The 110,718-nt window shown below is 67.3% G+C and carries 115 protein-coding genes, 10 tRNA genes, 1 other RNA gene and 1 pseudogene; 31 read left to right on the top strand and 96 right to left on the bottom strand.

All coding sequences use genetic code 11. The features are described from left to right. Positions 1-65: 65 nt before the first annotated feature. Genes P6166_RS05775 through dnaX form a run of 4 tightly spaced genes read right to left on the bottom strand, consistent with a single transcriptional unit; the run spans position 66 to position 3,256 of the window. On the bottom strand, positions 66-422 hold the full coding sequence (locus tag P6166_RS05775) for a histidine triad nucleotide-binding protein (protein WP_277763534.1): 357 nt from the start codon (positions 420-422) through the stop codon (positions 66-68). Positions 423-445: 23 nt separating this feature from the next. Next, a complete protein-coding gene (recR, locus tag P6166_RS05770) occupies positions 446-1,045 on the bottom strand; it encodes a recombination mediator RecR (RefSeq protein WP_277763533.1) in 600 nt (199 codons plus the stop codon). A gap of 52 nt (positions 1,046-1,097) precedes the next feature. Next, on the bottom strand, positions 1,098-1,418 hold the full coding sequence (locus P6166_RS05765; RefSeq protein ID WP_057642932.1) for a YbaB/EbfC family nucleoid-associated protein: 321 nt from the start codon (positions 1,416-1,418) through the stop codon (positions 1,098-1,100). Between the two features lie 5 nt (positions 1,419-1,423). After that, positions 1,424-3,256 carry a DNA polymerase III subunit gamma/tau gene (gene dnaX, locus P6166_RS05760; RefSeq protein WP_277763532.1) on the bottom strand — a complete coding sequence of 611 codons (1,833 nt, stop codon included), beginning with the start codon at positions 3,254-3,256 and terminating at the stop codon, positions 1,424-1,426. Positions 3,257-3,388: 132 nt separating this feature from the next. Here dnaX and P6166_RS05755 point away from each other — a divergent pair. The 4 genes from P6166_RS05755 (at position 3,389) to P6166_RS05740 (ending at position 5,318) form a co-directional block, all read left to right on the top strand. Continuing rightward, a tRNA-Ser gene (locus P6166_RS05755) sits at positions 3,389-3,481 on the top strand. Positions 3,482-3,670: 189 nt separating this feature from the next. Beyond that, positions 3,671-3,973, top strand: coding sequence for a DUF3892 domain-containing protein (locus tag P6166_RS05750; protein WP_277763531.1), 303 nt, complete (start codon positions 3,671-3,673; stop codon positions 3,971-3,973). A gap of 28 nt (positions 3,974-4,001) precedes the next feature. Further along, positions 4,002-4,361, top strand: a complete 360-nt coding sequence (locus P6166_RS05745; protein WP_277763530.1) for a hypothetical protein — start codon at positions 4,002-4,004, stop codon at positions 4,359-4,361. 18 nt (positions 4,362-4,379) lie between these two features. Further along, on the top strand, positions 4,380-5,318 hold the full coding sequence (locus P6166_RS05740) for a hypothetical protein (RefSeq protein WP_277763529.1): 939 nt from the start codon (positions 4,380-4,382) through the stop codon (positions 5,316-5,318). Here the strand turns inward: P6166_RS05740 and P6166_RS05735 are convergent. From P6166_RS05735 to P6166_RS05705, 7 genes are all read right to left on the bottom strand, one after another. After that, on the bottom strand, positions 5,293-6,249 hold the full coding sequence (locus P6166_RS05735) for a site-specific DNA-methyltransferase (RefSeq protein ID WP_277763528.1): 957 nt from the start codon (positions 6,247-6,249) through the stop codon (positions 5,293-5,295). The genes P6166_RS05740 and P6166_RS05735 overlap by 26 nt on opposite strands. 542 nt (positions 6,250-6,791) lie before the next feature. Continuing rightward, positions 6,792-6,914, bottom strand: coding sequence for a hypothetical protein (locus P6166_RS05730; protein WP_267914013.1), 123 nt, complete (start codon positions 6,912-6,914; stop codon positions 6,792-6,794). Continuing rightward, positions 6,911-7,669, bottom strand: coding sequence for a hypothetical protein (locus P6166_RS05725; protein WP_277763527.1), 759 nt, complete (start codon positions 7,667-7,669; stop codon positions 6,911-6,913). The genes P6166_RS05730 and P6166_RS05725 overlap by 4 nt, the downstream gene beginning before the upstream one ends. A gap of 82 nt (positions 7,670-7,751) precedes the next feature. After that, the gene (locus P6166_RS05720) at positions 7,752-8,054 is read right to left on the bottom strand and encodes a hypothetical protein (RefSeq protein ID WP_277763526.1); all 303 of its coding nucleotides are present in this window, start codon (positions 8,052-8,054) and stop codon (positions 7,752-7,754) included. Positions 8,055-8,071: 17 nt separating this feature from the next. After that, positions 8,072-9,460, bottom strand: coding sequence for a phage terminase large subunit (locus P6166_RS05715; RefSeq protein WP_277763525.1), 1,389 nt, complete (start codon positions 9,458-9,460; stop codon positions 8,072-8,074). Then, positions 9,450-9,869, bottom strand: a complete 420-nt coding sequence (locus P6166_RS05710) for a hypothetical protein (protein WP_277763524.1) — start codon at positions 9,867-9,869, stop codon at positions 9,450-9,452. The genes P6166_RS05715 and P6166_RS05710 overlap by 11 nt, the downstream gene beginning before the upstream one ends. Next, the gene (locus tag P6166_RS05705) at positions 9,866-10,459 is read right to left on the bottom strand and encodes a recombinase family protein (RefSeq protein WP_277763523.1); all 594 of its coding nucleotides are present in this window, start codon (positions 10,457-10,459) and stop codon (positions 9,866-9,868) included. The genes P6166_RS05710 and P6166_RS05705 overlap by 4 nt, the downstream gene beginning before the upstream one ends. Positions 10,460-11,001: 542 nt before the next feature. On the opposite strand from P6166_RS05705, the gene P6166_RS05700 reads away from it, so the two are divergent. Beyond that, positions 11,002-11,706, top strand: a complete 705-nt coding sequence (locus P6166_RS05700) for a hypothetical protein (protein WP_277763522.1) — start codon at positions 11,002-11,004, stop codon at positions 11,704-11,706. On the opposite strand, the gene P6166_RS05695 is transcribed toward P6166_RS05700, so the two are convergent. From P6166_RS05695 to P6166_RS05680, 4 genes are all read right to left on the bottom strand, one after another. After that, positions 11,707-13,956, bottom strand: a complete 2,250-nt coding sequence (locus tag P6166_RS05695; protein WP_277763521.1) for a VapE domain-containing protein — start codon at positions 13,954-13,956, stop codon at positions 11,707-11,709. It lies immediately after the preceding gene. Next, entirely contained in the window at positions 13,953-14,333 is a 381-nt protein-coding gene (locus tag P6166_RS05690) for a hypothetical protein (protein WP_277763520.1), read from the bottom strand. Before P6166_RS05690 ends, P6166_RS05695 begins: the two co-directional genes overlap by 4 nt. 489 nt (positions 14,334-14,822) lie before the next feature. Beyond that, complete coding sequence (locus P6166_RS05685; protein WP_277763519.1) at positions 14,823-16,100, bottom strand: integrase arm-type DNA-binding domain-containing protein; 1,278 nt, start codon at positions 16,098-16,100, stop codon at positions 14,823-14,825. A gap of 243 nt (positions 16,101-16,343) precedes the next feature. Next, entirely contained in the window at positions 16,344-19,187 is a 2,844-nt protein-coding gene (locus tag P6166_RS05680) for an autotransporter outer membrane beta-barrel domain-containing protein (protein ID WP_277763518.1), read from the bottom strand. 321 nt (positions 19,188-19,508) lie between these two features. On the opposite strand from P6166_RS05680, the gene ffs reads away from it, so the two are divergent. After that, positions 19,509-19,605, top strand: an RNA gene (gene ffs, locus P6166_RS05675) — signal recognition particle sRNA small type. A 42-nt stretch (positions 19,606-19,647) separates the two neighbouring features. Here the strand turns inward: ffs and P6166_RS05670 are convergent. Genes P6166_RS05670 through P6166_RS05645 form a run of 6 tightly spaced genes read right to left on the bottom strand, consistent with a single transcriptional unit; the run spans position 19,648 to position 23,348 of the window. Next, positions 19,648-20,070: a molybdenum cofactor biosynthesis protein MoaE gene (locus tag P6166_RS05670; protein ID WP_277763517.1), complete on the bottom strand. Its 423-nt coding sequence runs from the start codon at positions 20,068-20,070 to the stop codon at positions 19,648-19,650. A 3-nt stretch (positions 20,071-20,073) separates the two neighbouring features. After that, the gene (locus tag P6166_RS05665) at positions 20,074-20,319 is read right to left on the bottom strand and encodes a MoaD/ThiS family protein (protein WP_277763516.1); all 246 of its coding nucleotides are present in this window, start codon (positions 20,317-20,319) and stop codon (positions 20,074-20,076) included. Beyond that, entirely contained in the window at positions 20,316-20,816 is a 501-nt protein-coding gene (gene moaC, locus P6166_RS05660; protein WP_277763515.1) for a cyclic pyranopterin monophosphate synthase MoaC, read from the bottom strand. Before moaC ends, P6166_RS05665 begins: the two co-directional genes overlap by 4 nt. 2 nt (positions 20,817-20,818) lie before the next feature. Next, positions 20,819-21,844: a GTP 3',8-cyclase MoaA gene (gene moaA / locus P6166_RS05655; RefSeq protein ID WP_277763514.1), complete on the bottom strand. Its 1,026-nt coding sequence runs from the start codon at positions 21,842-21,844 to the stop codon at positions 20,819-20,821. Then, positions 21,841-22,596 (bottom strand): MBL fold metallo-hydrolase, encoded by a 756-nt coding sequence (locus P6166_RS05650; protein ID WP_277763513.1) that lies wholly within the window; start codon positions 22,594-22,596, stop codon positions 21,841-21,843. The genes moaA and P6166_RS05650 overlap by 4 nt, the downstream gene beginning before the upstream one ends. Before the next feature lie 2 nt (positions 22,597-22,598). Beyond that, on the bottom strand, positions 22,599-23,348 hold the full coding sequence (locus P6166_RS05645; RefSeq protein ID WP_277763512.1) for a 3-deoxy-D-manno-octulosonic acid kinase: 750 nt from the start codon (positions 23,346-23,348) through the stop codon (positions 22,599-22,601). 21 nt (positions 23,349-23,369) lie between these two features. Between P6166_RS05645 and P6166_RS05640 the strand changes: the two genes are divergently transcribed. After that, positions 23,370-24,419, top strand: coding sequence for a glycosyltransferase family 9 protein (locus P6166_RS05640; protein ID WP_277763511.1), 1,050 nt, complete (start codon positions 23,370-23,372; stop codon positions 24,417-24,419). A 142-nt stretch (positions 24,420-24,561) separates the two neighbouring features. Here P6166_RS05640 and P6166_RS05635 read toward each other — a convergent pair whose 3' ends face one another. Both P6166_RS05635 and P6166_RS05630 read right to left on the bottom strand, forming a co-directional pair. Next, complete coding sequence (locus tag P6166_RS05635) at positions 24,562-24,957, bottom strand: DUF6165 family protein (RefSeq protein WP_277763510.1); 396 nt, start codon at positions 24,955-24,957, stop codon at positions 24,562-24,564. A 105-nt stretch (positions 24,958-25,062) separates the two neighbouring features. After that, positions 25,063-25,153 (bottom strand) — tRNA-Ser (locus tag P6166_RS05630). A gap of 173 nt (positions 25,154-25,326) precedes the next feature. Between P6166_RS05630 and P6166_RS05625 the strand changes: the two genes are divergently transcribed. After that, positions 25,327-26,031: a protein phosphatase 2C domain-containing protein gene (locus tag P6166_RS05625; protein WP_277763509.1), complete on the top strand. Its 705-nt coding sequence runs from the start codon at positions 25,327-25,329 to the stop codon at positions 26,029-26,031. Positions 26,032-26,043: 12 nt separating this feature from the next. On the opposite strand, the gene dnaQ is transcribed toward P6166_RS05625, so the two are convergent. From dnaQ to P6166_RS05610, 3 genes are read right to left on the bottom strand one after another with little or no spacing between them, the layout of a single operon-like run. Then, positions 26,044-26,781 (bottom strand): DNA polymerase III subunit epsilon, encoded by a 738-nt coding sequence (dnaQ, locus tag P6166_RS05620; RefSeq protein WP_277763508.1) that lies wholly within the window; start codon positions 26,779-26,781, stop codon positions 26,044-26,046. 7 nt (positions 26,782-26,788) lie between these two features. Continuing rightward, a complete protein-coding gene (gene rnhA, locus P6166_RS05615; protein WP_277763507.1) occupies positions 26,789-27,241 on the bottom strand; it encodes a ribonuclease HI in 453 nt (150 codons plus the stop codon). Between the two features lie 19 nt (positions 27,242-27,260). After that, entirely contained in the window at positions 27,261-27,923 is a 663-nt protein-coding gene (locus P6166_RS05610; protein WP_277763506.1) for a hypothetical protein, read from the bottom strand. Positions 27,924-27,935: 12 nt separating this feature from the next. Here P6166_RS05610 and gloB point away from each other — a divergent pair, with 12 nt between their 5' ends. The 3 genes from gloB to P6166_RS05595 all read left to right on the top strand — a co-directional run bounded on the left by gloB (position 27,936) and on the right by P6166_RS05595 (position 30,800). Next, entirely contained in the window at positions 27,936-28,703 is a 768-nt protein-coding gene (gloB, locus tag P6166_RS05605) for a hydroxyacylglutathione hydrolase (protein WP_277763505.1), read from the top strand. Continuing rightward, entirely contained in the window at positions 28,700-29,920 is a 1,221-nt protein-coding gene (locus tag P6166_RS05600; RefSeq protein WP_277763504.1) for a lytic transglycosylase domain-containing protein, read from the top strand. Before gloB ends, P6166_RS05600 begins: the two co-directional genes overlap by 4 nt. Positions 29,921-30,005: 85 nt before the next feature. Next, complete coding sequence (locus P6166_RS05595; protein ID WP_345781857.1) at positions 30,006-30,800, top strand: enoyl-ACP reductase; 795 nt, start codon at positions 30,006-30,008, stop codon at positions 30,798-30,800. 123 nt (positions 30,801-30,923) lie between these two features. Here the strand turns inward: P6166_RS05595 and P6166_RS05590 are convergent, their stop codons facing one another. The 15 genes from P6166_RS05590 to P6166_RS05520 form a co-directional block, all read right to left on the bottom strand. Further along, a complete protein-coding gene (locus P6166_RS05590) occupies positions 30,924-32,900 on the bottom strand; it encodes a peptidyl-prolyl cis-trans isomerase (protein WP_277763502.1) in 1,977 nt (658 codons plus the stop codon). Between the two features lie 218 nt (positions 32,901-33,118). Continuing rightward, positions 33,119-33,195: transfer RNA gene (locus P6166_RS05585), tRNA-Asp, on the bottom strand. 80 nt (positions 33,196-33,275) lie between these two features. Beyond that, a tRNA-Asp gene (locus tag P6166_RS05580) sits at positions 33,276-33,352 on the bottom strand. Between the two features lie 27 nt (positions 33,353-33,379). Next, positions 33,380-33,454, bottom strand: a tRNA-Val gene (locus P6166_RS05575). 11 nt (positions 33,455-33,465) lie between these two features. Beyond that, positions 33,466-33,738: an HU family DNA-binding protein gene (locus tag P6166_RS05570; RefSeq protein ID WP_057648493.1), complete on the bottom strand. Its 273-nt coding sequence runs from the start codon at positions 33,736-33,738 to the stop codon at positions 33,466-33,468. A gap of 214 nt (positions 33,739-33,952) precedes the next feature. Beyond that, positions 33,953-36,430, bottom strand: a complete 2,478-nt coding sequence (lon, locus tag P6166_RS05565; protein ID WP_277763501.1) for an endopeptidase La — start codon at positions 36,428-36,430, stop codon at positions 33,953-33,955. A gap of 136 nt (positions 36,431-36,566) precedes the next feature. Beyond that, positions 36,567-37,853, bottom strand: coding sequence for an ATP-dependent Clp protease ATP-binding subunit ClpX (clpX, locus tag P6166_RS05560; protein ID WP_130317687.1), 1,287 nt, complete (start codon positions 37,851-37,853; stop codon positions 36,567-36,569). Positions 37,854-37,989: 136 nt separating this feature from the next. Further along, positions 37,990-38,616 carry an ATP-dependent Clp endopeptidase proteolytic subunit ClpP gene (clpP, locus tag P6166_RS05555; RefSeq protein WP_057648487.1) on the bottom strand — a complete coding sequence of 209 codons (627 nt, stop codon included), beginning with the start codon at positions 38,614-38,616 and terminating at the stop codon, positions 37,990-37,992. Positions 38,617-38,657: 41 nt separating this feature from the next. Continuing rightward, positions 38,658-39,953, bottom strand: a complete 1,296-nt coding sequence (tig, locus tag P6166_RS05550; RefSeq protein WP_277763500.1) for a trigger factor — start codon at positions 39,951-39,953, stop codon at positions 38,658-38,660. 134 nt (positions 39,954-40,087) lie between these two features. Next, positions 40,088-40,172: transfer RNA gene (locus P6166_RS05545), tRNA-Leu, on the bottom strand. 1,192 nt (positions 40,173-41,364) lie between these two features. Further along, positions 41,365-41,440: transfer RNA gene (locus P6166_RS05540), tRNA-Lys, on the bottom strand. A 74-nt stretch (positions 41,441-41,514) separates the two neighbouring features. Further along, a tRNA-His gene (locus P6166_RS05535) sits at positions 41,515-41,591 on the bottom strand. A gap of 307 nt (positions 41,592-41,898) precedes the next feature. Then, positions 41,899-42,117 carry a hypothetical protein gene (locus P6166_RS05530; RefSeq protein ID WP_277763499.1) on the bottom strand — a complete coding sequence of 73 codons (219 nt, stop codon included), beginning with the start codon at positions 42,115-42,117 and terminating at the stop codon, positions 41,899-41,901. A gap of 76 nt (positions 42,118-42,193) precedes the next feature. Next, positions 42,194-42,270: transfer RNA gene (locus tag P6166_RS05525), tRNA-Arg, on the bottom strand. A 30-nt stretch (positions 42,271-42,300) separates the two neighbouring features. Continuing rightward, positions 42,301-42,377: transfer RNA gene (locus P6166_RS05520), tRNA-Pro, on the bottom strand. Positions 42,378-42,542: 165 nt separating this feature from the next. Between P6166_RS05520 and P6166_RS05515 the strand changes: the two genes are divergently transcribed. Further along, complete coding sequence (locus P6166_RS05515) at positions 42,543-43,307, top strand: Bax inhibitor-1/YccA family protein (RefSeq protein ID WP_277763498.1); 765 nt, start codon at positions 42,543-42,545, stop codon at positions 43,305-43,307. A gap of 81 nt (positions 43,308-43,388) precedes the next feature. Here the strand turns inward: P6166_RS05515 and P6166_RS05510 are convergent, their stop codons facing one another. The 3 genes from P6166_RS05510 to grxC all read right to left on the bottom strand — a co-directional run bounded on the left by P6166_RS05510 (position 43,389) and on the right by grxC (position 45,401). Continuing rightward, on the bottom strand, positions 43,389-44,396 hold the full coding sequence (locus P6166_RS05510; protein WP_277763497.1) for an isocitrate dehydrogenase: 1,008 nt from the start codon (positions 44,394-44,396) through the stop codon (positions 43,389-43,391). Between the two features lie 298 nt (positions 44,397-44,694). Further along, a complete protein-coding gene (locus P6166_RS05505; RefSeq protein WP_277763496.1) occupies positions 44,695-45,096 on the bottom strand; it encodes a carboxymuconolactone decarboxylase family protein in 402 nt (133 codons plus the stop codon). Beyond that, positions 45,093-45,401, bottom strand: coding sequence for a glutaredoxin 3 (gene grxC / locus P6166_RS05500; protein WP_277763495.1), 309 nt, complete (start codon positions 45,399-45,401; stop codon positions 45,093-45,095). The genes P6166_RS05505 and grxC overlap by 4 nt, the downstream gene beginning before the upstream one ends. A 137-nt stretch (positions 45,402-45,538) precedes the next feature. Here grxC and P6166_RS05495 point away from each other — a divergent pair, with 137 nt between their 5' ends. The 9 genes from P6166_RS05495 to lpxH all read left to right on the top strand — a co-directional run bounded on the left by P6166_RS05495 (position 45,539) and on the right by lpxH (position 56,597). Next, positions 45,539-47,176, top strand: a complete 1,638-nt coding sequence (locus tag P6166_RS05495) for a M48 family metalloprotease (protein ID WP_277763494.1) — start codon at positions 45,539-45,541, stop codon at positions 47,174-47,176. 79 nt (positions 47,177-47,255) lie between these two features. After that, complete coding sequence (gene phoB, locus P6166_RS05490) at positions 47,256-47,945, top strand: phosphate regulon transcriptional regulator PhoB (protein WP_130317680.1); 690 nt, start codon at positions 47,256-47,258, stop codon at positions 47,943-47,945. Between the two features lie 34 nt (positions 47,946-47,979). After that, positions 47,980-49,302: a phosphate regulon sensor histidine kinase PhoR gene (gene phoR, locus P6166_RS05485; protein WP_277763493.1), complete on the top strand. Its 1,323-nt coding sequence runs from the start codon at positions 47,980-47,982 to the stop codon at positions 49,300-49,302. 83 nt (positions 49,303-49,385) lie between these two features. Then, positions 49,386-51,491 (top strand): polyphosphate kinase 1, encoded by a 2,106-nt coding sequence (ppk1, locus tag P6166_RS05480; protein WP_277763492.1) that lies wholly within the window; start codon positions 49,386-49,388, stop codon positions 51,489-51,491. A gap of 144 nt (positions 51,492-51,635) precedes the next feature. Beyond that, a complete protein-coding gene (ppx, locus tag P6166_RS05475; RefSeq protein ID WP_277763491.1) occupies positions 51,636-53,162 on the top strand; it encodes an exopolyphosphatase in 1,527 nt (508 codons plus the stop codon). A 127-nt stretch (positions 53,163-53,289) separates the two neighbouring features. Continuing rightward, entirely contained in the window at positions 53,290-53,841 is a 552-nt protein-coding gene (locus P6166_RS05470; protein ID WP_277763490.1) for a VCBS repeat-containing protein, read from the top strand. 308 nt (positions 53,842-54,149) lie between these two features. Next, the gene (locus P6166_RS05465; RefSeq protein WP_277763489.1) at positions 54,150-55,292 is read left to right on the top strand and encodes a glycosyltransferase family 1 protein; all 1,143 of its coding nucleotides are present in this window, start codon (positions 54,150-54,152) and stop codon (positions 55,290-55,292) included. Further along, positions 55,273-55,818 carry a phosphatase PAP2 family protein gene (locus tag P6166_RS05460; RefSeq protein ID WP_277763488.1) on the top strand — a complete coding sequence of 182 codons (546 nt, stop codon included), beginning with the start codon at positions 55,273-55,275 and terminating at the stop codon, positions 55,816-55,818. Before P6166_RS05465 ends, P6166_RS05460 begins: the two co-directional genes overlap by 20 nt. 32 nt (positions 55,819-55,850) lie before the next feature. Then, the gene (lpxH, locus tag P6166_RS05455) at positions 55,851-56,597 is read left to right on the top strand and encodes a UDP-2,3-diacylglucosamine diphosphatase (protein WP_277763487.1); all 747 of its coding nucleotides are present in this window, start codon (positions 55,851-55,853) and stop codon (positions 56,595-56,597) included. Positions 56,598-56,690: 93 nt separating this feature from the next. Here the strand turns inward: lpxH and P6166_RS05450 are convergent, their stop codons facing one another. From P6166_RS05450 to P6166_RS05415, 8 genes are all read right to left on the bottom strand, one after another. Further along, complete coding sequence (locus P6166_RS05450; protein WP_277763486.1) at positions 56,691-57,509, bottom strand: ferritin-like domain-containing protein; 819 nt, start codon at positions 57,507-57,509, stop codon at positions 56,691-56,693. A 19-nt stretch (positions 57,510-57,528) separates the two neighbouring features. Further along, positions 57,529-58,995, bottom strand: coding sequence for an amidophosphoribosyltransferase (purF, locus tag P6166_RS05445; RefSeq protein ID WP_277763485.1), 1,467 nt, complete (start codon positions 58,993-58,995; stop codon positions 57,529-57,531). A 32-nt stretch (positions 58,996-59,027) separates the two neighbouring features. Further along, positions 59,028-59,729, bottom strand: coding sequence for a CvpA family protein (locus P6166_RS05440; RefSeq protein WP_277763484.1), 702 nt, complete (start codon positions 59,727-59,729; stop codon positions 59,028-59,030). A gap of 88 nt (positions 59,730-59,817) precedes the next feature. Then, positions 59,818-60,852: an SPOR domain-containing protein gene (locus P6166_RS05435; protein WP_277763483.1), complete on the bottom strand. Its 1,035-nt coding sequence runs from the start codon at positions 60,850-60,852 to the stop codon at positions 59,818-59,820. 63 nt (positions 60,853-60,915) lie between these two features. Further along, positions 60,916-62,184 carry a bifunctional tetrahydrofolate synthase/dihydrofolate synthase gene (folC, locus tag P6166_RS05430; RefSeq protein WP_277763482.1) on the bottom strand — a complete coding sequence of 423 codons (1,269 nt, stop codon included), beginning with the start codon at positions 62,182-62,184 and terminating at the stop codon, positions 60,916-60,918. A gap of 69 nt (positions 62,185-62,253) precedes the next feature. Continuing rightward, a complete protein-coding gene (locus P6166_RS05425; RefSeq protein WP_277763481.1) occupies positions 62,254-63,249 on the bottom strand; it encodes a diguanylate cyclase in 996 nt (331 codons plus the stop codon). A gap of 195 nt (positions 63,250-63,444) precedes the next feature. Then, entirely contained in the window at positions 63,445-64,089 is a 645-nt protein-coding gene (locus P6166_RS05420; protein WP_277763480.1) for a histidine phosphatase family protein, read from the bottom strand. Positions 64,090-64,185: 96 nt separating this feature from the next. Then, complete coding sequence (locus tag P6166_RS05415; RefSeq protein ID WP_277763479.1) at positions 64,186-66,348, bottom strand: S46 family peptidase; 2,163 nt, start codon at positions 66,346-66,348, stop codon at positions 64,186-64,188. Positions 66,349-66,514: 166 nt separating this feature from the next. On the opposite strand from P6166_RS05415, the gene tdh reads away from it, so the two are divergent. Further along, entirely contained in the window at positions 66,515-67,549 is a 1,035-nt protein-coding gene (gene tdh, locus P6166_RS05410) for an L-threonine 3-dehydrogenase (protein ID WP_277763478.1), read from the top strand. A 601-nt stretch (positions 67,550-68,150) separates the two neighbouring features. On the opposite strand, the gene P6166_RS05405 is transcribed toward tdh, so the two are convergent. The 6 genes from P6166_RS05405 to P6166_RS05380 form a co-directional block, all read right to left on the bottom strand. Further along, on the bottom strand, positions 68,151-68,867 hold the full coding sequence (locus P6166_RS05405) for a TorF family putative porin (RefSeq protein ID WP_277763477.1): 717 nt from the start codon (positions 68,865-68,867) through the stop codon (positions 68,151-68,153). 174 nt (positions 68,868-69,041) lie between these two features. Beyond that, positions 69,042-70,073 carry a sulfate/molybdate ABC transporter ATP-binding protein gene (locus tag P6166_RS05400; protein ID WP_277763476.1) on the bottom strand — a complete coding sequence of 344 codons (1,032 nt, stop codon included), beginning with the start codon at positions 70,071-70,073 and terminating at the stop codon, positions 69,042-69,044. Between the two features lie 7 nt (positions 70,074-70,080). Next, complete coding sequence (cysW, locus tag P6166_RS05395) at positions 70,081-70,989, bottom strand: sulfate ABC transporter permease subunit CysW (protein ID WP_277763703.1); 909 nt, start codon at positions 70,987-70,989, stop codon at positions 70,081-70,083. Between the two features lie 57 nt (positions 70,990-71,046). Then, on the bottom strand, positions 71,047-71,898 hold the full coding sequence (gene cysT, locus P6166_RS05390; RefSeq protein ID WP_277763475.1) for a sulfate ABC transporter permease subunit CysT: 852 nt from the start codon (positions 71,896-71,898) through the stop codon (positions 71,047-71,049). A gap of 3 nt (positions 71,899-71,901) precedes the next feature. Continuing rightward, positions 71,902-72,924 carry a sulfate ABC transporter substrate-binding protein gene (locus P6166_RS05385; RefSeq protein ID WP_277763702.1) on the bottom strand — a complete coding sequence of 341 codons (1,023 nt, stop codon included), beginning with the start codon at positions 72,922-72,924 and terminating at the stop codon, positions 71,902-71,904. A gap of 26 nt (positions 72,925-72,950) precedes the next feature. Continuing rightward, the gene (locus P6166_RS05380; RefSeq protein ID WP_277763701.1) at positions 72,951-74,315 is read right to left on the bottom strand and encodes a porin; all 1,365 of its coding nucleotides are present in this window, start codon (positions 74,313-74,315) and stop codon (positions 72,951-72,953) included. A gap of 264 nt (positions 74,316-74,579) precedes the next feature. Between P6166_RS05380 and kbl the strand changes: the two genes are divergently transcribed. After that, positions 74,580-75,782, top strand: a complete 1,203-nt coding sequence (gene kbl, locus P6166_RS05375; protein WP_277763474.1) for a glycine C-acetyltransferase — start codon at positions 74,580-74,582, stop codon at positions 75,780-75,782. Positions 75,783-76,052: 270 nt separating this feature from the next. Here kbl and P6166_RS05370 read toward each other — a convergent pair. The 4 genes and pseudogenes from P6166_RS05370 to P6166_RS05355 all read right to left on the bottom strand — a co-directional run. Next, positions 76,053-76,277: pseudogene (locus tag P6166_RS05370) on the bottom strand (hypothetical protein); the annotation flags it as partial. Between the two features lie 148 nt (positions 76,278-76,425). Then, positions 76,426-77,214: a pseudouridine synthase gene (locus P6166_RS05365; RefSeq protein WP_277763473.1), complete on the bottom strand. Its 789-nt coding sequence runs from the start codon at positions 77,212-77,214 to the stop codon at positions 76,426-76,428. 13 nt (positions 77,215-77,227) lie between these two features. Next, positions 77,228-77,728: a hypothetical protein gene (locus P6166_RS05360; RefSeq protein ID WP_277763472.1), complete on the bottom strand. Its 501-nt coding sequence runs from the start codon at positions 77,726-77,728 to the stop codon at positions 77,228-77,230. A 191-nt stretch (positions 77,729-77,919) separates the two neighbouring features. Next, positions 77,920-79,002, bottom strand: a complete 1,083-nt coding sequence (locus P6166_RS05355) for an OmpA family protein (RefSeq protein ID WP_277763471.1) — start codon at positions 79,000-79,002, stop codon at positions 77,920-77,922. Between the two features lie 360 nt (positions 79,003-79,362). Here P6166_RS05355 and P6166_RS05350 point away from each other — a divergent pair, with 360 nt between their 5' ends. From P6166_RS05350 to P6166_RS05335, 4 genes are all read left to right on the top strand, one after another. Next, positions 79,363-80,385, top strand: coding sequence for a zinc-binding alcohol dehydrogenase family protein (locus P6166_RS05350; RefSeq protein WP_277763470.1), 1,023 nt, complete (start codon positions 79,363-79,365; stop codon positions 80,383-80,385). An 88-nt stretch (positions 80,386-80,473) separates the two neighbouring features. Beyond that, entirely contained in the window at positions 80,474-82,513 is a 2,040-nt protein-coding gene (locus P6166_RS05345; protein WP_277763700.1) for an NADPH-dependent 2,4-dienoyl-CoA reductase, read from the top strand. Positions 82,514-82,834: 321 nt separating this feature from the next. Further along, positions 82,835-83,293 (top strand): cell wall hydrolase, encoded by a 459-nt coding sequence (locus P6166_RS05340; RefSeq protein ID WP_277763469.1) that lies wholly within the window; start codon positions 82,835-82,837, stop codon positions 83,291-83,293. Between the two features lie 107 nt (positions 83,294-83,400). Continuing rightward, positions 83,401-84,012, top strand: coding sequence for a glutathione S-transferase N-terminal domain-containing protein (locus tag P6166_RS05335; RefSeq protein ID WP_277763468.1), 612 nt, complete (start codon positions 83,401-83,403; stop codon positions 84,010-84,012). A 24-nt stretch (positions 84,013-84,036) separates the two neighbouring features. Here P6166_RS05335 and P6166_RS05330 read toward each other — a convergent pair whose 3' ends face one another. The 4 genes from P6166_RS05330 to P6166_RS05315 form a co-directional block, all read right to left on the bottom strand. Then, complete coding sequence (locus tag P6166_RS05330) at positions 84,037-84,594, bottom strand: hypothetical protein (protein WP_277763467.1); 558 nt, start codon at positions 84,592-84,594, stop codon at positions 84,037-84,039. Between the two features lie 98 nt (positions 84,595-84,692). Next, positions 84,693-86,567: a propionate--CoA ligase gene (gene prpE / locus P6166_RS05325; protein ID WP_277763466.1), complete on the bottom strand. Its 1,875-nt coding sequence runs from the start codon at positions 86,565-86,567 to the stop codon at positions 84,693-84,695. 187 nt (positions 86,568-86,754) lie between these two features. Further along, positions 86,755-87,741, bottom strand: a complete 987-nt coding sequence (locus P6166_RS05320; RefSeq protein ID WP_277763465.1) for a malate dehydrogenase — start codon at positions 87,739-87,741, stop codon at positions 86,755-86,757. A gap of 86 nt (positions 87,742-87,827) precedes the next feature. Continuing rightward, positions 87,828-88,322 carry a peptidylprolyl isomerase gene (locus P6166_RS05315; RefSeq protein WP_277763464.1) on the bottom strand — a complete coding sequence of 165 codons (495 nt, stop codon included), beginning with the start codon at positions 88,320-88,322 and terminating at the stop codon, positions 87,828-87,830. A 407-nt stretch (positions 88,323-88,729) separates the two neighbouring features. On the opposite strand from P6166_RS05315, the gene typA reads away from it, so the two are divergent. From typA to P6166_RS05300, 3 genes are read left to right on the top strand one after another with little or no spacing between them, the layout of a single operon-like run. Next, entirely contained in the window at positions 88,730-90,559 is a 1,830-nt protein-coding gene (gene typA / locus P6166_RS05310; RefSeq protein ID WP_277763463.1) for a translational GTPase TypA, read from the top strand. Between the two features lie 19 nt (positions 90,560-90,578). Beyond that, positions 90,579-91,052 carry a DUF2127 domain-containing protein gene (locus P6166_RS05305; RefSeq protein ID WP_277763462.1) on the top strand — a complete coding sequence of 158 codons (474 nt, stop codon included), beginning with the start codon at positions 90,579-90,581 and terminating at the stop codon, positions 91,050-91,052. Between the two features lie 59 nt (positions 91,053-91,111). After that, a complete protein-coding gene (locus P6166_RS05300) occupies positions 91,112-92,734 on the top strand; it encodes an amidase (RefSeq protein ID WP_277763461.1) in 1,623 nt (540 codons plus the stop codon). Between the two features lie 4 nt (positions 92,735-92,738). On the opposite strand, the gene P6166_RS05295 is transcribed toward P6166_RS05300, so the two are convergent. The 30 genes from P6166_RS05295 to rpsJ all read right to left on the bottom strand — a co-directional run bounded on the left by P6166_RS05295 (position 92,739) and on the right by rpsJ (position 110,232). After that, positions 92,739-93,887 carry a mechanosensitive ion channel domain-containing protein gene (locus P6166_RS05295; protein WP_277763460.1) on the bottom strand — a complete coding sequence of 383 codons (1,149 nt, stop codon included), beginning with the start codon at positions 93,885-93,887 and terminating at the stop codon, positions 92,739-92,741. Positions 93,888-93,960: 73 nt separating this feature from the next. Then, positions 93,961-95,352 carry a 3-deoxy-7-phosphoheptulonate synthase class II gene (locus P6166_RS05290; RefSeq protein ID WP_277763459.1) on the bottom strand — a complete coding sequence of 464 codons (1,392 nt, stop codon included), beginning with the start codon at positions 95,350-95,352 and terminating at the stop codon, positions 93,961-93,963. Between the two features lie 34 nt (positions 95,353-95,386). Beyond that, positions 95,387-95,905: a disulfide bond formation protein B gene (locus P6166_RS05285; protein ID WP_130317641.1), complete on the bottom strand. Its 519-nt coding sequence runs from the start codon at positions 95,903-95,905 to the stop codon at positions 95,387-95,389. A 133-nt stretch (positions 95,906-96,038) separates the two neighbouring features. Beyond that, a complete protein-coding gene (rplQ, locus tag P6166_RS05280; protein WP_057649275.1) occupies positions 96,039-96,425 on the bottom strand; it encodes a 50S ribosomal protein L17 in 387 nt (128 codons plus the stop codon). Between the two features lie 187 nt (positions 96,426-96,612). Continuing rightward, entirely contained in the window at positions 96,613-97,611 is a 999-nt protein-coding gene (gene rpoA / locus P6166_RS05275) for a DNA-directed RNA polymerase subunit alpha (protein WP_057649276.1), read from the bottom strand. Positions 97,612-97,666: 55 nt separating this feature from the next. Beyond that, positions 97,667-98,296 (bottom strand): 30S ribosomal protein S4, encoded by a 630-nt coding sequence (gene rpsD / locus P6166_RS05270; protein ID WP_130317640.1) that lies wholly within the window; start codon positions 98,294-98,296, stop codon positions 97,667-97,669. A gap of 14 nt (positions 98,297-98,310) precedes the next feature. Then, positions 98,311-98,703, bottom strand: a complete 393-nt coding sequence (gene rpsK / locus P6166_RS05265; RefSeq protein ID WP_130317639.1) for a 30S ribosomal protein S11 — start codon at positions 98,701-98,703, stop codon at positions 98,311-98,313. A 12-nt stretch (positions 98,704-98,715) separates the two neighbouring features. Then, positions 98,716-99,072, bottom strand: coding sequence for a 30S ribosomal protein S13 (gene rpsM, locus P6166_RS05260; RefSeq protein ID WP_130317638.1), 357 nt, complete (start codon positions 99,070-99,072; stop codon positions 98,716-98,718). Between the two features lie 338 nt (positions 99,073-99,410). Next, a complete protein-coding gene (secY, locus tag P6166_RS05255; protein ID WP_130317637.1) occupies positions 99,411-100,766 on the bottom strand; it encodes a preprotein translocase subunit SecY in 1,356 nt (451 codons plus the stop codon). A 7-nt stretch (positions 100,767-100,773) separates the two neighbouring features. Next, on the bottom strand, positions 100,774-101,217 hold the full coding sequence (gene rplO / locus P6166_RS05250) for a 50S ribosomal protein L15 (protein ID WP_277763458.1): 444 nt from the start codon (positions 101,215-101,217) through the stop codon (positions 100,774-100,776). 6 nt (positions 101,218-101,223) lie between these two features. Then, on the bottom strand, positions 101,224-101,415 hold the full coding sequence (rpmD, locus tag P6166_RS05245) for a 50S ribosomal protein L30 (RefSeq protein ID WP_130317636.1): 192 nt from the start codon (positions 101,413-101,415) through the stop codon (positions 101,224-101,226). Next, positions 101,408-101,950 (bottom strand): 30S ribosomal protein S5, encoded by a 543-nt coding sequence (rpsE, locus tag P6166_RS05240; protein ID WP_130317635.1) that lies wholly within the window; start codon positions 101,948-101,950, stop codon positions 101,408-101,410. The genes rpmD and rpsE overlap by 8 nt, the downstream gene beginning before the upstream one ends. A gap of 160 nt (positions 101,951-102,110) precedes the next feature. Further along, positions 102,111-102,464 carry a 50S ribosomal protein L18 gene (gene rplR, locus P6166_RS05235; RefSeq protein ID WP_057649284.1) on the bottom strand — a complete coding sequence of 118 codons (354 nt, stop codon included), beginning with the start codon at positions 102,462-102,464 and terminating at the stop codon, positions 102,111-102,113. Positions 102,465-102,513: 49 nt separating this feature from the next. Beyond that, entirely contained in the window at positions 102,514-103,041 is a 528-nt protein-coding gene (rplF, locus tag P6166_RS05230) for a 50S ribosomal protein L6 (RefSeq protein ID WP_277763457.1), read from the bottom strand. Between the two features lie 15 nt (positions 103,042-103,056). After that, a complete protein-coding gene (gene rpsH, locus P6166_RS05225) occupies positions 103,057-103,455 on the bottom strand; it encodes a 30S ribosomal protein S8 (RefSeq protein ID WP_277763456.1) in 399 nt (132 codons plus the stop codon). A gap of 207 nt (positions 103,456-103,662) precedes the next feature. Continuing rightward, positions 103,663-103,968 (bottom strand): 30S ribosomal protein S14, encoded by a 306-nt coding sequence (gene rpsN / locus P6166_RS05220; RefSeq protein ID WP_130317632.1) that lies wholly within the window; start codon positions 103,966-103,968, stop codon positions 103,663-103,665. Positions 103,969-103,986: 18 nt separating this feature from the next. Continuing rightward, a complete protein-coding gene (gene rplE, locus P6166_RS05215; RefSeq protein WP_130317631.1) occupies positions 103,987-104,529 on the bottom strand; it encodes a 50S ribosomal protein L5 in 543 nt (180 codons plus the stop codon). A gap of 11 nt (positions 104,530-104,540) precedes the next feature. Next, a complete protein-coding gene (rplX, locus tag P6166_RS05210) occupies positions 104,541-104,858 on the bottom strand; it encodes a 50S ribosomal protein L24 (protein ID WP_277763455.1) in 318 nt (105 codons plus the stop codon). Positions 104,859-104,873: 15 nt separating this feature from the next. Continuing rightward, on the bottom strand, positions 104,874-105,242 hold the full coding sequence (gene rplN, locus P6166_RS05205) for a 50S ribosomal protein L14 (protein WP_003486699.1): 369 nt from the start codon (positions 105,240-105,242) through the stop codon (positions 104,874-104,876). A 14-nt stretch (positions 105,243-105,256) separates the two neighbouring features. Then, positions 105,257-105,526: a 30S ribosomal protein S17 gene (gene rpsQ, locus P6166_RS05200; protein ID WP_277763454.1), complete on the bottom strand. Its 270-nt coding sequence runs from the start codon at positions 105,524-105,526 to the stop codon at positions 105,257-105,259. 11 nt (positions 105,527-105,537) lie between these two features. Next, a complete protein-coding gene (rpmC, locus tag P6166_RS05195; protein WP_057649291.1) occupies positions 105,538-105,726 on the bottom strand; it encodes a 50S ribosomal protein L29 in 189 nt (62 codons plus the stop codon). Further along, positions 105,726-106,139 (bottom strand): 50S ribosomal protein L16, encoded by a 414-nt coding sequence (gene rplP / locus P6166_RS05190; protein WP_277763453.1) that lies wholly within the window; start codon positions 106,137-106,139, stop codon positions 105,726-105,728. The genes rpmC and rplP overlap by 1 nt, the downstream gene beginning before the upstream one ends. Positions 106,140-106,144: 5 nt before the next feature. After that, positions 106,145-106,879 (bottom strand): 30S ribosomal protein S3, encoded by a 735-nt coding sequence (gene rpsC, locus P6166_RS05185; protein WP_277763452.1) that lies wholly within the window; start codon positions 106,877-106,879, stop codon positions 106,145-106,147. A gap of 2 nt (positions 106,880-106,881) precedes the next feature. Further along, positions 106,882-107,217 (bottom strand): 50S ribosomal protein L22, encoded by a 336-nt coding sequence (gene rplV / locus P6166_RS05180; protein ID WP_027080648.1) that lies wholly within the window; start codon positions 107,215-107,217, stop codon positions 106,882-106,884. A 12-nt stretch (positions 107,218-107,229) separates the two neighbouring features. Beyond that, positions 107,230-107,499 (bottom strand): 30S ribosomal protein S19, encoded by a 270-nt coding sequence (gene rpsS / locus P6166_RS05175; RefSeq protein ID WP_057649294.1) that lies wholly within the window; start codon positions 107,497-107,499, stop codon positions 107,230-107,232. A 6-nt stretch (positions 107,500-107,505) separates the two neighbouring features. Beyond that, on the bottom strand, positions 107,506-108,333 hold the full coding sequence (gene rplB / locus P6166_RS05170; protein ID WP_130317627.1) for a 50S ribosomal protein L2: 828 nt from the start codon (positions 108,331-108,333) through the stop codon (positions 107,506-107,508). Positions 108,334-108,344: 11 nt separating this feature from the next. Then, positions 108,345-108,644: a 50S ribosomal protein L23 gene (gene rplW / locus P6166_RS05165; RefSeq protein ID WP_057649296.1), complete on the bottom strand. Its 300-nt coding sequence runs from the start codon at positions 108,642-108,644 to the stop codon at positions 108,345-108,347. Further along, positions 108,641-109,246: a 50S ribosomal protein L4 gene (gene rplD / locus P6166_RS05160; protein ID WP_277763451.1), complete on the bottom strand. Its 606-nt coding sequence runs from the start codon at positions 109,244-109,246 to the stop codon at positions 108,641-108,643. Before rplD ends, rplW begins: the two co-directional genes overlap by 4 nt. Positions 109,247-109,258: 12 nt before the next feature. After that, positions 109,259-109,909 (bottom strand): 50S ribosomal protein L3, encoded by a 651-nt coding sequence (gene rplC / locus P6166_RS05155; protein WP_057649298.1) that lies wholly within the window; start codon positions 109,907-109,909, stop codon positions 109,259-109,261. An 11-nt stretch (positions 109,910-109,920) separates the two neighbouring features. Further along, positions 109,921-110,232, bottom strand: a complete 312-nt coding sequence (gene rpsJ, locus P6166_RS05150) for a 30S ribosomal protein S10 (protein WP_005408208.1) — start codon at positions 110,230-110,232, stop codon at positions 109,921-109,923. 208 nt (positions 110,233-110,440) lie between these two features. Between rpsJ and P6166_RS05145 the strand changes: the two genes are divergently transcribed. Further along, positions 110,441-110,718, top strand: a 278-nt coding sequence (locus P6166_RS05145) for a hypothetical protein (protein WP_277763450.1), incomplete at its 3' end; no start/stop codon positions are given.

The raw sequence follows: 110,718 nt of genomic DNA, 5'->3' as shown, positions 1-110,718 counted from the left end.
CGCCCTGGCAAAGGGGCTCAACGTAAGAGAGTGCATCGACGCCGCCGACAGGCGGCGTTGTTGTTTCAGCGGCCGGGCGCGCCGAAGTGGCCCAGCGGGGCGCCGGCGAGCAGGTGCAGGTGGATGTGGAAGACCGTCTGGCCGGCGTGCTCGCGGCAGTTCATCACGATGCGGTAGCCATCCTGCGCCAGGCCCTCGCGGCGCGCGTACTCGGCCGCGGCCAGCGCCAGCTTGCCGACGAGCAGCGCCTGGTCCGGGCGCACGTCGTCCAGGGTCGGGATCGCCTCGTGCTTGGGGATGAAGAGCACGTGCACCGGCGCCTGCGGGGCAATGTCCTTGAAGCCGAGGACCTCGTCGTCTTCGTAGACGATGCTGGCGGGAATTTCGCGGCGGATGATCTTGCCGAAGATCGTGTCGGACATCAGGCGGGCTCCAGAAGTAGACGTTATTCGGGCATCTCGCTGCGGCTGCCGAAGGCATAGGACAGCGTGCCGCGGTCCACGTACTCCAGCTCGCCGCCCAGCGGCATGCCCTGGGTGAGGCGGCTGGGCCGCACGCGGTGCTGGCGCGCGAGCTGGCCCAGGTAGTGCGCCGTGGCCTCGCCCTCGACGGTGGCATTGGTGGCGATGATCAGCTCTTCCACCTCGCCCTGCCCCAGCCGCTCGGCAAGCCGGTCCAGGCCCAGTTCGCGCGGGCCGATGCCGTCCAGCGGCGAGAGCCGGCCCTGCAGCACGTAGTACAGCCCGCGATAGCCGGTGGCGTGCTCGATGGCCAGGCGGTCGGCGGGCGATTCGACCACGCACAGCTGCTGGCGGTCGCGGCTGGCGCTGGCGCAAATCGCGCACAGCGGCTGCTCGCTGAAATCGCGGCACAGGGTGCAGTGGCCGATGCGCTGCATCGCCTCGGCCAGTACCTCGGCCAGGCGCTGCCCGCCCTCGCGCTCGCGCTCGAGCAGGTGGTAGGCCATGCGCTGGGCGCTCTTCTGGCCCACGCCGGGCAGCACGCGCAGGGACTCGATGAGTTGTTCGAGCAGGGACAGGCTCATGGCAGGGCGGGCCGCGCCGCGCGAGGGGCGGCGGCGCGGCGCAGCTTCCGGATCAGAACGGCAGCTTCATGCCCGGCGGCAGCTGCATGCCGGCGGTGGCCGAGCCCATGCGGGTCTTGGATTCGGCGTCGATCTTGTTGGAGGCGTCGTTGAACGCAGCGGCGATCAGGTCCTCGGCCATTTCCGGATCGGCCAGCACGCTCGGGTCGATGCGCACCTTGCGGCACTCCTTGGCGCCGGTGAGGGTCACGCTGACCATGCCGCCGCCGGCGGTGCCGGTGACTTCCAGCTTAGCCAGTTCTTCCTGGGCGCGCTGCAGGTTCTCCTGCATCTTCTGCGCCTGTTGCATGAGTTGGGCGATGTTGCCGCGCATGGGGTTCACTCTTCGTAAGGACGGATGGAATCGGGCACGACGCGCGCGCCGTGCTGTTGGATGAGGCGCTGCACGTTCGGGTCGGCCATGAAGGCCGCCTCGGCAGCGTCCTGGCGCTCGCCCTTCTGGCGGTGCGCGCGCTCGTGCAGGGTTTCGGCGCTGCTGGCGCCGGCCTCCACGACGATCTTCGGCGCTTGGCCGAGGGCTGCCTGCAGCGCCTGCGCCAGCTCGCCCAGCGCGCGGTCCGAGCGCAGGTATTCGAAGCCGGGGTCCAGCGCCAGGCGCAGCACGCCGTCGCGATGCGACACGAACGCGGCATGGGCGGCGAACTGGCGCGAGGGCCCGGAAAGCTGCGCCTGGGCAACCACGTCGAGCCACTGTTCGGCATCGGCGATGCGGCCGTCGCTCGACGCGCCGGCGGCCGGCGCCGGCGTAGACGCAGGCGGCGGCGCGATTGTCGCGGGTTCGGGCGGCGGTGCCATCGCCATCTCCGGCATCACCGGCGCGGGCGTGGCCACGGGCGGCGCGGCGCGCACGGGGGCGTCGTCCACGGCCCACGGCGGCGGATCATCGTGCGCGGCGCGCGTGGGCGCGGCCGGCACAGGCTTGGGCGTGGCCGGCACCGGCGCGGCGATGACGGGCGCGACCGGCGCGGCGGAGGCGGCCGCCATGCCCGCTCCCACGGCCCCACCACCCGACGGCCCCTGGCCCGGCTGGGCCGTGCCGGCGGCACCGCTGCCGGTGCCCGGCGCCACCGCGCCGGCCGGGCGGAACGCCAGCATGCGCAGCACCGCCATTTCGAAACCGGCGCGCGGGCTGGGGGCCAGGTACAGGTCGCGACGGCCGTTGAGCGCCATCTGGTACCAGAGCTGGATCACTTCCGGGCGCACGCGCGCGGCGAACGCTTCCGGGTCCACGCCATCGGCGGACGGCGCCGCGCCCGGCACCAGCTGCCGCACCTGGATGCGGTGCAGCGCCTCGGCCAGCGCCTCGAGCACGCCGCTCCAATCCGGCGAGAACTCGGCCAGCGCGGCGACGACCTGCAGCAGGCGCGCGCCGTCGCCGTCGGCCAGGGCCTCGAGCATGGCGCCGACCTGGGTGCGGTCCACGGTGCCGAGCATGGTGCGCACCACGTGCTCGCGCAGCGCGCCGCCGGCGTAGGCGATGGCCTGGTCGAGCAGCGAGAGGCCATCGCGCAGGCTGCCGTCGGCGGCCTTGGCCAACTGGACGATGGCGCTGCCGTCGGCCTCGATCTGCTCGGCGGCGAGGATGCGGGTCATCTGGCCCTGGATCTGGTCCTCGTCCAGGCGCTTGAGGTTGAACTGCAGGCAGCGCGAGAGCACGGTGACCGGCAGCTTCTGCGGGTCGGTGGTGGCGAGCAGGAACTTCACGTGTTCCGGCGGCTCTTCCAGGGTCTTGAGCAGCGCGTTGAACGCCGCCTTGGAGAGCATGTGCACTTCGTCGATCAGGTAGACCTTGAACTTGCCGCGCGAGGGCATGTACTGCGCGTTCTCGATGACCTCGCGCACGTCGTCCACGCCGGTGTTGGAGGCCGCGTCGATCTCCAGCAGGTCGATGTAGCGGCCGGCGTCGATGTCCAGGCAGGCCGGGCACTGGCCGCACGGGTCGGCGCTGGTGCCCTGTTCACAGTTCAGGGATTTGGCGAAGATGCGCGCGATGGTGGTCTTGCCCACGCCCCGGGTGCCGGTGAACAGGAAGGCGTGGTGCACGCGGCCGCTGTCCAGCGCGTTGGTCAGCGCGCGGACCACGTGTTCCTGGCCCACCAGCTCGGCGAAACGCTTGGGGCGCCACTTGCGGGCGAGTACGAGATAGGACATCGGACGACCGTCTTGATCTGAACCGACATTGTGCCACGGCCGTCAACTGCGGCCCGGCCGCGGGCGCGGCTTGTGGGGATCGGTCGCTGCCGCTAGAATCTGCGCCCCTGTGGAGCTTCAGCCGCAGGTCCCGGAGAGGTGTCCGAGTGGTTGAAGGAGCACGCCTGGAAAGTGTGTAAGCGTCTAAACCGCGCTTCGGGGGTTCGAATCCCCCTCTCTCCGCCAGTTATCCAATAGGTAGTGGCTCCGGCCAAGCAATTCCGAAGCTACCCTACTAAAAGACCTACTACGCCTGATGTACTGGGCTAGGTGGGCGAAAAGGCCACCCTTCGAGGTGGCCTTTTTGTTGCTCTGTCGCAGCCTGTGCGACGCAACCCCACTACAACAACCCTACCAACCAGCGTAGGGGGCAACATGGCTAAGTGGGCGGATTACGGCATTTCGGCTGTCCGGTACAACGCGGCGCACACGCATATCGACCGCGTGCGGGCGCATCCGGACAACGGGGACACGATTGGTGCGTCGGCGGAGTATGAGCGGGCGACCATCGTCAAAGCGATCAAGGACGGGTACACCTTCGTCACCATCGTTTCGAGCGGCGGCAACTGGCAGAAGGGCCAGCCGGTCTACATCATCAAAGTCAACGGGGTCGAGTACATCAAAACTGTGGACAACGGCCAAGCCCGGGACAACCTCGAAAACCTGCCGGAGTTCTGACCGGCGGGAGTCGGGCTATCTTGAGCGCATGGCCAATCCGCGACTGACACCCGACCAGCTCGACCTCGCCCGCGCCTTGCTCGATGAAGTGCGGGCGAGGCTCGTGGACCTGAGCGGCGGCAACAAGGAACTGCTCTTTGCTTACCGCCGCAAGGTCTACAAGGAACTGATGCACGACGAGCGCAGCAAGCCGATGGTCCGGCGGCGCTTGAAGCAGCTCAAGATGAAGGAGCAGGAAGGGTTGTGCCCGCTCTGCAGCGAGCCCTTGCCCGAGCGAGGCGCGGTGCTGGACCGTACCCGGGCCGTCGATGGCTACACGCCCGAGAACACCCGCCTGATTCATGCCGCCTGCGACGTGGCCCATCAAGCAGCGAAGGGGTACCAGTAGCAGAAATCGTGAGATTGCATGTCGAAGCCACCTGAACGACCATTGGAGGCCAACTTACTGGCAACCCGGATCATGGCGTTCATTGTTGAAAATCTTCGACTCAAAGAGCTGGCGATAGTTGCAGAACAAAATCGACCTGCATTCAATGATTTTGTTAACTTCCTCGCAGCAAAAGGTTATCCATCTCTCCATTCATTCATCCATGATGCTGACGCCGCAAAAGCAGAAAGCACGATCCTTGAGTATTTGACCCGCCCATTCCCGCAGGGCATATCGCTCTATGACGGAATAGCACGTCCATATGCTCAAGCGAAAGCGAAATGGCTACTGGTAGGCTGGATTCTGCGCGATGCTCCAGAGCAACGGCTGCGCCCGATGGTCTCATCGATGACAGGAGCGAATACCGCCCAGAGGCAAGCAAGCCTGCTGAATAAGCTACGCTCTTATGTCGCCACGATTTTTCCAGAAGAATCTCGTTGGGACTGGACTGCGGTATCAGAGGTAATCATCGACCGGCTAGAAGGAAGTCGGCGCGCAATCAAGGGCACACTATTTGAGGCCATAGTTCGCAAGCTGCTTACTGACCTCTTTAAGGCCAACAATATTGACCTAAAAATAGGTGACGCAGAAATCAGGCTCGACGGCGAAACCTACGATGTGAGCATCTTAGGTTCGCGCGGTCAAATTTTGATGCCCGTTAAAACGCGAGAAACAATGGGTGGTGGGCATGCCCTGCTCTTTACCCGCGACATCCACAAATCAATTACTTCGGCCCACGCCGCGGGCTATATCTGTCTTCCAATCATCATTGCCGAGAGCTGGGCAGGAGACCTCTCAACGCTCGCTTGCGAAGATCATGTCTACGTCAACATGAATCCGAACCAGGTGATTCAGGTCGAGCCAGAACTAGCGCGACAGCTTGCAGCTAGACTCAAGGCGTTTCAGGCGATTGCATAGACAACCGCTCCTCGGCCATTTCGCAGTAAGACTTGTTCAACTCAAGCCCAATAAAACGGCGGTGATGCTTCATCGCCACAAGGCCAGTCGTTCCAGCGCCGAAAAATGGATCAAGCACTATCCCACCTCTTGGGCTGCCTGCGATTACACATGGCTCAATCAATTTCTCCGGGAAAACCGCAAAATGTGCGTCACGAAACTTGCCTAGCGGCACTGACCAAACGGTCCTCTTGTTTCTTCCAAGCGGATGGAACGCCTGATCCCATCGACCATTATGGAGATTTGAGTTCCCTCCATTCTTTCCAGCCTCCGGCGTCCCATTTCGCTTTCCGATGTGCGCGCGCCCACCGCGCATTTTACTCTCGCCCGAGAAGGTCACGTGCGGCTCCCGGATTGAGTCCGCGTCGTAGTAGTAGTCCTTCGACTTGCTGAACATGAATATGTATTCATGGTCGGTCGTAGGTCTTGTTTTCACTGAAGAAGGCATCGCATTCGGCTTCTGCCAAATCACGTCAGAGCGGAGAATCCAGCCATCCTCAATAAGCGCAATGGCAACACGCCAAGGCATGCCGAGCAACTGATTGTTGACGTATTTATCCCCAAGATTCAGCCATAGCGTTCCATCCTCTCTCAGCACACGGCGAACCTCTCGGAAGACTTTCACCAAGTGCTCAATATATTCCTGCGGAGTAGATTCAATGCCTACTTGCCCAATACATCCATAGTCTCTCTGGCCGTAGTAGGGAGGACTAGTAACAGCGACTTGAATCAAGTCGTCAGGCATCTTCTTAAGCGAATCGAGCGAATCGCCCTGCAAGATGAAATCGGCCTCATGCCAATCTCGGACGAGCCGAGCAGATGACACCATAGAGCGTCGTTTGCCCTGTCGCGGCGTGGATTTCATTGGGGAATCAACTTGCTCTTGTTTCATGTTCACATCAGGCCCTTGAATGCGCCCAATTTTAGCCTAGCGCATACTCATGGAACGAGACGCAGCGTCGCAAGCAGCAACTATGGAAAAATCCATCGCGGCCCCTCGCCCAACAGGCTCCGCGGCGCGAGCCGCCAGCCCCGGGAGGTCTGGATACGCCCGGCCACGAGGCCGTCCAGCGAATCGGGCCGTAGGCCGTGTTCCTCGCGCATTTCGAGCTTGGTCCGGGAGGCGATCCGCCCGGACTCGACGTGCTGCCAACGGTACGTGCGTCCGTCGCGGTTGAAGCCCCGCGCGCGTTCCCGGTAGGCGGGGTCCGCCCACCTGGCTTTCATCTGCGCGGATATGCGCTCGCGGTGTTCGGGATCAGCCCATAGCCGGGCCATCGCTTCCCGCGTAGCGGTCGCCTGCCGGGAAGCAGCCTCCTCCGGCACGCGCACCCCGGAGTCACCCTGACGCGCGCCGGAGTCGGCTGTAAGGTCAGGATGCCCCGGCGGCACGAGGCGGGCGCGACACGTCACCGCCGGGACACCCCGATTCGGTCAGCGACCGCGGCGAGTGGTCGCCGCGCGCTTCTTCATCTTGTTGGCCGTCGCGTTGCGCTCGGCCTGCTTCTTTTCGTGGATGGCCTTCGCCTTCCGGACGTTGGGGACCGCGCCTTTCATGCTTCGTCCTCCTCGCCCGACGCCTCGGCGATAGCCCGGGCGGCGAGCTGGTTGCTCAGGTTGGCGATGGGGTCGGCCTTGCCGCGGACGAACTCGTCATTGGCCGCGCGCGAGGTGCGCTCGGCCAGCAGGACGCCCTTGAGCTTGGCCGTGACCTCGGCATGCTGCGCGCCCCACACCCTCTCGGCAAACGCCGCCACCGAGAACGGGCGGCGATCCGAAGGGCGGCGGTCTACCACGGTCGCGACCGCGGCTGCCAGAGGCATGTCCCCGGTGGCAATCGCGGTGATCGCGGCGGTTTCCAGCTCGACGGGGCCTGCGCCTTCGAGCTGCGTCTGGTACTGCGTGCGCCGGGCATCGCCCAAGGCGACGCGCCCGAGCATCTGCGCGGGCGACTGGCACAGGGTCAGGAGGAACGTTGCATCGGCGGCGACCTTCGCCAGCGGGCGCAGGAGTTCCTCGCGCTGGCCGCGGCTCGATTCCACGATGGTCAGGCGGAACTTGGCGATGCGCGAGGCGAGCTGCCGCTTGGCGAACTGCTTGGCAACGGCGCGGTTGGCGGCATCCGTCTCACGGACAAGGTCGTCACCATCTCGGCTGAAACGATCGCGGGCGTCGGCGACCTGTTGCTGGATGTTGGCGATACGCGCACCGAAGGCGGTGGCGAGTTCGGCGGCGCGGTTCGCAAGCCGGTCGATGTTCTCCACGGTCAGCGGAACATCGGTGGGGATGGTCTTGAAGTTGACGTTCGGCATGGGGGCTATTCCTCAGCGTGCGGCCCAGCCAGTGGGGCCGCTCGCTCCCGACCATATGGACCGGATTTGCCCCGCGCGAGTGTTATTTCTTGGGTCGGTTTACTTCTTCGGCTGGAAACGGCACGCAACTTATGGAATTTGTGGCCTCGTCCAATTTGCAGTCCATCCGCTCGAATCGTTGTTGAATCTGGCGGTTTCCGTGGCCATTCGCGCGAAACCGCGCGGGCTGCTCGACCTCGATCCGCACCGGCGGCTGCGCGCGCGGCGAGTAGGTGCCGACCTTCGCCCGCTCCAACGTCTCGCGGGCATTGAACAACTCGCGCTGCGCTGCCTGCGCATTGCCGATCACGAGGGCCAGCATCAGGTACTTGTAGGAACGTCGCATCTTCGTCTCCTTCGTTGTCAGATCCACACCACGCGCTCATCGCGCGGCATCCGCGGTTCCGGCGTAAAGCTGGACTGCTGGACGCGCCCGCCAGATTCGCCTGCGATGGCGTAGCTGGTCGCGTCCAATGCGTGGTCGTTCGCCTTCGTGTCCACGTCATCCGGGATGCGCGAATCGCGCGGCAGGCTCGGGACCGTCGCCAGCCAGAACCGACACCGCGACGCCACGAAAAACTCGCCGTTCACCATCAACTGCTTCAACTGCTCGAAGCGCGGCACGCGCGGGCCTTTCCTCGCCGGGCTCACGCGAACACCCGCGGCCCGGAACAGGTCCGACACGCTTGCCTCCATGCGCCCGGCGGTGCGCGCCTCCGCCGCGGAGTCGATCACACCCCGCGCGCGCACGCCGTTCCGGCGCGCCACCTCGTGGAGCTTCGGCGCGATCTGTCCCGGCGTGCGGCCCGTCCCACGCGCGAGGTTCCGCGGATCGTGTTCAACGTGTTCGTCATAGATCACCCACGCCCCGCGCGGCATCACGCGATCATCGGGCAGGCGAACGTCCACGGCGAGCCGCCCAGCGAGAACCGCGGCCATCGGCGCGGCGCTGCCCCAGTCAATGGACAGCTTCAACGTGGCGAAGAAATCCGGCGGAACATCATGGTAGTCGAACACCATCTTGCCCGCGTCCCATATTCCTTGGAAGAAATCGCCGACCATCGCGGACCAGTCGCCCAAGCGCATCGCGCGGTACAGGGCCGGGTCCGTGCGGGCGAGAATCTCGAAGTTCTTGCGATAGGCCGCAGGGAGGAACGGATTGTCGTCGAGGATGCTGGGCGCATACACCCACGTATTCCCCTCGAACTCGAATGGCATCCACGGCTCGCGACCCGTGACATACCGCTCGGCGAGCGCACCGTGATTCGAGCCGCCCGGATTGGCGGCAAGCACCATGCGAAGTGGAACGCCCGTGCCGCGCAACGAAAGCCCGAGCTGGTCGATGACTTCCATCGTCGGCGCTTCGCCGCTTTCGTCGCAGCAGATCAGCGAGAAATTCATGCCCTGCGCCACGTCGGAAAGGGCGGACGCGGACTCCACGTGCGCGAGCTGGATCACCGCGCCGTTCGGGAGCCGGAACACGGCATCGTTCTGGTTGTAGGCGATGTCACGCCCATAGGCAGAGCGCAGCAGCGCGCGCAGCTCCTCCCCGAACTGGAGAAGCGACTTCAACCGGCGGCGCGTGACCAAGACGCGGGCGCGGTTCTTGTACTGGTCGCAGTGGCGGAGGATCAGGAATTGCAGGGCCATCGACTTGCCACCGCCGCGACCGCCGCCAAGAAAGACAAAGTGATCCTCCGGGACGGACAGGACCTGCGTCTGGAACGGCGTCGGGCGAATCTCAACGCTCATGGGTCAGGACTCCCGGCTGCTGCTGGACCGCGACCACCTGCGCGTACTCGGCGGGCGACAGCGCCGCGTTGATGATGATGGCGACTCGGGGCGCTTCGGCGTTGCCGTCGCCGCGGTTGAGCTGGAACACACGATCCGCGAGGAACTCCGCGGCGCGCTCGCTGCCGTCGGCCATGCGTGTCTTCATGAAGGCAATCACGTCGCCCGCGCCATCGGCCCGGCCTTCCTCCAACGCCAGCGCGAGGGGCGACAGCTCCCCGTCGTCATCGTCAGCCTTCAACGCCTTCCATGCCTTCGGTGTCAGCCCAAGCACGCGGCGGATGGTGTGTTCGCGCGTTCCCTCCCGGGCGAGTATCCGCACGGCGTCAAGGTTCTGCGTGGTCAGTGCGGGGAGCGTTTCAGTGGTCATGCTGCCATTGCCTTCTTGATGCGATAGACGACAGAGACGCCGACGCCCGTCTGCCGCACGATCCGGTTGACGGGCGTCTTTGCCTCTAGGAGTGCGACGATTTGCCGCTCAGTGGTCGGCCCCACCTTCGGACGCCCGAGACGCGAGCCGCGCCGCCGCGCACGTTCTAGGCCCAGTAGCGTGCGTTCCCGGATCAGGCCGCGCTCGAACTCGGCGAACGCGCCGACCATGTTGAACATCAAGCGCCCGACCGGCGTGGACGTATCCAGCGCCATGTTCTGGACGAACAGCCCGACGCGCAGGGCATCCAGCTCCGCGACCATGCCGACCAGGTGTTGCAGGCTACGGCCCAGCCGATCCAGCGCGGTTGCCGCGACCATGTCGAACTTGCCGCGCGCCGCGTCCTTCATCATGGCGTCTAGCGCCGGGCGCTTGTCGCGGCCCTTCGCACCGCTGATGCCTTCGTCCGTGTACTCGGCGACGACTTCGTGACCGCGCGCCACGGCCCAATCCCGCAGCGCGAATAGCTGCGTTTCCACGGACTGGTCCTTGATGGTCGAAACGCGGGCGTAGAGGGCGACGCGGCCCATGTACCGTCTCCTGTCGGATCGTCTCACGATGTTGCGAGACGGCTCGACCATACTGGAGTCGCATTCGGAAATCGACCAATAGGCGAGGTTTCAGAGTGCCGTTCCACGAGTCCATGAAAAGCGGTCTCGCGTCGGGCCATTTCCGGAGACGTTTTCGGAATCTTGTTGACTAGCAGCAGGACGGCGGTGCGCTGGGAATCCGCTCAAGGGGAAGGCGGAACGCCCCGGAACGCTGCGGAACGGTGCCCAGCAGGAGCGTTCCGGCCAGCAATCCGTGGGCCTTTCGCTACTTCGGAACGCCGGAACGCTGAAATAGGTAGAAATCTTCGGGGAGCAGTAGAGCGCCCGGCTCGCGCCGTCCCCTGAGCACCTCCTCGGCACCTACTCGAAACAGTCTCTATAGAAATCCAGCGTTCCGCGTTCCGGGGCGCAGATTTTCGTGCCTAAGTCCCAGCACCTCCTGAGGATTCTGCCGGAACGCTGGTCGAGCCACTTCAGCGTTCCGCCCCTGCGTTAGGATCAGAAACAACAGCGGAGGCGGCATGACAGACGACGAACTGATGGCAGGACTCGAAGCCTTGAAGGGCACGTTGATCGCGGTCGCAACCGGTGGCCCCCGGATTCAAGAGGTCAACGATGTGTACCAGCGTCAGTTCGCACTGGTTGCCGCGGAACTGGCACGTCGGGGACTACAGAACCCCGTGACCTACGGCTCTCTGTGGGACTGGTACGGGCGTTGGAGCACTGGCGATCTTCCAACGTACCAGTCGCGGCGAGACTTCATCGGCAACCTCATCAACCCGTTTGTTAACCGAATCAGGACCGGCAGAGCGGAGGAATTGCAGCCTACCGGATGGCAGCGCGTTGACCGCAGTGTCGGGGAGCTGCGCGATCGACTCGCGCCGGCCCGTAATGAAGAACAATTCCAGGCCGTCGGCCTGCTTGGCCGCGAATCGCTCATCTCACTGGCGCAGGCGGTCTATGACCGCGCCCGCCATCCTCCTCTCGATGGTGTGGAACCCAGCGCAACCGATGCCAAGCGGATGCTGGACGCATACATCGCCGTTGAACTCGCGGGCGGTGCAAATGAGGCATCCCGGCGTCATGCCAAGTCCGCTCTGGACTTGGCAAATGCATTGCAGCATCAGCGAACGGCGACCTTTCGCGAGGCGGCAATGTGCGTTGAGGCGACTACCGCCGTCGTGAACGTTATCGCTATCGTGGCAGGCAGGCGCGATCCGCAGTAGTCAGAACGGCGTCTCGCTGCCGGGCTTGTCGTCACCCGGCCACTCATAGATGCGCTGCTTCTCGCCTGCGACCCGGACCGAGCCCTTCACGATGACCCAACCGAGCGCCATCATCGCCTCGCGCACCTTACGCGGGACCGCGCCGCAGCGATCCTTAATCGGGATATCGAGGTGCCGATACACGGCTTCGTTGGTCACGATCCAGCGGCCATCGCGCTTGCCGGTCGGAGCCAGATTTTCCAGCCTTTCGACATAGCCGTCATCGACCACCCGGCGTTCGGCCTGGGCCTCCTTCGCGCCCGTCGCGGCATCGCCAAACAGGGTCAGCCGGTAGTCGCCGGAGCGATAGCGCGCCAAGGCTTCGGCGATCAGTTGGTCCCGCACCGCGCGCAGGCCGTCGAGGTCGATCAGGCCCACGGCAATCGGCCAGAAGCGCCGGTTTTCGGTGGGATCGAGCAGGAACCTTTCCTCATTGGTCGTGCCAGCAAGGACGTACCGGCGCGGCACCGTGACCGCGCAGCGGGCGTAGGCCGGGCGTCCGGTGTCCGTCTGCCGCGCAATCGTCGCCTTCAGGGCCGACACGTCGCGCTTCCCCATGCCATCCAGCTCCGCGCATTCCAGAATCCAGATGCCGCGGGTCACTTCGAGAACCTCGCGGGCATCGCGCGCGCCAAGGAACGAGGCATCGGAGAAGAAATCATCACCGGCGATGATGCGGAGCGCCGTGGACTTGCCAACACCTTGCCCGCCTAGCAGCACAGGCATGTAGTCGAACTTGGTCCCGGGCTCGTAGGCACGCACGACCGCTGCGACAAGCCATGTTGCCCCGGCCTCGCGCACGTATGGGCTCGCATCGGCTCCGCAGTAGTCAATCAGCCAAGAATCCAGCCGCGGAACTCCATCCCATAGAGGTAGCGATTCGAGGTGATCGAGCAACGAATCAAAGCGGTTCTCCGTGCAGAGGGACATGACCGCCTTGTTCGTGTTCAGCTCCCCGGGATCGAAACAGAAGCGCCGGAAAATCTCATCGCGCAGGATGCGCTCGGCATGGTCGGAGAACTCGCCTGCGAACTCCTGTAGTTCATGCGCTCCCACGAGGTGGCGATCACGGAACTTGTCATAGCGGCACTCGACGCCCATCAATTGCAGCGCGACGCGCGTGTTCCAGTAGCTCGGGAGGGGCTCACCAGCCTTGTTGGTCCGATCCCAGCGAAGGGAGGCCTGCTTTTCGACCTCGGCGCGGGCTTTCGCCACCTGCATGCGCGCGTAGGCCGTCGGCTTCTGTTGAGCGAGGACATGCGCCGAGCCTCCGTTGTTCTTGTCGAGCAGCACGGCGACGATCAGTTCATCCGGGACCCCGGCGCGGGCGAGGCCGCAGCACACCGCCCAAGCCGCCTCCGACCGGGACGGGTACTTGTCGGGGTCGGCGTCGCGTCCGTGGACCAGCGCAGCCAGCGCCGTGTCCGGGAGCTGCTTCCCGTTGGCCGTCGCCCACGCCTGAAGTTCGTCCACACCGTAGGGGCCAGTGGGAACCGGGCCGCGCTTCTGCGTGGCGGGAGGTGCCTTCCTGTTGGCGCTGCTTTTGGCCAGAGCGTCAGCGCGCACCGCCGGGGCCTGCTTGAAGGCGGCGAGCGGGTATGGCTCCGCTGCGGGCCAGTCATACAACTTCGTCGGGGCCGGTCCGCGTCCCTTCTCCTGCTTTTTCGCGGTCGGCCAGTTCGTCAGCCCGCCACCGGGGAGGCGCATTATCCTGTCGATGTTATGCGTGGCGTCACCGCCGAGCTTGCGAGCAAGTTCGATGTTGTAGCGTTCGGCGTCTTCGATCTTCGCCGGGTCGCCGTCCAATTCGATAGGCTCCGCAAGCCGCCAAAAGGCTTGGTATCCGCCGCCGCTGTCGATGATGAAGGACGGCGGTGGGATGCCGTCGGCGGCGAGCGAACCGTTCAACCGTTTGCGGATGCGCTCGCGCTCGCTGGCGAGGTCTTCCCCGGCGCGCGGATCGAGGTCCACGTGCAGGAACTCGACACGGGCGATGTCTGCCTTCGTAGCCTTCTTGTCGAGGGCGCGCGTGGTTTGGTTGACGCTGAAATACAAGTTCCTACCCGCGGCGTTTTCGTCCAGCGCCCACCGCTCGGCGGCGTCGGCATCGGTGAAGGTCCGGGTACTGGTCATCCCATCGGGGACGATGGCCGTTAGAAGCCACGGCCCACCAGCGCGGAAGCGGGTCAGGAAGTCGGCAATCTCGCTCATCCGCGCGCCGCCTCCCTACGGAGGTGGGCCTTGTGGCTCAGGTAGCGGCCACGTCCGTACTGCTGGGCCATCTGTGCCCACATCGACAGCGGCGGCGCGGCCAGCTTCCCGGCCATCACGTCGGTGCACATCAACAGGCGGCAGCGATAGGCAGCGAATTCCTTGGTTCCATCATCTTCGTCGTTCAAGCGCGCGGCCAGCGCATCGACCTTCGAGGTGACATCAAAAACAAGGTGATCGTCACCCTCTGGGGTGGTTTCCGGCCCATAAGGGAACACGTCATATGGCGAGTAGCACAGCATGTGCGCTACATATGCGGCGTCATGCCGGCAGGATTCGCGGGGCGCAGCCTTTAGCGCCTTCGGCGTCTTGGTCATGGTGGCGTCCTCAGTTCGTTGTGATCTGAGAGTCACGCCACTTCAACAGCTCCATCTGATCGAACACGGTGCAACGTGGTCCGATCTTGCGCGAGCGTGGGAAGTCCGGACGCTCTTTGTGAAATCGCCACAAGGTGCTCACAGCGATACCGAGGAACTCAGCGGCTTGGGTCGGACGAAGGGATTTACTGGGTTGAACGTGCATGGCAACGATCCGAGAAGTCGGGTAACAGGACCGGCACGCGGGCGGGAATGCCCTCGCATCGGAGTCGAGTTGTTCTCCTTTTCTCGGATCAGCCGACCACCGCATTGCACGGCTCTAGACAGTCCCTTGGACGCTTGCAGCGCCCGTCCTGCGACACTCGGTCCTGCTCAACTACGCAGCGCCGAAGCAGATGAAATAGTAGGGCCTCGGACGAAAGAAGTCTATACGTTTCAAGGCCTTACCGAAAAAGTATAGTCAGGGGAAGCACTGAATCTTTCGAGGAATCAGTGCGTTCCGCAGAACTTCGCCCACTCGCTCATCAACGTGCGGCGCTTCTCGAAAAGATCGCCGCGACGGTAGGCCGCTTCGACCTTGTTGCCGATGGTGTGCGCCAGCGCCATTTCCACCACGTCGCGTGCAGCGTGCGTTTCTTCTGATGCCCAGTCACGGAAGGTCGAGCGGAACCCGTGCGCCGTGATGACCTTGCCCTGCTTCTGGTCGATGTAGCCCGCGCCGCCGCGCTTGACGCTGGCATCGTGCATATCGCCCAGAAGCTTCGTCAGCGTGTTGTCGGACAACGGGTTTTTGCCGCGCTGCGCGGGGAACACAAGGTCGTTATCCTCCATGAGCGGAAGACTCTTAAGCAGTTCGACAGCAGCATCCGATAGCGGAACACGATGTTCCTTTTTGCTGGACTTCATCCGTTCGGCAGGGACCGTCCAGACCTTCGCCGCCAGGTCGATTTCGTCCCAGCGCGCGCCACGCGCTTCGCCCGACCGGGCCGCGGTCAGGATCGCGAACTCAAGCGCCCGCGCACCCATGCCATTCCGCGAGCGAAGGTCCAGCATGAACGGTTGCATCTGGGCATAAGGCAGCGCCGGATGATGCTGCACGTCCCGCACCTTCCCGGGCGCGGGCAGAACCTTGTCCAGATAGCCCTTCCAGCGCGCCGGGTTGTCGCCCTCGCGGAAGCCGCGGACCTTCGCCCAGTCCAGCACCGACTCCATACGCTGGCGCACCCGGTTCGCCGTCTCGTTCTTCTCGGTCCAGATGGGTTCAAGCACGCGCAGGACATGCGCCCGGTCGATATCGGCGACGCGGAGCGAGCCCAACACCGGGAAGGCATAGGCTTCGAGGGAGCTGGTCCACTGGTCGGCACTCTTGCCGCCCGACTTCCATTCCGGGGACTTGTCCTTGATGAACTGGTACGCCGCTTTCCTGAAAGTGATTTCGGCCAATTGCGCCGCCAACCTTGCGCTGCGTGCTGCACGCTTCGCGCTGATCGGATCGATCTTGTTCGCGATCAGCTCCCGCGCCTCGACCGCCCGCCTTCGCGCTTCAGCCAGAGGAACGTCCGGGTAGCGACCCAGCCCAAGGTCGCGCCTGCGTTGACGCCCAGTTTCGGGATTCACACCTGACGTGTACCGCAGCACCCAGCTCCTCGCTCCGGACTTGGTTACTTGAAGCAGAAGACCCGGAACAGGCCCTCCTACGGCGTGATATCCGGATTTCTTGATGTTTCTCACTGCGATATCAGTGAGGTTGCGTGCGACTTTTGGCATTTCTGAGTGGCCCTGAGTAACCCGCTTACTACCCTACTACCGAATGGAGCTGGGACGATAGAGGGCGAGACCACCCGAGACGAAAAGTCTTGCCGGCGTATGCGGTTAGCCCGACAATAGAGACGTAGCGACATGGAGCGAGACGCCCAGCGGGCGGTCCCTCTCTCCGCCAGTTCCAGCCCGCCTGCGCGGGCAAGCAGGAAAGCCACCCAGCGGGTGGCTTTTTTGTTGACTGCACCCACCTCACCACACCCAGCGCACGCCCAGCCTGCCGGTGAGGATGCGTTGCCGCCCGCCGTCCAGGTCCGCGGTGTAGTCCACGGTCGTATAGAGCTGCGCGCTATCGCTGAGGCCCGCGCTCAGGCCCACGCCCAACTGCCAGGCCGTCGCGCCGCGCGTGTTGGCCACTTCGATATCGTCGAACACGGCGCGATCCTCGCCGTCGGGCGTGTGGATCACGTTGAGGCGCAGGAACGGCCGGTAATGCGAGCCGCGTGTGTCGTCGAAATCACCGACCAGGCGCGCACCCAGCCGCCAGGTCACGCTGCTGGCATCGTCGTAGTGCACGTCGCCGAGCAGGTCGCTGAAGTCGTCGGCCTGTACCCGGCTCCAGATCACCTGCGCCTGCGGCTCCAGTTGCCAGCGCTCGCCGATCTGCCAGGGATAGCCCGCCTCCACCGACGCGCTCACTACCTTCGCATCGATGCGCGCATCGACCTGGGTAAAGGCGTGCGTGTCCGTCTTCAGCCACGTGTACTGGCCAACCACGTCGAGATAGCCATTGCCGGCCCACACATGCGTCCATTGCAGGCCCGCGCTGTAGGCGCGCGTGTCGATCTTGCCGGAGGCCACGTCGTCGATGCCGAGCACGTCGCCGCTGACATCGCCCAGCAGCTGGCTGTAGCCCACCGCGATGCCGATGCGGTCGTGCCCGCCGCCGTCATGGTCGGTAGACCACAGCGGCGCGCCGACCTGGATGCCGGTCTTGCTGCCATCGACTGACGGGTCCACCGGCCCGCCGCCTTCCTGCTCGTAGGGGCCGCCGAAGATGCGCATCCAGGCGTTGTGGCCGGCCTGCTGCGCGGGGAGCCACGACTGCTCGCCTTCGCGTTCGTGGAAGGTGCCGATCAGGTCGCCCGCCATCGCACGCGCCACCATTGGCACGACCAGGTAATCCGGCAGCTCCGGACGGTAGATGGCGATCGGCATTGGGTCCGGTGTTTCGAATCCGCTCGTGGGCGGGACGGTCACCGGCGGCACCGTGACGGGCGGCGGCGAGACCGGAGGCGGAGGCGGAGGCGGCGGAGGAGGCGGCGGCGGCACCGTCGGCGGGACGGTGGGCGGCGGCGGCGGCGGGGGCGATACCGGCGGGGGCGGAGGCGGCGGTGGCACGGTCGGGGGGACGGTGGGCGGAACAGTCGGTGGCACCGTGGGCGGAACGGTCGGCGGCACCGTGGGTGGAACCGTAGGCGGAACAGTCGGCGGCACCGTCGGCACGGTATTGCGCAGGAACCAGCTGTCGGCGGACGTCTCGCCGCCGCGATACAGGAGATATTCGTAGGGACCATAGACCACGCGGTCGGCCAGGCGGAAAGCGCTCGCGGTGGTCGTCGCGCCGTTGGCCGTCTGCACCACGAGGATGCCGTCGCCGGTCGTCAGCCCGCCGGTACCGCCGACGTTGGTCACGCCGATGCGCGTGGCGCCGCTGGCACTGCCGCCGTCGATCACCAGCTTGTCCGAGGGCGGCTGGCCCGCGCCGAGTTCGGTTTGCAGCTTCAACAAGCCGTCGCGGCCGACGTAATCGCCCACGATGGTCAGGCTGTCGTTGACCGAATTGCCGCCCTGGGTCAGGTCGAGCGTACCGGCGCTGGATACCAGCACGCGGTTGCCCGCCACCGCGGGCCGGATGGCGAACGCGCCGTTGCCGGCAAACAGGACGCTGGTGGCATCCAGCGCCAACGTCCCAGCCCCGGTGCCGCTATCGCCGAGCACCAGGTCCGGCCCCATCGTCAGCTGCGAATTGAGCCGCAGGTCGATGAGTTCCCAGTTGAGCAGCCGGTCGGGCCGCGTGCCCTGCGTGTTGAACCAGTACAGCACGTCGTTGCCGGGCCCGCCGTCGATGGGAATCGCGCGCAGCTGTGCATCGGTGAGATTGTTGAAATCAGCGCGATCGTCCTGCGTGCCCATGTCGATGGCGTTGACCCAACCGCCGCGCCAGGTCAGGTAGTCGTTGCCGGCCTCGGCGAGGATGGAGGCATTGATCTGGCCATCGGCCAGCGAAAACCAGTCATTGCCGTTGCCCTGGTGGATGTCGCGGTTCACCTGCCCGCCGCTCATGTAGAACGAATCGTCGCCGTCGCCCTGCAGCACGTCGCTGTTGATCGTGCCGCCCACCAGGTTGTTGATGAAGTCGTTGCCCGAGCCGGTGGTGATCGAACCGTTCTGGATGCGCCCGCCGTTGGTGATTTGCGTCTGCCCGGTGCCCACCACGACGATGCCGCCGTTCATCGTCGCCTCGCCGCCGTTGCTCGACAGGTTCTGCAGCACGGTGATGCCGGTGCCGTTGACCTGCACGGTGGGGTTGAGCGTGCCGTAGTTGTATATCGTGTTGTTGCCGTCGCCTTCCAGCACGATGGGCCCGTTGAAGCGCCCGCCGACGAGATAGTTGAGCAGGAAATGGTTGCCGCCACCGGAAATGGTGAACGTGCCGTTGATGTTGCCGTTGTTGAGGAACACCCCGTTGGGCACGTTGACCATCGACACCGACTGCAGGTTGCCGCCGGTGACGGTCGCACTGCCGTTGCTGATGCTCAGCACGCCGACATTGGACACCTGCAGCGGTCCGTTGAAACTCGTGTTCTGCTCGATGGTGATGCGTAGCTCGCCGCGGCCGTCGGCGTTGTAAGCATTGACCACGTTGCTGCAGGTGACGTTGCCGGTGCCGTCGTCGATACAGTCGGCCCAGGCCGCGCTGGCGGGCAAGGCGAGCCACAAGGCCAGCGTGAGCTGGCGGCGACGGATGCGGGGAAAGGTATTTGCGCGCCAATGCCGGCGAGCAGGCAAAGCCGCGGAACGAAGACGATGCATGTCAGCGCTTCCCGTTGCTGTCGACCGCGCTTCCTGGCGCGGCCGCTGGCCCCTGTATCCCTGGGTGCCGGGCGACGGCTCGTCGCTGCTGGCGCTACCCGGGCCGGACGCTAGCAACGGCCTCGTGAAACCCGGGTTCACGCCAGCTTGAATGCGTGCCCGCCGCATCGCGGCGCGCGAAGCGGGCTGGCGGCTGCCCCGCGCAGCGGCTACAATGCCGCGCATCGGTCGCCGCCCGCGGTTCCGAGTCGTACAGACGACTCCCGCCCGGCTGACCTCACCAAGCCGCGCCCCAGGCGCGGCTTCGTCTCTATGGTGGCCCCGTCGGCCCCTCGCGACGCTAGGTCGAAAATCCCGCCAGGGCCGGAAGGCAGCAACGGTATCGATCGACGCGGGCGCCGAGGTCAGCCGGCGGGGCCATCGCCTTTTCAGGGCGATGCGGCGTGTCCGTGGCGCGCTGCTAGCGGGAAAGAGGATGCAACCATCCCGCATCCCCCTCCACATACCGCTCGCGCTTCCAGATCGGCACCCGCGCCTTGATCTCGTCGATCACGTACCGGCACGCCGCGAACGCCGCATCGCGGTGCGCGGCCGTCACGCCCACCCACACCGCCAGATCGCCAATCGACAGCTCGCCCACCCGGTGCGCGCACCGCACCTCGATCACGTCGAACCGTGCCCGCGCCTCGGCGACCACCTTCGCGCCCTCGGCCTCGGCCAGCGCGGCGTAAGCCTCGTAGAACAGCCCGGCCACCGCGCGCCCGTCGTGATGGTCGCGCACCCAACCTTCGAAGCTTGCATAAGCGCCGGCCCGGGCATGCGCCAACGGCGCGCGCAGTACCTCGATATCGAACGGCGCCTCGTGCAGCGAAAAATCCGCCATTGCTCAGCCTCCCGACACCGGCGGAATGAACACCACCTCGCTGCCCGCGCGCAGCGGCGCGGACCACTCGGCGAATGCCCCATCCACCGCCACGCGCAGCTGCGCACGCGGCCAGCCGAGCCCATGCCGCGCGCTCAGCTCCTCGTACAGGCCCGCCAGGTCGCGTGCATCGCTTTGGCAATGCTCCTCGGCACGCCCCGCCCGCTCGCGCAGGCTGGCGAAGTACAGCACATGCACCGCCACGCTCATGGCGCCCGCCCCACGTCGCGGCGACCGCCGCGCTTGCCCAGCAGTTTCGTCGGCCCGATCACCATCGCGTGCGACAACGCCTTGCACATGTCGTACACCGTCAATGCCGCCACGCTCGCGCCGGTCAGTGCCTCCATCTCCACGCCGGTGCGATGCGTGCTGCGCACCGTGCATTCGATGCGCAGCACCTGCTCGCCCGCCCATTCGATGGCGATGCGGCACCCGTCGATCGGCAGCGGATGGCAGAACGGAATCAACTCGTGCGTGCGCTTCACCGCCATCGTGCCGGCGATGACCGCCGTATCGACGATGCCCCCTTTGGCACTGCGCAGCGCATCGGCCCGCAGCTGCCGCGCCACCTCGGCCGGAAAGCGCACGCGCGATTCGGCCACCGCGCTGCGTGCCGTCACCGCCTTGTTGCCGACATCCACCATCGCCGGCTGGCCAGCGGCATCCAGGTGCGTGAGCGTGCGCCGCGCCCGTTTCGATTCGACCACCCTCAACCTCCCACCAGGAACATCTCCACGCGCCGCCCGCTCGCCCGCGGGCTGCCGCGCAATTCGCTGTAGCGATCCGCACGCGCCTGCCATACGCCAGCGATGGCGTCGGCCAGCGCGTCCTCGCCCTGTGCCAGCGCCGGCCGCAGGTCGCGGCCGCGATCGGCGAACAGGCAGGTGTACAGCTGGCCATCGGCCGACACCCGCGCCCGGTGGCAATCCCCGCAGAACGGCGCGGTGATCGAACTGACGAAGCCGATCTCGCCGGCGCCATCGGCGTAGGCATGGCGCTGCGCGACCTCGCCGCGATACTGCGCATCCAGCGCGCGCAGCGGCCAGCGCGCGTGAATGCGCGCATGCAGTTCGGCCGAGGACACCACGTCGCCGGCGCGCCAGCCGTTGCAGGTGCCCACGTCCATGTACTCGATGAAGCGCAGCACGTGGCCACTGCCACGGAAGTGTTCGGCCAGCGGCAGCACCTGGTCCTCGTTGAGGCCGCGCTGGATCACGCTGTTGAGCTTGACCGGCAAGCCGACGGCTTCCGCCGCCTCGATGCCGGCCAGCACGTCCTCGATGCGGCCGCGATCGCCGGACAGGCGCGCGAACAACGTCGGCTCCAGTGCATCCAGGCTCACCGTCACCCGGCCCAGGCCGGCTTCGCGCAGGGCCTTGGCGTGCCGCGCCAACAGCGTGCCGTTGGTGGTCATCGCCACGTCCTCGATCCCCTCGATCGATGCCAGCCGCGCCACCAGCGCCGGCAGGTCGCGGCGCAGCAGCGGCTCGCCGCCGGTCAGGCGCAGCTTGGTCACGCCTTGCCGCGCAAACGCGCGCACCAGCGTGTGGATCTGGTCGAAGTCCATGCGCCCGGCCGAATCCAGGCCGTGGTCGTCGGCGATGCGGTCGGCCGGCATGCAGTAGCCGCAGCGGAAGTTGCAGGCCTCGATCACCGACAGCCGCAAGTCGCGCAACGGACGCTGGCGGCGGTCGCGCAACGGCGCCGGGACCACCGCCTGTGGCTGGGCATTCATGCCGGCTGCCGGCGCTCGGCGCTGGGCTCGGCCAATGCCACCGTTTCGCCCGGCCGCGCGACGCGGTGCCCGCGCGCGCGCAGGCTGTCGGCATCGGCTTGGCTGGCGTAGTGGTAGAGCATCATGCGTTGGCGCAGCGCGGCGGGATACTCCCGCTCCAGGTCGTCCACGCCAGTATGCGACGGATTGCCGTGAAGGCCGCAGTCATGCGCGATCAGCTCGCCCTGGTCCGCGTAGCGCGCCAGCACCTCGGGGATCGGCCGGGTGTCGCCGGTCCACGCCAGGGCGCCCTTCAGGCGCAGGCCGTAGGCGGTCTCCGGCCAGTGGTGGCGGGCCGGGAAGACCTCCAGGCGCACGTCCTCGTGCCAGAACGCATCGCCCACCGGGATCACCTGGAAGGCATCCCAGAAGTTCGCCCCGCCCTCGGCCAGCACGTTGGGATAATCGCCCACGCGGCGATGCAGCAGCGGCACGATGGTGGCGGGCACGTACAGCCGGGTCTGGCCGCGGCGCGGCGAAAAATAGCTGTCCACGAACAGGCGCTCGAAGCCGCCGACGTGGTCCAGGTGCACGTGGGTGACGAAGATCGCCCGCGGCAGGTGGCCGTACTGGGCCTGGAAGGCGGTCAGGCCCTCCGCGCCGCAGTCGATGGTCAGCCACGGCGCGCCGTCGCGCTCGAGGGTGGACATCGGCGAGCCCAGCTCGACCGCCGAGGCGTTCCCCACCCCTTGGAATCGCAGCGACCAGGCCATCGTCAGTAACCCCGGTTCCAGGCCAGGTCGTAGGCGCGGCGCAGGCGGGCGAAGTCCTTGTCCACTTCCTCCCGGCTGCGCTCGCCGCGCAGCTTGTGCAGCGAGCGGTGCAGGCGGGCCAGGTTGGCCTCGCGCCAGCGGGTGGCGGGAATACGCAGCACGCCGCGGTCGAAATCGATCAGCCAGCCATGGCCGTTGCCGTCGAACAGGATGTTGTGCGCGTTGAGGTCGGCGTGGTCCAGGCCGGCACGGTGGAAGCGCGCAATCAGCCGCCCGGTCTCTTCCCACGGCGCACCGTGCGCGGCCACCAGGGCGCGGTCGGCCAGCGAGCGCACGCCGTCCAGCCGCTCCATCAAGATCGCCGCGCGGTAGCGCAGTCCCTCGCGCATGTAGAAGGCGGCCAGCGGACGCGGCACCGGCAGCTTGCGCGCCACCAGCGCGCGCATCAGGCGGAATTCGGCGAAGCTGCGCGTGCGGTTGGCGCCCTGCCACAGGTAGCTGTCGCGGCTGAGCTGGGCCGCCAGGCCGCCGCGCAGGTATTGCCGCAGCACGCAGTGGCCGAACGGGGCATCGACGAACCACGCACCGCCGCGCCCGCCATCACCCACCGGCCGCGCCTTCTCGCCCCAGCGCGCGGGCGAGAACAGCGAAGGATCGGCTTGCCGCAGTCGTTGACGGTCGAACAGAATGGCGCCATATCCGCGGCCCTCGCGGCACGGCGTCAGCGCTTCAGTGGCGTCGAAGGCAACCATTCCATCGAGTCTAACAACACCATGGCGCCAGCGTCCCCTACCCTGTGTCTGCTGCGGCTATCGGCCCTGGGCGACGTCACCCACGTGGTGCCGCTGGTACGCACCCTGCAGCAGGCCTGGCCGCAAGCCCCGCTGCACTGGGTGATCGACCCAGCCGGGCGCAAGCTGCTCGAAGGGCTGGAAGGCGTGAGCTTCCACACCTATGACAAGCGCAGCGGGCTGGCGGGCATGCGTGCGCTGGGCCGCGAGCTCGCGCCGCTGGGTCGCTTCGATGCGCTCCTGCAGATGCAGGTGGCGTTCCGCGCCAACGTGCTGTCGGCCTTCATCCGCGCGCGCCGCCGCGTGGGCTACGACCGCAGCCGCTCGAAGGACCTGCACGGGCTGTTCGTGTCCGAGCGCATTCCCGACCGCCCCGGCATCCACGTGCTCGACGCGATCGGCAGCTTCTGCGAGCCGCTGGGCCTGCGCCAGGACACCGTGCGCTGGGACCTGCCCGTGCCGGCCGAGGCTTGGGACTGGGCCGCCGCGCAATGGCCGGACGATGGCCGCCCGGTGCTGATGATCTCGCCGTGCTCCAGCCACGTGCGCCGCAACTGGTATCCAGACCGCCACGCCGCGCTGGCCAACCACGCCGCGCGGCAGGGCTGGCGGGTGGTGTTGTGCGGCGGGCGCAGCGAGCTGGAGCGGCAGACCGCCGACGCCATCCTGGCGCAACTGGACACCCCGGCGCTGGACCTGGTCGGCAAGGACACCCTCAAGCAGCTGCCGGCCCTGCTGGCACGCGCGCAGCTGCTGGTCACGCCGGACTCGGGCCCGATGCACATCGGCAACGCGATGGGCACCAAGATCCTGGGCCTGCACGCGGCCAGCAACCCGCACCGCAGCGGGCCGTATTCGGACCGGCGCTATTGCGTGGACCGTTACGACGATGCGGCGCGCAAGTTCCTCGGCAAGCCGGCCGACGCGCTGGCCTGGGGCACCAAGATCGAGTTCGACGACGTGATGGCGCTGGTCACCGTGGAAGACGCCATCGCCGCGTTCGAGCGCTACCGCGCCGATCATGCGCCATGAGGCGCGTCACACGTTCTGGAGCAAAGCCCCCCTTTCGATAAGGGGGGCGCGCCGAAGGCGCGGGGGATAAGCCAGGCCGTCGACCGGGCCCAGGTTTTGCGAACTACAACTCCGGGTGCTGCGCCTGCGCGGCAGGTGCTGCCTATACCCGGTAATTCTGGTACGACTTCTCTTCCACGTAGCTGGAACCCAGCGCGAGGTTGATCTCCTTCTTGATCCGCGCGCGCTCGTCGTTCTCGAAGTACACACTACGGGCCAGGCGGATGAATTCCTCGTCGAACGCCTGCGCCTTCTCCTTGATGCGGATGTCGTCCTCGATCACCCACAGCCGCTCGTTGACCGCCTTCAGGTCCGCGCGCAGGCGGGCGATGTCGTGGCCGGCGGCCGGGTGCGCCATCCAGGTCTTCTCCAGCGCGCTGAGTTCATTGCGGACGTTGACGAGCTTGGCCTCGTCGCTCATGCGCTCGGACTTGATCTGCAGGATGGCGATCTTGTCGAGCAGTTCGCCGAAGGAGACGGGCACGAGGATTTCGGACATGACGGTTACCGGTTGCGCGGAAAGAAGTGCAGTCTAGCGCCCCGTGTGCGGAAGGCAGGACGGCGGGCAAACAAAAGCCCCCTTGCGGGGGCTCTCGTCGAATGCTGGCGGGAAGGGGGGGATTCGAACCCCCGAGGCGCTATAAACGCCTGCCTGATTTCGAGTCAGGTACATTCAACCGCTCTGCCACCTTCCCGGGTGGTCCCCGGCGAACCGGGGCCGTGCATGATACGGGGCATTGCGCGCGTGGACAAGCGATCCGTTCGCGTGCCCGCCGTGCACGGCGGCCTTGCGGCGCAGGTTGCCGGATGTCCGGCCGGCCGCGATGATGGCGTTCAATTTCGCAGCCAAGACCTTCCTCGCCGCACCATGCTCGAATTCGGACACCTGACCCATACCGGTCTGCGCCGCGAACTGAACGAAGACACCTACTACGGCGACAGCGAGCTGGGGTTGTGGCTCGTCGCCGACGGGATGGGGGGCCATGCCTGCGGCGAGCTGGCCAGCGCGCTGGCCCGCGAGACCATCGTGCGCGAGATCCGCGCCGGCACGCCGCTGGAACAGGCGATCCGCGTGGCCGACGAGGAGATCATCCGCGCCTCGCGCCGCCGCAACGACACCTTGCCGATGGGCACCACGGTGGTGGCCGCGCGGGTGCAGGGCAACCGCTTCGAGGTGGCCTGGGTCGGCGACAGCCGCGCCTACCTGTGGCGCGAGGGCCGCCTGGCCCAGCTCAGCCAGGACCACAGCTACGTGCAGGAACTCGTCGCCCAGGGCAGCCTGACGACCGAGCAGGCGCGCGCGCATCCGCATCGCAATGTCGTCACCCAGGCACTGGGCGTCACCGACCCGGCGCATCTGAACGTGGCCACGATGACCGGCGAGCTGCGCCCGGGCATGCAGCTGCTGCTGTGCAGCGACGGGCTGACGGAAGAAGTGGACGATGCCGGTATCGCCGGCGCGCTGGCCTACGAGGACTGCAGCGCGCAGGAATGCGTGGACTCGCTGATCGCCGCCGCGCTGGATGGCGGCGGCTCGGACAACATCACCGCGATCCTGGTGCGCTGCCACTGACGGCAGCGCGGCTCAGCCGGCCGCGACGGCGGCCGGCGCTTCGATCTCTTCCGATGCGTCCCACAGCGCGCGGCCGGCCTTCTTGCGCAGCTTGGCCAGCCGCGCCTCGTGGGCTTCCAGTTCCGAGGCGGTGGCGACCACGCGCGGGCGCGGCAGCAACACCACCGCGCTGAAATCCACGCCCACGCCCGCACCGGTGGCCGATTCCAGCGGGGCGAAGCCGATCTCCTCCTGGCCCGAGGTAAGCGCCAGATACACCTCGCCGAGGATCTGCGCGTCGAGCAGTGCGCCATGCAGCTGGCGGTGCGCGTTGTCCACGCCCAGGCGCTTGCACAGCGCATCGAGCGAGTTGCGCTGCCCGGGGTAGCGCTCGCGCGCCATCAGCAGCGTATCGACCACGGTGCAGCGGTCCAGGATGCGGCCATAGCCTTCGCCCAGGCGCGAGAGCTCCGCATCCAGGAAGCCCAGGTCGAACTGCGCGTTGTGGATGATCAGCTCGGCGCCGTCGATGTAGGCCAGGAACTCGTCCACCACATCCTCGAAGGCCGGCTTGTCGGCGAGGAATTCCAGGGTCAGCCCGGTGACTTCCTGCGCGCCGGGCTCGAAGTCGCAATCCGGCTTGAGGTAGCGGTGGAAGTTGTTGCCGCTCGGGCGCCGCTCCAGCAGTTCCACCGCGCCGAGTTCGACGATGCGGTTGCCCTTGCGCCATTCCAGGCCGGTGGTTTCGGTGTCGAGGATGATCTGGCGCATGCGGCTCTCAGCTGGCGGGGGTGGCGTGGCGCTGGGCCACGGCCTGGGCGCGGGCGAGTTGGTCCACGCGCTCGTTGTCCGGGTCGCCATTGTGCCCCTTCACCCAGCGCCAATCGATCTTGTGCCGCAGCGTCGCCTGGTGCAGGCGCTCCCACAGTTCGCGGTTCTTGACCGCATCGCCGCCGGCGGTCTTCCACTGCCGGCGCAACCAGCCGGCCATCCATTCGGTGATGCCCTGCCGCACATACTGGGAGTCGGTGTGCAGGATGATCTGGCACGGCTCGGTCAGCGCTTCCAGCGCCATGATCGCGGCCATCAGCTCCATGCGGTTGTTGGTGGTGTTGGACTCGCCGCCGGATAGCGCCTTCTCGCGGCCGTTGTAGCGCAGCAGCGCGGCCCAGCCGCCAGGGCCAGGGTTGCCGAGGCAGGAGCCATCGGTGTGGATTTCAATCGACTTCATGTTTCCCCAGGAAAGGATTTCAGATGGTGGCGACCGGGCGCCGCCAGTTCACGACCGCCGGGATGGGGCCGACCGGCGCGATCACCCGCTTCTCCGCCTCGATCACGCAGACCGCGCGCCAGGGCGCCGAGCCGGCGCTCTCGGCGTCCGCGCCGGCCTCCACCCGCCAGGTCGCGCCGAGGTAGCCAGCCTGGCCCAGGCAGCGCAGCCCGGCGCCTTGCACCAGCGCGCGCCAGCGCATGGGCTGCAGCACCTGCGGCCCATGCCGGCGCCAGCGCAGGCGGTAGGGGCTGAAAGGATTGAGCGCGTAGACCCACAACCTGCCGCCGGGCATCAGGATGCGCTCGCATTCGGCCAGCAGCAGGTCCACCTGGGCCAGCGGGACGTGCTGCAACACAATGGACTGCACGCTCTCGCCCACCAGCGGCAACGGCAACGTGCAGCGCAGATCGCCCTGGAAACCGCCCGCCGCGCCGCCCGGGTGAAGCCGGAGGCCGCGGGCCTGCAACGCGGGACGCTCGCCGGCAGGCGCTGTCGGGGCGATCCACAGCCACGGCTGGGCCGGGCGCCCGCGCAAACCGTTCAGGATGCCGGCCTGCTCGGCGTCGAGCAGTGCCCGCCCCGCCCCGGTATCAAACCAGGATGAGACACCGGCTTGACGAGGGAGCGACACGGAAGGCATGGTCCCAATTCTATGCGACTGAGCGCCCTGCCCGCATTCGAGGACAATTACATCTGGGCGCTGGTCAGCGAGGATGGGCGCGCGATCGTCGTCGATCCCGGCCAGGCCGCTCCGGTGTTCGCGGCGTCTGCCGCGCAAGGCTGGACGCCCACGGCCCTGCTGCTCACCCATCACCACGACGACCACATCGGCGGCGTGCCCGAATTGCTGGCGCGCTGGCCCGGACTGCCGGTGCATGCGCCGGACGATCCACGCATCCCCCACGCCACGCACCGCGTGGCCGATGGTGACCGGCTGACGCTGCTCGGGGAGACCTTCGAAGTGCTCGCCGTCCCGGGCCACACACGCAGCCACGTGGCCTACGTGGGCAGTGGACGCCTCTTCTGCGGCGACACCTTGTTCAGCCTGGGCTGTGGGCGGATGTTCGAAGGTACGCCCGCCCAAATGCTGGGCTCCCTGAGCCGCCTCGCCGCCCTGCCGGGCCAGACCGAAGTCTGCTGCGGCCACGAATATACCCTCGGCAACGCGGCCTTCGCGCTGCATGTCGATCCCGCCAACGCGGCCCTGCAGCGCCGCCAACAGGAGGCCCAGGCCATGCGCGACGCCGCACGCCCCACCCTGCCCACGACGCTGTCCACCGAGCGGGCGACCAACCCGTTCCTGCGTACCGGCCAGCCGGAGATTCGCCAGGCCGTCGCCGGGCACACCGGCCAGATGCCTGCGGACGAGATCGAAGTCTTCGCCGGCTTGCGGCGCTGGAAGGACGGATTTCGCGCATGAGGCGGCTGTGGCGGGCAGGCCTGATCGCTGCCGCGCTATGCCCGCTCGCCGGCCACGCGGGCGAGGCGGGGCATCCGGCGCCTGCCGAGGCGCCCGCGCCGACGCTGGCCACCCTGTTGCAGGCCCCGGCCGCCGTGGAGCCCGCGCCCGCCCCGACCGCCCGCAACGGCCGCGACATCTTCCAGACCTTCCTGGCCGGCCGCGCCGATGCCGGCTGCGATGCCACCCAGACCAGCCCACGTTGGCAACAGCACTTCTCCCACGCGCCGGCGCGCATGGCCAACGAGGATGACGACGTACTGCCGCTGTTCGGTTACGTCGTCGACGAGTTGCGCCAAGCCGGCCTGCCCACCGAATTCGCGCTGATCCCGTTCGTGGAGAGCGGCTACCGCCCCGGCGCGCGCAATGGCAGCGGCCCGGCGGGCCTGTGGCAGTTCGTCGCCACCACGGCGCGCAACCACCAGGTTCCGGTCGGCAAGACCTATGACGGCCGCCTCTCCGCCGTGGATTCGACCGATGCGGCGGTGCGCTACCTCAAGACCCTGTACGGCATGTTCGGCGGCGACTGGCGCCTGACGATCATGGCCTACAACGCCGGCGAGTACCGGCTGCTGCAATCGCTGCGCCGCGCCGGGATGAACGCGCAGAACGCCGATCCCGCCCGCCTGCCGGGCCTGTCGCCCGTCACCTATGCCTACGTGGAGAAGCTGCACGCGCTGGCGTGCGTGCTCGACAAGGCCCAGGCGGAGAATGGCCTGATGACCGCCCTCGACCGCCAGGTGCCGATCCTCACCGAACACACCCTGCCCGCCGGCGCCTCGCTGGCGCAGTGGGCGCGCCAGCGCGAGCTGGAACCGGCGATGGTGGGCCGCCTCAACCCCGCCCTGGCCAGCAAGGCCAATGGCGCGCAGCGTTCGCTGCTCGCGCCGGCGGTCGATCCGCGGGTCGCCGCCAACGCGGCCGCCGCGCCGCTGCCCACGGTCGTGGCGACGGTCGTGGCGGAAGACGCGCAGGACACGCCCGAGACCCCGGCCCGCACGCCGGCGAGGAAAGCGACGGCCAGCGCGCGCACCCACACCGTGCGCAACGGCGAATCGGCCTGGACGATCGCCAAGCGCTACGGCATTCCGGTGAAGACGCTGCTCTCGCGCAATGGCCTCAAGTCGGGCAGCGTGCTGAAGCCGGGCATGGTGCTGGCGTTCGACGCCAAGCCCTGACGCCATCCGGAACGCCCGTCAACCGTACGGAAGTCCGGGTATTCGTGGCACACTACCGCGATCACTCAACACTGTGAGCAACGAAATGGGTTTCCTGCAAGGCAAGCGCGCCCTCATCACCGGCATCGCCAGCGAACGCTCCATCGCCAGCGGCATCGCCGAGGCCATGCACCGCGAAGGCGCCGAACTGGCCTTCACCTACCAGAACGAGAAGCTGAAATCGCGGGTGCAGAAGGCGGCCGAGCAGTTCGGCAGCGACATCGTGCTGCCGCTGGACGTGGCCGACGACGCCCAGATCCAGGCGTGCTTCGACGAGCTGGGCAAGCGCTGGGACCGCCTGGACATCCTGGTGCACGCGATCGCCTTCGCCCCGCGCGAAGCGCTGGCCGGCGGCTTCCTCGATGGCCTGGACCGCGAAGGCTTCCGCATCGCGCAGGACATCTCGGCCTACTCGCTGGCCGCGCTGACCAAGGCCGCCCGCCCGCTGCTGACCGGCCACCCGAGCTCGGTGTTGACCCTGAGCTATCTCGGCGCCGAACGCGCGCTGCCGAACTACAACGTGATGGGCGTGGCGAAGGCGAGCCTGGAGGCGACGGTGCGCTACCTGGCGCTGAACCTCGGTGCCGAGGGCATCCGCGTCAACGCGATCTCGGCCGGTCCGATCAAGACGCTGGCGGCGTCGGGCATCGGCAGCTTCCGCAAGATCCTCGGCCACGTCGAGCAGTACGCGCCGCTGCGGCGCACCGTCACCATCGAAGACGTCGGCAATGTCGGCGCCTTCCTGTGCTCGGACCTGGCCGCGGGCGTCACCGGCGAGGTGACCTACGTGGATGCCGGCTACAACATCCTCGGCATGACCGGCCTGGACGACGTGGGCTGATCCACGTCCTCCGCGCTTGAAGAAGAGCCCGGCGAAAGCCGGGCTTTTTGTTGGTCCGCACGCGGCAAGAAAAAACCCGGCGCAAAGGCCGGGTTCGTTCTTTCCACGGGCTGGCGCGGCCGCTTACAGCTGCGCTTCGTGGATGGTGACCTTGAACTGCTTGCGCACGCCTTCCAGCCAGGCGCGCTGGGCGGCTTCGCCCTGCATGCCGGCGAACTGGCCCTGCAGCGTTTCCAGCTGGCCCGGCGGCAGCTTGCTGAGGTCGCCCGGGGTGACCTTGTTGACCAGGAACACGGCATAGCGGCCGGCGCCCAGGTCGACCTTGCCCACCGACGGCTTGCCCTCGGCCGGCACAGGCGCGGCGAAGAAGACGCGGTTGGCCGCGGCGGTCGGCATCGGCATGCCGCGCTGCAGGGTCGGCAACGGGCTGACCTGCAGCTGCGCGCCCGGCGCGATGGCTTCCAGCGTCTCGCCCTTGCGCAGCCGCTCGACCAGCGCATCGGCCTGCTTGGCGGCCGCCTGGTGGGTGCGATCGGCATGGATGGCGGCAACCACGCGGTCGCGCACCTTTTCCAGCGGCAGGGTCTGCTCGGCGGTGTGCTGGGTCACGCGCACCAGCACGCTGTGGTTGGGCGCCAGCTCGATCGGGTCGCTGACCGTGCCGTCCTGGATGGCGGCCTCGGAGAACACCACGCGCTGCACCGCCGGGTTGGCGGCGATGCCGCTGGCGTCGGCGCGCGAGAACGGGCCCAGCGTCTGCACCGGCAGGTTCATCTGCTTGGCGGCGCCGGCCAGTTCGGTCGGGTTCTTCATCACCAGGTCGACGAGCTTGCCGCTCTGGTCGGCGTAGCCCTTGTCGGCATCGGCCTTGAGCTGCTCGGCGGCGAGCTGGTCGCGCACTTCCTCGAACGACTTGCCCTGCCCGCCCTTGACTCCGCGGACCACGATCACGTGGTAACCGAACTCGGACTTCACCGGGCCGACGATCTCGTTCGGCTTGGCGGCGAAAACCGCATCCTCGAACGGCTTGACCATCACGCCCTTCTCCACCCAGCCCAGATCGCCGCCGGCGTCCTTGGAGCCCGGGTCGTCGGAATTGGCCTTGGCGAGCGCGGCGAAGTCGGCGCCGGGCTGGCGCGCTTCGGCGGCGAGCTTGTTGGCCTTCTCTTCGGCCGCCTTCTGCGCAGCGGCATCGGCGTTGGCCGGCACCGCGACCAGGATGTGCGAGGTCTGGCGCTGTTCGGCTTCGACGAAGCGCGACTTCTCTTCTTCGTAGCGCTTGCGCAGCGTCGCCTCGTCGGCCGGCTGCGCGGCCGGCAGGTTCGCGCCGTTGAGCTCGACGAATTCGATGGCCACCATCTCCGGCTGGCGGAAGTCGGCCGGGTGTGCCTTGTACCACTCCTGGATCTGCGCATCGGTAACCGGCGCGGCATCCATTTCCTGTGGCGGCAGCACGCCGAGCGTGACGTCGCGGCTTTCGCCCATCAGGCGGATGGCACGTTCGAAATCGGCCTTGCTGGCGAACGCCGAGGTGGCGATGGCCGAGGGAATCAGCGACTGCTGCAGGCTGTCGCGCACGAGCTGTTCGAACTGCGCGGGGGTGCGCGCCGGCAGGCCACGCGCAAGCTGCTCGCGGTAGAGCGCCGGGTCGAACTTGCCGTTGGTCTGGAAACCCGGAATGCTGGCGATGGTGTTGCGCACGGCGTCATCGCTGACAACCACGCCGGCCCGTTCGGCGGCTAGGCGAGCGACTTCCTCGTCGACCAACTGGTCCAGCGCAGCGAGCTTGTTCTCCGTGGATTCGAAGCGCTGCGCGTCGAAGTTATCGCCTTGCTGCTGGCGGGTCTGCATGCGGACCTGCTCGAAGCGCTCTCGGAACTGCGCGGTGCTGATGTCGCGGTGCTGCCACAGCAGCGAGGCCGGCCACCACGACGGGGCCGAGGTCCACCACTTGGGCGGGGCCTGCACGCGGGCGACATCGTTGGCGCCCATGCCGCCGAGATAGCTGCTGTCGATGACGAACAGGAACGGGATCATCAGCAGCCCCATGATGAGGGTGACGATCCAGCCGGAGGTCTTGTCGCGAAGTTTCTGCAGCATTGGGACGAATCGGGGCCTATGGGCGAGCCACCCAGTGTACCTGCTTCGGGGGCTGGGTCCCAACGGGGCCGGCGCTGCTGTTCGGGCGCTGCTCGGTGCGGGGGCTATCGCGCGCATGGCCCAACGGTTCTCTGCGTCGGAATGGAGATCAGAGGCCAGGGGCGGATTTCGTCATGGCGAAAAAAAAGCCCCCTGCTTTCGCAGGGGGCTTGGATGAATGGCGGAGCGGACGGGACTCGAACCCGCGACCTCCGGCGTGACAGGCCAGCATTCTAACCAGCTGAACTACCGCTCCGCATTTTTCAAACCGTGTGCTCGCTCCGAATCACTTCGGAGAAAGCGAAGCCCCCGATCTCTCAGGGGCTTCGATGTAACTGGCGGAGCGGACGGGACTCGAACCCGCGACCTCCGGCGTGACAGGCCAGCATTCTAACCAGCTGAACTACCGCTCCGCACATCAAAACTTTTGCCGTGGTGCTTGGTGGGTGCTGAGGGTTTCGAACCCCCGACCCTCTCCTTGTAAGGGAGACGCTCTACCGCTGAGCTAAGCACCCCAGCGAGTCGATTAGTTTACGGCATCCTTCAGCGCTTTACCAGCCTTGAAGGAGGGATTCTTCGAAGCAGCGATCTTGATGGTGTCGCCGGTCTTCGGGTTGCGGCCGGTGCGCTCTGCACGGGCGCGGACCTGGAACGTGCCGAAGCCCACCAGCGTCACGGAGTCGCCCTTCTTGAGGGCCTTGGTGATTTCGCTGACCACCGCGTCAACGGCACGGCCGGCTTCAGCCTTGGAGATGTCTGCAGCAGCGGCAACGCCATCGATCAATTCGGTTTTATTCATTCTTTTGAACTCCTTTTGCGGTCTCGCCGCGGAATCGAAAATCGCGGCCCCTTCTTAGCAAGGCGACCGCGACCACATTTCGTATCGCCCAGCACGCCCCTCAGGGCCGCTCCGCGAGTCGTGCTTTTATACCAGCGGGACCCTACCCACGCAACCTAAAACCCAATAACGACGCGGGTTTTCAGCCATTTTTCGCTGCTCGGGACGACCGGCATCAGTGCTTGACGCGCGCCGTCCCCGTGGGCTTGGACTTGCCGCGAACCGTCGCCACCCGGCCGCCGTCGCGCGCCTTGCCCTTGGCCTTGGACTTGGGACGCAGCGGCGTCTCCAGTGCGAGGTCAAGCACTTCGTCCACCCACTTCACTGGAATGATCTCCAGGTCGCGGGTCACATTGGCGGGGATGTCGGCCAGGTCCTTGCGGTTCTCTTCCGGGATCAACACGGTGCGGATGCCGCCGCGCAATGCGGCCAGCAATTTTTCCTTCAAGCCGCCGATGGCCGAGACGCGGCCGCGCAAGGTGATCTCGCCCGTCATGGCCACGTCCGCGCGCACCGGCACCTTGGTGAGCATCGACACCAGCGAGGTGACCATCGCCGCACCGGCGCTCGGGCCGTCCTTCGGCGTGGCACCGTCGGGCACGTGCACGTGCACGTCGTGCTTCTGCAGGAAGTCGACGTCGATGCCCAACGCCTCGGCGCGCGCGCGCACCACCGACAGGGCCGCCGACGCGGACTCCTTCATCACGTTGCCCAACTGGCCGGTGAGGATCAACTGGCCCTTGCCCGGTACCAGCGTCGATTCGATCTGCAGCAGATCGCCACCGACTTCCGTCCACGCCAGCCCGGTGACCAGGCCGATCTCGTTCTCTTCCTCGGCGCGGCCGAAGTCGAAGCGGCGCACACCCAAGTACTTGTCCAGGTTCTTGGAAGACACCGTGACCAGCGCCTTGGCCTTGCGCGCGGCCGTCTTCTTGGCGGCCTTCTTGGCAACCGGCTGCGGGCCGGCCAGCGCGATCTCCTTCACCACCTTGCGGCAGATCTTGGCGATCTCGCGCTCGAGGTTGCGCACGCCCGATTCGCGCGTATAGAACCGCACCACGTCGCGGATCGCGTCCTCCTCGATCGCCAACTCCTCCGGCGCCAGGCCGTTGGCCTTGATCTGCTTGGGCACCAAGTAGCGCATGGCGATGTTGAGCTTCTCGTCCTCGGTGTAGCCGGGGATGCGAATGACCTCCATGCGGTCCAGCAGCGGGCCGGGGATGTTGAGCGAGTTGGAAGTCGCCACGAACATCACTTCGGACAGGTCGAGATCGACTTCCAGGTAGTGGTCGTTGAAGGCGTTGTTCTGCTCCGGATCGAGCACTTCCAGCAGCGCCGACGAGGGATCGCCACGGAAGTCCATCGACATCTTGTCGATCTCGTCGAGCACGAACAGCGGGTTCTTGCTGCCGACCTTGTTGAGGTTCTGCACGATGCGGCCCGGCATCGAACCCACATAGGTACGACGGTGGCCGCGGATCTCCGCCTCGTCACGCACGCCGCCCAGGCTCATGCGCACGAACTTGCGGTTCGTGGCCTTGGCGATGGACTGGCCGAGCGAGGTCTTGCCCACGCCGGGCGGGCCGACCAGGCACAGGATCGGGCCCTTCATCTGCTTCACGCGCGACTGCACCGCGAGGTATTCGAGGATGCGGTCCTTCACCTTGTCCAGGCCGTAATGGTCGGCGTCGAGCGTGTCCTGCGCGACCTTCAGGTCCTTGCGCACCTTGGTGCGCTTCTTCCACGGCACGCCCAGCAGCCAGTCAAGGTAGTTGCGCACCACCGCCGCTTCGGCCGACATCGGCGACATCTGCTTGAGCTTGTTGAGCTCGGCCTTGGCCTTGGTCTCCACGGCCTTGGGCATGCCGGCCTCGGCGACCTTGCGCGCCAACTCTTCCAACTCGCCCGGCGCGTCGTCCAGGTCACCCAGTTCCTTCTGGATGGCCTTCATCTGTTCGTTGAGGTAGTACTCGCGCTGGCTCTTTTCCATCTGCGACTTCACGCGGCCGCGGATGCGCTTTTCCAGCTGCTGCACGTCGATCTCGCCGTCAACCAGCCCGACCAGCATCTCCAGCCGTTCGCCGATCTCGCTGGTCTCCAGCAGGCGCTGCTTGTCGGCCAGGCGTACGCCGATGTGCGCGGCGATGGTGTCTGCCAGGCGCCCCGGCTCCTCGATGCCGGCCAGCGTCTGCAGCAGTTCCGGCGGTAGCTTGCGGTTGGTCTTGACGTACTGCTCGAACAGCGACATCAGCGAGCGGGCGATCGCCTCGACCTCGCGCGACTCGCGGCCTTCGACCGACTCGATCTCCACGCCGCGCCCCTGCAGGGCGCCGTCGCGCTCGCCGACACGGTCGACGTTGACGCGCGACAGGCCTTCGACGAGCACCTTGATCGTGCCATCGGGCAGCTTCAGCAGTTGCAGCACCTGGGCGAGCGTGCCGACCGGGTAGAGGTCGCTGGCGCCGGGGTCATCGGTCTCGGCGGATTTCTGCGCGACCAGCAGGATGCGCTTGTCGGCCTCCATGGCCTGTTCCAGCGCGCGCATGGATTTGTCGCGGCCGACGAACAGCGGGATGACCATATGGGGAAACACCACCACGTCGCGCAGCGGCAGGACGGGCAGATCCAGGACTTCGGAAGCAGGCTGGGCCATTGGGGGCTCCACGGGGAATGCGGTTTTTCGGGGGGCAAAAAAGCCAATGGCCCCGTTATGGGGCCATTGTCGGAACCTTGCAAGTGGAATCGGGAAAACCCTTTGGCCTCAGTTAGTTGGCCGTCGGGCGTCCGGATCAATCGCCGGAAGCCGCCTTCGCGGGCGCCGGGGGGTTCTGGTAGATCAGGTAGGGCTCGGACTTGTGCTCGATCACGGATTCGTCCACCACCACCTTGCTGACGTTTTCCTGCGACGGCAGCTCGTACATCGTGTCCAGCAGCACCGATTCGACGATGGTGCGCAGGCCGCGCGCGCCGGTCTTGCGCTTGAGCGCCTTCTTGGCGATCGCCGACAGGGCGTCCGGGCGGAATTCCAGCTCCACGTTCTCCATCTCGAACAGTTTCTTGAACTGCTTGGTGATGGCGTTCTTGGGCTCGGTGAGGATCTTGATCAGCGCCGGCTCGTCCAGTTCCTCCAGCGTGGCGACCACCGGCAGGCGACCGACGAACTCGGGGATCAGGCCGAACTTGATCAGGTCTTCCGGCTCCACCTCGGCCAGCACCTTGCCGACCTCGGTCTTGCGGGTGCTGCTCTTCACCTTCGCGCCGAAGCCGATGCCACCGGCCTCGGTCGAACGCTGCTGGATCACCTTGTCCAGCCCGGCGAACGCGCCGCCGCAGATGAACAGGATGTTCTTGGTGTCGACCTGCAGGAATTCCTGCTGCGGGTGCTTGCGGCCACCCTGCGGCGGCACGCTGGCCACGGTGCCTTCGATCAACTTCAGCAGGGCCTGCTGCACGCCTTCGCCGGACACATCGCGGGTGATCGACGGGTTCTCGCTCTTGCGCGAAATCTTGTCGATCTCATCGATGTAGACGATGCCCTGCTGCGCCTTCTCGACGTCGTAGTCGCACTTCTGCAGCAGCTTCTGGATGATGTTCTCCACGTCCTCGCCCACGTAACCGGCCTCGGTCAGCGTGGTGGCGTCGGCGATGGTGAACGGCACGTTGAGCAGGCGCGCCAGCGTCTCGGCCAGCAGCGTCTTGCCAGAACCGGTCGGGCCGACCAGCAGGATGTTGGACTTCGCCAGTTCGACGTCGTCGTTCTTCTGCCGGCTCTCGATGCGCTTGTAATGGTTGTACACGGCCACGGCCAGCGTGCGCTTGGCGCGGTTCTGGCCGATCACGTACTGATCCAGGACCTCGAGGATCTCGCGCGGCTTGGGCAGGCTGGAACGTGCCGACTGCGCCTTCTCCTCCAGCTCCTCGCGGATGATGTCGTTGCAGAGCTCCACGCACTCGTCGCAGATGAACACGCTCGGGCCCGCGATCAGCTTGCGGACCTCATGCTGACTCTTGCCGCAGAACGAGCAGTAGAGAATCTTGGTGCTGTCGCCGGAACGACCTTGGCGGTCTTCGCTCATGCTTCTGTTACCCAGTTGCCCCACCCGGTGAACGGGGGTTCGATTCGAGAATAGCACAGGGTCGGGGAGACGAAAGTCCACCCCGACCCCGCAGGTTTTGCCTTGGATTTCCGTGCCTTGGCGGTCAAACGCTGGATCAGCCCGCCTGGATCGACTCGTCCGGGCGACGCTCCAGCACCTGGTCGACCAGGCCGTACGCCTGGGCGTCCACCGCGCTCTTGAAGTTGTCGCGCTCGGTGTCCCGCGCGATGGTCTCCAGCGACTGGCCGGTGTGCTTGGCCAGCACCTCGTTCAGGCGCGAACGCAGGGTCAGGATCTCGCGGGCATGGATGTCGATATCCGTCGCCTGGCCCTGGAAGCCACCCAGCGGCTGGTGGATCATCACGCGCGAGTTCGGCAGCGCGTAACGCTTGCCGGCCGCGCCGGCCGCCAGCAGCAAGGCGCCCATGCTGGCTGCCTGGCCGACGCAGATGGTGCTCACGTCAGGCTTGATGTACTGCATGGTGTCGTAGATCGCCATGCCGGCGGTGACCACGCCGCCGGGCGAGTTGATGTAGATGCTGATGTCCTTTTCCGGGTTCTCCGCTTCCAGGAACAGCAGCTGGGCGATGACCACGTTGGCGACGTGGTCGTCGATCGGGCCGACCAGGAAGATCAGCCGTTCTTTCAGCAGACGCGAGTAGATGTCGTAGGCGCGCTCGCCGCGGCTGGTCTGCTCGACCACCATCGGCACCAGGTTCAGGGCTTTGGTCTCAATGCTCATCGGTCTTCCTGTTGTGGCACCGACCTGCGCCGGCACCCGGGTCAATTGCGGATAGCTTCCTGGAACGACAGGCCCTGCTCGGTGTGCTGGGCGCGCTCGGCGATCCAGTCGATCACCTGCTCTTCCATCACGCGGTTCTGGAGGCTGCCCATCAACTGGGGGTCGTTGCGGTACATCTCAATGACCTGCTCCGGCTCTTCGTAGGTGGAGGCGATCAGGCGCAGGGTTTCGTTCACCCGCTTCGGATCCAGGCGCAGCTGGTTGGTCCGCGCAACCTCGCCGACCAGCAGGCCGACCAGCACGCGCTTGGCGGCCGCGTCGGTGAAGCCCTGGTGGGCGTCGGCCGGCGGCTGGCCCGGGTCGCGGCCGGCGCGGCGCATCTGCTCCACCTGCTGCATCAGCATGCTGCGGGCCTCGTTCTCCACCAGGCGCGGCGGCAGCTCGACATGGGCATAGGCGGCGATCAGCTGCTCACCCACCTCGCGGCGCAGGCGGTTCATCAGCGCGCCCTTGAGCTCGCGCTCCAAGTTGGAACGGATGTCGGCGCGGAACTGCTCGACCTCGCCGTTCTTCACGCCGAAGCTCTTGATGAACTCCTTGTTGACCTCCGGCAGCACCGGCTCGGAGACCTCGACCGCCTTCAGGTGGACCTGGACGGTCTTGCCGGCCAGCTGCGGCACGCGCCAGTCGGCCGGGAAATCGACCGACAGGGTCTTCTCCTCGCCCTTGGCCAGGCCTTCCAGGCCCTTCTCGATCTGGTCGAACATCACGCCCGAGCCCAGGATCGAGGAGCCGCGCTCCACGCCCTCGGCCGGCAGGCGCTCGTCGCCGGCCTGCGACCAGGTCTCCAGCGCGACCAGGTCACCTTCCTTGGCGCCGCGCTCGACCGGCTGCCAGGTACGGCGCTGCAGGCGCAGGTTCTCGATCATCTGGTCGATGTCGGCATCGGTCACCTCGGCGGTGTGGCGGATGACGTTGAGCTTGGTCACGTCGATCTCGCCGAAGTCCGGCACCACCTCGAAGGTGGCCACGAAGTCGAACTCGCCCTCGCCGGCCTTGTCGATGCGCGGGTTGCCCGCCAGGCGCAGCGAATGTTCGCGGATCGCCGATTCGAAGGTCTCGCGCAGCAGGCCGTCCATCGCCTCGGCGCGGACCTGCGGCCCGAAGCGCTGCTCGATCACCTTGGCCGGCACCTTGCCCGGACGGAAGCCCTTGATGCGCGCGGTGCGCGCGATCTCGCTCAGGCGGCCGCCGATGTGGGACTCCAGGCGCTCCTCCGGCAGGGTGAAGGTCAGGCGGCGTTCCAGGTTGCCGGTGGATTCGATCGAAGCTTGCATGTTGACTCCTGCCACCGACCAGCCCCGGTCGGCACGAAATGATTGAGCGGGTTGAGGAAGGCGCACAGCGCCTGAGCCGGCTAGTTTCGCCGATTCCGGCGGCCGCTGCCAGCGGCCGCCGCGCGGCCCGCAGATGGTGCGAAAGGGGGGACTCGAACCCCCACGCCTCGCGGCGTCAGAACCTAAATCTGGTGCGTCTACCAATTCCGCCACTTTCGCTTCGCATCCCCGGTCCGAGCGGGTCGGGGGCGAGCCATTGTTGCAGGGCAACCGGCAAAGAAAAAGGCACCCGCCGGAGCGGGTGCCTTTCTTTTTTGGTGGGCCGCCAAGGATTCGAACCTTGGACCTATTGATTAAGAGTTAGGACATCTAAGCTTACAGATCAACGACTTACATAGCGATATTTTCCCGGATCACCCTCAGTAAGCGCCTGATCTACCTAGTCGCGCCCGTAAATTTTCCCGGATATTGGAGGCCTTTCAGGGGCAAGGCGGAACGCAATCCGCGTATGCCGGGTTCCTCAGGAAACTGCCGTTTATAACCGCCCGGACATCGGTACCTAGCACTAGCAATAAGCACCGTCCGACCTAATGTTTGCTACCAGCCAGCGGCGGATGCGCATCGCGCAACTGAGGGCGATTCCCGGGCGTCAGAGGCGCGCTTTCGGCTTGATGCGAATCGGTTTAGCGAGCCTCTATGTCCGCGCCCATTGGACATGGCTCAGCCGCCAGTGAACAAATTTCGACCACCGCAGCCACTCCCCGGCCAGTACGGGGTTGCGCACAATGCTCAAACCAGATCAACGCGTGCTGACCCTGGCGAAGCTGTGCTGCATCTACCCCGCCCCCATAGACGGTCCAGAGCCCAGTTTGATCATTCAACAATACATGCGTCAGAGTTCCCAAACTGGTGCGGACGACCAACCCACCAGGCACGACACTTGAGATGACGCCGACCAGCGATGGCGTGGAAGGCTCTATGTCGCCGCCATCCGGCACTGGGAGGACGCAGTCTGCCGCAGCCTGAAATGGCATGGCGCACAGGAAAGCGGCAACTGCGAGTGACAAGCGATGGACCATACCAACCTTCGGGCTCCAATCTGTAAAGCGAATCGAACACTGCGGCCAAGGGACAACCCACGTATCCCGCGTTGCTCGTGAAGCTGCCGTCTAGAAACGCCGTGACGGCATTAGTCAGCACCGCCAGACGGCATCGCCAGACCCGCAGGCTCCAGCATTCGATCTGCGCCAACCGGCCAAAGCTATCATGGCGGGGGCTGGCAAGACGGCATCAACTGCCCTACCCATGCTGCACCAAGCGCATCAAGGGTTCAGGCGCTCTGCTAAGACGAATTTTCCCGCGCCGGGAAAAAGAAAAAGCACCTAGGGGCTACCTAAGTGCTTGTTCTATTTGGTGGGCCGTCAAGGATTCGAACCTTGGACCTATTGATTAAGAGTCAACTGCTCTACCAACTGAGCTAACGGCCCTGAAACTGAGCTGCGCATTCTATATGCGCTTTTGCTTCGTTGCAACACCCTGCGAAGCAGCAGGTTTGAAACAGTGGGGTGGCTGAGGGGATTCGAACCCCCGACCACTGGAATCACAATCCAGTACTCTAACCAACTGAGCTACAGCCACCACTGAAACCGTTCCAGGCCGCGCAACTGCCGGCACCGAAGCGAGTTCGATATTTTTCAGGACATGGCGCAGGAATGCAAGCCTCCTGAATTCGGGCGCCGATCTTCTCCCACGGCAGAGGCCACGTGCGGCGGCGCGCATTGACAGCAAATCGAGCTTCACGCAAGGATAACCACGCTGAACGGCGATTCAGGATCGGGGGAATCCATGCACTTCGTCCGCACTTTCGAAGGGCCCATCAAGGTGCTGATGGTGGGTATCTATGTCAGCGTGCTGCTACTGATCGCGCATCATCTTGCGAGCTGAGCTACACCTGCACCAGCTGCGCGGTCTCGAGCACACCCATCTCCTGGGCGAGCAACGCCAGGCGATTGGCCATCTCTGCCTTGAATTCGCCACCGGGCACCATGGCATCGAGCAGGCGCTGATAGGCATCCCAAAAATCCGGGCCATTGCCGTACTTGCGAAAATTCGCGGCCAGCACCATCCGGCTCTCCGCGATATGGGGAAACATCGTCTGGCTCATCGTACCTGCCTCCTTGCCCCTGCGCGGGCAGTAGGCGCCGGCCGCATGACGAAGGCGTGACACCGAAGCGGCGGGATGGCGCGCCCGACAGGACTCGAACCTGTAACCGCCGGCTTAGAAGGCCGGTGCTCTATCCGGTTGAGCTACGGGCGCACGCGGGCGACACGGCCCCGGCGGATCGAGTGGTCGGGGTAGAGGGATTCGAACCCCCGACATCCTGCTCCCAAAGCAGGCGCGCTACCAGACTGCGCTATACCCCGGTTGAACTCACGAGACCCGGCGCCCATGGCGCAGGGGTCGTGCATTGTCCGGACAAGCCGGCGGCAGTGTCAATGACGCGCGGGGCGCGGAAGGGCGCCCGGCGCTTTGGGCTATGCTGAGAACCATCGGCCAAGCCGGCCAGAAATTCTCAAGGAGATCCCCCCATGTTCCGCAGTGGCAACCCCGCCCTACAGGAATCCACCTTCCTCGACATCGGCACCGGCAGCGTCGTCCGCCGCGACGCCGACGCGATGACCCTCAACGGCACCGTCAGCAAGACCGGGCTGCTCCTGCTGCTGGCGCTGCTCACCGCCGCCTTCGCCTGGAGCCAGACGCTCACCCCGGAAGGCGAAGTGCTGCCGGCGGCCCGGCTGTATCTGCTGGGCGGGGCGATCGGCGGCTTCATCGTCGCGATGGTCACCATCTTCAAGACGCAGTGGTCCCCGGTCACCGCGCCGCTGTATGCCTTGCTGGAAGGCTTCTTCCTCGGCGCCATCTCGGCGATCTACGAAGCGCGCTTTGACGGCATCGTGTTCCAGGCCGTCCTGCTCACCTTCGGCACGCTGTTCGCGCTGCTGTTCGCCTACCGCAGCGGGGTCATCAAAGCCACCGAGAACTTCAAGCTCGGGGTGGTCGCGGCGACTGGCGGCATCGCGCTGGTCTACCTGGCGACGCTCGTGCTGGGCTTCTTCAATATCAGCATTCCCTTCATCCACGAGTCCGGCCTGATCGGCATCGGCTTCAGCCTGTTCGTCGTGGTCATCGCCGCGCTGAACCTGGTGCTGGATTTCGACTTCATCGAGAACGGCGTGCAGCAGGGCGCGCCCAAGTACATGGAGTGGTACGGCGCGTTCGGCCTGATGGTGACGCTGGTGTGGCTGTACATCGAGTTCCTGCGCCTGCTGTCCAAACTGCAGTCGCGCAACTGACGGCGGCGACCCCGCCGCGCATGCCGCACGCAAAAAGGGCGCCGCAAGGCGCCCTTTCTGCATTCCCACCGCACGCCTGGATTACAGGCGGCTGGCGATCGCCTGGGCAAAGCCCATCGTGTTGCCGGTGCCGCCCAGGTCCGGGGTCAGCGAATCCTTGGCTTCCAGCGTGGCGACGATGGCGTTGCGCAGGCGCTCGGCGTTCTGCGGCTGGCCGACGTGATCCAGCATCTGCGCCGCGCCGAGCAGCAGGGCGCAGGGGTTGGCCTTGCCCTGGCCGGCGATGTCCGGGGCCGAGCCATGCACCGCCTCGAAGATCGCCGCATCCACGCCGATGTTCGCGCCCGGGGCCAGGCCCAGGCCGCCGACCAGGCCGGCGCACAGGTCGGAGATGATGTCGCCGAACAGGTTGGTGGTGACGATGATGTCGAACTGCTCCGGGCGCATCACCAGCTGCATGCACGCGTTGTCGACGATCATTTCCTGGAACTCGATGTCCGGGTACTGCGCGGCGACTTCGCGCGCGACCTTCAGGAACAGGCCCGAGGTCGACTTGATGATGTTGGCCTTGTGCACCGCGGTGACCTTCTTGCGGCCGGTGTTCTTGGCCAGCTCGAAGGCGTAGCGCACGATGCGCTCGGAGCCCTTGCGGGTGATCTTGGTGCCGGAGAACGCGGTCTCGCCGTCCTCGGACACCGTCTGGCCTTCGCTCAGGTAGGCGCCCTCGGTGTTCTCGCGCACGGTGATCAGGTCCACGGCGTCGGCGAAGCGCGACTTGGTGTTCGGAAACGACTTGGCCGGGCGCACGTTGGCGTAGAGGTCGAACTTGCGGCGCAGCGCCACGTTGATCGAGCTGAAACCCTCGCCGACCGGCGTGGTCAGCGGGCTCTTCAGCGCGACCTTGTTCTTGGCGATCGAGGCCAGGGTGGACTCGGGCAGCAGGTCGCCGTGCTTTTCCAGCGCGACCAGGCCGGCGTCGGCGTATTCGTAGGTCAGGCCAGCCTGCAGCGCGTCAAGCACGTGCAAGGTGGCGTCCATGATCTCCGGGCCGATGCCGTCGCCGCGGATGACCGTGATTGTCTGCGTCATAGAAGTGGGATTCCGAACGAGGGGAAACAGAACGCGCCGGTGGCCGTGAACGGCACCGTGCGCTTGCGAATGCCAGTGCGCAATTATGCCCGATCGGGCCCCCTCCCCCCAAACCGACCATGGTCGAACGCCCAGGCCCCCGCCACAAACCCAATGGTGCAAAGCCCCCCTTTGTTAAGGGGGGGCGCGCCGAAGGCGCGGGGCATAGGCAAGGTGAAAGCGCGTCCCCGCCCTGCGCCATGCGCGGGGCGGGGTGCCTGCCTCCGCCTCCGCGGAGGCAGACGCGCACAGCCACGGCTCAGCCGTGGCTGTGCTCCACGGGCGCCGAAGCTCCGCCTTCGAGCTGGTCCAGGAAATCCACCGCCCGGCGCAGGTGCGGGATGACGATCGAACCGCCGACCACCAGGCCGACCGAGAAGGTCTCGAAGAACTCCTCGCGGGTCACCCCGGCCTCCTTGCACTGGGCCACGTGGTAGCTGATGCAGTCGTCGCAGCGCAGCACCATCGAGGCGACCAGGCCCAGCAGTTCCTTGGTCTTCACGTCCAGCGCGCCGGCCTGGTAGGTCTGCGTATCCAGCGCGAAGAAGCGGCGCACCACCTGGTTGGGCTCGCCGAGGATGCGCTGGTTCATGCGCTGGCGGAACTCGGTGAACGCGCGGACGCGGTCCTCTTCGCCCTCCGGATGCTGGCCCGCGCTCATGCCTGCCCCTCCGGGGCCTGCCCGGCCAGCAGCGGTTCCAGCTTGCCGGCGCGGTGCAGCGCCATCATGTCGTCGTAGCCGCCCACGTGGACGTCCCCGATGAAGATTTGCGGCACGCTGGTGCGCCTGGCCAGCGCCACCATCTTGTCGCGCTCGGCCGGGTCCAGGTCGATCCGCACTTCCTCCCACTGCTGGCCCTTGCTCTTGAGGAAGTTCTTGGCCGCCACGCAGTACGGGCAGATGGCGGTGGAATACAGCCGGATCCGGGGCGTACCGCCGGTGGCCGGTGAAACGGTGTCGTTCACGGGAAACTCCGCGTGGGTTCAGTGGTCTGCAATATGGTAACGGCCCGCTGGAATTTCGAGCCGCCGGCCGCAACACTGTGGACCGCTACGCATTCACGCGCCGGCCAGCCGGCGACGCCTCACTGCCGGAGCCCGACTTGCGCCACCTGCTGCTTGCCACCGCCGTCACCCTGGCCCTCGCCGCCGGCGCCAGCCCTGCCCAGGAGAGCCGGCTGCCGGACATCGGCTCGTCCGCCGGCGAACTGCTCACCCCGGCGCGCCAGGCCGAATACGGCAAGATGATGCTGGCCGAGCTGCGCAATTACGGCTACGTGCTGCAGGACCCGCTCATCGAGGACTGGCTGCAGACCATGGGCCAGCGCCTGGGCGCCAGCAGCGACCAGCCGCAGCAGCCGTTCACCTTCTTCATGCTGCGCCAGCGGCAGATCAACGCCTTCGCCACGCTGGGCGGCTATGTGGCGGTCAACGCCGGCCTGGTGCTCACCGCCGACCGCGAAGACGAAGTGGCCGCGGTGCTTTCCCACGAGATCGCGCACGTCACCCAGCAGCACGTCCTGCGCGGCGTGGAGCGGGCTCAGCGCGACCAGATCCCGATCCTGTTGGGCATGCTCGCCGCGGTGATTGCCGCGCAGAGCGCTGGCGGCAACTCCAGCGGCGACGCCACCATGGCCAGCATCACCAGCGCCATGGGCCTGATGGCGCAGCGCCAGATCAACTACACCCGTTCCAACGAATCGGAGGCCGACCGCCTCGGCATCCGCACGCTGGCCCGCAGCGGCTATGACGTGGACGCCATGGCCGGCTTCTTCGAGCGCATGTCGCTGGCGATGCGTGGCAACGAGGGCGGCTACAGCTCGCCGGACTACCTGCAGACCCACCCGGTCACCACCACGCGCATCGTCGAGGCCAAGGCCCGCGCCGAGCAGATGAAGAAGGACACCGTCCTGCTCACCACCAGCGTGCCGGGGGCGAGCGAGCAGGTGCGGGTCAACCCGTCGGACCCGTCGCTGTCCGAGCCGCTGGGCACCAGCAGCAATCCGCTGCTGCCCTACACCTTCCAGGTGCCGTTCGATGCCGCCACGCGCGGCAACAGCGGCCAGTTCCCCTGGGCCAAGGAACGCCTGCGCGTGCTCAGCGCCAACACGCCGGGCGCGGCGATCCGCGAGTACGAGGACCTGCGCCGCGGCAATCCCAAGGGCCTCACCGATGCCCAGCGCTACGGCCTGGCGCTTGCGCACATGCGCAACAGCGACGGCCAGGCCAACGTGATGCATACGCTGTCGGCCTTGCTGGAGGACCACCCGGACAACCTGTGGATCGCCCTGGCCCTGGGCGAAGCGCAGACCCGGGCCGGCCAGACCGAGCAGGCCAACCAGCGCTTCGAGCAGTTGCTGCACGACCACCCGGACAGCCGCCCGGTGGTGCTGACCTACGCCGGCCTGCTCAACGAGCAGGCCACCGCGGCCTCGGGCCGGCGGGCCCAGCAGATCCTGGAGCCGCTTTCCCGGCGCGCCGCCGACGACCCGGTGTTCCAGCAGGCCTATGCCCGCGCCAGCGAACTGGCCGGCAACCCCCACCGGGCCAGCGAGGCTTATGCCGAGGCCGCCTTCTTGAACGGGCGCGCCGAGCAGGCGCTGATCCAGCTGCAGGCGCTCAAGCGCCAGGACCTGGACTACGTGACCCGCGCCCGGGTCGACGCCCGGATCGCGGCCATCACGCCGACCGTGCTGGAGCTGCGCCGGCAGGGTATCCGCGACCCTGAGCTGTCACGGTGACCGGCCCGCGGCGCCGTCACATGTTCGTCATAAAACCGTAGTCTACTGGCGACCATCCGCAATCCCCCACGGTATCCGCGTGCAGAAACGCATCCTGATCGTCGATGACGAACCCGCGATCCGCGACATGGTCGCCTTTGCCCTGCGCAAGGGTGAATTCGAGCCGATCCACGCCGGCGACGCCCGCGAAGCGCAGACCGCCATCGCCGACCGCGTGCCCGACCTCATCCTGCTGGACTGGATGCTGCCGGGCACCAGTGGCCTGGACCTGGCCCGCCGTTGGCGCAAGGACACGCTGACCCGCGAGATCCCCATCATCATGTTGACCGCGCGCGGGGAGGAGAACGACCGCGTCGGCGGCCTGGAAGCCGGCGTGGACGATTACGTGGTCAAGCCGTTCTCGGCGCGCGAGCTGCTGGCGCGCATCCGCGCGGTGATGCGCCGCGCGCGCGAGGACGACGAGGACGGCAGCGTGGCGGTGGGCGAGCTGCGCATCGATGGCGCCGCGCACCGCGTGTTCGCCGGCGACTCCCCCGTGCCGATCGGCCCCACCGAGTACCGCCTGCTGCACTTCTTCATGACCCACCCCGAGCGCGTCTACAGCCGCACCCAGCTGCTGGACCACGTGTGGGGCGGCAGCGTCTACGTGGAGGAGCGCACCATCGACGTGCACATCCGCCGCCTGCGCAAGACCCTGGAACCGTTCGGCCTGGAGAACATGGTGCAGACCGTGCGCGGATCGGGTTACCGGTTCTCGGCGGCGACCTGACGGCATCGCGCTGCACGCCGCCGGTTTCCGCCCCATGCCCCAACACATCCGTTCCGCCTGGATCCGCACGCTCGGCGCGCTCGCCGTGTGGCTGCTGGCCGCGCTCGTCCTCGGCCTCGCGCTGGGGCATGCCTGGATGGCGCTCGCGCTGGCCGCGCTGGCCGCGCTGGCGTGGTCCTACTGGCGCCTGCGCCGCGTGCTGCGCCGCCTGACCGCCCGCCAGCGCTGGGAACCCGAAGCGGCCAACGGCGCCTGGAACGAGCTGGACCGGCTGCTGTACCGCAGCCAGGGCGAGATGCGCACCCGCAAGCGCCGCCTGGTGGACATGCTGCGCACCTACCGCGCCGCCGCCGCCGCCCTGCCCGACGCCGTGGTGGTGGTGGACCGCAACAGCCAGCGCGTGCAGTGGTTCAACGAGGCCGCCGGCGGGCTGCTGGGCCTGCACCACCCGGGCGACCTCGGTGCTCCCGTGGTGGAGCGCCTGCAACCGCTGCCGCTCGCGCATTGGCTGGCGGCCGGCCGCAATGCCGAGCCGATGCTCGATGCGCCCTCGCCGGTCGATGCGAACCTGCGCCTCAACCTGCGCCTGATCCCCTACTCGGACGACTACTGGCTGCTGGTGGCGCGCGATGTCAGCAAGCTGCTGCGCCTGGAGCAGGTGCGCCGCGACTTCGTCGCCAACGTCTCCCACGAATTGCGCACGCCGCTGACCGTCGTGCATGGCTACCTGGACATGCTCGACCCGGAGGACTTCCCCGATTCGGGCCCGATGCTCACCGAGATGCGCAAGCAGTCCCAGCGCATGGCGCAGCTGGTGGAGGACCTGCTCACCCTCTCGCGCCTGGAATCGCAGGACGAGCTCGGCGAGGAGACGGTGGCGATGGCGCCGATGCTGGCCACGCTGCGGCGCGAAGCCGAGGCGCACAGCCACGGCCGCCACACCATCGAGGTACACGACGAGGCACGCTGCGACCTGCTCGGCTCCAACAAGGAACTGCACAGCGCGTTCTCCAACCTGGTGACCAACGCGATCCGCTATACCCCGGCCGGCGGCACGGTGAGCATCCGCTTCGCCCGCGAGGCGGACGGCGGCGCGGTGCTGGCCGTGCGCGACACCGGCTACGGCATCCCGGCCTCGCACCTGCCGCGCATCACCGAGCGCTTCTACCGCGTGTCCAGCAGCCGCTCGCGCGAGAGCGGCGGCACCGGGCTGGGCCTGTCGATCGTCAAGCACGTGCTCGGCCTGCACCAGGCACGCCTGGAGATCCAGAGCGAGGTCGGCAAGGGCAGCGAGTTCTCCTGTCACTTCGGCCCGGGCCGCGTGCTGCCGCGCGATCCGGACACGCATGCGACATGACGCCCGTGCTATTGGTATGACCGCAACAGCGTGCGTCGCCTGACGCGCGCCTCCCACCGCCGCAGAAACCGCAAGAAGGTCACATGGCCAGCGTCAAGAAAGCCGCCGTCACCGCCATCGCCGAGCCCGTCGCGCACGATCCCCTGCGCGACCCGGCGCTGTACCTCAACCGCGAACTGTCGCAGCTGGATTTCAACTTCCGCGTCCTGGCCCAGGCGCTGGACGAACAGGTGCCGCTGCTGGAACGCCTGCGCTTCCTGTGCATCTCGTGCACCAACCTGGACGAGTTCTTCGAGATCCGCGCCGCCACCGTGCGCCACGCGCAGGAATTCGGCCTGCCGCCGGCACCCGATGGCATGAGCCCCACGGCCATCCTCAACGCCGTGCACGACCGCGCCGCCGAACTGGTGGAGCAGCAGTACCACTGCTGGAACGAGATCCTGCGCCCGGCGCTGGTCCAGGCCGGCGTCGGCGTGTTGGGCCGCAATTCGTGGACCGCGCGGCAGAAGCGCTGGCTGCGCGCGTATTTCCGCAACGAGATCATGCCGGTGCTCTCGCCGCTGGGGCTGGACCCGGCACATCCGTTCCCGAAGATCCTCAACAAGACGCTGAACATCGTCGTGGTGCTGGAAGGCACCGATGCCTTCGGCCGCGCCGGCCACCTGGCCATCGTGCGCGCGCCGCGCTCGCTGCCGCGCATCATCCAACTGCCGGACAGCCTGTCCGAGCCCGGCACGCAGAGCTTCGTGTTCCTGTCCTCGGTGTTGTCGTCCTTCGTCGACGAGCTGTTCCCCGGCATGGAGGTCAAGGGCGCCTACCAGTTCCGCGTCACCCGCAACTCCGAGCTGGTGGTCGACGAGGAGGAAGTGGAAAACCTGGCGCTGGCGCTGCGCGACGAGCTGGTGGACCGCGGCTACCGGCCGGCGGTGCGGCTGGAGATCGCCGAGGACATGCCCAAGCCGATCGTGCGCACCCTGCTGCAGAACTTCGGCCTGCCGGACAACGCCGTGTACCGCATCGCCGGCCCGGTCAACCTGAGCCGCGTGGTGCAGGTGTACGACCTGGTGCAGCGGCCGGAACTGAAATACCCGCCGTTCAACCCGCGCACGCTGCGCGACAGCGACGGCATCTTCGAGATCGCCGGCAAGGGCGACGTGCTGCTGCACCACCCCTTCGATGCGTTCACCGCCGTGCTCGACCTGATCCGCCAGGCCGCGCTGGACCCGAACGTGCTGGCGATCAAGCAGACGCTGTACCGCACCGGCAAGGATTCGGCGATCGTCGATGCGCTGATCGTGGCCGCGCGCAACGGCAAGGACGTCACCGTGGTGGTCGAGCTGCGCGCCCGCTTCGACGAAGAGGCCAACCTCGGCCTGGCCGACAAGCTGCAGGAAGCCGGCGTGCAGGTCGTCTACGGCGTGGTGGGCTACAAGACCCACGCCAAGATGCTGCTGATCGTGCGCCGCGAGGGGCGCAAGCTGCGCCGCTATGTGCACCTGGGCACCGGCAACTACCACAGCGGCACCGCGCGCGCGTACACCGACCTGAGCCTGATCACCGCCGATCCGGACATCGGCAACGACGTGCACCTGCTGTTCCAGCAGCTTTCCGGCCTGGCGCCGAAGATGAAGCTCAAGTGCCTGCTGCAATCGCCGTTCACCCTGCACGCCGGCGTGCTGCAGCGCATCGAGCGCGAGACGAAGCTGGCGCTGGAAGGCCGACCGGGCCGCATCATCGCCAAGATGAACGCGCTGAACGAGGCGCAGGTGGTGCGCGCGCTCTATCAGGCCTCGCAGGCCGGCGTGCAGATCGACCTGATCATCCGCGGCGCGTGCACGCTGCGCCCGGGCGTGCCGGGCGTGTCGGACAACATCCGCGTGCGCTCGATCGTCGGCCGCTTCCTGGAGCACAGCCGGGTGTACTGGTTCGGCAACGACGGCGCGCCGGAACTGTTCTGCGCCAGCGCCGACTGGCTGGAGCGCAACCTGCTGCGGCGTGTGGAAACCTGCTTCCCGATCCTGGATCCGGACATCGCCGCGCGCGTGCATCGCGAAGCGCTGCAGAACTATCTCGACGACAACTGCAATGCGTGGACGCTGGGCGCGGACGGCGTCTACCGCAAGCAGGTGCCGGCGCCGGGCGAGGCGCTGCATTCGGCGCAGCAGACCCTGCTCGAAGGCCTGCTCTAGTCCGCCACCGCCGCATCGACGTTCCCGCCGTGCGGCGGGGCCGCGGTGGCCGGGCCTTGGGGCCTTCACGCGGGACACGGTGTGCCGCGTGCGTGCCCCTGCCGGCTACTGCGCATCCACGCGCCCCACGCTACCATTCGCGCCATGCCGAATACCTCCCCGACTTCCCCGCCGTTGCAGGACGGTGACCTGCTGGCCGCCGTCGACCTGGGGTCCAACAGCTTCCACATGATCATCGCCCGCTACATGCTCGGGCAGCTGCGGGTGGTGGACCGGTTGCGCGAGACGGTCCGCATGGCCGATGGCCTGGACGGCAAGGGCGGCCTGTCGGCCGAGGCCCGCGCCCGGGCCCTGGAATGCCTGGCCCGATTCGGGCAGCGCATCCGCGAAATCCCGCCCGCGCGCGTGCGTGCGCTGGCCACCAACACGGTGCGCCAGCTGCGTTCGCCGCAGAGCTTTCTCGGGCCGGCCGAAGCGGCGCTGGGCACGCCGATCGAAGTGGTCAGCGGCCGCGAGGAAGCGCGCCTGATCTACCTGGGCGTCGCGCACGCGCAACCGCCCAAGCCAGACCAGCGCCGGCTGGTGATCGACATCGGCGGCGGCTCGACGGAGTTCATCATCGGCCGCGGCTTCGAGACGCTGGAGCGCGAGAGCCTGCAGGCCGGCTGCATCGCCAGCACGCGGCGCTTCTTCCCCGGCGGCAAGTTGTCCAAGAAGCGCTGGAAGGACGCGCTGACCGAGATCGGCGCCGAGTTCCAGCAGTTCGCCACGCTGTACCGCGCCCTGGGCTGGCACGAAGCCGTGGGTTCGTCGGGCACGCACAAGTCGATCGGCGAGATCTGCGCGGCGATGAAGCTCACCAAGGGCGCCATCACCGCGCAGGCACTGCCGGTGTTGCGCGACGAGCTGCTCAAGGCCAAGCGCATCGAGGACATCCAGCTGCCCGGCCTGTCGGCCGACCGCCGCCCGATCATCGCCGGCGGCATCCTGGTGCTGGAAGCCGCGTTCCAGGCCCTGGGCCTGGAGAAGCTGATGGTGAGCAAGGCCGCGATGCGCGAAGGCATCCTTTACGACATGCTCGGCCGCGCCGGCGCCAGCGATCCGCGCGACAACTCGGTGGCCGCGCTGGAGCATCGCTACGCCATCGACGAGAACCAGGCCGAGCGCGTGGCGGCCACCGCGCAGCGCCTGCTGGCGCAGGTCGCCGAGCCCTGGCAGCTGGATGGCGACGACGCGCGCGTGCTCGGCTGGGCCGCGCGCCTGCACGAACTGGGGCTGATGATCGCCCACAGCCAGTACCACGTGCATGGCGCCTACGTGCTGGAGAATTCGGATATCGCCGGCTTCTCGCGGCAGGAGCAGCAAGTGCTGGCGACGCTGGTGCGCACGCATCGGCGCAACGTCTCCAAGACCGCGTTCGACACCCTGCCCGACCGCCTGCTGCTGCCGACCCGTCGCAAGGCCGCGCTGCTGCGGCTGGCGGTGCTGCTGCACCGCGCGCACGAGTCCGACCCGATCCCGACGCTGGAACTCAACGCCAACGACAACCGCCTTTCGCTGGTGCTGTCGCAGGAGTGGTTGCAGTCGCGGCCGCTGCTGCGGGCGGATTTGATCGCTGAGGTGGAGGGGATGGCGGGGCTGGGGATTGTGTTCAAGCCGTTTGAGGCCTGAGCCCAGGGGTCGCTGGCGCATGCCGCCCCGATCTGGCGCGACTCAAAGGCAGGGTCAAGCGAGGGGATCGGGCGGGTGCTAGTGTTCCCTCCCGACCTACAGGGGATAAGGGTTCGGGCACCAGGATATGAAACCCATCATTGCAGTAGCCATGTTAGTCATCGCAATGCCTGCTTATGGCGCACAGAACCTGTGCGCCGGGTTGTTGCCCGGCGACCTCGCGCAGGCCCTGGAGCAGGCGAATCCTGATTATCGCCTGCCCAAGGAATCCGATAATCTCGAAGAAGACATCGAGTACGCAGTCTCACAAAAACAGAGCGCGTGCCTTGGTGTGGCGACAGCTGACTTCGATGGCGATGGTCAAGCCGATTACCTGGTCGCCATGCCGGCGAAGAACGCCAACCGTACGCTGATCACGGTGGCGCTCCGTAAGGAAGCGCAGTGGAAGCTGGATGCGCTCGACATGTGGCCGAACTCCAAGCAGCGGGTATTCGTGACGATCGAACCCGCAGGTCGCCTCGAACGCACGAAAGCGATCGATGGACCTACGCTCGAACGAGGCGAGGTTCTATCAATCCGCTGCAGCCATCCGTTCGCAGTCTACGGCTTCACCGAAGCCAATGCTGTGGCCTACTGCCGACAGGCGAATAGCTGGCAGCACGTCTGGATTTCGGACTAGCAGTTTTCGATCAGGGATTCCGGCCGTTGGCTGACTTTTTCGGCGCCGTGTGGCTAACGAGTCCCATACGAAGCAACGTGGAGCACATGCTCAAGCATGCAATCCGGCTGCCGCGACCATGATGCAGGCGCTGGCAAAGCGCGCCACACAGCTTTCGAGCTCGGCGATGCGCCCCGGCCGCGAAAGTTCAGATCTGCCCGCCATCATCTGATCTGCAAGACCAGGCCCACTCCGTCATCTAAGCGCAACACGCCTGACACACCCACGCCACCACCTCCCCCAAAACTGGCGACCATCCGGAGGTCGCCATGCGCTATGCCATCGTTACCGAGACCTACCCGCCGGAAGTCAACGGCGTCGCCCTGACCGTCCAGGGGCTGGAAACCGGGCTGCGCACGCGCGGCCATACGGTGCAGGTGGTCCGTCCCCGTCAACCCGCCGACGCGGCCAACGCCGACGACAACACCCTGCTCGTGCGCGGCGCCTCGCTGCCGCGTTATCCCGGCCTGCGCTTCGGCCTGCCCGCCATCCAGCGGCTGACCCGGCACTGGCAGGCGCATCGCCCGGACGCCCTCTACATCGCCACCGAAGGTCCGCTCGGCTGGTCGGCGATGCGCGCCGCACGCCGCCTCGGCATCCCGGTGGCCAGCGGCTTCCATACCCGCTTCGACGAATACCTGCCCGAATACGGCGCCGCCTGGCTGCAAGGTGCCGCCCTGCGCTGGATGCGCCGCTTCCACAACCAGGCCGGCGCCACCCTGGTGCCCACCGACGAACTGCGCCTGTTCCTGCACGACAACGGATTCGCCCGGGTGCGCCTGCTGGCCCGCGCGGTGGACAGCCTGCAGTTCGACCCGCGCCGCCGCGACGCCGCCTTGCGCGCCCAATGGGGCATCGACGAGAACGGCCTGGCGGCCATCTACGTCGGCCGCATCGCCGGCGAGAAAAACCTGCCGCTGGCCGTGCGCGCCTTCCGCCGCCTGCAGCAGGTGCGTCCGAAGGCGCGCTTCGTGTGGGTGGGCGATGGTCCGATGCGCGAACGCCTGCAGCGTGAAAATCCCGACTTCATCTTCTGCGGCGTGCAACGCGGCGATGCACTCGCCCGCCACTTCGCCAGCGGCGACGTGTTCCTGTTCCCCAGCCGCAGCGAAACCTTCGGCAACGTCACCCTCGAATCCATGGCCAGCGGCGTGGCCACCGTCGCCTTCGACTACGGCGCCGCGCGCCAGTACATGCGCCATGGCATCACCGGTGCAGCGGTGGCGGACGAAGCGGCCTTCATCGACTCGGCCGTGCGCCTGGCCGAGGACGACGCCCTGCGCCGCAACATCGGCCAAGCCGCCAGCCTGGCCATGAAGCAACTGCATCCGGACCGTGTCGTGGCCGATTTCGACGACACCCTGCAATCGCTCATCGCGCCCGGGGGGCACCATGCTGTCGACGCGGCTTGAACTGTTGCGCGGGCGCGAGACCCGCTGGTGCCGGCGCGCCAACCTGTTGTGCCGCCGCTCGCCGGTGCGCCGCTTCTTCTCCACCATCAGCCGCCTCGGCGATGGCGTGTTCTGGTACGCGCTGATGGGGCTGCTGGTGATCGTGGACGGCATGGACGGCGTGCGCGCCAGCGCGCACATGGCCGCCACCGGCGTGATCGCGCTGACCCTGTACAAGGCGCTCAAGCGCTGGACGCGCCGCCCGCGCCCGTATGCCGCCGACCTGCGCATCCGCGCGTGGGTCGCACCGCTGGACGAGTTCAGCTTTCCGTCCGGCCACACGCTGCACGCGGTGTCCTTCAGCATCGTGGCGCTGGCCTACTACCCGTGGCTGGCGCCGGTGGTGGTGCCCTTCTCCGCCTGCGTGGCGCTCTCGCGCGTGGTGCTGGGCCTGCACTATCCCAGCGACGTGCTCGCCGCCACCGCCATCGGTAGCGCGCTGGCCAGCCTGTCGCTGGGCTTCCTGCCGATGGAACGCCTGTTCTGAAGCGGGGCAATGCCTGGCCTACAATGCCGGGCATGACGACCCTTTTCGTTTCCGACCTGCACCTGGACCCGGCGCGCCCGGCGATCACCGACCTGTTCCTGGCCTTCCTGCGCGGCGAAGCGCGCCAGGCCGAGGCGCTGTACATCCTCGGCGACCTGTTCGAAGCCTGGATCGGCGACGACACGCCCTCGCCCGCCGCCGATGCGGTCGCCACCGAACTGCACGCGCTCGCCGACAGCGGCGTGCCGGTCTACTTCATGGCCGGCAACCGCGACTTCCTGGTCGGCGAGGACTACGCGCGCCGCGCGGGTTTCCGCATCCTGCCCGACCCGACGGTGATCGACCTGTACGGCCGCCCCACCCTGCTGATGCACGGCGACCTGCTGTGCACCGACGACGTGGCCTACCAGCAGTTCCGCGCGCAGACGCGCGACCCGGCCTTTATCGCGCAGTTCCTGTCCCAGCCCCTGGCCGCGCGCGTGGCGTTCGCGCAGCAGGCGCGCGCGGCGAGCCAGGCGCGGCAGTCGGAGTTGAAGGAAGGCGATCGCGCGCAGTTCGAGACCGTGACCGACGTGGCGCCGGCGGAAGTGGAAGCCACCTTCGCGCGCTACGGGCTGGACCGCATGATCCACGGGCACACGCACCGGCCGGCGATCCACTCGGTGCAGGTCGGCGATCTGTCGTGCACGCGCGTGGTGCTGGGCGACTGGTACGAGCAGGGTTCGGTGCTGCGCGTGGATGCGGACGGGATGGCGCTGGAGTCACTGGCGGCCGGTTGAGCACCGGCTGTAGGAGCGGCTTCAGCCGCGACCGTGCGGTATCCGGTCGCGGCTGAAGCCGCTCCTACAGGTGCATGCATGCCTGCAGAAGCACTACCTTGCCTGCTCCACCAAACTCGCCAACTCGTCCTCATCGAAGCCCGCCAGCAATCGCGCTTCCATGTTGAATGGCCCATGCAGGTAGCCGCCGGCGTATTCGCGTAGCAGCGCCTTGAACCGCGCGCGCGGTTCCACGCCCTCGCGCTGGCAGTACCAGCGGTACCAGCGCGAACCGGCCGCCACATGGCCCACTTCCTCGCGCAGGATGATCTCCAGGGTATCGGCCGTGGCGGCATCGCCCAGCGAACGCAGCTTGAGGATCATGCCCGGCGTCACATCCAGCCCGCGCGCCTCCAGCACGCGCGGCACCAGCGCCATGCGCGCCAGTCCGTCGTGGGCGGTCTTCTCGCACATTTCCCACAGGCCGTTGTGCGCGTCGAAGTCGCCGTAGTCGTGGCCGTATTCGCGCAGCCGCGCGCGCAACAACGCGAAGTGGCGCGATTCGTCGTCCGCCACCGATACCCAATCGGCCTGGAAGGGCGACGGTGGCGCGCGGAAGCGGTACACCGCATCCCAGGCCAGGTCGATCGCGTTGAGTTCGATGTGCGCGATGGCATGCAGGAAGGCCGCGCGGCCTTCCGCGCTGCCGAGGCCACGCCGCGGCAATTCGCGCGGATGCACCAGCGCCGGCCGTTCGGGACGACCGGGCATGCGGATCGCCTCGGGGGCCGGCGCCTCGGCCGGCATCGACAACTCACCGCGACGGAACGCGGCAGCGTAGCGCTGGGTCAGCGCGACTTTCTCGGTCGGGTCGGATGCCGACAGGCAGCGATGGGCTGCCTGCAGCAGGTCGCCGGGCAGGGCTGCGTCCATGGCCGCCTGCGCGCCGCGGTCAGGCGCGACGCTTGTGCTTGGCCTCGTCCGAGCGCAGCTGCTGGATGCGCTCGAAATAGCCCGGCTCGATGCCGGTGGTGTAGCGGCCGTTGAAGCAGGAGGAATCGAATTCCTTCAGCGCCGGGTTGCCCTCGCGCACCGCGCTCTCCAGGTCTTCCAGGTCCTGGTAGACCAGCCAGTCCACGCCGAGGAATTCCTGCACGTCCTGCTCGCTGCGGTTGTGCGCGACCAGTTCCTCGGCCGCCGGCATGTCGATGCCGTAGATGTTCGGGAAGCGCACCGGCGGCGCGGCCGAGGCCAGGTAGACCTTGCGCGCGCCGGCCTCGCGGGCCATCTGCACGATCTGCCGGCTGGTGGTGCCGCGCACGATGGAATCGTCCACCAGCAGCACCACGCGGTTGCGGAACTCCAGGTGGATCGGGTTGAGCTTGCGGCGCACGGATTTCACCCGCTCGCCCTGCCCCGGCATGATGAAGGTGCGGCCGACGTAACGGTTCTTGACGAAGCCCTCGCGGTACTTCACGCCGAGCACGTTGGACATCTCCAGCGCGGCATCGCGCGAGGTATCCGGGATCGGGATGATGGTGTCGATGTCGTGGTCCGGGCGCAGGCGCAGGATCTTCTCGCCGAGCTTCTGGCCCATGCGCATGCGCGCCTTGTGCACCGAGACGTTGTCGATCATCGAGTCCGGGCGCGCGAAGTACACGTACTCGAAGATGCACGGCGTGTGTTCCACCGGCGGCGCGCACACTTCCGAGAACAGCTCGCCGCGCGCGGTGATCACCAGCGCCTCGCCGGGCTGCACGTCGCGCACGCGCTGGAAGCCGAGGATATCCAGCACCGACGACTCGGAGGCGACCACGTATTCCTCGCCTTCGGCGTGCGTGCGCTTGCCCAGCACCAGCGGGCGGATGCCGTGCGGGTCGCGGAACGCCACCAGGCCCAGGCCCAGCACCACGCTGACCACCGCGTAGCCCCCCTTGCAGCGGCGATGCACGCCGGCCACCGCGCCGATCGCCGCCTCGGGCGTCAACGTGCCCTGCGCCTGCAGTTCGTGCGCGAACACGTTCAGCAGCACTTCGCTGTCCGAGTCGGTGTTGATGTTGCGGCGGTCGGCCTCGAACACCTGCTGGCGCAGGGTCTCGGTGTTGATCAGGTTGCCGTTGTGCGCCAGCGCGATGCCGTAGGGCGAGTTGACGTAAAACGGCTGCGCCTCGTCCATGCCTTCGGAGCCGGCGGTGGGATAGCGGCAATGGGCGATGCCCACGCGGCCTTCCAGCACGGCCATCTTGGTTTCATCGAAGACGTCGCGGACCAGGCCGTTGGCCTTCTGCACGCGCAGCCGCGTGCCATCCGCCGTGGCGATGCCCGCCGCGTCCTGGCCGCGATGCTGCAGGACGGTCAGGCCGTCATAGAGCTGCCCGGCCACGTTCTGGTTGCCGACAATACCGACGATGCCACACATGTTTGCGCGATCTCCGCTGGGGCTTGCGCCCGCTACTGTGAAGGTGGCCGTGCCTGGCCGTGGGGGTCGGCCCGCCGAGGGCCGTGTTCGCCGTCGCGCGCGGGCGCCGGCTCGATGTTCGTGGGCAGCGCCGTGGCAGGTTCCGCCACGGCCGTCTCGCCGCCCTGTCCCACGTGGCCTTCCGCCGCGGGCCCTGCGACGGGCTGTCCCGTCGCGGAGAGGTGTGCATTATCGCCCGGCAAGGCCAGCTTGCCCAAATCCGCCACCGGAACGGACCAATCCGGCAACTGCGCGCGCATCCAGTGCGCGCCCGGTGCCAGCCAGGGCACCACCTGCGATTGCCGCCACGCAGCTTCCTGTGGCAGCGAGCTGTAGCCCATCAGCAGCACCATCACGCAGGCCAGCACCACGCCGCGGACCGCGCCCAGGCCGAAGCCGGCGATCCGGTCGAGCCCGCCCAGCCGTACCGCATTCACCGCCGCGCGGATCAGCCAGCCGACGATCGCCACCGCGGCGAACACCGCGATGAACACGCCGCCGTAGCCGCACAGGTACTGGGTCAGCGTCGGCGTCTGCCCGCCGGCCAGCCAGTGCGCCGCGGCGCCACCGAACAGGAACGACAGCCACACCGCCAGGATCCACGACAGCGTGCCGACCACGATGCCGATGAAGCCGCGAAACAGCCCCAGCAGCGCCGACAAGCCGATCACGCCCAGCAGTACCAGATCGATCACGCCGCGCTCCGTGCGTCAGGGTCGGCCCGATGGCCGGGTGCCGCCGTCCCGTGGGTGGGTGCGGGCCGCGACCGAATCAAGGCCGGGCTCAAGGATGCGGCCGCACCATGCCGGCGATGCCGACCTTGGCGGCGACCTGCGCCTTCAGCTGCTCGGCATCGGCGCGGTTGGCCACCGGCCCGACGCGCACGCGGCTGAGCGTGCCCTTGTCGGTGCGGACCTGTTCGACGAACGCGCTGAAACCGGCCGCGCGGACGCGATCGCGCAGGGCGTTGGCGTCCTCCACCCGGCCGAAGGCACCCAACTGCACGGCGAAACCCACGCCACCGGCGGCAGGCGCGGCCGGCGCGCTCGGCGTGGCGGGCTGGGTGACCGGCGGCGCCTGCGGCTTGGGTGCCGGTTCAGCCGGCTCGGGCGCTGCGGCGACCGGGGTGGCCGGCTTCGTCGCGGCCGGGGCCGGCGTGGGCTTGGCCGGTTCCGGCGGCAGCGGCTCGCTGCGCACCGGCGCGGCCTGCGTCGGGGCCGGCGTGGGCGCCGGGGCGGGCGCGCTGGCGACCGGGGCCGGCGCGGCGGCGTTGGCGTCCAGCACCACCACCTGCGCGTTGACGTCGCTGCGCACCTTCACCGCTTCCAGGCGCACCGACTCGGCCTGCGCCTGGTCGATGTACGGCCCGATGCGCACGCGCCAGGCGGGGCGGCCGTTGATCTGGGTCTGCTCGCTGAAGCCCGGCAGCTGCGCCTGCTTGAGGCGCGCGATCACTGCGTTGGCATCGGCCTCGCTGGCGTAGGCGCCGAAGTTGACGGCGTAGTTGCCCGCCGCGGTGGCCGGCGGCAGCGCGCCGGCCTCCTGCGCGGCGGCGGCCGGGTTGGCTGCGTCGGCCACGGCGGCCGGCGCGCCGGTGTCCATGCCGACCGCGCCGCCCTGGGGTGCGTTGCCCGGCGTGACGAGCGGCAACTCCCGGGTTTCGAACTGGCCGTCGGCCGGCGCCGGCGGCGCCTCGATCGGCACGTCGCTGACGCCGCTGTCGGGCGCGGGGCCCTTCACCAGCATGGGCAGGAAGATCACGGCCAGCGCCACCAGGACGATGGCACCGATAAGACGCTGTTTCAGGGCGGTATCCACTAGGCGTTCGGCGGCGAGGCAGGGAATCGCGGCGATTATAAGGCGCGCGCGCCGGTGCCGGCCTCAGGCAACTGAATGAAGTGCCTGCATGGCCTCGGCCACGGTGTGGAAGGAGCCGAACACCAGCACGCGATCACCGCCCCGTGCGCGTGCCAGGGCAGCGCGCAGCGCCTGCGCCACGGTCTCGGCCATCTCGCCCTGCGCGGCGGCCGTGCCGGCGAGGCGTTCGCGCAACGCGGCGGCGTCCTGCCCCCGTGGGCCCGCGAGCCCGGCCAGGTGCCAGTGCGCGACATGCGCCTCCAGCGCCTGCGCCACCGCGTGGCTGTCCTTGTCGGCGAGCGCGGCGTACACCGCGTAGGTCTGCCCTTGCGCCGGACGTTCCTTCAACGATGCCGCCAGCGCGCGCGCGGCCTGCGGGTTGTGGCCGACATCGAGCAACACTTCCACCTCGCCCACCGCCACCGATTGCAGGCGGCCGGCTACCCCAGCGGCGGCGATGCCCTCGGCCCAGGCCGTGCGGGGCACCGGCTTGCCCAGCGCGCGCAGCGCGGCGATGGCCGCGCCGGCGTTGGCCAGCTGCACCGGTGCGCGCAGCGCGGGCATCGGCAATTCCAGACGGAAGGAGACATCGCGCCAGCGCCAGCGCGTCGCGTCGATCGGCTCGCAGAAATAGTCGCTGCCAAATCGGATCGCGTTGGCGCCGAGCAGGTAGGCGCGGCGCAGCACGCTGGACGGCGGGTCGATCTCGCCCAGCACCACGGGCTTCCAGCCGCGGATGATCCCGGCCTTTTCCGCGCCGATGGCCTCGCGGTCCTCGCCGAGCCAGTCGGTGTGGTCGATGTCCACGGTGGTGATGATCGACACATCGGCATCGACCAGGTTGACCGCATCCAGCCGCCCGCCGAGCCCGACCTCCAGCACCGCCAGGTCCAGCCCGGCGCGGCCGAACAGCCACAGCGCGGCCAGCGTGCCGTACTCGAAATAGGTCAGCGCGGTGTCGCCGCGCGCGCCCTCCACCGCGGCGAACGCGGCGACCAGTTCGGCGTCCCCGGCATCCTGGCCATCGATGCGCACGCGCTCGTTGTAGGCCAGCAGGTGCGGCGAGGTATACGCGCCGACCTTCCACCCGGCCGCCCGCGCGATGGCTTCCACGAAGGCCACCGTCGAGCCCTTGCCGTTGGTGCCGCCGACCACGATGACGTGCTTGGCCGGGGCGCCGAGCGCCATCCGGGTGGCCACCTCGCGCACCCGCTCCAGCCCCATCGCGATCGACTGCGGGTGCTGGCGCTCGATGTATTCAAGCCATTCGGCGAGGGTGTTGGCGGTGTCCATGGGGCAAGGCCGGCTGAAAAAAACCGCGCCATTATCCCGGTTCCGCCGCGGCCCGGGCAGTGGGTGGGCTCAGCGGCGCAGGCGCGCGGAGGCCTTGGCCACGTACATGGCGCGGTCCGCCGCGCCCAGCCATTCGTCCATGCCGCGATGGTGCGAGGCCAACGGTGCCACGCCGATGCTCACCCCGACGTGCAGTTGCGGCCAGTTCGGCAGGCGCAGCATCGCCACGCCCTCGCGCAGTTCGGCGGCCACCCGCTCGCCCTCGGTGAGGCTGGCGCCGAGCAGCAGCGCGAACTCGTCGCCGCCCAGCCGGGCCGGGAAACCGGTGGTGCCGGCCTGCTCGCGCAGCAGCCGGGCGATCTCGCGCAGCACCTCGTCGCCGGCCACGTGGCCGTGGCGGTCGTTGATCGCCTTGAAGCCGTCCACGTCCAGCATCAACAACACCGCCGGCGTGGCCGCCGAACTGGCGCGTGCCGAGGCGACCATGTCCTGCGCGCGCGCATTGAAGAAGCGCCGGTTCGGCAGGTCCACGCCCGGATCGGTGAGGTTGAGGCGGTCGAGCTGGCGGTTCTGCTGGGCGATGCGGCGCGCCAGCTGGTAGCCCACATGGCTCAGCGCCAGCATGTAGATGAAGATCGGCGGCAGCGAACAGGCAATGGTGCGCGTGGAGGCGATCGGCTCGAAGCGCCAGCCCACCGCCCAGCCGGTCAGCAGCAGGACGAGCACGCAGGCCAGCGACGCGCGACCGAGTAGGCGCCAGCCGCCAGCGGCGAGGCGGTCGGCGGCCAGGATGCTCAGCATCGCCGTGGCGGGCACCAGGCTGAAGTGGGTGGCGGCGATCCAGAAACCACCGAAAGCGGCATCGGCCACCAGGTTGCGGTGTTCGGCGGCGATGGGGTCGCGCGCGCGCAAGGCCAGCGCGAACGCCACGTGTGGCCAAACGAGCACGTTCAACGCCACGAGCACCGCATGGCGCCCGAGCGAGCCCTGTTCCAGCAGCACGGACACATAGGGCACGCACAGCAGCAGCACACCGAGGTTGCGCATCGGGTAGATGCGACGCACGAAGGCACGAGCCTTCGCCCGTGATTCCTGGTTCGAGGCGTAATAAGGCATCGGACGGGAGACGTATGGCGGCAAACGACAAGGCGACAGCCGCAACGGACACCGTCCGCGGCGCCACCAGCCTACGTCATCGGCACCAGGCGCGGCATCGGGAAAGACCTGACGCGCGCGCGTGTCGCAGCCCGGCGCGGTGCGTCAGAGCGCGCGGTGCTTGGCCTCGCCAAAGAACGGCGTGTGGTGGCTGCAATCGTTCAGGCGCACCACTTCCAGGTGCTCCACGTCTTCGCCTTCCAGCAGGTTGAGCGTGGTCGGCGCCTGGCGGAACGTCCACAGCCGCGAGAGCGGGATGCCCAGCACCTTGCACAACAGCACGCGGTTGACCGCGTCGTGCGCGACGACCAGCAGCGTGTCGTCCGCGCCCAGCCCTTCGGCGGCGGCGGCCAGGCCGCGCCACGAACGCTCCAACACCTGCCGCAGCGATTCACCGCCGGGCATCAGCACGGTGTCCGGCTCTTCGCGCCAGGCGCGCAGGCGCGCCGGGTCCTTGTCGTGGATCTCGCTGGCCAGCAAGCCTTCCCACTCGCCGTGGGCGATTTCCTGCAGGTCGGCATCCAGCGTCAGCATGCCTTCGCGTGCCGGGCCGAGCGCGAAGCGCGCGGTGGTTTGCGCCCGGGTCAGCGGCGAGGCCACGGCGCGGTCGATGCGTACGTCCTTCAGCCGCTCGCCCAGCGCGCGCGCCTGCGATTCGCCCACCGGCGAAAGCGGGATGTCGATCTGGCCCTGGTAGCGGCCTTCGGCGTTCCACGGCGTCTCGCCGTGACGGGCAAGCAGGATGCGCATGCGGGAGGTTTCCTGGGGGAACGCGCCGGCGGCGCCGGCGCGGGGATCGCGATCATAACCGCTGCGGCGGGCCTTCCGGACCGCCGCGGCGCCGGCTCAGGGCCGCAGGCCCAGTTCCTTGATCAGCTGGGGCGCCGGAGCGACCTCGCGCATGATCCATTCCAGGTAGCGGCTATCGACGGAGATCATGCGGGTCATCGCCGGGTCGAACACCCAGTTGCTGCTCACCGATTCCCAGTTGCCGTCGAACGCCAGGCCGACCAGCTTGCCGTGCGCATCCATCACCGGCGAGCCGGAGTTGCCGCCGGTGATGTCCAGGTCGGAGAGGAAATCCACCGGCACCGAACCCAGGCGCTTGTCCTCCAGGCCGGCGTAGCGCTTGGCCTTCACCGCGTCGAGCAGCGCCTTGGGCGAATCGAACGGCTCGGCCCCGGTCTCCTTGGCCACGACGCCTTCCAGCGTGGTGAACGGGGTGTACTGCACGCCGTCCTTGGGCGCGTACCCCTTCACGTTGCCGAAGGTGATGCGCAGCGACAGGTTCGCGTCCGGATAGACGAATTCGCCCTGGCTCTTCTTGTAGTCGGCCAGCGCCTGCAGGTACACCGGGCGGTATTTGAGCTGCTCGCCCTTCTGGATCTTCTCCTGCTGCTCCAAGGCCAGCAGCGCCGGCATCACCGCCACCGCGTAGCGGATCGCCGGGTCGTCGCTGGCTTCGAAGGCCGCGCGGTCGGCCTTGAGCCACTTCAGGCGTTCCTCGGTGTTGCCCAGACGGGTGCCGTCCAGGCGTGCCACCGCCGCGTCGACGTCGCCCCCGAGCCACTGGTCCATCGCCGGCAGGTGCTGGTTCGCCGGCAGGGCGGCGTATTCCTTCAGCCAGTAGGCCTGCAGCTGGCGGTCCATGGCCGGCACGTAGCGGCGCTCCATCTGCTTCATCGCCCCTTCGATCTGCGGCAGGTCGCGTTCCTGGTAACCGCCCTGGCGCTGGGCGTCGGGCTTGGCACGTTCCAGCGACAGGCGGTAGAGCGTGGTGGCCGCGCCGAGCGCGCCGGTGCGGTTGAGCTGGCCCACCACCAGGTCGCGGGCCTGCGTCTTGCGGGCCTGCGTGTTGAGCGACACCAGCTGCGCGTGCGCCTGCAGCCCGGCCTTGCCCTTGGCCCCCTGACCCTTGAGCCACCCCAGCACGGCGGCTTCCTCGGCGCGCTTCTGGCCTTCGGCGTCGATGCGCTTGAAGCCTTCCAGCTGGCCCTCGTAGTTCTTGCTCGTGTTGTTCCAGCTGGCCATCGTGCTGGCGTACTTCACCCGGATATCCGGGTTCTGCTGCCCGGCCTTCTCCACCAGCGAGATCACGTTTTCGTAGTGCCGCGCGATGGTCGGGTAGGTCCACTGCGCGGTGTTCTCGAACTCGCTGACCAGCGCATAGCGGTTGGTGCGCCCGGGGTAGCCGGCGACCATGACGAAATCCCCCTCGCCCAGCGGCTGGTCGGCGAACTTCAGCCAATGCTTGGGCTGGTAGGGCACGTTGTCCTTGGAAAAAGCAGCCGGCTTGCCGTCCCGGCCGACGTAGGCGCGGTAGAAGGAGAAATCGCCGGTGTGGCGCGGCCACATCCAGTTGTCCACGTCGCCGCCGAACTTGCCCACGCTGCCGGGGGGCGCGTAAGCCAGCCGCACGTCCTTGATCTCCAGGTTCTTGAACAGGCGGTAGGTATTGCCGCCTGCGAAGCTGAACAACTGGCAGCGGTAGCCGCCTCCGGCCTCGCACGCGGCGATCTGCGCCTTCTCGAACGCTTCCAGCGCCTGCGTGCGCTTGAGCGCATCGGCCCCGGCGGTGGCGAGCGCGGCCTGGGCCTGGGTGGTGACGTCGGTGATCTCGTCGAGCACGTAGATGCGGGCGTTCGGACCTGCGCTCAGCTCCTCGGCGGGCGTCGGCGCGTTGAAGCCGTGCTTGATGAGGTTCTTCTCGGCGGTGGAATTGAGCTGGATGGCGCCATAGGCACAGTGGTGGTTGGTCACCACCAAACCCTGCGGCGAAACGAAACTGGCGGTGCAGCCGCCAAGGGCGACGACCGCGCCCATCGGGTCGCCGGTCAGGTCGGAAAGTTGCTCGGCCGAGCGCTTCAGGCCGGCCTTCTGGAGCGGGCCGGCGATTTCCGGCAGCTGTTGCGGAACCCACATGCCCTCGCCCGCCCGGGCTGGGGAGGCCACCAAGAAACCGGTGGCCAGGGTGGAGGCGATGGACAGGGCAAGCAGGGTAGAACGCATCGGCACCAACTTCGCTGGAAAGATGACCGCAGTGTAACCGCCCCCCCCCCCCCACATCCCTCCCGCTGCCCCGGGGCACTGCGGTCCCGTTCTGGCGGTGCAGCACGGGCGGCGGGGCGCGCGCCCTTATAATTCGCGCCTCTCTTTCCCACGGGTTTCAGCGGCAATGACGCAAACGATGAAGGCGCTGGTCAAGCGCGAAGCGGCCAAGGGCATCTGGCTGGAGAACGTGCCGGTGCCGGTGCCCGGCCCCAACGAGGTGCTGATCAAGCTGGAGAAGACCGCCATCTGCGGCACCGACCTGCACATCTACCTGTGGGACGAGTGGAGCCAGCGCACGATCAAGCCGGGCCTGACGATCGGCCACGAGTTCGTGGGCCGCATCGCCGAGCTGGGTTCGGCGGTGACCGGCTACCAGGTGGGCCAGCGGGTGTCGGCCGAGGGCCACATCGTGTGTGGCCACTGCCGCAACTGCCGCGGCGGCCGTCCGCACCTGTGCCCGAACACGGTGGGCATCGGCGTGAACGTCAACGGTGCGTTCGCCGAGTACATGGTGATGCCGGCCTCGAACCTGTGGCCGATCCCGGACCAGATCCCGTCGGAGCTGGCGGCGTTCTTCGATCCGTACGGCAACGCGGCGCATTGCGCGCTGGAATTCGACGTGGTGGGCGAGGACGTGCTGATCACCGGCGCGGGCCCGATCGGCATCATCGCGGCGGGCATCTGCAAGCACATCGGCGCGCGCAACGTGGTGGTGACGGACGTCAACGATTTCCGCCTGAAGCTGGCGGCGGACATGGGCGCCACGCGGGTGGTGAACGTGTCCAACACATCGCTCAAGGACGTGATGAAGGACCTGCACATGGAGGGCTTCGACGTGGGCCTGGAAATGAGCGGCAACCCGCGTGCGTTCAACGACATGCTCGACTGCATGTACCACGGCGGCAAGATCGCGATGCTGGGCATCATGCCGAAGGGCGCGGGCTGCGACTGGGACAAGATCATCTTCAAGGGCCTGACGGTGCAGGGCATCTATGGCCGCAAGATGTACGAGACCTGGTACAAGATGACGCAGCTGGTGCTGTCGGGTTTCCCGCTGGGCAAGGTGCTCACGCACCAGTTGCCGATCGACGATTTCCAAAAGGGGTTCGACCTGATGGAGCAAGGGAAGGCTGGCAAGGTCGTTCTGAGCTGGAACTGACCTTCCGGCCCCGAACGAAGACACAAGGGTCGGCTTTGTCCGGCCCTTTTTATCGGTGCAGCGAAGAGCGAAGCATGCGGTTGTTTGATTGGCATCGCGCTTGGCGCTTCTGTTGTAGTTGCGCGGCACCCGGGGGGTATGCCCCATCGGGGGACGCCAAAAGCGACCATCCATGGTCTTGAGCTCGTAGGGCGACGTCCTGTCGCCCTACGCCCCCGATGGGGCATACCCCCCGGGCGCCCGACGATCTCCCGCATGCGCGGTACGAAGATCAAAAGCGGCAGTCGCTTTCCTCCCCATCCAAAGCGAAACCCCGCTTCCACTCACTCCCCGGCCTCGGCATCCGCACCAGCGGAGGTGTTGGCGGGCGCATGCTTTTCGATCCGGCGATGGGGTGATGGGGGGCGTCCGGGGGGAAGGCCTTGGCGGGGGCGTGTGGCGACAGGATGTCGCCTCACGAGCTCAAGACCATGGATGGTCGCTTTTGGCGTCCCCCGCCAAGGCCTTCCCCCCGGGCGCCATGCAGTAGCCACCGAACAGCCGCTCCTAAAAGAAAAGCGCCCCGAAGAACGCTTTCCCGAAGAAACCAGAAGCAACGAACTTACGGCCAGCTGACAGTAGCCACCGCCGCGATCCGGCTATCCGAGTTCTGCTTGCCGAAATCGTACTCGCCGCTGCTGTCGGTGTCGTAGTAACCCACCGTGAGGTTGAGCGGCCCCCACGTCTTGCCGACCGTCACGCTGTAGTCGGTGTAGTCCTTGTAGTCGAGGCTCGACGAATAGGTCGTGCGACCCACGTGCACGCCGATGCTGAAATCCGACGGCAGCGCCCAGTCCGCGCCCAGCGCGTAGTAGAAGCTGTCCTCGTCCAGGCCGTACACATCGTTGGTGTAAGCCACGGTCAGGCTGTAGGTGTCCAGGAAAGTCGTCTTCGTGATCAGCTCGTTGTAGTTCGACGCACCCGCACCCGGATAGTTGTAGCGGTTCACCAGCACGTCAAAGTTCCAGTTTTCCGCGAAATCGATCCCGTAGCCGATGAAGCCGTCCACTTCCCAATCCGGGTCGCCCGCACCGAAGTCCACGTTCGACGCCCACGTGCCCACGTACAACCCGATGGGCGAGGTGTACGTCAGGCCCACCTGGAAGGCCGGGTCCTCGTTGGTCTGCGAAATGCCACGGAACACATAGTCGTTGGTGACCGCGAAGGTGCCGCTGAAGCCCGACGAATCTTCCTCTTCGGCTTCCTGGGCGAAGGCGGCGGCGGACAACGAGGACAGCGCGAGCACGGCGGCGCACGCGAAAGGCAGCGACTTCTTCATACGGCACATCTCCTGTGGCGGGGTGGGCGAGGAAACTGCGGTGTCGATCCGTCTTTTACGGATTCTTAACCGAGGTTTCGTTGCAGTGCAACACCCGTGTCACTTTCGTGCCTGTTTCATCCGAAACCTTGTCCCGCCGCTGTCTTGCGGCTGTCCCGCGCACCGGCGGGAAGGTCAGGTTTCCGCCGGGAAAACCCCATAGCGACGCGCGGCCAGGTGCAGGGGCTGGCCCGCCTGGAACGAGGCGCCGCCGGCCGGCAGGTCCACTTCCACTTCCTCGGCCAGCGCATCCAGGCGCGCACGCACGCGCAACCGCGCGCCGCTGCGCTGGGTGGAGACCACGGTCGCCGGCCAACCGGCGTCTTCGAGCGCCAGGTCTTCCGGGCGCACGTATAGCGCCACATCGCCCTCGCCGCCCGACGTCCACGGCAGCCGATGTCCGGCCACCTCCACCTGCCCGCCACCGGCGCGCCCCGGCAGGCGGTTCACCTCGCCCACGAAACCGTAGACGAACGGCGATGCAGGCCGGTCGTACACCGCCGCCGGGCTGTCCAGCTGTTCGATGCGGCCCCGGTTGAGGATCGCCACGCGATCGGCCAGTTCCAGGGCCTCTTCCTGGTCGTGCGTCACGAACACCGTCGTCAGGCCCGTGCGCTCGTGCAGGTCGCGCAGCCAGCGGCGCAGGTCGCGGCGTACCTGCGCGTCCAGCGCGCCGAAAGGCTCGTCCAGCAGCAGCACACGCGGCTCGATCGCCAACGCGCGCGCCAACGCCACGCGCTGGCGCTGGCCGCCCGACAGCTGCGCCGGATAGCGGCTCTCCAGCCCCTGCAGCTGCACCAGCGAGAGCAGTTCGCGCACCCGCTCGGCGATGCGCTGCTTGGGCCAGAGTGCCTCGCCCCGGCGCACGCGCAGGCCGAAGGCGATGTTGTCGAACACGCTCATGTGCTTGAACAACGCATAGTGCTGGAACACGAAGCCGACCCGGCGCGACTGCACGCTCATCCGCGTCGCGTCCTCGTTGCCGAAGAACACCTGGCCGCCATCGGCACTCTCCAATCCGGCGATGATCCGCAGCAACGTCGTCTTGCCCGAGCCCGACGGCCCGAGCAGGGCCAGCAGCTCGCCCTGGTGGATGTCCAGGTCGATGCCGTCCAGGGCGGCGAACTGGTCGAAACGCTTGTGCAGGTGTTGGATGCGGATGCCCATGCTCGCCTCAGTGACGGTGGTTGGACGCCAGCGATTCGCCATGGCGCCACTCCAAGTAGGACTTCAGCGCCAGCGTGACCAGCGCGCTCAGGGCCAGCAGCGCGGCGCAGGCGAACGCGGCGCTGTAGGCGTATTCGTTGTAGAGGATCTCCACGTGCAGCGGCAGCGTGTTGGTGCGCCCGCGGATATGCCCGGACACCACCGACACCGCGCCGAACTCGCCCATCGCGCGCGCGCCGCACAGCAGCACGCCGTACAGCAGGCCCCAACGGATATTGGGCAGCGTGACGCGCCAGAACATCTGCCAGCCGCCGGCGCCCAGGCTCAGCGCAGCCAGTTCCTCGTCGCTGCCCTGTTGTTCCATCAGCGGCATCAGCTCGCGGGCGATGAACGGGAAGGTGACGAAGGTCGTCGCCAGCACGATGCCCGGCACCGCGAACACGATCTTCGGCAGCTGGACCAAGGTCTCGCCGACGATCGGCAACTGCACCAGCCACCCCTCGTCGATCAGCGGCCACGCCCAGCCATTGCGGCCGAAGATCAGCACGAAGATCAGGCCGGCCACGACCGGCGAAACGGAGAACGGCAGGTCGATCAGGCTCACCAGCAGGCGCTTGCCAGGGAAACGGTGCTTGCTCACCAGCCAGGCGGCGGCCACGCCGAACACCAGGTTCAGCGGCACCACGATGGCGGTGACCACGAGGGTCAGGCGGATCGCCGCCAGCGCGTCCGCATCGCTGATCGCCTTCCAGAACACGCCCAGCCCGCCGCGCAGCGCCTCGGCGAACACCAGCACCAGCGGCAGCAGCAGGAAGCCGAGCAGGAACAGCAGGGCGCCGGCGATCAGCAGGGCGCGCACCCACGCCGGCTCGCTGGTGGCACGGGCGACGACATCGCGGGTGCGGCGCACCGGCATGGCGGACTCCTGCAGCGGAACGGGAAGGTCGGAGGCGATCTGGTTCATCCTGCCCTACTACCGGCCCTTGCGCTGCATCCAGCCCTGCAGCCCGTTCAGCAGCAACAGCACCACGAACGAGAGCAGCAGCATCGCCGCGGCGATTGCGGTCGCCCCGGCGTAATCGAATTCTTCCAGGCGGATGGTGATCAGCAACGGCGCGATCTCCGTCGCGTTGGGCAGGTTGCCCGCGATGAAGATCACCGAACCGTATTCGCCCACGCCGCGCGCGAACGCCAGCGCGAAGCCGGTCAGCACCGCCGGCCACAACGCCGGCAGCACCACGCCGAACACCGTCTGCCAGCGGCCGGCGCCGAGCGTGGCGGCAGCCTCTTCCAGTTCCTTCTCGGTTTCCGCCAGCACCGGCTGCACCACGCGCACCACGAACGGCAGGCCCACGAACACCAGCGCCACCGTGATGCCCAGCGTCGTATAGGCGACCTTGATGCCCAGCGGTTCCAGGAAGCGGCCGATCCAGCCATTGCCGCCGTACAGCGCGGTCAGCGCGATGCCCGCCACGGCGGTGGGCAACGCGAACGGCAGGTCGATCATGGCGTCGAACAGGCGCTTGCCGGGAAAGCGGTAGCGCACGAGCACCCAGGCCACCCAGGTGCCCATCAGCGCATTGAACGCCGCCGCCGCCAGCGCGGTGCCGAAACTGACGCGCAACGCGGAAAGCACGCGCGGCTCGGTCCAGGCCTGCCAGATGCCGGCCCAGCCGAGCCCGCTGGTCTTCACGAACACGCCTACCAAGGGGATCAGCACGATCAGCCCCAGCCAGACGAACGTGATCCCCAGGCTCAGTCCGAACCCGGGGATCACCCGGCGCCGCGGCGCGGGCCGCGGCGTGGAGACGGCAGGTACCGCCATCGGCTACTTGCTCGCCTGGATCTGGTCGAACAGGCCGCCGTCGGCGAAGTGCTCGGCCTGCGCCTTCTCCCAGCCGCCGAACGCGGTCTGGATCGTCACCAGTTCCACCTTCGGGAAGCGCGCGACGTCGGCCGGGTCGGCGAACTCGGGATGGCGCGGACGGTAGTAATGCTTGGCCGCGATCTTCTGGCCCTCCGGCGAGTACAGGTATTTCAGGTACGCCTCGGCGACCTCGCGGGTGCCGTGCTTGTCGACGTTCTTGTCCACCACCGCCACCGGCGGCTCGGCCAGGATCGACAGCTTCGGCACCACGATCTCGAACTTGTCCGGCCCCAGTTCCTCCTGCGCCAGGAAAGCCTCGTTCTCCCAGGCCAGCAGCACGTCGCCGATACCGCGCTGCACGAACGTGGTGGTCGCGCCGCGCGCGCCGGTGTCGAGCACCGGCACGTTGCGGAACAGCGCGCGCATGTAGTTCAACGTGCGCTCGCGGTCGCCCTTGAAGATGCGGTCGGCGTAGGCCCAGGCGGCGAGGTAGTTCCAGCGCGCGCCGCCGGAGGTCTTCGGGTTCGGCGTCACCACCGACACGCCCGAGCGCAGCAGGTCCGGCCAGTCCTTGATGTTCTTCGGATTGCCCTTGCGCACCAGGAACACGATGGTCGAGGTGTACGGGGCGCTGTTGTCGGGCAGGCGCTTTTCCCAGCCGGGCTGGATCAGCTTGCCCTTCTGCTCGACCGCATCCACGTCGTAGGCCAGCGCCAGCGTCACCACGTCGGCCTCGATGCCGTCGATCACCGCGCGTGCCTGCTTGCCCGAGCCGCCGTGCGAGGTTTCCACGGTGACGTTGTCGCCCTTGGTCTCCTTCCAGTGCTTCGCGAAGGCGGCGTTGTAATCCTTGTAGAGCTCGCGCGTCGGGTCGTAGGACACGTTGAGCAACTGCACGTCGCGTGCGGTGGCCGGGCCGACCAGCGCCACGGTGAGCAGCGCCGCGAGCAGTGGGGTGGCCCAGCGGGCCGTGGTCGTCTTGATTGTCTTCACCGGATTGTTCTCCATGGTCAGAAGGCCACCTGGAGGCGGGAGATCACCGCCTTCTCGTCTTCGCGGTCGCCGCCGTTGAGCGCGCCACCGTCGAAACGCGTCTGCGAATAATTGAATACCAGCTTGAGATTGCTGGTGAGGTACCAGTTGACGCCGAACGTCCACGCCTCGACGCGGCGCGCCGCCACATCGGCACTGGCGAACAGCGGGAACGCGGCGTCGTCCACTTCCAGTACACCATACCGGCCCACCACTTCCCATGCACCCCATCCACCGTTCTTGCCGAACGGGTTGGAAGGCTTCGTCACGCCACGATAACTTGCGTCCTCGCCCGTCAGCACATAGCTCGCGGTTGCCTGCCACGCCTTGTTTTCCAGGTCCGCCCGGTTGGCACCGAGTGCGACCTCTTGTCGCGACACGATGTACTCGCCGAGCAGGCCGAAGGCGTTGTGGTAGTAGTAGCCCTGCGGCGACCAGCGCAAGTTGCGTCCGTCGGCGGCCGCCGTGCTGCGGTAGTTGAAGAACTGCACCTGGCCCGGCGTGCGGTAGCGCGGCAGGAAGTTGTTGCCCACGCCCTGCTTGTCGCCGACGCTGGCGCCGATACCGAAGCCCAGGCCGGACCACGCACTGGCGTCGTTCTTGAACGGCTCGAAGAACACGCGGCCGGCATATTCGAACTCGTTGTCCGGATTGCTGGTGACCGCGTCGCGGCCGTCGACGGTGCCGTTGTAGATGCCCGCCGCGTAGCTGAAGGTGCCGCCGGCCACTTCGCCCTGTAGCTGCACGCCGATGTCGCGGTTCGGCGCCAGTTCGCTGGGCAGCGCGCGCTCGGTGTCGGCCAGCGCGGCGGAGGATTGCAGGCGTTCCAGGCCCACTGGCGAGGTGAACTTGCCCACGCGCAGCGTGTAGGCCGGATCGAAACGCACGTCGAAATAGGCATCGACGATGCTGGCGCTGTCGCCGGCGAACTCCGGCGTGAAGCGGAAGGCGAGCAGCTTGCCCAGCGAGCCTTCGATGATCGGCCGCGCGGTACGGATGAGGAAGGTGTCGTTCTGCGGCACGGCGTCGTCGCCGATGTAGAAGCGGCCATCGCCTTGCAGCAGGCCGCGCAGGCGGATCTCGTAGGCGCCGTCGGCGGACTTGAGCGAGGCGCCCTTGTCGTTGACCGCCACCACCGGGGTCTCCTTGGCCTTGGCCACGCGCTCCTCGTCCTGGATCTCCAGCTTGCGTTCGATCACCCGCAGCCGCTGGTCCAGGTCGGCCAGCCCTTCGCCGGCCGGCGCCTCGGCGGGCGCCGCGCCCAGGCGCCGCTCCAGCGCTTCCAGGCGGCGTTGCAGTTCTTCCACCGTGGGCTGCTGGGCCGCCTGCGCCCAGCCGGGCACGGCCGCCAACGCACAGGCCAGCGCCAGCCCCGTCCTGCGCCCCCAACGCTTCGCACCTGCGCCTGCCTGTGTTGCGTGCATTCCCCGTCTCTCCGGTAGGCGGGCGAAGCCCCCTTCGCCCATGGAGCGACGATGCTGCAACCGCACATGGAGGCGGGGAAATGACCAAACACGCGGCGCTTATAGCCATTGCGAATGAGGCGCCGGGCCGGCCAGGGCGGGCAGGGTAAAATCGGCGCTTTCCGCCTTGCCAAAGCCCCCGCCATGACCGACGCCTCCCTGACCCAGCACTACGCCGAGGAACTCGATTCCATCCGCGCGCAGGGCCTGTTCAAGTCCGAACGCATCATCACCAGCCCGCAATCGGCGCAGATCACCCTGGCCGACGGCCGCACGGTGCTGAACTTCTGCGCCAACAATTACCTCGGACTGGCCGACCACCCGGAAGTGATTCAGGCCGCCAAGGATGCGTTGGACACGCATGGCTTCGGCATGGCGTCGGTGCGCTTCATCTGCGGCACGCAGGACCTGCACAAGCAGCTGGAAAAGACCATCGCCGATTTCTTCGGCACCGAGGACACCATCCTCTACGCGGCCTGTTTCGACGCCAACGGCGGCCTGTTCGAGCCGCTGCTGGGCGAGCACGACGCGATCATCTCCGACGCGCTCAACCATGCCTCGATCATCGACGGCGTGCGCCTGTGCAAGGCCAAGCGCTTCCGCTACGCCAACTGCGACATGGCCGACCTGGAAGCGCAACTGCAGGCCGCCGATGCGGCCGGCTGCAAGACCAAGCTGATCACCACCGACGGCGTGTTCTCGATGGATGGCTTCATCGCGCCGCTGGACGAGATCACCGCGCTGGCGAAGAAGTACAACGCGCTGGTCCACATCGACGAATGCCACGCGACCGGCTTCCTCGGCGCGACCGGGCGCGGCTCGGCCGAGGTCAAGGGCGTGCTGGACAAGATCGACATCTTCACCGGCACGCTGGGCAAGGCCATGGGCGGCGCGCTGGGCGGCTTCACCACCGCGAAGAAGGAAGTGATCGAGCTGCTGCGCCAGCGCTCGCGTCCCTACCTGTTCTCCAACTCGCTGCCGCCGCACGTGGTGGCGGCCGGCATCAAGGCGTTCGAGATGCTGGAAGCGGCCGGCGACCTGCGCGAGCAACTGGTGGAGAACACCGCCTACTTCCGCGAGAAGATGGTGGCCGCCGGTTTCGACGTGAAGCCCGGCGTGCATCCGATCAGCGCGGTGATGCTGTACGACGCACCGCTGGCGCAGCGCTTCGCGCAGCGCCTGCTGGAGGAAGGCATCTACGCGATCGGCTTCTTCTTCCCCGTGGTGCCCAAGGGCCAGGCGCGCATCCGCACGCAGATCAGCGCCGCGCATAGCCGCGCGCAGCTGGACCAGGCGATCGACGCGTTCACCCGCATCGGCCGCGAACTGGGTGTGTTGAAGGACTGATCGAACCGGCGGGGCTCAGCCCTCGCCGCTGCCCTGCCTGGCCGGCGCGCGCGCCTGGGAGACTTCCTTGGCCGCCGGCTTGGGAGGCGCTTTTGCCTTCGGCTTGGCCTGGGCGACGGCCGCCGGGCGCGGCGGTGTGGCTGTCTTCGCCACGGGCGGCCTGGGCTGCGTGGCCTGCTTCGCCGGCGCGGTGGCGCGCGCGGCCGCCTGGCCGGACGAGGGCTTCGCCCGCGCCACGGCACGGGCCGGCGCGGCCTTCGCCGGCGCGCCCTTGGCCACGCGGATGCCGCGCGCCTTCATCCACGCATCGAACTCGTCGGCGCTCATGCGCCGGCCGTTCTGGGTCATGTTGAACCGGTAGGCGCCGGTGGCATCGCGCTCGCCGGCAGGCGGCACGGGCGTGGCGGCGGCCTGCGGCGCCGGGCGATGCGTGGCGCAGGCGGTCAACAGCAACAGGCCCGCGAAGGCGAGCGGTCGGACGGCGCACGGCCGCATAGCGATTCCCCACATGGTCGTCTCTCCCCAGAGATGACCGCAGTGTAGGCCGGCCCCGGCCGCCGCGGCGGCCACGATGCCGATCTGCCCGGATGGCGCACGCGGCAAGCGTGACGGCGCGCGCAGGTCGCGCCGGGTTGCACGCCACTCACTCGACCAGCGCGCGCCACTCCGGCTCGCTCAGCGCGCGCCAGGCGCCCTTGGCGAGGTCGCCCAGGGCCAGCGTGCCGATGCCTACGCGCACCAGCCGCAGCACGCCGATGTCCTGGGCGGCGAGCAGGCGGCGGATCTGCCGGTTGCGGCCTTCGTCGAGCACCACTTCCAGCCAGGCGTTGCGTTCGCCCTGGCGCAGCACCTCGATGCGGCGGGCGCGCAGCACCTCGCCGCCCTCCTCCACTCCGTCGCGCATGGCCTGCAGTTGCGCGGGCGTGGGGAGTTGGTCGACCTGCACGTGGTAGGTCTTGTCCGGGCCGCGCGCGGGGTCGGTGATCGCCGCCGCCCATTGCGGATCGTTGCTGAAAAGCAGCAGGCCTTCGCTGGCCTTGTCCAGCCGCCCGACCGGCGCCAGCCAGGGCAGGCCGGCGCCATCGAAGCAGCGGTAGACGGTGTCGCGCCCTTGCTCGTCGCGCGCGGTGGTCACCAGCCCGCGCGGCTTGTTGAGCATCAGGTAGTGCCGCGCGGGGCCCTGCAGGGGTTGGCCATCGACGTGGAGGCGCGCGGCCAGGTCAGGCGATTGCGGCAGCGGAAACTCGGGGTCGCGGACGATGCGGCCATCGACCCGCACGCGGCCCTCGGCGATCCAGCGCGCCGCTTCGCTGCGCGAGCACACGCCCAGCTTGGACAACGTGCGCGCCAGGCCGTGGCGCGGGGCCGCGACGTCGCCGCGGCCGGGAGGGCGAGGCCGGGAAGCCGGCGGCGGGCGCCGGTTCGCGGCCATGCGGTGAGCGGCCTTACTTCGACTCGGCCGGCTTGGTGTCCGCGGCCGGTGCGGCGGCGGCGGGGGCAGCCGGGCGCGCCTTGACCACGCGCACGCCGCGCGCCTTCATCCAGGCGTCGAATTCCTCGGCGGTCATGCGCTTGCCGTCCTGGCTCATGTTGAAGCGCCACGGGGTGTTGTCGAACGCGGTCTGCGGCTTGTAGGCGGCCGGGTCGTTCGGATTGGCGGGGCTGCCGGCCGGCAGGGCCTTGCTGATGTCCTGGCAGCCTTCCACGCGCAGGCGCAGCAGCACGCGGTCCACCGACTGGTCGGCGCTGAAGGGCTGCGCGAGCACGCCGGACGGCATGCCGAGCTGGCCATTGCGAGTAAACAGTTCCGAGGCGGCCGGCGCTATCACCGTGGCCGGCAGCGGCAGCGGTGCGGCGGCCGGCGAGGGCCCGCAGTTGGTCGCGGCATGGGCGGCGGGAACGAGGGCGAGACCGATCAGTCCGGCCAAGGCAGCGATACGCAGCATCGGAATTCCGTGGGGTGGGTGACGCGGCGAGTGTAGGCAGCGCGGACGGGGCTTTCAACCGCTGCGAGCGTGCGCGGGTGCGCGATTCGCCATTCACGCGGCAAATTTTTTTCGCGACGCCGCCGCGGGCATCGGCGCAAAAACAAAGCCCGGCTTTCGCCGGGCTTTGCGTGAGACGTGAAGCGTCCGGATTAGTTCTGGACGTTCAGCTCGGTACGACGGTTCTTCTCGCTCTTACAGGCCGGGAAGGTATCCGGGGTCGACTCCAGCGGACGGCTCTCGCCGTAACCGATCGGACCCTGCAGGCGACCGGCGTCAACGCCGTTCTGGGTCAGATAGTTGTACACCGCGGTCGCACGACGCTCCGACAGCTTCTGGTTGTAGTCCGGCTTGCCGCACAGGTCGGTGTGGCCGGCCACTTCCACGCGCAGATCCGGGTAACGCTTCAGAATCTCGGTAGCCTCGCTCAGGATCGCCACGGCGTCCGGACGCAGGTTCGACTTGTCGAAGTCGAAGTTCACGCCCTTCAGGTCGATGGAGACCGGAACCGGGCAACCATCCGGACCGATGGTCTGGCCGGGCTGCGAGTTCGGGCACTTGTCGTCACAGTTGTTGACGCCGTCGCCGTCGTCGTCCAGGTCGGCGCAGCTCGGCGCGACCGGGGCCGGCGGCACGGCAGCGGCCGGCGGCGGGCCCAGCGGGATCACGACGCCGACCGAAGCCAGCACGTCACCGAACCAGCTCTCGTCCGGAGCGGCGATCGACTGGTCGTCGAAGTCGCCACGGTAGGCCACTTCGGCACGCACGGCGACGCGCTTGTCGAAGGTGGTCTGCAGGCCGACGCCGACCTTGGCGGCGAACTCGCCGTCCTTGCGCTGGCCGGGGGAGTTCGGGTTCGGGAACGCGTCGTACTCTTCCTCGGTCTTCTGGTAGCCCACGCCGAACAGCAGGTACGGGTTCCAGCCACGGCCTTCCTGGATGAAGTGGCGGCGCAGGTCGAACGAGATGCCGTACTGGCTCCAGTTCAGATCCTGGTTGGCGTCGAAGTTCGGGTTCTGATAGTTCAGTTCACCGTCGATCGACCAGTTCGGGCTGACGAACTTGCCCAGGCCCAGAGTGACGAACGGAGCATCATTGGTGGTGCGGTCGCTGTCCTGGAAGTTGAAGCCTGCCGAACCTGTCAGGTACCAGCGATCATCAAACTCCTGCGCGGAGGCAGCCTGGGCAACGGCCAGACCGCCCAGCAACGCGGCAGTGAGGATTTTCTTGTTCATGAATACAGCTCCTTGTTTCGGGGGTATAAAACCGATAGAGGCATGGTTCAGTTCAGATGTCTCGTCACATCCAGACGGCCGTTCCGCACGCCATCGCGGCGCAGATTAAGCTCGCTTAAGTGAAGACCGCGTTAACGGTCATATAACAAGTGGGCCTTCCCCGAAGGGCGGAAAACCCACTGGATCCTACGTATACAGCTTCATGAAAGGCTGCGCCAGATTATCCGCGCGGGCAGTGTGAAAAATCATCTCGACGATTTTTCCACCTGCCGGGCCGGCGTGACCGCAGCACCGCCGAGCGGTTAGGTTTGGGGTTCCGGCGGGCGCGTGCGCCCGCTTCGTCCAGGCCCTGGAGGTGCCATGAAAGCCGTTGCCCTGACCCGGTATCTGCCCATCGACGACCCGCACTCGCTGGAAGACGTCACCCTCCCCGCCCCGCCGCCGCCGACCGGCCACGACCTGCTCGTGCGCGTGCTGGCGGTGTCGGTCAATCCCGTCGACACCAAGGTGCGCGCGCCCAAGCCGCAGGTGGAAACACAGCCGAAGGTGCTTGGCTACGACGCGGCCGGCGTGGTGGAGGCCGTCGGCCCGGACGTGACCGCTTTCGCCCCCGGCGATGCGGTGTATTACGCCGGCGACATCACGCGCCCCGGCGCCAATGCGCAGTTCCACTGCGTGGACGAGCGCATCGTCGGGCGCAAGCCCGATACGCTGGATTTCGCGCAGTCCGTCGCGCTGCCGCTGACCACGCTCACCGCGTGGGAGCTGTTGTTCGAGCGGATGCCTTACCGTTTCGACGATGCGCACAACCGCGGCCGGCGGCTGCTGGTGATCGCCGGTGCCGGCGGCGTGGGCTCGATCGCGATCCAGTTGGCGCGGCATGCCGGCTTCGAGGTGATCGCCACGGCCTCGCGCGAACAGACGGTGGATTGGTGCCGCGAGATGGGCGCGCACCACGTCATCGACCATCGCCGGGAACTGGCGCCGCAGCTGCGCGCGCTCGGCATCGAGCAGGTGGATGCGGCGATCAACCTCGCCGACACCGACCGCTATTGGGATGCGCTGGGCGAGCTGGTCGCGCCGCAGGGGCACGTGGGCCTGATCGTCGAACCGAGTGGTGCGCTGCGCATCGGCGACCCGTACAAGGCCAAGTGCATCGGCATCCATTGGGAAATGATGTTTGCCCGCGCGCGCTTCCGCACCGCCGACATGATTGAGCAGCACCGCATCCTCGGCCGCGTCGGCAGCCTGGTCGATGCCGGCGAGCTGCGCACCACGCTCACCGAGGTGCTGGGCCCGATCAACGCGGCCAACCTGCGCGAGGCGCACCGGCGGCTGGAGTCCGGCCGCACGATCGGCAAATTGGCGCTGGCGGGCTGGTAGCCACCCTGCCCGGCCGCCGAGGCGGCCGGGCTTTGCGAACGCGTGCCGATCCCCGACAATGGGGGCATCCGTACGCCAGCGTATCCATATGCCCGCCGACACGCCCGTTTCCGCCCCCGCCTACCCGCACCTGTTCTCGCCGCTGGACCTGGGCTTCACCCGCCTGCGCAACCGCGTGCTGATGGGCTCGATGCATACCGGCCTGGAAGACCGCGCCCGCGACTTCCCGCGCCTGGCCGCCTATTTCGCCGAACGCGCCGCTGGCGGCGTGGGGCTGATCGTCACCGGAGGCTTCGCGCCGAACGTGGTCGGCTGGCTCAAGCCGTTCGGCGGCAAGTTGTCCTGGCCCTGGGAAGGCCGCCCGCATCGCCAGCTCACCCGCGCGGTGCACGCGCACGACGCGAAGATCTGCCTGCAGCTGCTGCATGCCGGCCGCTACGCCTACCACCCGCTGCAGGTCGCGCCCTCGAAGCTGAAAGCGCCGATCAATCCGTTCACGCCGCGCGCGTTGTCGGCGCGCGGGGTGGAGCGGCAGATCAACGCCTACGCCCGTGCCGCGCGGATGGCGCGCGAGGCCGGCTATGACGGCGTGGAGGTGATGGGCTCGGAGGGCTACCTCATCAACGAGTTCACCGCGCCGCGCACCAATCGTCGCGAAGACGCCTGGGGCGGCGACGCGGCACGGCGCATGCGCTTCGCGGTGGAGATCGTGCGGCGCATCCGCGAGGCGTGCGGGCCGGACTTCATCATCATCTACCGCCTGTCGCTGGTGGACCTCGTCGAGGAAGGCAACCAATGGGAGGAGATCGTCGCCCAGGCCAAGGCCGTGGAAGCGGCCGGCGCGACGATCATCAATTCCGGCATCGGCTGGCACGAAGCGCGCGTGCCGACCATCGCCACCTCGGTGCCGCGCGCGGCCTTCGCCGGGGTCACCGCCAAGCTCAAGCCCGAGGTGGGCGTGCCGGTGGTGGCGACCAACCGCATCAACATGCCCGACGTGGCCGAGCGCATCCTGGCCAGCGGCGGCGCGGACATGGTGTCGCTGGCACGCCCGCTGCTCGCCGACCCGGAGTGGGCGAACAAGGCGCGCAGCGGCCGCGCGCAGGCGATCAATACCTGCATTGCGTGCAACCAGGCGTGCCTGGACCACGTGTTCGAGAACAAGCTGGCCAGTTGCCTGGTCAATCCGCGCGCCGCGCACGAGACCGAACTGAACTACCTGCCGGTGGCGCAAGCGCGCCGCATCGCGGTGGTCGGCGCGGGCCCGGCCGGTCTGGCCTGCGCCACGGTGGCCGCGCGCCGCGGGCACCGGGTGACGCTGTTCGACGCCGCGCCTGAGATCGGTGGCCAGTTCAACGTGGCCAAGCGCATCCCGGGCAAAGAGGAATTCCACGAGACGCTGCGCTACTTCGGCCATGAGCTGCAGGCCACCGGCGTGGAGCAGCGGCTCGGCGCGGCGGTGGACGCCGCCGAGCTGTCGGGCTACGACGAGGTCGTGCTCGCCACCGGCATCACGCCGCGCGGGGTGGATTTCCCCGGCGCCGACCACCCCAAGGTCGTCACCTACCTCGACGTGCTGCTCGGGCGCGTGGCGGTGGGCGAGAAGGTGGCCATCATCGGCGCGGGCGGCATCGGCTTCGATGTCGGCGAGTTCCTGGTCCATGACGGCCCATCGCCTTCGCTGGAGGCCGGCCGCTGGATGGCCGAATGGGGCGTGGACCCCACCTTCGAGGCCCGCGGCGCGCTGCTGCCGCCGCGGCCCGAGGCCCCGGCCCGCGAGGTGTGGCTGTTGCAGCGCAGCCCGGGGCGTCCCGGCGCGCGCCTGGGCAAGACCACCGGCTGGATCCACCGGGCCACGCTGAAAGCCAAGCGCGTGAAGATGCTCGGCGGCGTCGAGTACCTGGGCGTGGACGATGAAGGCCTGCACATCCGCATCGATGGCCAGGAACAGACCCTGCCGGTCGATCACGTGGTGATCTGCGCTGGCCAGGAGCCGCGCCGCGACCTGCTGGCGCCGCTGCAGGCCGCGGGTGCTTCGGTGCACGTGATCGGCGGCGCCGACGTGGCCGCCGAACTGGACGCCAAGCGCGCCATCGACCAGGGCAGCCGGCTCGCCGCGGCCCTCTGATCGCCCCACGCGCGGCGGCCGCGAGGGCTGCCGCGCCTTGCGAACGGGCGCCGCGGTGCCCGTTTCGGGCAGTCCACGGGCCCCGCCCGGACCCCGGATGTCAAGCTGACGCATTCACGCGGCGTTGCGTGATGGCCGTCTACCTTGCGCGCACTTTCGGGCCGCCCCCAGTTCGGCGGCCCCCCCGGCCTCCTCACATTCCGGCCGGAACTCGGGCGGCCCGTCTGGCCGCCTCCCCATGACGCCAAGTCGTGACCCGCCTGCCTCCGCCTCTGCGTTGGAGGAGAAGCCGGTGCCGACCCATACGGAGCAAGGAGTCTCATGAAACTGGCCTGGATTCTCTGGCTGTCGCAGCTACTGCCGCAGCCGGCCGCCGATTCGCTGTGCCTGAGCACCACCGTGTACCTGGAAGCCCGCGACCAGACCCTTCGCGGCCAGCAGGCCGTCGCCGAGGTCGCCCTGCGCCGTCTCGACAGCGGCCTGTGGGGCGATTCGATGTGCGAGGTGGTCACCGCGCGCAAGCAGTTCGCCCCGACGCTGGTCGCCCCCGGTACCGAGCTGAAGAACAACGAGGCCTGGAACAAGGCCGTCGATGTGGCCTTCGCCGCCGAGCAGAACTGGGCGCTGCCGATCGGCCAGCGCAAGGAAATCGTGCCGGGCGCCAGCCATTTCGCCGCCAGCGCGATCGCCAGCCCGAGCTGGCGCAACGCCTACCAGGTGGCGACGATCGGCGACCACACCTTCTATAGAGTGCAGAAGCTGCGCCCGCGCGCGTCCTGACGCGCGGCCAGCCCACCGGCCGGTCGCCACGCAACGTGTGCCGGCCCGGCGCTGCCATCACGCGGCGCCATGCGGATAATGCGCGGTCCATCCACCGCGGAGTTCCCATGAAGCTTTACACCAAGCCCGGCGCCTGCTCGCTGGCCGACCACATCGTGCTGCGCTGGTCGGGCCTGCCGTTCGAGCTGGAAGTGATGGACGCCGAGCGCATGAAGTCGCCGGCCTACCTCAAGCTCAACCCCGCCGGCGCCGTGCCGGTGCTGACCGTGGATGACTGGGTGCTCACCCAGAACGCCGCCATCCTGGGCTACATCGCCGATACCGCGCCGCTCTCGGGCCTGGGCGGCGACGGCACCGCCCGCGGCCGCGCGGAGATCGCCCGCTGGATCGCCTTCATCAATGCCGACCTGCACCCGGCGTTCAAGCCGATCTTCGGGGCCACCGCCTACCTGGGCGAGGAGAAGTACATCGACCTCAGCAAGCAGGACGCGCTGAAGAAGCTGCGCGGCCTGTTCGAGCGCGTGGACGCGCGCCTGCGCGAGCACGCCTGGCTGGCCGGCGAGCGCTCCGGCGCGGACGCCTACCTGTTCGTCACCCTGCGCTGGGCGCGCAAGGTGGGGGTGGACCTGTCCGGCCTGGACGCACTGGACGCGTTCTTCGCGCGCATGAGCCAGGACGCGGACGTGCAGGCCGCGCTCAAGGCCGAAGGCCTGGCCTGATCCGCGAACCGGCCCGTGTCGCGCTCAGGACGACACGGGCTGACGGGTTTCCTCCAGCCATTGTTCGGTAAATGCGTCGCCCCGGGCCTTGCGCAGGGCGGCCACCAGGTCCGGCAGCACCGCCTGCAACGAAGCCACGTCCGTACAGCGCTCGACCTTGAGCTGCAGGAAGTAGCCCTTCAGACCCAGGTAGCGCCCCACGGCGCCGCTCATCCGGTCGTAGAGCCAGCGGTATTCCCCGGCGGCGTCGCGTGGCGGCGGTGCGGCGGCAGGCGGCGCTGTATCGGCCGGCCCGGTCGCCGGCGGCATGGCGGCGGCCACCGATGCCGCCGCAGGCGCGGGCGCCGCGCTGCGGGCCACCGGCTTGCCGGTCGCCAGGTTCCAGGTATCGGCGATCAGGCCCAGGTCGAGCAGCTGCTCGAGCGCATCCGGTGGTGCCTTCAGTCCGTCGATCAGTGAACGCAGTTCGGTGTCGCTGCGCTGCCCATCGACCATCAGCAGGATCGAACGCAGCGCGGTCGGTAAACGACGGGTGCGCGCCTCGATCTCCTGGCGGCCGGCCTCGGTCTTTGCAAAACCCATGTTGTCCCCCTGTGGACGCGCCTTCCCACGCGCCGGGGCCAAGCGTAGCAGCATCCGGGGCGGTGGCGTGGCCCCCGCCCCAGGCGCGGCCGGGGCCGCTAGCGGCCGAGCACCCGGCGGATTTCGTCCAGGGCGCCCGGGTCGTCCAGGGTGGAAAGATCGCCCGGGTCGCGCTGCTCGGCCAGCGCCTGCAACGAGCGGCGCAGCAGCTTGCCCGAGCGGGTCTTGGGCAGGGCGTTGACGATGTAGACATGCGCCGGCCGCGCCACCGCGCCGAGCTGGTCGGCCACGCACTGCTGGAGTTCGCGCGCCGCGCCGGCGGCATCCTGCGGGGCCACCTTCATCGTGGCGAAGACCACCGGCACCTGGCCCTTGAGTTCGTCGTGCATGCCAATCACCGCCGCCTCCGCCACGCACGGGTGGCCGGCGATCACCTCCTCGATCTCGCGCGTCCCCAGCCGGTGCCCGGCCACGTTGATCACGTCGTCCGTGCGGCCGAGGATGAAGGTGTAGCCTTCCTCGTCGCGGATCGCCCAATCCAGCGAGCTGTACAGCAGCTCCTTGAAATGGCTGAAGTAGCTCTGCAGGAAGCGGGCATCGTCGTTCCACACCGTGCTCATGCAGCCCGGCGGCAGCGGCGGCTGGATCACCAGCACGCCCTTCTGCCCCGGAGCCACCTCCGCCCCGCTCTGCTCGTCGATGACCTTCATGCGGTAGCCCAGGTTCGGGAAGCCGGGCGAGCCGAACTTCACCGGCTTCATGTCCACGCCGGGCAACAGCGTGAGCGCGGGCCAGCCGGTCTCGGTCTGCCAGTAGTTGTCGATCACCGGCTTGCCGAGGGCGCCGTTGATCCAGGTCGCGGTGGGTTCGTCCAGCGGCTCGCCGGCCAGGAACAGGTACTTGAGCTGCGACAGATCATGCCGGCGAATGAAATCCACGTCGTGCTTCTTCAGCACGCGGATCGCCGTGGGCGAGGAGAACATCGTGCGCACGCCGTACTGCTCGCACAGCGCCCACCAGATGCCGGGATCGGGGTTCGTCGGCAGGCCCTCGTAGAGCAGCGACGTGCAGCCGCCGATCAGCGGGCCGTAGACGTTGTACGAATGCCCCACCGCCCAGCCCACGTCGGAGGTGGAGAACATCACCTGCCCCGGCGCGCAGTCGAACACCGTGCGCATGGACTGCGCCATCGCCACCGCGTAGCCGCCCACGTCGCGCTGCACGCCCTTCGGCTTGCCGGTGGTGCCGGAGGTGTAGAGCAGATAGCTCGGCTCGTTCGATTCGAGCCACTCGATGGGCACCTCCGCCTCGCCCACCGCCGCGCGCAGCTTTGCGTAATCGACATCGCGCCCCGCCACGCGCGGCTGCGCGGCATCCAGGCCCCGCGAGACGATGAGCACCTTCGGAGGCGCATGCCGGGCTTCGGCGCAGGCCGCGTCCACCATCGGCTTGTACGGAATGACCTTGCCGCCGCGGCTGCCCGCGTCGGCGGCGATCAGGAGCTTGGGCTGCGCGTCGTCGATGCGTAGCGCGAGGTTGTGCGCGGCGAAGCCGCCGAACACCACCGAATGGATCGCGCCGATGCGTGCGCAAGCGAGCATGGCGAAGACCGCCTCGGCCATGTTGGGCATGTAGATCACCACGCGGTCGCCGCGGCCGACGTCCAGCGCCTTCAGCACCGCGGCGAACGCATTCACCTCCCGATACAGCTCGGCGTAGGTGATCTCGCGCGTCACGCCGGTTTCGGTGGAGACGGCCACGAGGGCGAGTTGGTCGGCGCGCTGCGCAAGGTGGCGATCGACCGCGTTGTAGCAGAGGTTGGTTTCGCCGCCTACGAACCAGCGCCGGAACGGCGGGTTGTCGTACTGCAGGATCTGCTGCGGCGGCTTGTGCCAGTAGATGGCCTGGGCGGCCTCGGCCCAGAATTCCTCGGGCTGTTCGATCGAACGGCGGTAGATGTCTTCGTAGCGCACGGCCCCTCCCAGAACCCTTGGCTGCTGGCCGCAGCATAGGCCCGGGGAACGATGCGATCCCTCCGACCTTGGTCGCATGGATCGACTCGCGCAACATGTCCGCGGCGGGGGCGCGAAGGCCGGGAACCGCAGGCAAAAAAGAACGCCGGCGCAAGGCCGGCGTTCCGTATACCACCGCGGGCGCTGCTTACTTCAGCAGGTGCGCCACGCCGCCGCGCTCTTCTTCCAGCTCGGCCAGGGTCTTGTCGATGTACTTCTGGCTGAAGTCGTCGATTTCCAGGCCCTTCACCAGCGTGTACTTGCCGTTCTCGGTGGTCACCGGGAAGCCGAAGATCACGCCTTCCGGGATGCCGTAGCTGCCATCGGACGGCACGCCCATCGTCACCCACTTGCCATTGCTGCCCAGCACCCAGTCACGCACATGGTCGATGGCGGCATTGGCGGCCGAGGCAGCCGAGGACAGGCCGCGCGCTTCGATGATCGCCGCGCCGCGCTTGCCCACGGTCGGGATGAAGGTGCCGGCGTTCCATTCCTGGTCGTTGATCGCCTCGGCGATGGACGCGCCGTCGGCAGTGGCGAAGCGGTAATCCGGGTACATGGTCGGGCTGTGGTTGCCCCACACGATCAGCTTCTCGATGCCGCCCACCGGCTTGCCCAGCTTGGCCGACAGCTGGCTCAACGCGCGGTTGTGGTCCAGGCGCAGCATGGCGGTGAAGTTCTCCGGCTTCAGGTCCGGCGCCGACTTCATCGCGATGTAGGCGTTGGTGTTGGCCGGGTTGCCGACGACCAGCACCTTCACGTCGCGGCTGGCGACCTTGTTCAGCGCCGCGCCCTGCGCGGTGAAGATCTTGGCGTTCTCCAGCAGCAGGTCCTTGCGCTCCATGCCCGGGCCGCGCGGACGCGCGCCGACCAGCAGGGCGATGTCGGCGTCCTTGAACGCCACTTCCGCGTCATCGGTGCCGACCATGCCGGCCAGCAGCGGGAAGGCGCAGTCTTCCAGCTCCATCATCACGCCCTTGAGCGCGGCCTGGGCCTTGTCCACCGGCAGCTCGAGCAGCTGCAGGATGACCGGCTGGTCCTTGCCCAGCATTTCACCGGAAGCGATGCGGAACAGCAGGGCGTAGCCGATCTGGCCGGCGGCACCGGTCACGGCAACACGTACGGGGGTCTTCATGGGTGTTTCCTCTGCTTGTAAAGCGAATCAGTGGGGTAAGAAACGAAGCGGCCCGGAATGACCGGGCCGGAAGCAACGCGCAAACGTCAGGCGGCGAGGATCTTGTTCCACTCCGCGACGCGGTCGGCCTTGGCGGCCAGCACGGCATCCACGTCGCCTTCCAGGGTGACCTTGTTGATCACATCGCCCTGGGCGACGGAATCGACCACGTCCAGGCCTTCGATCACCTTGCCGAACACGGTGTGCTTGCCGTCCAGCCACGGGGTGGCCACGTGGGTGATGAAGAACTGGCTGCCGTTGGTGTTCGGGCCGGCATTGGCCATGGACAGCACGCCGCGATCGTGGCGCACGCCGTTGTTGGTCTCATCCTCGAAGCGGTAGCCCGGGCCGCCGCGGCCGGAGCCTTCCGGGCAGCCGCCCTGAATCATGAAATCGGCGATCACGCGGTGGAAGTTCAGCCCGTCATAGAACCCGCGCTTGGCCAGGTTGACGAAGTTGGCGACGGTGAGCGGCGCCTTGTCGGGATACAGCTCGATCTTGATCGGGCCGCGGGAGGTCTGGAAGGTGGCGATGACGGACATGGAAATCCTTTGGTAATGGGCGATCGTCAGCTCAATAGGATACACCCGCGCCCGGTTTTGACGGCTGCCGCACCCACCCTTCCGCCTAAAGGATGAGTACGCATGGCAGCCCAGGGAAAGGCCGCTTTTTCCGTCGTCCATCGGTGCCGTGGGCGGCCGGGGGATCGGCCCCCTGCCGGCCAGGAGTTCGCCGTCGCGCCCCAGGGGGCGTCCCGGCATGTGCCGGCCGGACCTCGGCCCCGTAACCCCTCGCGGAAGTCCCCTGAGCGGCGCTTTTAATCGTTAAAGCCCGGCCACCGGCCAACCTGAACAGCCCAGGCGCCTGCTTGTCATCGCCCGGCGCGGCGCAACGGGTATAATGGTCGGCTTACCTCCCACGTCTTGGCGCCACCCGGGCCCTCTTCCGCATGTCCATCGAAAACCTCCGCAATATCGCCATCGTCGCCCACGTCGACCATGGCAAGACCACGCTGGTCGACCAGCTCCTCAAGCAGTCCGGCACGCTGTCCGAACGCACGGTGCTGGCCGAGCGCGTGATGGACAGCAATGACCAGGAAAAGGAGCGTGGCATCACCATCCTGGCCAAGAACACCGCCATCACCTGGCAGGGCAACCGCATCAACATCGTAGACACCCCCGGCCACGCCGACTTCGGCGGCGAGGTCGAGCGCGTGCTGTCGATGGTGGACACCGTGCTGATCCTGGTCGACGCCATGGACGGCCCGATGCCGCAGACCCGCTTCGTGACCCAGAAAGCCTTCGCCATGGGCTTCAAGCCCATCGTGGTCATCAACAAGATCGACCGCCCCGGCGCGCGCCCGGAGTGGGTGGTGGAGCAGGTGTGGGATCTGTTCGACCGCCTCGGCGCCACCCCGGAGCAGATGGATTTCCCGATCGTCTACGCCTCGGCCCTGAATGGCTACGCCTCGCTGGACGAGAACGTGCGCGACGGCGACATGACCCCGCTCTACGAAGCGATCATGCAGCACGCGCCGAAGCCGGAAGTCGACCCGGAAGGCCCGTTCCAGATGCGCATCAGCCAGCTGGACTACAACAACTTCGTCGGCGTCATCGGCATCGGCCGCATCCAGCGCGGCACCCTGAAGAAGAACATGCCGGTGGCCATCATCGACCGCGAAGGCAAGAAGCGTCAGGGCAAGGTGCTGCAGGTGCTCGGCTTCCTGGGCCTGGAGCGCATCGAGCAGGACAGCGCCGAGGCCGGTGACATCGTGGCCATCTCCGGCATCCAGGAGCTGACCATCTCCGACACCGTCACCGCCCTGGAAGCGCCCGAGGCGCTGCCGGCCCTGACCGTGGACGAGCCGACCATCTCGATGACCTTCCAGGTCAACAACTCGCCGTTCGCCGGCAACAAGGACCTGTCGGGCGGCAAGTTCCTCACCAGCCGCCAGCTGAAGGACCGCCTGGAGCGCGAGACCGTGCACAACGTCGCGCTGAAGGTCGAGCAGCTCGAGGACGCCGACAAGTTCCTGGTTTCCGGCCGTGGCGAGCTGCACCTGTCGGTGCTGATCGAGAACATGCGCCGCGAAGGCTATGAACTGGCCGTCTCGCGTCCGGAAGTGATCATCAAGGAGATCGACGGCCAGCTGATGGAGCCGATCGAGCAGCTCGTCATCGACGTGGAGGAAATCCACCAGGGTGGCGTGATGGAGAAGCTCGGCACCCGCAAGGGCCAGCTGAAGAACATGGAGCCGGACGGCAAGGGCCGCGTGCGCCTGGACTACATGATCCCGGCGCGTGGCCTGATCGGCTTCCAGAACGAGTTCAAGACCCTCACCCAGGGCTCGGGCCTGCTGTTCCACGTGTTCGACCATTACGGCCCGAAGGAACAGGGCGCCATCGCCAAGCGCCTGAACGGCGTGATGATCGCCAACGCCCCGGGCGCCACCCCCGCGTATTCGCTGGGGCCGCTGCAGGAGCGCGGCAAGCTGTTCGCCGCCGAAGGCGACAATGTGTACGAAGGCCAGCTGGTCGGCATCCACTCCAAGGACAACGACCTGACCGTCAACGCCATCAAGACCAAGCCGCTGACCAACATGCGCGCCTCGGGCAAGGATGACGCCATCCAGCTGACCCCGGCGATCAAGTTCTCGCTGGAACAGGCCCTGGACTTCATCGACGACGACGAACTGGTCGAGATCACGCCGAAGGAAATCCGCCTGCGCAAGAAGCACCTCACCGAGAACGAGCGCAAGCGCGCTGGCCGCGCCGCGTAAGGTCTTCCGCTCAGGCCCCGTGACCGACAAGCCCTACAACCCGGATCCGCACGCGCATCCGGGGTTGCACCTGATCGCGCTGTTCGAGGCGTGCAAGGGGCTGCTGGCGGTCCTGGCGGCCACGGGCCTGGAAATTCTCGGGCCGCTGCCGCTGCAAGGCGGCATCAGCCACCTGATCCGGCGTTTCAACCTGGACCCGGATCACGGGGCCCTGCCCTCGCTGCTGAAGATGATCAGCCCCGACGCGGTCCACATGGCCGCGGCGGGCATTTTTGCCTATGGCCTGCTCCACCTGGTGGAGGCCTGGGGCCTGTGGCGCGCACGTGCCTGGGCCTCCTGGCTGGGCTGCCTGTCGGCGGCGCTGTACCTACCCTTCGATATCTTCGCCATCGTGCGCCACCCTGGCTGGGCCTCGTGGAGCGTACTGGCCGTCAACCTGCTGGTGATCGCCGTGCTGGCACGCGACCTGGTGCGCCGCCACCCGCGTCGTTGAGGCCGTTGCGTAGCGCACGGCGCGTCGCTAGCCTGCGGCGAACCCACCGGAATTCCGCCATGCGCCTGGCCGCCCTTCCTCTCGTCGTCGCCTGCCTACTGCTCGCCGGTTGCCAGCAGCCGGCGCCGTCGGCGGACACGGCCGGCAAGACCGCATCACCGTCCAGCACGGATGCGTTCCCCTACGCCGAACTCGATATCGCCGACCTGCAGGCGCGCATGACCCGCGGCGAGCTCGACAGCACCACGCTGACCCGCGCCTACCTGGCGCGCATCGCCGCGCTGGACCGCGAAGGCCCACGCCTGAACTCGGTGCTGGCGCTGAATCCGGACGCCCCGAAGGAAGCGGCCGAACGCGATGCCGAACGCCGCGCCGGCCATGTGCGCGGCCCGCTGCACGGCATCCCGATCCTGCTGAAGGACAATATCGACGCCACCCCGATGGCGACCACCGCCGGCTCGCTCGCCTTGGCCGGCCTGCATCCCGCCCGCGATGCCTTCCTCGTGCAGCGCCTGCGCGCCGCCGGCGCGGTGATCCTGGGCAAGACCAACCTCAGCGAATGGGCGAACTTCCGCTCGGCGCATTCCACTTCGGGCTGGAGCGCGCAGGGCGGCCAGACCCGCAATCCCTACGCGCTGGATCGCAACCCGTGCGGTTCCAGCGCAGGCACCGGCGTGGCGATCTCGGCCAACCTGGCCGCCGCCGGCATCGGCACCGAGACCGACGGCAGCATCGTGTGCCCGGCCGCGATCAATGGACTCGTCGGCCTCAAGCCCACGGTGGGGCTGGTGAGCCGCGACGGCATCGTGCCGATCTCCTTCAGCCAGGACACCGCCGGCCCGATGACGCGCAGCGTGGCGGACGCGGCCGTATTGCTGGGTGCCATCGCCGGGCGCGATCCGGCCGACCCGGCCACCGCCACCCGGCCCGGCCTGGCCGTGTACGACTACACCGCACGGCTGAAGCCCGAGGCGCTGAAGGGCGCGCGCCTGGGCGTGCTGCGCAGCCGGCTCACCGAAAACCCCGCGCTGGCCGCCGCGCTCGATGCGGCGCTGGCGGCGCTGCGCCAGGCCGGCGCCACCGTGGTGGAGGCGCAGATTCCCACCGACGGCCAATGGGAGGCCGACGAGCAGACCGTGCTGCTGTACGAGTTCAAGGCCGGCCTCGCGCGTTACCTCGCCGCGCACGACGCGCCGCTGCGCGACCTGGACGCCCTGATCGCCTTCAACCGCGAGAATGCGGCACGCGAAATGCCGCACTTCGGGCAGGACCTGTTCGAAGCGGCGGCGGCCAAGGGCGAGCTCAACGCGCCGGAGTACATCGGCGCGCGCACCCGGGCCCGGCGATTGGCCGGCCCGCTGGGCATCGACGCCGCCCTCAAGGCACAGCAGCTGGACGCGCTGATCGCCCCCACCACCGGCGTGGCTTGGCTGACCGACCCGGTGCACGGCGACGATTTCCCGGGCGGCAACTACGGTGCCGCCGCGGTGGCCGGCTATCCGAGCCTCAACGTCCCGATGGGCAACATCAATGGCCTTCCGGTCGGCCTGTTGTTCATGGGCACGGCGTGGAGCGAACCGCGCCTGCTGGAACTGGGCTATGCGTACGAACAGCTGACGGCCGCGCGACAGCCGCCACGCTTCCTGCCCACGGCCGCCACGGAAGGCACCCGCAAACGCTGAGCGGCTAGGCCGCCGCTGGTGGCGGCTCGCCAGGCACCACCGCCGGCGCCCCGTCCTCGGCGCCGGGCGAGCGCACGTCTTCGGACTGCACGCGCGGCTGGCGCGGCAGGGACGCTTCGCCCTCGCTGATTTCCGCGCGCAGCCGCGGCAAGGCATACGGGTGCTTGCGGATCAGGAAATCGATCATGCGCTCGCGCACCTGGCAGCGCAGGTCGAATGCATCGCCGGAATTGCGCGCGCTCACCAGCAGGCGCACCTGGATCGTCTGCTCGCTGGTGTCGGTGACCTGGGTGACGCACACGCGCCCATCCCACAGCGGCGCATCGCGGCAGATGCGCTCCAGTTCCGCGCGCACTTCGGCCAGCGGGGTGCGGTAGTCCAGCCACAGGAAGGCGGTGCCGAGCAGGTCCGCGCTGCGGCGTGTCCAGTTCTGGAACGGGTTCTCGATGAACCAGGACAACGGTACGACCATGCGCCGCTCGTCCCAGATGCGGACCACCACGTAGGAACTGCCGATCTCTTCGATGCGGCCCCACTCGCCTTCCACGATGACCACGTCGTCCAGGCGGATGGGCTGGGTCAAGGCGATCTGCAAGCCGGCGATGAGGTTGCCGAACACCGGCTTGGCCGCGATGCCGGCCACCAGGCCGACGATGCCCGCCGAGGCCAGCAGCGTCTTGCCGATCTGCCGCACCTGCGGGAAGGTCAGCAGCACGATGGAGACGCCGAGCAGGATCACCGCGCCCATCAGCACGCGGCTCAGCACGCGGGTCTGCGTCTGCACGCGCCGTGCGGCGAGGTTGTCGGCGATGTCGATCGGGTGTTCGCGCAGGATGGCCCGTTCGCCCGCCGCCACGGCGCGCACCAGCAGCCAGGTAACGCAGCCGACCAGGCCGACATGCAACAGCTGCTGCAGGATTTCCAGCGGGCGCCCCGCCAGCGGCGTGGCTTCGCTGGCGATGCGCAGGAACAGCAGCGGCAGCGCGAAGGCCAGCGGCAGGCTGACCACGCGCGCGATGCGTGCGCGCCGGTAATCGCGCCCGCGGCTGCGGCGGAACAGCCAGGTCATCAAGGCCCAGGCGACGAGCCCGGCCAGGGCGCCCACGCCCAGCGGCACCGCGTAGTCGCGCAGCAGGTTCCAGTCGATGGCCAAACCGCATCCTCCATTCCGTGCAACGCAGGGAGGATGCCGTCAGGGCGATGAGCGCGGCGTCATCGCCGCGCCCTCAGCCGCGCAGCGGCGCGGCGATCTGCTGCTGCTTGCGCACGATCGCCATCGCGATCTCCAGCGATTGCTCGTAGTTCAGGCGAGGATCGACCGTCGAGCGATAGGCACGCTCCAGGTCGCGCTCGGTCAGCTCGCGGGCGCCACCGGTGCACTCGGTAACGTCCTCGCCGGTCAGCTCCAGGTGCACGCCGCCCAGGCGCGTACCGGCCGCGGCGTGCAGGTCGAACGACTGCTCGACCTCCGCGCGGACGTTGTCGAAGCGGCGCGTCTTGTAGCCATTGCCGGTGCTTTCGGTGTTGCCGTGCATCGCATCGCATACCCACAGCACGCGGCGCCCGTCGCGCTTCACCGCGTCCAGCAACGGCGGCAGCTTCTCGGCGATCTGCGCCGCGCCCATGCGGTGGATGAAGGTGAGGCGGCCGGGCTCGTCGTCCGGATTGAGCACATCCATCAGGCGCAGCAACTGGTCCGGCTGCACCGACGGGCCCACCTTGATCGCGATCGGATTACGCACGCCACGCAGGTATTCGACGTGTGCGCCATCCAGCGCCGCGGTACGCATGCCGATCCACGGATAGTGCGTGCTGAGGTTGAACCAGCCCCACTGACGCGGCACCTGGCGGGTCAAGGCTTCCTCGTACGGCAGCAGCAGGGCTTCGTGCGAGGTGTAGAAATCGATGCGGTTGAGGTTGTGCACCTCCGAACCGGACAGCGTCTCCATGAAGCGCACCGCATCGCCGATCGACGCCACCATCTTCTGGTAGTCCTCGGCCAGCGGCGAATACCCCACCCACTGCAAATTCCAGTACTCGGGATGGTGCAGGTCGGCGAAACCACCGTCGATCAGCGCGCGGACGAAATTCATCGTCATCGCCGAACGCGAATGCGCGGTGATCATGCGCTGCGGATCGGGCACGCGCGCCTGTTCGGTAAAGGCTGGGCCGTTGACCACGTCGCCGCGATAGCTGGGCAGGGTCACGCCGTCGCGCGTCTCGGTGTCGGCCGAGCGCGGCTTGGCGTACTGCCCGGCGAAACGACCGACGCGGATCACCGGCAGGCGCAGGCCATGCACCAGCACCAGGCTCATCTGCAGCAATACCTTGAGCCGGTTGGAGATGGTGTTGGAGTCGCACTCGGCGAAGTTCTCCGCGCAGTCGCCGCCCTGCAGCAGGAAGCGCTTGCCTTCCTGCGCCTCGGCCAGCTGGCGCTTGAGCGCAAAGATTTCCCACGACGTCACCAGCGGCGGCAACTGGCCCAGCTCCTGCAACGCCGCTTCGAGCGCGCCGGCATCCGGATAGGTGGGCATCTGCAGCGCCGGGCGCTCGCGCCAGCTGCGCGGCGCCCACTGCGCGGGCAGGTTCACCGGCTGCGGGGTATGGGGCTGTTGCATGTCGTCACTCCAGGGGGATGCGGCGCGGACGCCGTCAGAACAGTTTGCGCGGGCCGCGAGCGCGGAAGCCGGCGTACAGCGCCCAGGCGGCCAGCAGCACGAACCACACCAGGCTCCACATCGGCATGCTCAGGCCCAGGAAGCGCCAGTCCACGTTGCCACAGTCGCCGGTGCCGGTCAGCACCGTGCGCAACACTTCGAACGGCCCCATGGTCTCGCTGAGGAAGCTCAGCGGCGGGCCGCAGGAGGACATGGCGTCGCGCGGCATCACCTGCACCCAGACGTGGCGCCCGGCCACGCCGATGCCGGCGGCCGCGGCGACGAACGCGAGCAGGCCATATGCCTTGCGCCCGCCCCTGCCCCGCGGCCCGTGCAACGCGCCGAGCAGAAACATCACGCCAAGCGCGGCGAAGGCGATCCGCTGGAAAATGCACAGCGGGCACGGCTCCAGGCCGTCATGCAGCTGCAGGTAGATCGCGTAGCCCAGCAGGGCGACGCAGATCAGGAACCCCAGCAGAAACTGGGCGCGGAAGCTCCAACGCAATGGATTCATCGATGCGGCTCTCGGAACGATCGGGCCAATTATCGACCATCACCGCCTGCACGGCCACGCCCGTGGCGGCCGGGCAAAGAAAAAGCCCGGCACGGGGCCGGGCTTTTCTTCATGACGGCGAGGTGGGCGCGAATTACTCGGCCACTTCCTCGGCGACGGCGGCCGGACGATCGACCAGCTCGACGTAGGCCATCGGCGCATTGTCGCCCGCGCGGAAGCCGCACTTCAGCAGACGCAGGTAGCCGCCCGGACGGGTGGCATAGCGCGGGCCCAGGATGGTGAACAGGTTGCCCACGGCCTCGGCATCGCGCAGACGGGCGAAGGCCAGGCGGCGGTTGGCGACCGAGTCGACCTTGGCCAGGGTGATCAGCGGCTCGGCAACGCGGCGCAGTTCCTTGGCCTTCGGCAGGGTGGTCTTGATCAGCTCGTGCTTGAACAGCGAGGCGGCCATGTTCTTGAACATCGCTTCGCGGTGGGCGCTGGTGCGGTTGAACTTGCGGCCCGACTTCTGGTGACGCATGGTCTTGATTCCTTAGTGAATGTTGAAACGTCTGGAGTTCGTTGTCGCCTTCCTGGCGTTGTTACATGGACTGCGGTTGGTCCTCAGCCGGGTGTCCTTGCCCGGTCAATACCGCGGATCTTCTGATCCGTCGGGTTTGCTGCAAAGCCGAACCCCGCACGGGCGAGCCCGTGCGGGGTCCAGTAGATCAACCCAGCATGCCGTGCTGGGCGACACCGGCCGGCGGCCAGTTCTCCAGCTTCATGCCGAGCGACAGGCCACGCTGGGCCAGCACTTCCTTGATCTCGGTGAGCGACTTCTTGCCCAGGTTCGGGGTCTTGAGCAGCTCCACTTCGGTCTTCTGGATCAGATCGCCGATGTAGTAGATGCTCTCGGCCTTCAGGCAGTTGGCCGAACGCACGGTCAGCTCGAGGTCGTCGATCGGACGCAGCAGCACCGGATCCACGCCGCCGGTGGCCGGCTTGGGCGCACCGCGGTCGCGGTGGGTGAAGTCACCGAAGACCGACAGCTGGTCGCTGAGGATGTCGGCGGCGGTGCGCACGGCTTCCTCGGCATCGATGGTGCCGTTGGTCTCGATGTCGATGACCAGCTTGTCCAGGTCGGTGCGCTGCTCGACACGCGCCGCTTCCACGGCGTAGGCGACGCGGCGAACCGGCGAGAACGAGGCGTCCAGGACCAGGCGACCGATGGTGCGGGTCTCCTCGTCCGGGCGACGGCGCGCGGCGGCCGGCTGGTAGCCGAAACCACGCTCGATCTTCAGACGCATGTTCAGCGCCGTATCCTTGGTCAGATGGCAGATCACGTGATCGCCATTGAGGATCTCGACGTTGTGGTCGGTCTTGATATCGGCGGCGGTGACGACGCCCGGGCCCTGCTTGGACAGCGACAGGGTCGCGCTGTCACCACTGTGCATGCGGATCGCCACGTCCTTGAGGTTCAGCAGGACTTCCAGCACATCTTCCTGCAGGCCCTCGACGGTGGTGTACTCGTGCAGCACGCCATCGATCTCGACCTCGGTGATCGCGAAGCCGGGGATCGACGACAGCAGCACGCGACGCAGGGCATTGCCCAGCGTATGCCCGTAACCACGCTCCAAGGGCTCGATCACGACCTTGGCGCGGTTATCGGTAAGGCGTTCGATCTGCGGACCACGGGGGCGCAGAACCTGGTTGGCGGTAACCGTCATGTTGCGGGGTCTCCTGACGAACCTCCGGTGCAAACCGGAGGTTCTCCGATGTGAATTACTTCGAATACAGCTCGACGATCAGCGCTTCGTTGATGTCCGCCGGCAGGTCGGCGCGATCCGGCACGGCCTTGAAGACGCCGCTGAACTTCTTCGAATCGACTTCCACCCACGACGGGTTCTGGTCGTGCTGCTCGGCGACGGTCAGGGCTTCCTGGACGCGGAGCTGCTTCTGGGCCTTTTCCGACAGGGTGATCGCGTCACCGGCCTTGACCTGGTACGAAGCCAGGTTGACCGACTTGCCGTTCACCAGCACGCCACGGTGCGAGACCAGCTGGCGGGCGGCCGGACGGGTCACGGCGAAGCCCATGCGATAGACGACGTTGTCCAGACGGGTTTCCAGCAGCTGCAGCAGGTTCTCGCCGGTGTTGCCCTTCTTGGTCGAGGCCTTCTTGTAGTAGTTGCGGAACTGACGCTCCAGCAGGCCGTAGATACGCTTGACCTTCTGCTTCTCGCGCAGCTGGGTGGCGTAGTCGGACAGCTTGCCCTTGCGGGCGGTAGCGCCGTGCTGGCCGGGCTTCTGCTCCAGCTTGCACTTGGAGTCCAGGGCGCGGGCCGCGCTCTTCAGGCCGAGATCGGCGCCTTCGCGACGGGCGAGCTTACAGGTGGGACCAATATAACGAGCCATTTCTCTTCAGCTCCTCAGACGCGGCGCTTCTTCGGCGGACGGCACCCGTTGTGCGGGATAGGCGTCACGTCGATGATGTTGGTGATCTTGTAGCCGACGTTGTTCAACGAACGAACGGCGGACTCGCGGCCCGGACCCGGGCCCTTGATGCGGACTTCCAGCGACTTCACGCCGTAGTCCAGCGCAGCGCGGCCGGCCTTCTCGGCAGCCACCTGGGCGGCGAACGGGGTCGACTTGCGCGAACCACGGAAACCGGCACCACCGGAGGTCGCCCAGGACAGGGCATTGCCCTGACGGTCGGTGATGGTGACGATGGTGTTGTTGAAAGAAGCGTGGACGTGGGCGACGCCGTCGGTGACGACGCGCTTGATCTTCTTCTTGGTCTTGACAGCAGCGGGCTTGGCCATGTTCTAGGTCCCTTACTTCCTGATCGCCTTGCGCGGACCCTTGCGGGTGCGGGCGTTGGTACGGGTGCGCTGGCCACGCAGCGGCAGGCCGCGACGGTGACGCAGGCCGCGGTAGCAGCCCAGGTCCATCAGGCGCTTGATCGCAATGCCGACTTCACGGCGCAGATCGCCTTCCACGATGTACTTGCCGATCTCGGCGCGCAGGCGCTCGATTTCCGGCTCCGACAGGTCGCGGATCTTGGTGGTCGAGGTCACGCCTGCGGCATCGCAGACCTTCTTCGAACGGGTACGGCCGATGCCGTAGATGCTTTGCAACCCGACCCAGACGTGCTTCTGGGCTGGCAGGTTGACGCCTGCAATACGCGCCATGACGCGATTCTCCAACTGAGTGATGGCCCGACAGCGCCCCACGGCGCCATCCGGCAGGATGGATCAAAGTGAACTGATAATTTTAGCAAGGTCTCGGATTACTTGAAAGCCCGTGGAACCGAACCGCGATCCACGAACCCGGCATGGGGAGTGTGCCCATGCTCCGGCGCCGGACGATGCTGGCCCAGGTGATGCAAACCCGAACCGCCCGTGCTACTCCCGCACGGGACCACCTCGTCACACCCCCGCGCGAGACGCCGCGGGGACCGCCCTTAAGATCGGAAGGCCTGGGCCGGGAGCCGGCCGCGCCTTCACGCAAGGAAGAACAAGTATAGCAGTTAACCGCGCGCGAAACCGCCGCGCGAGCCGCCCTTCAGGTTGGCCTTCTTCAGCAGGCTCTCGTACTGATGCGACATCAGGTGGGCCTGGATCTGGGCGATGAAGTCCATCACCACGACCACCGCGATCAGCAGCGAGGTGCCGCCGAAGTGGAACGAGGTGCCGAACTGCGCGCGCATGATCTCCGGCAGCAGGCAGACGATCACCAGGTACACGGCGCCGGCGCCGGTCAGGCGGGTCAGCACGCCGTCGATGTAGTCCGCGGTCGCCTTGCCCGGGCGGATACCCGGAATCAGCGCGCCCGACTTCTTCAGGTTGTCGGCCGTTTCCTGCGAGTTGAACACCAGCGCGGTATAGAAGAACGCGAAGCCGATGATCAGACCGGCGAACACCAGCATGTGGACCGGCTCGCCCGGGCCCAGCGCATTGGCGATCTTCTGCAGCCAGGTGGCCGACGTCGCCTGGCCGGACCACATCGACAGCGTGGCCGGGAACGCCAGGATCGAGGAAGCGAAGATCGGCGGGATCACGCCGGCCATGTTGAGCTTCAGCGGCAGGAACGAGGTCTGGTTCATGTACGCGTTGCGACCGCCCTGGCGGCGCGCGTAGTTGACCGTGATCCGGCGCTGCCCGCGCTCGACGAACACGACGAACCAGGTGAATGCCAGGATCGTGATGACGATCAGCAGCAGCGAGATGAAGCTCAGGGTGTCGTTGCGGAACGCTTCGACGGTCTGGATCGCCGCCGCCGGCAGGCCGGCCACGATACCGGCGAAGATGATCAGCGAGACGCCGTTGCCGATGCCGCGCTCGGTCACCTGCTCACCGACCCACATCAGGAAAATGGTACCGGCGGTCAGCGCGACCACCGCAGTCAGCACGAAACCCATGCCCGGCGCATAGACGACCGGCGCGCCACCCGGCGCGGTCTGGTTCTGCAGCGCCAGCGCGATGCTGCCGCCCTGCACCACCGCCAGCAGCACGGCGCCGATGCGCGAATACTGGGTGATCTTGCGACGGCCCGACTCACCTTCCTTCTGCATCGCCTTGAGCGCGGGGAAGATGTGGGTCGCCAGCTGGATCACGATCGATGCCGAGATGTACGGCATCACGTTCAGCGCGAAGATGCTGAAACGGTGCAGGGCGCCGCCCGAGAACATGTTGAACATGTCCACGATGCCGCCACCCTGCGCCTGCATCAACGAAAGCATGGCATCGGGATTGACCCCCGGCACCGGCACGTAGCAGCCGATGCGGTACACGATCAATGCGCCGAGTACGAACAGCAGACGCTGGCGAAGTTCCGTGAACTTGCCGAGCCCGCCGCCGAGGTTTCCGATGCCAGCCTGCGCCATCTGCGAGTTACTCCTGTACGCTGCCGCCGGCAGCTTCGATCGCGGCCTTGGCGCCCGCGGTGGCCGCCACGCCCTTCAGCACGAACTTCTTGGTCAGCTCGCCCTTCATGACGATCTTCGCCTTCTTGGCGGTCGACGGGACCAGCTTGGCCGCACGCAGCGCGGCGAAGTCGATCTCGCCGGCTTCCAGCTTGTCCAGCTGGTAGGACAGCACTTCGGCGGTGTCCTTGGCGATCTTCGAGCGGAAGCCGATCTTCGGCAGACGGCGCTGCATCGGGGTCTGGCCGCCTTCGAAGCCAGCCTTGATCTTGCCGCCACCCTTGCGGGCAAACGAACCCTTGTGGCCGCGGCCGGCGGTCTTGCCCAGGCCCGAACCGATACCGCGACCGACGCGGGTGCGCTCGGTGCGGGCGCCCGGAGCCGGGCTCAGATCATTGAGACGCATGGTCATGGTCGATTACTCCTCAACCTGGACGAGGTAATGAACCTTGTTGATCAGGCCGCGAACCTGCGGGCTGTCCTTCAGTTCACGCACATCGTTGAGCTTGTTCAGGCCCAGGGCACGCACCGACAGGCGGTGACGCGACTGGGTGCCACGCAGGCCGCGCACCAGGCGCACCTTCACGGTCTTGTTGGTGTCATTAGCCATGGGTCAGATCCTCCACCTTCTTGCCGCGCTTGGCAGCGATGCGGGCGGGCGACTGCATCTCGGTCAGGCCACGGACGGTGGCGCGCACGAGGTTGATCGGGTTACGCGAACCGGTGGCCTTGGCGAGCACGTTCTTCACGCCCACCGCTTCGAGCACGGCGCGCATGGCACCGCCGGCGATCACGCCGGTACCTTCCGAAGCCGGCTGCATGAACACGCGGGCCGCGCCATGGCCCGACTTCAGCGGGTGCCACAGGGTGCCGTTGTTCAGGTCGATGTTGGCCATGTTCTTGCGGGCGTATTCCATCGACTTCTGGATGGCGACCGGCACTTCGCGCGCCTTGCCATAACCGAAGCCGACCTTGCCTTCGCCGTCGCCGACCACGGTCAGGGCGGTGAAGGTGAACTGGCGACCACCCTTGACGGTCTTGCTGACGCGGTTGACCGCGACCAGCTTCTCGATCATGCCGTCGTCGATCTTCTCTTCGCGGTTACGGTCGCGATCGCGACCCCGCGGCTGACGTTCTTCTGCCATTTCTGGATTCCTTTGATTGGACGAATATGTACGGCTCGGGGCCGCTTATCGTTGTTGGATAACCACCATGCTTCCGTGGTCGCTGCAGAAGAGCGGCACGGCCCGACGTTCCCCACGCCGGCGGGTGGCGGGCACGCCCGAAGGCATGCCCGCGTACTGCTTAGAACTGCAGACCGCCTTCGCGGGCCGCTTCGGCCAGGGCCTTGATGCGGCCGTGGTAGCGATAGCCCGAGCGGTCGAACGCGACCTTCTCGATGCCCGCGGCCTTGGCGCGCTCGGCGATCAGCTTGCCCACCTTGGCGGCGGCGTCGCTGTTCTTGCCATTCTTCAGGCCTTCCTTGACGTCGGCCTGCAGCGTGTTGGCGGCGGCGATGACCTTGGAGCCGTCGGCGGTGAAGACCTGGGCATACAGGTGCTGGCCGGTGCGCAGCACCGACAGGCGGGCGACGCCCAGCTCGCGGATGTGCGCACGGGTCGACTTGGCGCGGCGCAGACGAGCGATGTTCTTGTTCATTTTCTGGTTCCTTGGGAAGCGGATCGGCTTGTACGGGGGTCAGCCCGCATTACGCCTTCTTGGCTTCCTTGCGAATGATGACTTCACCGGCGTACTTCACACCCTTGCCCTTGTAAGGCTCCGGCGGACGGAAACCGCGGATCTTGGCGGCGACTTCGCCGACGCGCTGCTTGTCGGCACCGGCGACCAGGATCTCGGTCTGCGACGGGGTCGACAGGGTGATGCCTTCCGGCGCGACGAACACCAGCGGGTGCGAGAAACCGAGCGACAGGCTCAGGTCCTTGCCCTGCATGGCGGCACGGTAACCGACGCCGACCAGCTCGAGCTTGCGCTCGAAGCCTTCGGACACGCCCTTGACCATGTTGGCCAGGATGGCGCGCACGGTGCCGGTGATGGCGATCTGCGACGGATCGTTGGCCGACAGGGTGGCCACGCCACCGTCGATGGCGATCTCGACACCGGTCGGCTTCGGCAGGGTCAGGGTGCCCTTCGGGCCCTTGACGCTGACGAGCTCGGGCTGGACATTCAGTTCAACACCCTTCGGGAGGGTGACGGGCTTCTTGGCTACGCGGGACATGTTCTGCTCCTTCCCTTAGGCCACGAAGCACAGGACTTCGCCACCGACGCCGGCCTGACGGGCCTGCGCATCGGTCATGATGCCCTTCGACGTGGAAATGATGGCGACGCCGAGGCCACCGAGGACCTTCGGCAGTTCGTCCTTGCCGCGGTACTGACGCAGACCCGAGCGCGACACACGCTTCAGGGTCTCGATGACCGGACGGCCTTCGAAGTACTTCAGGACGATTTCCAGCTCGGACTTGTTGTTCTCGGCCGGGAGGACGCGCAGGTCGGCGATATAGCCCTCGTCCTTCAGGACCTGGGCAATCGCCACCTTGATCTTGGAGGACGGCGCCTTCACCGTCGGCTTGCCAACCGCGGCCGCATTCTTGATGCGGACCAGCAGGTCGGCGATGGGATCAGTCATGCTCATGTGAGTACCTTTGAGTGCACCGATATCCGCTTTCGCGAAAATCTTGTGTTTTCCTGGGATGGGCCAGGCCCCTTCGCCCGCTCCGATCCGGAGACAGAAGCGGGAGTATACGACAAAAGAGCCCGACTTGCGTCGGACTCCCCTGCCGGACGGGAAGTTCCCTCCCCGCCCGGGCCGGCCGCGGGGCGGCCGGTGGACTTTCAGCTGTTACCAGCTGGCCTTGCGCAGGCCCGGCACGTCGCCACGCATGGTGGCTTCGCGCAGCTTGTTACGGCCCAGGCCGAACTTGCGGTACACGCCACGCGGACGGCCCGACAGCTCGCAGCGGTTGCGCTGGCGGCTCGGCGAGGAGTCACGCGGAAGCTTCTGCAGCGATTCAACGGCCTTGATCTTCTCTTCGTAGGACGCGTCCTGGCTGGAGATGATCTTCTTCAGAGCGGTGCGCTTGTCGGCGAACTTCTTGGCCAGCTTTTCCCGCTTGATGTCGCGGTTGACCATGGAGGTCTTTGCCATTTCGGTTTTCCTCGCGGATCAGTTACGGAACGGGAACTTGAACGCCGCCAGCAGCGCCTTGGCTTCCGCGTCGGTCTTGGCCGTGGTGGTGATGGCGATATCCATGCCGCGGATCGCGTCGACAGCGTCGAAGTCGATTTCCGGGAAGATGATCTGTTCCTTCACGCCCATGTTGAAGTTGCCGCGACCGTCGAACGAACGACCCGAGATGCCGCGGAAGTCACGCACGCGCGGCAGCGAGATGTTGATCAGGCGGTCCAGGAACTCGTACATCTTGGCGCGACGCAGCGTGGTCTTGCAGCCGATCGGCCAACCGTCGCGGATCTTGAACGACGCCACCGAGATGCGCGACTTGGTGACCACCGGCTTCTGGCCGGAGATCTTGGCCATGTCGGCGACGGCGTTTTCCAGGATCTTCTTGTTGGTAGCGGCTTCGCCCACGCCCATGTTCAGCGTGACCTTCACCAGCTTCGGCACTTCCATCGGATTGGTGTAACCGAACTCCTTCATCAGGGCCGGCACCACTTCTTCCTTGTAGATCTTTTCGAGACGAGAAGTCATGACCTCATTCCTCAGGCGTCGAGCGCCTCACCGCTGGAGCGGAACACACGCAGTTTGCGTCCATCCTCCAGCACCTTGAAGCCAACGCGCTCACCCTTGCCCGTTGCCGGGTTGACGATCGCCACGTTGGAGATATGGATCGAAGCTTCACGCTCGACCACGCCGCCGGCAATACCCGCCTGCGGATTCGGCTTGGTGTGGCGCTTGACGACGTTCACGTTCGAGACGACCACGCGGTCGCCGTCGACGCGAATCACTTCGCCCTGCTTACCCTTGTCCTTGCCGGTGTTGATGACGACCTGGTCGCCCTTCTTGATACGGTTAGCCATGTGTATGTCCTCCGCTCACAGCACTTCGGGAGCGAGCGAGACGATCTTCATGAACTTCTCGGAACGCAGCTCGCGAGTGACCGGCCCGAAGATACGGGTGCCGATCGGCTCCTGCTTGTTGTTCAGCAGGACGGCGGCATTGCCATCGAAGCGGATCAGCGAACCATCCGGACGACGCACGCCCTTGCGGGTACGCACGACGACGGCGTCGTAGACTTCGCCCTTCTTGACCTTGCCACGCGGAATCGCGTCCTTGACGGTGACCTTGATGATGTCGCCAATGTGCGCGTAACGGCGCTTGGAGCCGCCGAGCACCTTGATGCACATCACTTCCTTGGCACCGGAGTTGTCGGCGACGTCGAGGTAGCTCTGCATCTGGATCATGATTCAGATCTCCCTTATTCGGCCGCGCGGGTGACGATTTCCACCACCCGCCAGTTCTTGGTCTTGGACATCGGCGCAACCTCGGTGACGCGCACGACATCGCCTTCGTTGCAGGCGTTGTCGGCGTCGTGAGCGTGCAGCTTGGTCGAGCGCTTGATGTACTTGCCATACAGCGCGTGCTTGACCTGACGCTCGACCAGAACGGTCACCGTCTTGTCCATCTTGTTGCTGACGACACGACCTTCGATCGTGCGCAGCGTCTTCTTTTCGTTGTTGTCGCTCATCGCGGCGTCCCTTACTTGGTGCTGCTGCCGAGCAGGTGCTTGACGCGAGCAATCTCGCGGCGCACCCGGCGGGTTTCGTGGGTCTTCGGCAGCTGGCCGGTGACCTGCTGCATGCGGAGCGAGAACTGCTCCTTACGCAGGTCGGTCAGGTGGGCCTTCAGTTCGTCAGCCGACTTCTCGCGGAGTTGTTTGATGTCCATCAGCGCACCGTCCGGGTCACGAAAGTGGTGGTGACCGAAAGCTTGGCGGCAGCCAGGCGGAACGCCTCGCGGGCCACGTCTTCGGCAACGCCCTCGATTTCATAGATCATGCGGCCGGGCTGGATCTGGGCGACCCAGTACTCCACGTTACCCTTACCGGAGCCCATTCGGACTTCGATCGGCTTCTTGGTGATCGGCTTGTCCGGGAACACGCGGATCCACATCTTGCCGCCGCGCTTGACGTAGCGGCTGATCGAACGGCGAGCCGCTTCGATCTGACGGGCGGTCAGCTGGCCGTGAGCGGTGGCCTTCAGGCCGTACTCGCCGAAGCTGACAGCATTTCCGCTCCACGCCAGGCCTTCATTACGGCCCTTGTGCATCTTGCGGTATTTGGTTCGCTTGGGTTGCAACATTGCCGTTACCTCGCTTCACGAGCCGGGCGCGACGGACGGTCGCCACGGTCGCCACGATCGTTACGATCGTTGCGCGGGCTGTCATCCTGCTTCTCCTGGCCAACCTGGGAGAAGTCGAAGACCTCGCCCTTGTAGATCCAAACCTTGATGCCGATGATGCCGTAGGTCGTCTTGGCTTCAGCAAAGCCATAGTCGATGTCGGCACGCAGCGTGTGCAGCGGCACGCGGCCTTCGCGGTACCACTCCGAACGGGCGATTTCCGCACCGTTGAGGCGGCCAGCCACGTTGACCTTGATGCCCAGGGCACCCAGGCGCATCGCGTTGCCGACCGAGCGCTTCATCGCGCGGCGGAACATGATGCGGCGCTCGAGCTGCTGCGCGATCGACTCGGCGACCAGCTGCGCATCCAGCTCCGGCTTGCGCACTTCGGTCACGTTGATGTGCGCCGGAACGCCCATCATCTCGCTCACCGACTTGCGCAGCTTCTCGATGTCCTCACCACGCTTGCCGATCACCACGCCCGGACGGGCAGTGTGGATCGTCACGCGCGCGGTCTTGGCCGGACGCTCGATCAGGATCTTGCTGATGCCCGCCTGCGCGAGCTTCTTGCGCAGCATTTCACGGACCTTGAGGTCAGCCGCCAGGTAGCTGGCGAACTCGGCCTTGTTGGCGTACCACTTGGAATTCCAGTCCTTGGCGATGCCCAGGCGGATACCAATCGGATGTACTTTGTGTCCCATCGTTATTTGCCCTCGCCCACGACCACGGTGATGTGGCTGGTGCGCTTGAGAATGCGCGTACCGCGGCCCTTCGCCCGCGCCATGAAGCGCTTCAGGGTCGGACCTTCGTCAACCATGATGGTCTTGACCTTCAGCTCGTCGACATCGGCGCCCTGATTGTTCTCGGCATTGGCGATCGCCGACTCCACCACCTTCTTGATCAGGTGGGCAGCCTTCTTGTCCGAGAACTTCAGCAGGTTGACCGCACGCTCGGCGGACAGGCCACGCACCTGGTCAGCGACCAGACGGGCCTTCTGCGGGGAGATGCGCGCGGTGCGCAGGATTGCTTTCGCTTCCATCGTCATCTCTCCTTACTTGCCCGACTTCTTGTCGCCACCGTGACCCTTGAAGGTCCGGGTGACGGCAAATTCGCCGAGCTTGTGGCCGACCATGTTCTCGTTGACGAGCACCGGAACGTGGTTCTTGCCGTTATGCACGGCGATGGTGATGCCCACCATTTCCGGCAGGATCATCGAACGGCGCGACCAGGTCTTGATCGGCTTCTTGCTGCCCGCAGCGGCCTCCACCTTCTTGACGAGGTGGTGATCGACGAACGGGCCCTTCTTGAGTGAACGTGCCATGGTCGATTAGCCCCTACGATCGCGGACGATGAACTGCTGAGTGCGCTTGTTCTTGCGCGTCTTGTAACCCTTGGTCGGGACACCCCACGGGGTGACCGGATGCGGATTACCCTGGCCGGCCTTCGCCTCACCACCACCGTGCGGGTGGTCAACCGGGTTCATGGCCGCACCGCGAACGGTCGGGCGCACGCCACGCCAGCGCTTGGCGCCAGCCTTGCCCAGCTTCTCCAGGTTGTGCTCGTCGTTGCCGACTTCGCCGATGGTCGCGCGGCACTCGGCCGAGACCTTGCGCATTTCGCCGGAGCGCAGGCGCAGGGTCGCGTAGACGCCTTCGCGAGCGACCAGCTGCACGGCGGCACCGGCAGCACGGGCGATCTGCGCACCCTTGCCCGGCTTCAGCTCGATGCCGTGCACGGTGGTACCCACCGGGATGTTGCGCAGCGGCAGGGTGTTGCCGGTCTTGATCGGCGCGTTGGCACCGGCAATGACCTGGTCACCCGCCTTCAGGCCCTTCGGGGCGATGATGTAGCGGCGCTCGCCGTCGACGTAGCACAGCAGGGCGATGTGGGCGGTGCGGTTCGGATCGTATTCGATCCGCTCCACGCGCGCCGGAATGCCTTCCTTGTTGCGCTTGAAGTCGATCAGACGGTAGTGCTGCTTGTGACCACCACCCACATGACGGGTGGTGATGCGGCCGTGGTGGTTACGGCCACCGGACTTGCTCTGCGGCTCGAGCAGCGCGGCATGCGGGGCACCCTTGTGGAGATCCGGGGTGACCACACGCACGGCGGAACGACGGCCGGCGGAGGTGGGCTTGAACTTCATCAATGGCATGGGAATCTACCTCAGGCCTTGGCCGTAACGTCGATGGACTGACCATCGACCAGGCGGACGTACGCCTTGCGCCAGCTGCCGCGGGTGCCCGCGCGGTTACGGAAGGACTTGCTCTTGCCCTTCACGTTGACCACGTTGACCGCCTCGACCTTGACGTCGAACAGCTGCTCGACCGCGGCCTTCACATCGGCCTTGGTGGCATCGTTCGAAACTTCGAAGACGTACTGGTTGGAGACTTCCTGCAGGCGCGCGGTCTTTTCGGAGACTCGCGGAGCGCGCAGCACGCTGAAGATTTTTTCGTTGCTGCTCATGCCAGCCACTCCTCGATCTTCTTGACCGCGTCGGCGGTGATCACGACCGTATCGGCCCCGACCAGCGCGACCGGATCCAGCCCCTGCACATCGCGCACTTCGACGTACGGCAGGTTGCGGGCCGACAGGTACAGGTGCTCGGAAGCTTCCTCGGTCACGATCAGCGGACGGTTGCCCACTTCCAGACCCTTCAGCTTCTCGACCAGACCCTTGGTCTTGGACGCATCGACGTCGAACGCATCGACGACCTTCAGGCGGTCCTGGCGGACCAGCTCGGAGAAGATCGCGGCGATGGCCGCGCGATACATCTTGCGGTTGACCTTCTGGGCGAAGCTGCGCGGCTTGGCCGCGAAGGTGACGCCGCCGCCGACGAAGATCGGAGCCGTCAGCGCGCCATGACGCGCACCGCCGCCCTTCTGCTTCTTCGACTTCTTGGTCGTGCCGTTCACTTCCGAACGGGTCTTCTGGGCCTTGGTGCCCGCGCGGCCGGCGTTGCGATAGGCAACGACCACCTGGTGGACCAGGTCTTCGCTGAATTCGCGGCCGAACACGGCGTCGGAGACCGAGACCTTGTTGCTGCTACCGGTGATGGCGAGTTCCATCGTCATCTCTCCTTATGCCTTGCTCGCCGGGCGGACGATCACGTCACCACCCGCCGCGCCGGGAACGGCGCCGCGAACGGCGATCAGGCCGCGCTCGACGTCAACCTTGACCACTTCCAGGTTCTGCGTGCTCTGCTGCACGGCACCCATGTGGCCGGACATCTTCTTGCCCGGGAAAACACGACCCGGGGTCTGGCGCTGGCCCAGCGAACCCGGCGCGCGATGCGACAGCGAGTTACCGTGGGTGGCATCGCCCATACGGAAGTTGTGGCGCTTGATGGTGCCCTGGAAGCCCTTGCCCTTCGTGACGCCCTGGACGTCGACGATCTGGCCGACCTCGAAGATGTCGGCCTTGACTTCGCCGCCGACGGCGAAATCGCCGAGCTGAGCGTCTTCAACGCGGAACTCCCACAGGCCGCGACCGGCTTCCACCTTCGCCTTGGCGAAGTGGCCAGCAGCAGGCTTGTTGACCAGGGCGGCGCGACGGCTGCCGACGGTCACCTGCACGGCGCTGTAGCCGTCGGTTTCGACGGTCTTGATCTGCGCGATGCGGTTGGGCGTGGCTTCAATCAGGGTGACCGGCACCGAGCGGCCGTCTTCCATGAAGACGCGGCTCATGCCCGCCTTGCGGCCCACGAAGCCCAACGAATATTTCTTCGTCATGGTCGTAGTCCTCAGGTCAGCTTGATCTGCACGTCGACGCCCGCCGCGAGTTCGAGCTTCATCAGCGCGTCCACGGTCTTGTCGTTGGGATCGACGATATCGAGCACGCGCTTGTGCGTGCGGGTTTCGTACTGGTCACGCGCGTCTTTGTCGACGTGCGGCGAGACGAGGACGGTGTAGCGCTCGATCTTGGTCGGCAGCGGGATCGGGCCACGCACTTGCGCGCCGGTCCGCTTGGCCGTTTCAACGATCTCGCTGGCCGAACGGTCGATCAAACGATGATCGAACGCCTTCAGCCGAATCCGGATCTTTTGGTCCGCCATGACGGGAGTTCCTTCGTTAAAAGAGCGACGGGCAAGGCCTCTGGGATACCTGCCCCGATTAAATCCTGATGCTTTCCGCGAGACTCCGCCCGCAGCGGCCATTCCTTACGGCCAAAAACTGAGGCAGACCAGTCACCCGGTCTGCCCAGACGGAAAAGTATAGAGTGCAACATAAGCACCGTCAACAGCTTAGGCTGTTGGGTGCTCCTTGCAACTCGACCTTCCCGGTCTGGCGAACACGAGCGGCGTCCTGCCCCTCTTTTCGCGGTTGTCTTGCTCGACACCCATACCCAGGAATGTCGAGCCGCGCATTCTAGCTCGCCTTTTCCCGCGGCGCAAGCACCTCGGCCGCAAACCTTCCGGCACTGCAGCGGAAAAGAAAAAGGGCGGCTTGCGCCGCCCTCTTCCAGCGATCCGGCGGCCGAAGCCACCGGACAGCAGGCACTTACTTGGTGATCTTGGCCACCACGCCGGCGCCGACGGTAC

Origin of the sequence: Stenotrophomonas sp. HITSZ_GD, from assembly GCF_029543105.1 — a bacterium.
Classification (GTDB): Bacteria; Pseudomonadota; Gammaproteobacteria; order Xanthomonadales; family Xanthomonadaceae; genus Stenotrophomonas_A.
Note: the sequence above shows the minus strand (reverse complement) of the source record. Positions and strands in the feature narration are given on the sequence as shown.

Coding starts and splice junctions, on each gene's coding strand:
- P6166_RS05775 (WP_277763534.1), bottom strand. CDS start 422: ATGTCCGACACGATCTTCGGCAAGATCATCCGCCGCGAAATTCCCGCC.
- recR (WP_277763533.1), bottom strand. CDS start 1,045: ATGAGCCTGTCCCTGCTCGAACAACTCATCGAGTCCCTGCGCGTGCTG.
- P6166_RS05765 (WP_057642932.1), bottom strand. CDS start 1,418: ATGCGCGGCAACATCGCCCAACTCATGCAACAGGCGCAGAAGATGCAG.
- dnaX (WP_277763532.1), bottom strand. CDS start 3,256: ATGTCCTATCTCGTACTCGCCCGCAAGTGGCGCCCCAAGCGTTTCGCC.
- P6166_RS05750 (WP_277763531.1), top strand. CDS start 3,671: ATGGCTAAGTGGGCGGATTACGGCATTTCGGCTGTCCGGTACAACGCG.
- P6166_RS05745 (WP_277763530.1), top strand. CDS start 4,002: ATGGCCAATCCGCGACTGACACCCGACCAGCTCGACCTCGCCCGCGCC.
- P6166_RS05740 (WP_277763529.1), top strand. CDS start 4,380: ATGTCGAAGCCACCTGAACGACCATTGGAGGCCAACTTACTGGCAACC.
- P6166_RS05735 (WP_277763528.1), bottom strand. CDS start 6,249: ATGAAACAAGAGCAAGTTGATTCCCCAATGAAATCCACGCCGCGACAG.
- P6166_RS05730 (WP_267914013.1), bottom strand. CDS start 6,914: ATGAAAGGCGCGGTCCCCAACGTCCGGAAGGCGAAGGCCATCCACGAA.
- P6166_RS05725 (WP_277763527.1), bottom strand. CDS start 7,669: ATGCCGAACGTCAACTTCAAGACCATCCCCACCGATGTTCCGCTGACC.
- P6166_RS05720 (WP_277763526.1), bottom strand. CDS start 8,054: ATGCGACGTTCCTACAAGTACCTGATGCTGGCCCTCGTGATCGGCAAT.
- P6166_RS05715 (WP_277763525.1), bottom strand. CDS start 9,460: ATGAGCGTTGAGATTCGCCCGACGCCGTTCCAGACGCAGGTCCTGTCC.
- P6166_RS05710 (WP_277763524.1), bottom strand. CDS start 9,869: ATGACCACTGAAACGCTCCCCGCACTGACCACGCAGAACCTTGACGCC.
- P6166_RS05705 (WP_277763523.1), bottom strand. CDS start 10,459: ATGGGCCGCGTCGCCCTCTACGCCCGCGTTTCGACCATCAAGGACCAG.
- P6166_RS05700 (WP_277763522.1), top strand. CDS start 11,002: ATGACAGACGACGAACTGATGGCAGGACTCGAAGCCTTGAAGGGCACG.
- P6166_RS05695 (WP_277763521.1), bottom strand. CDS start 13,956: ATGAGCGAGATTGCCGACTTCCTGACCCGCTTCCGCGCTGGTGGGCCG.
- P6166_RS05690 (WP_277763520.1), bottom strand. CDS start 14,333: ATGACCAAGACGCCGAAGGCGCTAAAGGCTGCGCCCCGCGAATCCTGC.
- P6166_RS05685 (WP_277763519.1), bottom strand. CDS start 16,100: ATGCCAAAAGTCGCACGCAACCTCACTGATATCGCAGTGAGAAACATC.
- P6166_RS05680 (WP_277763518.1), bottom strand. CDS start 19,187: ATGCATCGTCTTCGTTCCGCGGCTTTGCCTGCTCGCCGGCATTGGCGC.
- P6166_RS05670 (WP_277763517.1), bottom strand. CDS start 20,070: ATGGCGGATTTTTCGCTGCACGAGGCGCCGTTCGATATCGAGGTACTG.
- P6166_RS05665 (WP_277763516.1), bottom strand. CDS start 20,319: ATGAGCGTGGCGGTGCATGTGCTGTACTTCGCCAGCCTGCGCGAGCGG.
- moaA (WP_277763514.1), bottom strand. CDS start 21,844: ATGAATGCCCAGCCACAGGCGGTGGTCCCGGCGCCGTTGCGCGACCGC.
- P6166_RS05650 (WP_277763513.1), bottom strand. CDS start 22,596: ATGGCCTGGTCGCTGCGATTCCAAGGGGTGGGGAACGCCTCGGCGGTC.
- P6166_RS05645 (WP_277763512.1), bottom strand. CDS start 23,348: ATGGTTGCCTTCGACGCCACTGAAGCGCTGACGCCGTGCCGCGAGGGC.
- P6166_RS05640 (WP_277763511.1), top strand. CDS start 23,370: ATGGCGCCAGCGTCCCCTACCCTGTGTCTGCTGCGGCTATCGGCCCTG.
- P6166_RS05635 (WP_277763510.1), bottom strand. CDS start 24,957: ATGTCCGAAATCCTCGTGCCCGTCTCCTTCGGCGAACTGCTCGACAAG.
- P6166_RS05625 (WP_277763509.1), top strand. CDS start 25,327: ATGCTCGAATTCGGACACCTGACCCATACCGGTCTGCGCCGCGAACTG.
- dnaQ (WP_277763508.1), bottom strand. CDS start 26,781: ATGCGCCAGATCATCCTCGACACCGAAACCACCGGCCTGGAATGGCGC.
- rnhA (WP_277763507.1), bottom strand. CDS start 27,241: ATGAAGTCGATTGAAATCCACACCGATGGCTCCTGCCTCGGCAACCCT.
- P6166_RS05610 (WP_277763506.1), bottom strand. CDS start 27,923: ATGCCTTCCGTGTCGCTCCCTCGTCAAGCCGGTGTCTCATCCTGGTTT.
- gloB (WP_277763505.1), top strand. CDS start 27,936: ATGCGACTGAGCGCCCTGCCCGCATTCGAGGACAATTACATCTGGGCG.
- P6166_RS05600 (WP_277763504.1), top strand. CDS start 28,700: ATGAGGCGGCTGTGGCGGGCAGGCCTGATCGCTGCCGCGCTATGCCCG.
- P6166_RS05595 (WP_345781857.1), top strand. CDS start 30,006: ATGGGTTTCCTGCAAGGCAAGCGCGCCCTCATCACCGGCATCGCCAGC.
- P6166_RS05590 (WP_277763502.1), bottom strand. CDS start 32,900: ATGCTGCAGAAACTTCGCGACAAGACCTCCGGCTGGATCGTCACCCTC.
- P6166_RS05570 (WP_057648493.1), bottom strand. CDS start 33,738: ATGAATAAAACCGAATTGATCGATGGCGTTGCCGCTGCTGCAGACATC.
- lon (WP_277763501.1), bottom strand. CDS start 36,430: ATGGCCCAGCCTGCTTCCGAAGTCCTGGATCTGCCCGTCCTGCCGCTG.
- clpX (WP_130317687.1), bottom strand. CDS start 37,853: ATGAGCGAAGACCGCCAAGGTCGTTCCGGCGACAGCACCAAGATTCTC.
- clpP (WP_057648487.1), bottom strand. CDS start 38,616: ATGAGCATTGAGACCAAAGCCCTGAACCTGGTGCCGATGGTGGTCGAG.
- tig (WP_277763500.1), bottom strand. CDS start 39,953: ATGCAAGCTTCGATCGAATCCACCGGCAACCTGGAACGCCGCCTGACC.
- P6166_RS05530 (WP_277763499.1), bottom strand. CDS start 42,117: ATGAGCCAGACGATGTTTCCCCATATCGCGGAGAGCCGGATGGTGCTG.
- P6166_RS05515 (WP_277763498.1), top strand. CDS start 42,543: ATGTTCCGCAGTGGCAACCCCGCCCTACAGGAATCCACCTTCCTCGAC.
- P6166_RS05510 (WP_277763497.1), bottom strand. CDS start 44,396: ATGACGCAGACAATCACGGTCATCCGCGGCGACGGCATCGGCCCGGAG.
- P6166_RS05505 (WP_277763496.1), bottom strand. CDS start 45,096: ATGAGCGCGGGCCAGCATCCGGAGGGCGAAGAGGACCGCGTCCGCGCG.
- phoR (WP_277763493.1), top strand. CDS start 47,980: ATGCCCCAACACATCCGTTCCGCCTGGATCCGCACGCTCGGCGCGCTC.
- ppk1 (WP_277763492.1), top strand. CDS start 49,386: ATGGCCAGCGTCAAGAAAGCCGCCGTCACCGCCATCGCCGAGCCCGTC.
- ppx (WP_277763491.1), top strand. CDS start 51,636: ATGCCGAATACCTCCCCGACTTCCCCGCCGTTGCAGGACGGTGACCTG.
- P6166_RS05470 (WP_277763490.1), top strand. CDS start 53,290: ATGAAACCCATCATTGCAGTAGCCATGTTAGTCATCGCAATGCCTGCT.
- P6166_RS05465 (WP_277763489.1), top strand. CDS start 54,150: ATGCGCTATGCCATCGTTACCGAGACCTACCCGCCGGAAGTCAACGGC.
- P6166_RS05460 (WP_277763488.1), top strand. CDS start 55,273: ATGCTGTCGACGCGGCTTGAACTGTTGCGCGGGCGCGAGACCCGCTGG.
- lpxH (WP_277763487.1), top strand. CDS start 55,851: ATGACGACCCTTTTCGTTTCCGACCTGCACCTGGACCCGGCGCGCCCG.
- P6166_RS05450 (WP_277763486.1), bottom strand. CDS start 57,509: ATGGACGCAGCCCTGCCCGGCGACCTGCTGCAGGCAGCCCATCGCTGC.
- purF (WP_277763485.1), bottom strand. CDS start 58,995: ATGTGTGGCATCGTCGGTATTGTCGGCAACCAGAACGTGGCCGGGCAG.
- folC (WP_277763482.1), bottom strand. CDS start 62,184: ATGGACACCGCCAACACCCTCGCCGAATGGCTTGAATACATCGAGCGC.
- P6166_RS05420 (WP_277763480.1), bottom strand. CDS start 64,089: ATGCGCATCCTGCTTGCCCGTCACGGCGAGACGCCGTGGAACGCCGAA.
- P6166_RS05415 (WP_277763479.1), bottom strand. CDS start 66,348: ATGCGTTCTACCCTGCTTGCCCTGTCCATCGCCTCCACCCTGGCCACC.
- tdh (WP_277763478.1), top strand. CDS start 66,515: ATGACGCAAACGATGAAGGCGCTGGTCAAGCGCGAAGCGGCCAAGGGC.
- P6166_RS05405 (WP_277763477.1), bottom strand. CDS start 68,867: ATGAAGAAGTCGCTGCCTTTCGCGTGCGCCGCCGTGCTCGCGCTGTCC.
- P6166_RS05400 (WP_277763476.1), bottom strand. CDS start 70,073: ATGGGCATCCGCATCCAACACCTGCACAAGCGTTTCGACCAGTTCGCC.
- cysW (WP_277763703.1), bottom strand. CDS start 70,989: ATGCCGGTGCGCCGCACCCGCGATGTCGTCGCCCGTGCCACCAGCGAG.
- cysT (WP_277763475.1), bottom strand. CDS start 71,898: ATGGCGGTACCTGCCGTCTCCACGCCGCGGCCCGCGCCGCGGCGCCGG.
- kbl (WP_277763474.1), top strand. CDS start 74,580: ATGACCGACGCCTCCCTGACCCAGCACTACGCCGAGGAACTCGATTCC.
- P6166_RS05365 (WP_277763473.1), bottom strand. CDS start 77,214: ATGGCCGCGAACCGGCGCCCGCCGCCGGCTTCCCGGCCTCGCCCTCCC.
- P6166_RS05360 (WP_277763472.1), bottom strand. CDS start 77,728: ATGCTGCGTATCGCTGCCTTGGCCGGACTGATCGGTCTCGCCCTCGTT.
- P6166_RS05355 (WP_277763471.1), bottom strand. CDS start 79,002: ATGAACAAGAAAATCCTCACTGCCGCGTTGCTGGGCGGTCTGGCCGTT.
- P6166_RS05350 (WP_277763470.1), top strand. CDS start 79,363: ATGAAAGCCGTTGCCCTGACCCGGTATCTGCCCATCGACGACCCGCAC.
- P6166_RS05345 (WP_277763700.1), top strand. CDS start 80,474: ATGCCCGCCGACACGCCCGTTTCCGCCCCCGCCTACCCGCACCTGTTC.
- P6166_RS05340 (WP_277763469.1), top strand. CDS start 82,835: ATGAAACTGGCCTGGATTCTCTGGCTGTCGCAGCTACTGCCGCAGCCG.
- P6166_RS05335 (WP_277763468.1), top strand. CDS start 83,401: ATGAAGCTTTACACCAAGCCCGGCGCCTGCTCGCTGGCCGACCACATC.
- P6166_RS05330 (WP_277763467.1), bottom strand. CDS start 84,594: ATGGGTTTTGCAAAGACCGAGGCCGGCCGCCAGGAGATCGAGGCGCGC.
- P6166_RS05320 (WP_277763465.1), bottom strand. CDS start 87,741: ATGAAGACCCCCGTACGTGTTGCCGTGACCGGTGCCGCCGGCCAGATC.
- P6166_RS05315 (WP_277763464.1), bottom strand. CDS start 88,322: ATGTCCGTCATCGCCACCTTCCAGACCTCCCGCGGCCCGATCAAGATC.
- typA (WP_277763463.1), top strand. CDS start 88,730: ATGTCCATCGAAAACCTCCGCAATATCGCCATCGTCGCCCACGTCGAC.
- P6166_RS05300 (WP_277763461.1), top strand. CDS start 91,112: ATGCGCCTGGCCGCCCTTCCTCTCGTCGTCGCCTGCCTACTGCTCGCC.
- P6166_RS05290 (WP_277763459.1), bottom strand. CDS start 95,352: ATGCAACAGCCCCATACCCCGCAGCCGGTGAACCTGCCCGCGCAGTGG.
- P6166_RS05285 (WP_130317641.1), bottom strand. CDS start 95,905: ATGAATCCATTGCGTTGGAGCTTCCGCGCCCAGTTTCTGCTGGGGTTC.
- rplQ (WP_057649275.1), bottom strand. CDS start 96,425: ATGCGTCACCAGAAGTCGGGCCGCAAGTTCAACCGCACCAGCGCCCAC.
- rpoA (WP_057649276.1), bottom strand. CDS start 97,611: ATGACGGTTACCGCCAACCAGGTTCTGCGCCCCCGTGGTCCGCAGATC.
- rpsD (WP_130317640.1), bottom strand. CDS start 98,296: ATGGCTCGTTATATTGGTCCCACCTGTAAGCTCGCCCGTCGCGAAGGC.
- rpsK (WP_130317639.1), bottom strand. CDS start 98,703: ATGGCCAAGCCCGCTGCTGTCAAGACCAAGAAGAAGATCAAGCGCGTC.
- rpsM (WP_130317638.1), bottom strand. CDS start 99,072: ATGGCGCGTATTGCAGGCGTCAACCTGCCAGCCCAGAAGCACGTCTGG.
- secY (WP_130317637.1), bottom strand. CDS start 100,766: ATGGCGCAGGCTGGCATCGGAAACCTCGGCGGCGGGCTCGGCAAGTTC.
- rplO (WP_277763458.1), bottom strand. CDS start 101,217: ATGACCATGCGTCTCAATGATCTGAGCCCGGCTCCGGGCGCCCGCACC.
- rpmD (WP_130317636.1), bottom strand. CDS start 101,415: ATGGCTAATGACACCAACAAGACCGTGAAGGTGCGCCTGGTGCGCGGC.
- rpsE (WP_130317635.1), bottom strand. CDS start 101,950: ATGGCAGAAGAACGTCAGCCGCGGGGTCGCGATCGCGACCGTAACCGC.
- rplR (WP_057649284.1), bottom strand. CDS start 102,464: ATGAACAAGAACATCGCTCGTCTGCGCCGCGCCAAGTCGACCCGTGCG.
- rplF (WP_277763457.1), bottom strand. CDS start 103,041: ATGTCCCGCGTAGCCAAGAAGCCCGTCACCCTCCCGAAGGGTGTTGAA.
- rpsH (WP_277763456.1), bottom strand. CDS start 103,455: ATGAGCATGACTGATCCCATCGCCGACCTGCTGGTCCGCATCAAGAAT.
- rpsN (WP_130317632.1), bottom strand. CDS start 103,968: ATGGCAAAGACCTCCATGGTCAACCGCGACATCAAGCGGGAAAAGCTG.
- rplE (WP_130317631.1), bottom strand. CDS start 104,529: ATGACTTCTCGTCTCGAAAAGATCTACAAGGAAGAAGTGGTGCCGGCC.
- rplX (WP_277763455.1), bottom strand. CDS start 104,858: ATGGCTAACCGTATCAAGAAGGGCGACCAGGTCGTCATCAACACCGGC.
- rplN (WP_003486699.1), bottom strand. CDS start 105,242: ATGATCCAGATGCAGAGCTACCTCGACGTCGCCGACAACTCCGGTGCC.
- rpsQ (WP_277763454.1), bottom strand. CDS start 105,526: ATGAGCGACAACAACGAAAAGAAGACGCTGCGCACGATCGAAGGTCGT.
- rpmC (WP_057649291.1), bottom strand. CDS start 105,726: ATGGACATCAAACAACTCCGCGAGAAGTCGGCTGACGAACTGAAGGCC.
- rplP (WP_277763453.1), bottom strand. CDS start 106,139: ATGTTGCAACCCAAGCGAACCAAATACCGCAAGATGCACAAGGGCCGT.
- rpsC (WP_277763452.1), bottom strand. CDS start 106,879: ATGGGACACAAAGTACATCCGATTGGTATCCGCCTGGGCATCGCCAAG.
- rplV (WP_027080648.1), bottom strand. CDS start 107,217: ATGGAAGCGAAAGCAATCCTGCGCACCGCGCGCATCTCCCCGCAGAAG.
- rpsS (WP_057649294.1), bottom strand. CDS start 107,499: ATGGCACGTTCACTCAAGAAGGGCCCGTTCGTCGATCACCACCTCGTC.
- rplB (WP_130317627.1), bottom strand. CDS start 108,333: ATGCCATTGATGAAGTTCAAGCCCACCTCCGCCGGCCGTCGTTCCGCC.
- rplW (WP_057649296.1), bottom strand. CDS start 108,644: ATGAGCAGCAACGAAAAAATCTTCAGCGTGCTGCGCGCTCCGCGAGTC.
- rplD (WP_277763451.1), bottom strand. CDS start 109,246: ATGGAACTCGCCATCACCGGTAGCAGCAACAAGGTCTCGGTCTCCGAC.
- rplC (WP_057649298.1), bottom strand. CDS start 109,909: ATGACGAAGAAATATTCGTTGGGCTTCGTGGGCCGCAAGGCGGGCATG.
- rpsJ (WP_005408208.1), bottom strand. CDS start 110,232: ATGGCGGACCAAAAGATCCGGATTCGGCTGAAGGCGTTCGATCATCGT.